Here is an 82,820-nt window from a genome sequence, read left to right as displayed (position 1 = left end):
ACCGAATCGAGCACCGAGACGGTCGAAACGAAGGCGGGATCAGCGGCTTCGGTGTAGGGCGGGCTATCGGCTAATCTCGCATTCGTGCTCGCACCAGAGCGGCGAACGCGCGCCGACATCATCGCCGCCATCGGTATCGCGGTCGCGGTGCTGCTCGCCGCGATCGTGGTGTGGGCGCGCGGCGACGCCACCGGCACCGAATCGGTGACGGCGGTCGAGCCCGCGACCACCCCCTCCGCGGCGGTCGAACTTCCCACCGCTCTGCGGGAGCTGTGGCACGCCCCCGACGACGCGAGCGAACGCGCTCTCGTCGCCGGGGGCGCTGTCGTCACCGCCTCTGGCGGCACGGTCACCGGACGCGATCCGAACAGCGGCGCCGAACTGTGGCATTACCGCAGGGACATGCCGCTGTGCGGGGTGGAGACACAGTTCGGCATGGTGGTGGCCGTCTACCGGGACGAGCGCGGGTGCAGCCAGGCCACCATGCTCTCCGGCAACGACGGCGCGCGCCGCACCGCGCGCAGCAGCTACATGGACGACGAGGTGCGGCTGTCGGTGGACGGCACCTACCTGCTGGCCCAGGGCGACGAGCGACTGGAAGTGTGGCGCTCGGATCTGGTGCGCACCGTCGAATACGGCTATGTCGACGCGCCGGTGAACGTGAAGACCCAACCGCGCAAAGGCTGCACGCTGCTCTCGGCGGCCTCCGGTTCGTCGCGGCTCGCGGTGCTCGAATCCTGCCCCGACGACGCCGCCACCCGCCTGACGGTGATGAATCCCTCGCCCAAGGACAACACCGTCCCCGAGGAATACGGTTCCCGCGTGCTGACCGGGCCCGGCGCGGAATCGCGCGACGCGAAGGTGATCGCGGTGTCCGACAGCAAGATCCTGCTCTACCAGCCGGGCACGGACCTGGGTTCGGAGTCCGTGCCGCCGCGCCTGTCGGTCTTCGACGGCAACGGCAATCCGATCGCCGTGCACGAGCTTCCGGCGCCGATGGACGATCCCCGGACAGCCCGGGTCGGTTCGGTGTCCCTGGTGCACACCGGCTCGGAACTGATCGCCCTGAACTCGGCCACCTTCGAGCCGCAGTGGACGGTGCGGGGTGCCATCGGCACGCCGGCGGCGATGGCGACCCGGCTGCTGGTGCCGGTGCCCGATGCCATCGTGGCCGTCGATCTCGTCAGCGGAGCCGAGGTGGCACGTATCCCCGTCGACCGCTCCGGCGGCGCGGACTCGGACATCTCCCTGGCCGTCCTCGGCGAGATCGTGCTCGAGAAGCGCGGCGACACCCTCTACGGCCTCGGCTGACCGGCGCCCGCTCGCTTGGCCCGGCCGCGCACGACCGACCGGGCCGCCTTTCGAGCGAAGTCCCCATCCGACCGGAGTCCGTGAGCACCGGACTCCCCGACCGACGGAGCACCCGATGACCGAATCGCCGATCCGCCGCGCCACCCGCGACGATGTGCCCGCCCTGGTGCGTCTGGTCTACGACCTGGCCCAATACGAGCGTGCCCGCGAAGAGTGCACCCTCACCGAGAAGCAGTTGCACACCGCGTTGTTCGGCCCTTCGCCCGCTCTGTTCGCCCACGTGGCCGAGGACGAGACCGGCACGGTCGTCGGCTGTGCGATCTGGTTCCTGAACTTCTCCACCTGGGACGGCGTGCACGGCATCTACCTCGAAGACCTCTTCGTCGACCCGAAGGCCAGGGGCACCGGCCTGGGCAAGGCGCTGATCGCCGCGCTCGCGAAAGAGGCCGTCGATCACGGCTACAGCCGGGTGTCGTGGTCGGTGCTGACCTGGAACACGCCCTCGATCGAGTTCTATCGCGCGATCGGCGCGGCCGAGCAGGACGAGTGGGCCGGCTACCGCCTCAGCGGCCCGCAGCTGTCAGCACTCGCCGCGACCGTCTCCTGAGTACCTGGCGAAAGGGAGCCCATGCGCATCCCCACGACTTTCACCCTGCCCGCGAGTGCCGAAGAAGCCACGGCGATCCAGGACGAACTCCGTACCCGAGTGATCACCGTGGACCCGCGCCCACCGGCCTTCGCCACCGTCGCCGGACTCGACTCCGCCTATGACGACGAGACCGGCCTGGCCGCCTCCGCCGCGGTCGTGCTGGACGCCCACTCCCTGACGCCGCTGGAGACCGCCGTCGCCCACGGCGAGGTGCGGTTCCCCTACGTCCCCGGCCTGCTCGCCTTCCGCGAACTGCCGACCACCCTGGCCGCGCTGGCACAGCTGACGACGACCCCGGATCTGCTGGTCTGCGATGCCCAGGGCCTGGCCCACCCGCGCCGCTTCGGGCTGGCCTGTCACGTGGGTGTGCTCTGCGAGCTACCCGCGATCGGCGTGGCCAAGAACGCGTGGGGGGTATGGAGCGAGCCCGGCCCGCGCCGCGGCGACGCCACCGACATACTGCTCGACGGCGAGGTGGTCGGGCGCGCACTGCGCACCCGCGACGGCGTGAAACCGGTCTTCGTCTCGGTCGGTCACGCCATCGGCCTGGACACCGCGTGCGCGCAGGTGCTGGCTCTCACCCCGCGCTATCGCCAGCCCGAGACCACCAGGCAGGCCGACCAGCTCTGTCGCCGCGCACTGGCCGAAGCCCTCGCGGCGCGGTCCTGGCCGAGCGCTCACCCCTGCGGAGACGCGCCCCCGTAGTCCTCGGCCATCCACCGGTTCGAGGCGGGCGCGAACAACATCACCAGCGCCCCGACCACGATCACGCCGAGCAACGTGCCGAGCACGGGCTGATGGGAGTCGGTGAGCAGCGACCACGCCACCGGCAGCAGCAGTACCTGTGCGATCACCGCGATCGAGCGCCCCCAGCGGTGTCCGAGCAACAGCCCGATGCCCGCCGCGAACACCGCGCCGCCGAGAATGCCGAACCACGCGGCCGTGCCGTAACCGCTGGCCTGGGACTGATCGTGGCCGAGCAGGCCGCGGATCACCAGCACGATCGCCACGGTCACCGCGACGCCGCCCTCCAGGGTCACCAGCGCGCCCGCGCCGCGCACCGTGCCCGGTGTCGCGTCCGCCGAAATCTCACCCTGGCCCGAAATCTCACCCTTGCCGAGCCCACCACTGTCGCTGTCAGCCACGCGGCCAAGCCTACGACGCGCGCCGTGCTCGCCCCGCCGCCCGGTCGGCCCTCGGCCGGATACGAACCGGACCCGCTCGCGCCACTAGGCTGCTCGGCGTGCGCACGCTGCTGATCGTCAATCCCAACGCCACCTCGACCACCCCGGCCACCCGCGATCTGCTGGCGCACGCGCTGGAGAGCCGCACGCAGCTGACCGTCGCGCACACCCAGCACCGCGGTCACGCGGCCGAACTCGCCCAGTGGGCCTCGACCAACCAGATGGATCTGATCGTCGTACACGGCGGCGACGGGACGGTCAACGAGACCATCAACGGTTTCGTCCCGCTGCCCGAACTCGACGACGGACAGGTCTGGCGCCCGCGCCTGGGCATCATTCCCGGCGGCTCGGCGAATGTGTTCGCCCGTGCTCTGGGAATCTCGCCCGACCCGGTCACAGCGACCAACCAGCTCATCGACCTGCTCACCCTGAATCGCGACCGCCGAATCGGCCTGGGCCTGGCCGACGATCGCTGGTTCACCTTCAGCGCAGGCGTGGGCTTGGACGCCGATGTCTGCGAGGCCATAGACGGCGCCCGCGCGAAAGGCCATTCCGCCACTCCGGCACGCTATCTTCGCACAACAGTTCGACAATTCTTCCGCGCCAAGGGGCATGAACCGCAGGCGCGAATCACCATTCCCGGACACGAGCCGATCGACGGTGTTCATTACGCCTTCGTGACGAACACCGATCCGTGGACCTATCTGAACTCCACTCCCGTGCGCACCAATCCCGGCACGAGGTTCGAGACCGGTCTCGGCGTGTTCGCCATGCGATCGATGTCACTACTGCCCACCCTCCTGGTCGCCGGGCAACTACTCGCGCCGGAGGGAAACCCGCAGTCGCGCCAATTGTTTCGCCAGGACGACGTCCCGGCCGTGCATATCGAGGCGCGGGAGCCCCTCGGCCTGCAAATCGACGGCGACTTCATCGGCAAGCGCGACACCGTGGATTTCGTCGCCGTCTCGGGAGTGCTCGATGTCGTGGCCCCGCGGCCATGAGAGCGACCTCACACCTGTGACGATCCTCCCGGTTGCGCTGCGGAAAGCCGGTTGAGCGAGTAAAAAGGAACGGGCGGGCACCCCATGTGGGAACCCCGATCGCGTGAGCTTCCCCACGGTGACCTGGATACCTATTGACATCTACGGTGTTCGTGAAAGCATTCACAAGCAACCGTGCGGAAACCTTCAGGTCGCACAAGTTAACGAACCACAAACCACTAAGGCGCCTCTCCGGGCGCCCAGCAAAGGAGCAGAGGAATGGACTGGCGCCACAAGGCCATCTGTCGCGACGAGGACCCCGAACTGTTCTTCCCGGTGGGTAACAGTGGTCCTGCGCTCGCGCAGATTGCCGATGCCAAGCTGGTCTGCGCTCGCTGCCCCGTGACCGCCGATTGCCTGTCCTGGGCCCTGACCTCCGGACAAGACGCGGGCGTATGGGGTGGCATGAGCGAAGACGAGCGCAGGGCGCTGAAGCGTCGTAACGCGCGCACCCGCACCCGCACCACCGTCTGAGAGACGACGCGGCGATACCGGACCCTGATGTACGGCCCGGTATCGCATAATGAGCCCGGCACCGCACAGGTGCCGGGCTGATTTATTTACACGGAATTGTTTGCAATATTTCCGGTAATAGGCAGACGATTCACAAAGTGTCCTACGCCACATCAATAACTCCGCTTTCATTCGCCGTGTCCACCGATGACAAATGCGGAGCATCCCGTCGGCAAACGCCGACCGCGGAACGGCAGATGCCGCGGCGGGAGTGCGGCCGTCAGCGCCCTTGACGACGGCCGAGCGGGACGCGCAGCACCGCGTCGGTTCCCACGTCGGCACCAGGGTGCAGGCCGATCGAGCCGCCCAGTTCGGCGGTCACCAGGGTCCGCACGATCTGCAAGCCCAGCCGGTCCGAGCCCTCCAAGCTGAAACCCGGTGGCAGGCCGCGACCGTCGTCGCTGATGATCACATCGAGCCAGCGGGCCGAACGCTCCGAGCGGATGGTGACGGTGCCGGTCTGGCCGGAGTCGAAGGCGTGCTCGATGGCGTTCTGCACCAGCTCGGTCAGCACCATCACCAACGGGGTGGCGCGCTCGGCGGAGAACACGCCGAGCGAACCCGCGCGGCGCACCTTGATCCGGGTGGTGTGCACGGTGGCGACGTCGGCCATGATCGGCAGCAGCCGATCGACGACCTCGTCGAGATCGACTTCCTCGTCCACCGACATCGACAGCATCTCGTGCACCGACGCGATCGAGGTGACCCGGCGGACCGACTCGGTCAACGCGACTCTGGCTTCCTCGTTCTCGGTGCGCCTGGCCTGCAGTCGCAGCAGCGCCGCCACGGTCTGCAGATTGTTCTTGACCCGGTGGTGGATCTCGCGGATGGTCGCGTCCTTGGACAGCAGCGCGCGGTCGCGGCGCTTGACCTCGGTGACGTCGCGGACCAGCACCGCCGCGCCGGCCAGTTCGCCGTGCGGCCGCAGCACCAGAGTGCGCAGCAGGACCGTGGCCCCGCGCGCCTCCACCTCCATACGGCGCCCCGTCCGCCCGGCGAGCGCGGCCTGGATGTCGCCCACCACCTCCTGGGCGTCGAACGGATCGGTGATCAGCGATCGGGTGGTGACGGCCAGGTCCTGCCCGTCCAGATCCGCCTGCAACCCCATCCGGTGATAGGCCGACAACGCGTTCGGGCTGGCGTAGACAACGGTGCCCTGGGTGTCGAGACGGATGAACCCGTCACCGGCGCGCGGACTGGAGTGCGTGGCCGCGCGGTCCTCGGTGGTCGGGAACGTGCCGTCGGCGATCATCTGGCACAGATCGTCGGCACAGGCGACGTAGGCGATCTCCAGGCTGCTGCGCACCCGGGAACGCTGCATGTCGGTGTCGCGGGAGAGCACCGCTATCACGTCGTCGCCGCAGCGCACCGGGATGGCCTCACGCACCGCGTGCACCGGGTGCGGGTGATAGACGCCCTTGACCTCCGCACCGCCATCGGTCCGGGTGACCTGCCCGGTCAGCAGGGCCTCGAACACCTGCGGATGGTCCTCGCGCGAGGCGACCGTGCCGACCATGTCCTCGACGTGCACGGTCGACGCCGTCGTGGGGCGGCACTGAGCGACGCAGACGATGTCCGCGCCGTCCTCCACCGGGCCGGCCCCCACCCACAGCAGAAGATCGGCGAAGGACAGATCGGCGAGCAACTGCCAGTCCCCCACCACCCGTTGCAGATGGTCCACGGCCAGGCCGGGAAGGTCGGTGTGTTCGGCGAGGAGTTCGCTCAGCGTCGCCATATCGGGTCCGCCGCCGGACCGCTAGGAGATGACGGCGATGAGATCGCCGGCCTGTAGCACCTGGCCGGGCTCGACCTCCACCGCGGTGACCTCACCGGCGATCTCGGTGAGCACCGGGATCTCCATCTTCATGGACTCCAGCAGGATCAGCGTCTGGTCCTGCTCGACCTTGTCGCCGACGGCGACCTCCACGGTCAGGACGGTGGAAACCATCTCCGCGCGCACTTCCTCAGCCATGACACCTCATTCGTTCGGTTGGCCTGTATCCGCTGAAGCTACAGCCAACCACACATGAAAGAATGGCCTTCAATCAGAAGGGAGACTACCGATGGGTAAGCGTGGACGTAAGAAGCGTAGCCGCAAGGGCAATGCCGCCAACCACGGCAAGCGGCCCAACTCCTGAGCCGCGGCCGGCAGGCTGAACACCGAGCGGCACGCCACTTCCGTTTCCGGAAGGCGTGCCGCTCAGTTTCGTTCTATGGGCTTTTCCCACGGGCTGTGTGGGTCCGGCTCAGGCGGTGTCCGCCGGGCTGTCGCTGTTCTCGATGATCGTCACCGACCGGCGGATCTCGATCGACAGCCGCGCGCGCAGCGAGTCCGGCGCCTTGTCCCCGCCGCATTTACGACTGAGCAGGCTCTTGACCTTCTCCTCGATGCCGTAGGCCTCGATGCACGGCGAGCAGTGGTCCATATGGTGCTGCAGCCGAGCACGGGTGGCCTCGTCGCACTCCCCGTCGAGCATCAGCCAGACGTCGGTGAGTACGGCCGTACAGTCCATCTCCATGTCGGGGTCACGCTCGACACTCACTGCTTGACCTCCTGACGCTCGCCACGGTGGAACCCCCGCTCGCGCGCCACGTCGGCGAGCAGGCCCTTGAGTTGCTTGCGGCCGCGGTGCAGCCGGGACATCACGGTACCGATCGGGGTGCCCATGATGTCGGCGATTTCCTTGTAGGGGAAGCCTTCGACATCGGCGTAGTAGACCGCCATACGGAACTCTTCGGGAAGTTCCTGCAGTGCCGCCTTGATGTCGTCGTCGGGCAGCGCGTCGAGCGCCTCGACCTCGGCCGAGCGCAGTCCGGTGGAGGTGTGCTCGGCGGTGGCCGCGAGCTGCCAGTCGGTGATCTCGTCGGTCGGATACTGGGCGGGCTGACGCTGCTTCTTGCGATAGGAATTGATGTAGGTGTTGGTGAGGATGCGGTACAGCCAGGCCCGCAGGTTGGTGCCTTCCTTGAAGGACTTGAACCCCTGGAACGCCTTGACGTAGGTCTCCTGGACCAGGTCCTCGGCGTCGGCCGGGTTCCTGGTCATGCGCAGCGCGGCCCCGTAGAGCTGATCGAGCAGCGGGAGCGCGTCGCGCTCGAACCGCTGGGCCAGGCTCGCCTCGTCCTCGACCGAGTGGCTCCCGACAGGTCCGCCCCCGACGGACTCGTCCGCAACCGGTTCGGACTCGGCCGGGTCGGACACCGCGTCATCGTCGCTCGTCACACCTGTCCCTTCGATCGGCGTCATTGCCGAATCTACCGGCTCGGCACGATCGTGCGGGAACCCGGCGTCCGCCGGAGCCATCACGCCCCACACCGGGCGTTCGTCGAGCAATACCGACACCGGCCTCTCCTTCGCTTGTCCTCGGGGTTTCCCTTCGCGTGCAACACGCCCGGGCGGCGCGGTGTTCCCGGCGGATACACCCGAGGAGCGCCGGTCACCGGCACCGGCCCGGCGGATAACCGGTGGCCGCTCCCGGGCGGCGGTTCTAGGGTGTCGCCATGGCCGCCGCTTCCACCCCCGCCATCCGCACCCTGACCACGGCGGGGTTGCCCCATCGGGTGCACTCCTACAAGCACGACCCGCGCGCCGACTCCTTCGGCGCGGAGGCGGTCGCCGCGCTGGCCGCCGACCTCGGCGTCGAACCCGCGCAGATCTTCAAGACTCTGGTCGTGGAACTGTCCACCGGCGGGCTCGCCGTCGCGGTGCTACCTGTGCCGAACTCGTTGTCGCTCAAGGCCGCCGCGAGCGCCCTCGGCGCACCGAAGGCCGGAATGGCCGAACGCGCGGCGGCCGAGCGCAGCACCGGGTATGTCCTCGGCGGCATCTCCCCGCTCGGACAGCGCAGGAAACTGCCCACGGTGATCGACGAGTCCGCCCTGCGGTGGGACCGCGTCCTGTGTAGCGCGGGCAAACGCGGCCTCGAGATCGAGCTCGCCCCCGACGATCTCGTCCGCGCCGCCGACGCGGTGGTCGCGGCGATCACCGCCTGAGGACCCACCGGCCGACGCGCCGCGCAAACACCGCCCGGTGTCGGAGTCCTCACAACTCTCCGGCGACACGCCAGGAACGGACGACGGCGGCCCGCACCGTGTGCGTTACTGGGTGGGCGTTTTCCAGCCAGGTCCGACTCGTCCGACCCGAGGATGTGATGCGAATGTCCGCCCGTCCGCTGTCCCCGCACCGCCCCCGTATCCGCCGTTCGCGCGCCGTGCTCGCCGCTCCCGCACTCGCCGCGACGCTGCTGCTGGCACCGGCTCTCACCCCGGTGTTCGCCCCGGCCGCGGGCGCGGAACCGGGTCTCGGGGAGGTCATCCCGGCACAGCCCGGCCCCTCCGAGATGCCGTTCGACGGTCAGGGGTCCGACGATTCCCGTAGCGATCGGTCCGGCAGCGATCAGCCCGGCAGCGACCTGTCCCGTAAGGCCGAGGACTTCGGCGGCTCGGTCGTCAACGAGGTCATCGACCTGAGCACCGGCATCGTCAAGTGCGTGATCAATCTGGCGACCGACTCGGTGCCCTGTCCGCTCTGATCTGATCCGCGACGGGCGACGCGTCCGGACCACCGGTCACAGCAGGCTGATCTGCTCCGGTCGCTCGGCCTCGCCCCGGGATTCGGCGACCTCGGCCAGCAGTTCCGGCCCGTTGTTCTTGACGCTGTTGACCAGAGTCGACACCGGACGCACGACGATGTCGCGCACGATTTCCTCCTCCGGCGTCGCGAGCAGTTCCGCGGGCGCCGGATGGTCCGGGTCGAGCCAGGCATCCCAGTGCTCGCGCGGCATGGGCAGCGGCATCCGGTCGTGGATGCGGGTCAGGTCGCCGACCGCGTCGGTGGTGAGGATCGTGCACGACAGGAGCGGCTCGCTCCGTGGCAGCGCACGATCGCGCCATACCGACCACAGTCCGGCCATGTACAGCCGCGAGCCGTCGCCGTTGGCCATGTAATAGGGCCGTTTGATCGCCTTGCGCCCGCCGGCCGGGTCGGGTTCGACCAGCCACTCGTACCAGCCGTCCATCGGGACCAGACAGCGCCGGTATTTCACGGCGTCGCGGAACGACGGGGTGGTGGCGGCCTTGTCGGCGCGGGCGTTGAACAGCGGTTTGCCCTTCGCGGGCACGCCCGGCTCGGCGGCCTTGGTCCAGGTCGGGATGAGCCCCCAGCGCATCCGCCGGATCCGCAGGGCCGGGTCGTCGTCGGGGTGCTCGCGGTCGTGGCGGGACACGATCGTGAGCACCCTGTTGGTCGGCGCGACGTTGTAATTCGCGTCATCCGCGTTCGCGGTATGCGTGCCTGCGGTTTCGTCGATGGCGTCGAGTTCTACCGCGAGCCTTCCCGGATTCGTCGTGGTGGCATATCGTCCGCACATATTTCCGAGCATGGCACCCCCCGCCGACACCCGTGGCAACAATTCGGGGGATAGTGGTGACCTGGTGAGAGTTTTGACTTAGCATTCTCTCAACGAATGGAATGCATCACACCGGTCCGATCCGGCACGCGCACCGACCGGCCAACGCAGGAAGCAAGAGGAGAGCCACCGACGTGACAACTATCGAGACCGCCCCCGACACCACCCTCGAATCGGTCAACCCGGCGACGGGCGAGGTCCTCGCCACCTACCCGATCGCCGACGAGGAGGCGGTGCGCGCGGCCGTCGCGAAGGCCCGCAAGGCCGCCAAGGTGTGGGGCGCGCTGAGCTTCGACGAGCGTCGCAAGCACCTGCTGCGCTGGTCGAGCCGCCTGGTCGCCGATGCCGACGAGTTCACCGAGCTCATCCACAAGGAGAACGGCAAGCCGCGCGACGATGCCTTCCTCGAGCTGATGCTGGCCCTCGAGCACATCGCCTGGGCCGCCAAGAACGCCAAGAAGATCCTCTCGCCGAAGAAGATCTCCTCCGGCGCGATGATGTCGAACTTCGCCGCGCGCATCGAGAGCCGCCCGCTCGGCGTCGTCGGCGTGATCGGCCCGTGGAACTACCCGGTCTACACCCCCAACGGCTCCATCGGTTACGCGCTGGCCGCGGGCAACACCGTGGTCTTCAAGCCCAGTGAGTACTCCACCGGCATCGGCAACTTCCTGGCCCAAGCGTTCAAGAAGGCCAACCCCGAACTGCCCGAGGGTGTCTTCGAGACGATCAACGGCTACGGCGCGACCGGCGCGGCGCTGGTCACCTCCGACATCGACAAGATCGCCTTCACCGGCTCCACCGCCACCGGCAAGCGCATCATGGCCGCCGCCGCCGAGAACCTGACCCCCGTGCTGCTCGAGTGCGGCGGCAAGGACGCGGTCATCGTCGCCGCCGACGCCGACGTGAAGGCCGCCGCCGACGCGATCGCCTGGGGCGCCACCGCCAACAGCGGCCAGACCTGCGCGGGCGTGGAGCGCGTCTACGTGCACAAGTCGGTCGCCGACGAGCTGATCGCCGAGGTCAAGCGCATCCTCACCGACGTCAAGCCGGGTTCGGACGACAAGGCCTCCTACGGCCCGATGACCATGCCGAGCCAGATCGACATCGTCAAGCGCCACATCGAGAGCGCGCTGGCCAACGGCGCCACCGCCGTGCTCGGCGGGCCCGAGTCCGTCAAGGGCCCGTTCATCGAGCCGGTCGTGCTGGTCGGCACCGACGAGAACTCCGAGGCCGTGACCGAGGAGACCTTCGGCCCGACCATCACCATCCGCGTCGTCGACTCCGTCGACGAGGCCGTCGAACTGGCGAACAAGTCGAAGTACGGCCTGTCGTCCTCGGTGTACTCGAAGAAGGACGGCCTGGCGATCGCTCGACGGCTCGAGGTCGGCGCCACCTCGGTGAACTCCGTGCTCGGCTTCGCGGCCATCCCCGGCCTGCCCTTCGGCGGCGTGCGCGAATCCGGCATCGGCCGCATCCACGGCGAGCCGGGCCTGCGCGAGTTCACCCGCCCGCACTCGATCGCGATCCAGAAGTTCACGATCCCGGGCATGGCGCTGCTGAGCTACTCGCGCACCGAGCAGAACATGGCCATGCTGCGCAAGGTCGTTCCGTTCCTGCACGGCCGTAACAAGTAATCCCTGATCCGGGGCGAGGCGTACTCCGCGAGCAGCGGGGTGCGTCTCGCGTCGACGCACGGCACCGATGGACGCGGGGTCGGTGCCGTGCGTCGAATGGGCCACAGTTCGCATCCGCCCGCGTGTCCACGGATGCGATCGGCAAAGATGGACCCCGTGACTCATTGGCCAGCGCCCCACGTCGACGTCCCCGTTCACGCGACCGTGACCCTGCCCGGTTCCAAGTCGATCACCAATCGCGCGCTGATCCTCGCCGCGCTGGCCGACGGCCCGTCCACCATCACCGGCGCGCTCCGCAGCCGCGACACCGACCTGATGATCGCCGGTCTGCGCGCGCTCGGCGCGCGTATCGAGGGCGAGGCCGACACGCTGACCGTCATCCCTGCCCCGTTGCGCGGCGGCAGCGTCGACTGCGGTCTGGCCGGCACCGTCATGCGGTTCCTGCCCCCGGTCGCCGCGCTGGCCGCGGGCCGGGTCTTCTTCGACGGTGACAGTCAGGCCAGACTCCGTCCGCTGCGCACCATTCTCGACGCGTTGCGCACTCTCGGCGCCGAGATCGAGGGCGACGCACTGCCCTTCACCGTCGTCGGCACGGGCGAACTGCGCGGCGGCCCGGTCACCATCGACGCCTCCGGCTCTTCACAGTTCGTCTCCGGTCTGCTGCTCTCGGCGGCCCGGTTCACCGAAGGCGTGACCGTGCACCACGACGGCTCACCGCTGCCGTCCATGCCGCACATCGAGATGACCGTGGAGATGCTGCGCCGCGCCGACGTGGAGGTCGAGGCTCCCGCCGATGTCCGTGCCCCGCAGACCTGGTCCGTGCGTCCGGGCGTGATCCGCGCGGTGGACTGGGAAGTCGAGCCCGACCTGTCGAACGCCACCCCGTTCCTGGCCGCTGCCGCGGTGACCGGCGGACAGGTGAGCATTCCGCACTGGCCCCGGCTGACCACCCAGCCCGGCGACGTGATCCGCGAGATCCTGGTCCGGATGGGCGCCGAGGCGCGTTTCTCCGAGAACGTGCTGACCGTGCAGGGCCCGGATCGCCTGGCGGGCATCGACATCGACCTGCACGACGTCGGCGAGCTCACCCCCACGGTGGCGGCGCTGGCCGCGCTCGCCGATTCCCCGTCCCGGCTGCGCGGCATCGCGCACCTGCGCGGGCACGAGACCGACCGGCTGGCCGCGCTGTCCACCGAGATCAACCGCCTCGGCGGTCAGGTCACCGAGACCGAGGACGGCCTCGAGATCTCCCCCGCCCCGCTGCACGGCGGCACCTGGCATTCCTACGCCGACCACCGGATGGCCACCGCGGGCGCGATTCTCGGCCTGCGGGTGCCGGGCATCGAGATCGAGGACATCGGCACCACCGCCAAGACTCTGCCCGATTTCGTCGATCTGTGGGACCGGATGCTGGTCGGCGATGCGGCGGTCGCCGAATCGGGCGGAGCCGCACGCTGAGTCCGCCACGCCGCTCCGCCTCCGGCTACGACGAATCCGATGTCCGGGTTCGTCCCGGCCGGAGTTCACGTCCGCGCACCAAGACCCGCCCGCAGCACATCGACGCCGAGCAGGCGATGGTGGTGGCGGTCGATCGCGGCCGCTGGGGCTGCGTGCTGGACGACGATCCGGACCGGCGCATCGTCGCCATGCGCGCCAGGGAACTCGGACGCACGCCGATCGTCGTCGGCGATCAGGTGGACGTGGTCGGCGATCTCACCGGCAAGCCCGACACCCTCGCGCGGATCGTCCGGGTCAACGAACGTCGCACCGTGCTGCGCCGCACCGCGGACGACACCGACCCGTTCGAGCGCATTGTCGTCGGCAATGCCGAACAGCTGTTCATCGTCGTCGCGCTGGCCGATCCGCCGCCGCGCACCGGATTCGTGGAGCGCGCCATGGTCGCCGCCTATGTCGGCGGCCTGCGCCCGGTCCTCTGCCTGACCAAGCGCGACCTGGCCGCGGAGTCCGAATTCGCCGCTGTCTTCGCCGATCTCGACCTGACCATCGTGCACGCGGGCATCGACGACCCGCTGGAACCCGCGCTGGATCTGCTCACCGACCGCCTGACCGCCTTCATCGGGCACTCCGGGGTCGGCAAATCCACCCTGGTGAATCGCCTGGTGCCAGACGCCTATCGCGCCGTCGGCGAGGTCTCCGGCGTCGGCAAGGGCAAACACACCTCCACCCAGTCGGTCGCGTTGCCGCTGCCCGGCGGGGGCTGGGTCGTCGATACCCCCGGGGTGCGCTCCTTCGGCCTGGCCCACATCACCCCCGACGACGTGATCGCCGCCTTCAGCGATCTGGCCGAAGCCATCGAGAACTGCCCGCGCGGCTGTACCCACCTCGGCCCGCCCGCCGACCCCGAATGCGCCCTCGACGAACTCCCCGGCACCGAGCAGCGTGTGGCGGCCATCCGCAGACTGCTGGTCGCGCTGAATTCCAACGAATCCTGGTGAAGACCGCCCCGTATCCCACTGCCATGCAGACCCGGCGGACGGATCGCACGGCGAGTCCGAACCGATAGTCCACCCCACCCCCGAATATTTGCCGCTATGGTGCGACAAAAGTCCTCCTACCTGCGTTTTCAGCGCTAGCGTTCACCGCGCCCGGTGTCATCAACCCGCTCTCGGCCAGCAGAAGGACACATGCGCACCCACCCCCTCCATTCCCGCGCCCTCGCAGCATTTCTCGCCTTGCCCACGATCTGCCTCGGCTCCCTGACCCTGCTGTCCGGCAGCGTCGGCCCGGCGGAGGCGACGCCGGATATGCCCTCGGCCGCAACACATTCCGGTGCCCGCACGGCCCTCGACCGGCAATTCCTGCGGGAGAGTTTCTTCGACGGCGAACCCGTGCCGGTGCAGAACGCCGCCATCAAGCTCGCCCGCAGTCAGTGCGCCTATCTCGACACCGCGGGCAACCGCCCTGCCGATCACATCTATCTCGCCGAATCCGCCACCGGCACAGTCGAATACCCGCACCTGTTCCTGGAGGCCGCCATCCACGCCTACTGCCCGCACAATCGGCTGCTCTGATTCGTCCGCGCAACCGCTCGCGCCCCGCATCGGAAAGGATGTTCCATGACCGACCCGCAGAATCCCCAGCAGCCGGACCCGCAGCAGCCGGACCCTCGGCAGCCGGACCCTCGGCGGTCCGGGCAACCCTCGCGGGAGGAGGAGGGACAACCCTGGCAGGGCGAGTCGGGGCAGCCTTCGCAGAGCGGGTCGGGACAACCTTGGCAGGGCGGCCCGGGACAACCTTGGCAGGGCGAGTCGGGACAACCTTGGCAGGGCGGCCCGGGACAACCTTGGCAGGGCGGCCCCGGACAACCGCCGCCGCAGTGGCAGGGCTCGGGTCGGTACCCACAGCAACCGCCGAAGAAGCGAGCCGTCTGGCCGTGGGTACTCGGCATCGTGGCGGTGGTCGTGCTGGCGGTCTGCGGCGGCTGCATCGCCCTCTTGGGCGGGATCGGCACCGAGATCGCCGAGGACGAGGAGGCCCGCACCTCCGCCCAACCGGCGGGGTCGGAGGTGCGTGACGGCAAGTTCTCGTTCGTGGTCACCCGGGTCGATCCGCCGGTCACCGAGGTCGGTGACAACGAGATCATGCGCGAGACCGCCCAGGGCGAGTTCGTCCTCGTCCACGTCGAGGTCACCAACACCGCGAACGAACCGCAGACCTACTTCAGCGAGAACCAGAAACTCATCGACGATCAGGGCCGCGAGTACACCAACGACTCCATGGCCGAGATGAGCGTCAACGCCCCGAACATGATCACCGAGATCAATCCCGGCAACAAGCTGTCGACCATCATCGTCTACGACGTTCCGCGCGGCACCGTTCCGGCCGCCATCGAGTTCCACGATTCCACGTTCTCCGGCGGCGCGCGGGTCGCCCTGAAATAGCCACCGCTCGGCCGCCGTGCCCCTTGGGATCAGTGACCTCACACACCCGGGCGCAGGGCGGTGAGTTCGCCGGACACGGCGGGGAGGATGATCGGCCCATGGCTGACTTGGACGCGAGGCTGCGCGACATCTACGAGGAGATCCTGCACCGTAACCCCGGTGAGGCGGAATTCCATCAGGCTGCTTTCGAGGTGCTGGAGAGTCTCGGCCCGGTGGTGGCCAAGCATCCCGAGTACACCGACGGCGAGGTGATCCGGCGGCTGTGCGAGCCGGAACGTCAGATCATCTTCCGGGTGCCGTGGGTCGACGACCAGGGGCGCGTGCAGATCAATCGTGGCTTCCGGGTGGAATTCAATTCGGCGCTCGGCCCCTACAAAGGCGGGTTGCGTTTCCACCCCAGCGTCTACCTCGGCATCGTCAAATTCCTGGGTTTCGAGCAGATCTTCAAGAACTCGCTGACCGGCATGCCGATCGGCGGCGGCAAGGGCGGGTCCGACTTCGATCCCAAGGGCCGCTCCGACGGCGAGGTCATGCGTTTCTGTCAGTCGTTCATGACCGAGCTCTACCGCCATATCGGTGAGCACACCGACGTGCCCGCGGGCGATATCGGCGTCGGCGGCCGGGAGATCGGCTTCCTGTTCGGCCAGTACAAGCGCATCACCAACCGCTACGAGTCCGGCGTACTCACCGGCAAGGGCCTCACCTGGGGCGGCTCGCAGGTGCGCCCGGAGGCCACCGGCTACGGCACCGTCTACTTCGTCGACGAGATCCTGCGCTCGCGCTCGGACAGCTTCGAAGGCAAGCGGGTCGTGGTGTCCGGCTCCGGCAATGTCGCCATCCACGCCATCGAGAAGGTCGAACAGCTCGGCGGCCTGGTCGTGGCCTGCTCTGATTCGGCCGGCTACATCGTCGACGAGAAGGGCATCGACCTCGACCTGGTCAAGGACATCAAACTGGCCCGCCGCGACCGCATCAGCGACTACGCCGACGAGCGCCGCGGCGACGCCCGCTACGTCGACGAGCAGTCGATCTGGGATGTCCCCTGCGACATCGCCCTGCCGTGCGCCACCCAGAACGAGCTCGACAAAGACGCCGCCGCCACGCTGGTCCGCAACGGCTGCACCATCGTCGCCGAGGGCGCCAACATGCCCTGTACCCCCGAAGCCGTGCGCACCCTCGCCGACGCGAACGTCACCTTCGCCCCCGGCAAGGCGGTCAACGCGGGCGGCGTGGCCACCAGCGCCCTGGAGATGCAGCAGAACGCCTCTCGCGACTCCTGGACCTTCGAGTACACCGATGCCCGCCTCGCCGAGATCATGCGCGGCATCCACGACCGCTGCCTGGAAACCGCCGACGAGTACGGCTCCCCCGGCAGCTACACCGCGGGCGCCAATATCGCCGGCTTCATCCGGGTAGCCGATGCCATGCTCGCCCTCGGCGTCATCTGAGGGCCCGCGAATTTTCGGAAACCACTCCGCAGGCAAAACCGAAGCATTAGCGTTTCGCATTGCTCGCCTCGACGCGGGCAATGCGAAGGAGTACCACCCATGAAGAAGTCTCAGCGTGCCGGCGTCGGCACAACCGCACTCGGCGCCCTGGCCGCCGTCGCGGTACTCGCGGCCCCGAACGCGAACGCCCTGGTCACCGGTATCAGCGTCGCCGGTGTCACGTTCTGCGCCGGCGACACCTACACCGTCACCGTCGAGACCACCGTGACCTCGTTCCTCTTCGACGTCACCCTCACCGACAACGGTGTCGAGATCGGCAAGAAGAAGCCCTCCGACAGTAAGGCCGTCTTCTCCTGGACACCGGCCTCCCCCGGCGAGCACACCCTCGAGGCCGTGCAGGAGCTGGTCAGCAAGAAGTCCGTCACCGTGGCCGTCGAGGACTGCACCCCGCCGCCCACCGGTGGGGGCAGTGGGTCCGCGGTCGGCAGCAGCGGCCTGGGCGCGCTGCTGCCGAGCCTGTCCGCAGGAGACTGACGGCGGGCTTCGCTACCGGACACGGGACTCCCGGCACGAGCGTCGTCACCGACGCCTTGCCGGGAGTTCCTTCGTCTGCGCGGTTATCGCTGCCCCGTTCCTCCGCACGCCGGACAGTGAATCCACGAACCGACGTCGATATATCCGCCGGTCCCCGAGCACCGCGAACACGAGACGATCCGTAGCGACCACACGATTCGTGCCATTTCCCCTGTTTCCCCTTTCTCGGGGCCGCCCTCGGCTCGAGGACAACCCGGCTCCGATGCTGCCACGCCGGAAGCGGGGTGTCTGTCCTCCGAGGGCCCGACGACCCCACGCCCGCGAGCCCGGATCGGCTCCACAGTCGGATAATCGGCGAACACCGGGACCGCGTTTCGCACCCGGTCACCCCCCGGGAGCAGCGCGCGGCGTTGTCAGCCCCGCGGTCGGGCGAACCGGCCGATCCGATGCAGGAATCCCACCGCTTGCCGGTAGGAGTCGATCAACCCGACCTGGTGGTAGGGCACCCCGATCTCGGCGCAGTACTCGATGACCACCGGCTGGGCGCGACGCAGGTTGCCGCGCGGCATCGACGGGAACAGGTGGTGCTCGATCTGATAGTTCAGCCCGCCCATGGCCGCGTCCAGCATCCATCCACCGCGCACCGTGCGCGAGGTCAGCACCTGCCTGCGCAGGTAGTCGACCGTGTCCTCGGGCGAAAAGACCGCCATCCCCTTGTGATTGGGCGCGAACACACACCCCATGTAGAACCCGAACGCCGCCTGGTGCACGGCGAGGAACGCCACCGCCTGCGCCGGCGTCAGCACGGCGAACGCGACGACCACGAGTCCGGCCAGATGCGCGAGCAGCAACAGACCCTCGGCGAGCCGGTTCGGGATCTCACCGCGCAGCACCGCACGAATGCTCTTGTTGTGCAGGCTGACCGCCTCCAGGCACACCAGCGGGAAGAACAGCCAGCCCTGGTAGCGGAAGATCCAGCGCCGGAAGGTGCGTTCGGCGCGCGCCCGCTCCTCGGAATGCACCAGGACGCCGGTGATGTCCGGGTCGGAGCCTTCGGTGTTGGGGTGGGCGTGGTGACGATTGTGATTGCTCGTCCACCACCCGATGCTCACCCCGATACCGAGATTGCCCGCCAGCAGCCCGTACAGGTAGTTCGCCCGCCGCGTCGCGAAGATCTGCCGATGGCCGGCGTCGTGGCCGAGAAAGGCGAACTGCGGGAGGATCGCCCCCAGGACGACGGCGGTGAGCAACTGCCACCACGTGGCGCCGAGCGCGAAGAACACACCCCATCCGCCGAGCAACGCACCCACCACCACGGCGGTCCGCACCAGGTAATACGACGGCCGCCGCTCCATCAGTCCGGCGTCGCGGACCCGCCGCAGCAACACCGCATAGTCGCTACCGTTTCCACGCGCCGGGGCGTGTGCCACCGGCCCTCCGGCGGATACCGTCGTCAATTTTCGCCCGTTCGCTCCGGTGGACCCTGTGTCCCCGCTCACCGAACCGTATCGGGCCGCGGATGTCCACTCCAACGTGGGCCCGCCGGTGGCAGGCCGAGAATCAGAACAGACCGATCTGCGTCGCGGACGGCTTGTTCTCGATGGAATCGTCCAGCGTGATCCGGCGTCCGATGAACGGGGATTCGTTGACCAGCACCAGCTCCGGCGACCCGTCGCTCTCGCGACAGAGCAGGGTGTGCCCGTGCGCGTCGACGGCGTCGAGGACATACTCGCCGGGCCCGCTCGGCGGCGGCGCCACATCGAGGAACCGCCAGTATTCCTGTAACCGGCGATAGAACCGCTCGCCGCCGGTCCAGGGATCGGACAGGATCGTCGTGCCGGGAGGCAGGTGGTCCACGGCCTGGGAGGCCGCCGTGTCCAGCGTGCGTTCCAGCTTCGGCCAGCCCTCCAGCACCCCGGTCAGGGCGGCCATCTTGACCCTGGTGGTCACCGCCTCCTGGAAGCCGGCCGCCGACACCAGCCGTTCCAGTTCGCGCACATGCAGTCCGTCGGGCGAGGACGCCACGAAACGCGCCAGTAGGGCACCCTGTTCATACAACCGCTTGTTCCGCCGGGTCAGCGTGGCGGTGCCCACCTTGCATTCCCCGTTCCCGAAACACGCGATATAGAGAAGATGCGGCTGCCCGATGTATTCGCGGATCTGCCGCGGCAATTCCTCCAGACTCCCGCGATGCCGATGCACCACCGAGAATCCCTCACGGAACCGGCAGCGATCGCACTGTCTGCCACTGGTCACCTCGGCGCCCCGCGCACAAGGCAGTCGATTACCTGCGCCGCCGTCGAAGGTGAAATAGCCCAGGCACCAGCGCTTTTCATCAGAGATCCGGAAGGCCGACCGACGACCGGCGCCGGGCAACTCCTCGATCGAGCCGTCCGGGGAGATCATCTGGTGGTACCAGCTGCCGTCGTCGCGCCAGCGCAGTCCGCCGTACAGAAAAGGCTCCACCGCGCCTGCCAAGTCCCTCTCCCTTTCACCCGAACGGATGACAGTACCCCCGCACAAACGATGAGACGATACATCCGCCGCACATTCGGCATACGCGCTCGTCGCGGTGATCCTCCCGGCTCCCACCTGATCGGAATCGCACGGAAAAGGGGAAGTGTCGTTGCACTCGTCGCCTGGCGAACCATCGTGACCTCCGACGCCGACTACGTCCACGCGGACGACGCACGGGCCGAGACCATGTGCAAGGTCAGGGTCATCGGGCTCGACTACAGCCGCGCGGTAGAACTGCTGCGCCTGCATGCCGGCTGCGTGCCCGACGAATGCGATGTCCACCTCGCCTGCGCTGTTCACATCGCCGACTGGCTGTACGGCCGCTGAGCCCGGGTCGCCTGGGAACCCGAGACAGCGGCATCGCGGACCGGCAACAGCGGCTCGACGGCGTTACTCTCATGAATCGACCGATCTGGACCATCCGGGCAGGTCGAGTAACCCCGTCGGCGCGATCGTGAATCGCCGACAAGGAACGGAGAGTCACTGATGGCGATCGGCAAGAGCACGCCCCGCGGAATTGTTCAGCGGGCCAAAGACACGCTCACGCGTTTCCTGCCCAAGCGCGGGAACGGTTCGGTTGCCGAGCCGTCGGGAGACGAGGCGGACGTTGCCGCCCCGGCGGATGCCACGCCCGCGGACCCGGAGTCCCCGTCGGCGACGTCGCCGCAACCGGCAGCAGTGGAGCCGCCGAAACCTTCTCCGTCCCTGGCTGCCGCCGAGGAGACTGCTGCGCCGCCGGAGGAGGACAGGGCGGCCGACCGGAGCGAGCCCGTAGCCGCTGTCGAGGCCGCCGAGGAAGCCGTCGACGTCGCCGAGGAAGCTGTCGCGGAACTCGCGGCCGCCACCGTCACCGTGACCTCGACGGAAGACGAAGCGACGAAACTCGTCGCCCGCCGAATGGGCGACCCGGAGTACCGGCAGGAGCAGTACGCGAACCGTTACGAGGGACGCGTCGCGCCGATCAACCGTCTCATCGACGAACTCGTCGAGGAATCCGGCGAATGGATGCCCTACGTGGCCCCGGTGTACGGCGGCACCGAAGCACGTCTGCTCACCCTGTTCCGCGACCCCGGTCCCAAGACCAAGGTGGACAAGGGCAGCGGCATGCTCTCCCTGGAGAACGACGACCAGTCCGCCGAACGCTTCCTCACCTTTTTCGAGGAAGCAGGAATGCAGGTCGACGATCTGATGACCTGGAACACCTATCCCTGGTACATCAATCGCAAGCCGAGTGCCGCCGAGATCGACCGCGGCCTCGAGCCTCTCGAGCGCATCATCGCGCTACTCCCCGAGCTGACCGTCGTCATGGCCCACGGCGGCGACGCGCACACCGCCTGGCGACGCTTCGAACGCAAGAACCCCGCCGTCGCCGAGAAGTTCCTCGTCATCCCCACCTACCACACCAGCAAGCAGGCGCTGTTCACCCCGGATCCGGAAGTCCGCGCCGCGCGCGAAGCGAAACTTCGCGACGACTTCGCCCGCGCGGCGGCGCATCTCGCGTCCCGGAAGTAGAAGCGCGCGCCCTCACCCCTCGACGATGGGGAGCAGATACGCGCGGGCGAAGGCCGCCATGTCCTCGTCGTCGTGGAACTGCCCCGCGCCGTAGGGCGCGAGGATCAGCGAATGCACCATGCGGCAGATCAATTCCGCGCGGACGGGTAGGTCCGGCGCGGCGGTCAGCAGGCCGCGATCCACCGCGCGTTGCAGCGCCGTCGCCGTCGCCGCGACGCACATGGCGAAGGTCGTCGCGCCCTCGGCGGTCAGCTTCATGATGACGCGTTCGGGCTCGAGCGCCATCATCCGCTCGACGAGCGGGTTGGTCCGCCAGCGGGTGAGCACGGTGACGAAGATGTCGGTGACCAGGTCTTCGACGGTGTCGTGGCGCTCGGCGATCTCGGCGAGTTCGGTGAGCACGGCCGTGACCTCACGGCCGACCACGGCCAGCACGACATCGTCGCGGGAGCCCATCCGCCGGTAGACGGTGACGCGGTCGACGCCTGCTTGGCGGGCGATGTCCTCGATGGTCGTCTTCTTGACGCCGACCTTCTGGAACCGGACGAAGGCAGCGTCGAGGATCCGCGCCTCGATGCCGTCGATGGCATTGTCCCGGGTAGAGGCAGTTTTCGGCGCGCTGATCACAGCATCCACGCTAACAGAGCACACTCCGGCTGCAACATTCTCAAACAATTTGTTGCTGCAACATTGCAATGGAAAATGTTGCGATGTACGTTCGCTCCATGGCTCAGACAGCAGGCGCGACGAGGCGCCCCTACCGCGACGAGGCGCACGCGATCAACGCACGCGACGTGCACTTCGACTTCTCCACCGTGCCCATGCACTACATCCCCGGCGAAGTGCTGGCCACCCACATCATCAACGTGATGCATCTGCTGCTCCCGGAAGGCGAACGGGCGATGGCGCAGGCACTGGCCGAGTCGCTGCCCTATATCGACGACGAACGCCTGCGCGAGGAGGTCACCGGCTTCGTCGGCCAGGAGACCATGCACGCCGCCACCCATGAGGCCGCGCGCAGGCACCTGCAATCGATCGGTCTCGATGTCGACTCCTACATCGCCGGGATCGGGTGGGCGGTGGACCGGATCCTCGGCGATCACGGGCTCAGCGGGCGAGCCGCAGAGGAATGGCTGAAAGAGCGTCTCGGACTGTTCGCCGGCATGGAGCACTACACCGCCGTGTTCGGCGAATGGCTGCTCAACGCCGAGGTACTCGAGCGCAAAGGCATGCATCCGGCCATGCTCGACCTGGTGCGCTGGCACGGCGCGGAGGAAGTCGAGCACCGCAGCGTCGTCTACGACGCGTTCATGCACGTCGACGGCAGTTACGCCCGCAAGGCCCGCACGGCGCTGATCGCGAGCGCGACACTGCTGCCACTGTTCGTGCTGTCGGCCGCATACATGTATCGGAAGGACCCCTCGCCGGACAAAGGCCGGTTCTGGGCGTGGCAGTTCGTCAGCGCCACCCGCAGGAAGGTGATCCCCAGCTGGACGTCGTTCTTCACCGAGGTCCCGCGCTACCTGCGGCCGGGGTTCCATCCCTGCCAGCTGGGTCCGATGGACACGGCGCTGCGCTACCTCGCGCATTCGCCCGCGGCCAGGGCGGCGCAGCAGTGACGGGCGCGACCACCGGCGCGCCCGCCGGGCTGCGGATGCTCGGCGGCGTGATCGACGTCTACAAGCACCTGTTCGTCTCCGGTCCCGCCGCGACCGTGCTCTCGCGGCCGAACCCGGTGCGGCGCACCGGTTTCGATCTCGATCTCGTGGTCGAGTCCGTGACGCGGGAAGCCGACGACGTGGTGGCTGTGACGCTGCGGGCGCCCGACGGCGAACAACTGCCGAGTTGGCGGCCCGGCTCGCATGTGGACGTCTTCCTGCCGTCGGGCCGTCAGCGGCAGTACTCGCTGTGCGGCGACCCGGCCGACCGGCAGCGGTATCGGATCGCGGTCCGCCGCATCACCGACGGGGAGGGCGGCTCCCGGGAAGTCCACCAGACCCTGCGGGCGGGCGACCCACTGCACGTCCGCGGGCCGCGCAACGCCTTCACCTTCGTCGAGGCGCCGTCCTACCTGTTCCTCGCGGGCGGCATCGGGATCACCCCGATCCTGCCGATGGCGAAGGCCGCCGGCGCGCGCGGACAGCTGATCTACACCGGCCGCACCCGATCCGCCATGCCGTTCCTGGCCGAACTGCCCGCGCACGCCGACGTCAGGCCGGACGACGAGTGCGGTGTGCCCGTGGTCGAGGAATTGCTCGCCCGCGCCGAGCCCGGCGCGGCGGTCTACGTCTGCGGTCCGCCGCCGATGCTCGAGGCCGCCCAGCGGTGCGTGTTCGACCTCGACCCCACCGGCTCCCTGCACACCGAACGGTTCTCCGCGCTTCCGGTCACCGACGGCAAGCCGTTCCGGATCGAGCTGGCCCGTTCCCGCAAGTCGGTGCGGGTCGAGGCGAACGAAACCGCGCTGAGCGCGATCCGCCGCGTCGCGCCCGACGTCACCTACTCCTGCCGTCAAGGATTCTGCGGAACCTGCCGGGCAGGCGTGCTCTCCGGCGAGGTCGACCACCGCGACCGGCTGCTCACCGACACCGAGCGCGGCGATCGAATGCTCATCTGCGTCTCGCGCGCGGCGGGCGACGAACTCGTGCTCGATCTCTGATCCCTGATCTCTGCGAAAGGACAACGGTGTCCGAGACAACCGAGAAACAGAAACAATCGCCGGGGAGCCCTGCCATCGAGCACAGAGACATCGCCATTGTCGGCGCCGGCTTCGGCGGCATCGGCCTGGCGGTCGAACTGCGCGAGGCCGGGTTCGACGACCTGCTGATCCTGGAGCGGGCGGACGACCTCGGCGGCACCTGGCAGGCCAACACCTACCCCGGCTGCGCGTGCGACGTCCCCTCCCACCTGTACAGCTACTCCTTCGCGCCGAACCCGAACTGGACGCGCACCTACGGCACGCAGCCGGAGATCCTCGACTACATCCGCTCGGTCGCGCAGCGATTCGACGTGGTCCGCCACATCCGGTTCGGCACGGAGCTGACCGATGCCCGCTGGGACGAGGACGCCTCGCTCTGGCGCATCGAGACCTCCCGCGGCCCGCTCACCGCCGATTACCTGCTCTCCGCCGCCGGAGTCTTCGCCGAGGCGAAGTACCCCGACCTGCCGGGCCTGGACACCTTCGCGGGCACGGCTTTCCATTCGTTGCATTGGGACCACGACCACGACCTGACCGGTGAACGGGTCGCGGTGATCGGCACCGGCGCGTCCGCGGTGCAATTCGTGCCGGAGATCCAGCCGAAAGTCGGTGAGTTGCTGCTCTTCCAGCGCTCCGCGCCCTGGATCGTGCCCCGGATGGACCGCGTCACGATGGCAGCCGAGCGACGGCTCCTGCGCACGGTGCCGATGATGCAGAAGGCGATTCGCGGCGGCTGGTACGCGACGATCGAGGCATTCGGCCTGATCTCGTTGGTGGACAAGCGCTTCCGTCACCCCTACGAGGCCATCTCCAAACTACACCTGCGACGCCAGGTGCGTGACCGGAGGCTGCGCGAGAAACTGACCCCCGACTACGTGATCGGCTGCAAGCGCGCGATCTTCTCCGACGCGTACTTCCCGGCGCTGGACCAGCCGAACGTCGAGGTGATCACCGAATCCATCGCGCAGGTCCGGCCGCATTCGATCGTGCTGCGCGACGGGTCCGAGCACGAGGTGGACACCATCATCTTCGGCACCGGTTTCGACCCGATCCCGTCGGTGTTCGACCGCTTCCACGGGCGCGACGGCCTCACCCTGGCGCAGCTGTATCACCAGCAGCCGCAGAGCTATCTGGGCATCGCCCTCGCCGGGTTCCCCAACTTCTTCTGCACGCTCGGCCCGTTCGGCGCGGCGGGCAACCAGTCGGCCATCTACATGATCGAATCCCAGATCACCTACATCGTCGATGCCCTGAGCACGCTGCGTCGCCGCGGCGCCCGCAGCGTCGAGTTGCGCCCGCAGGTCCAGCAGCGGTTCGTCGAGGAGATGCGGGAGCGCAGTACCTCCACGGTCTGGCTCACCGGCGGATGCCAGACGTACTACACCACCCCCGACGGCCGCAACGCCGGCCTGTATCCGAACTGGAGTTTCGAATACCGTCGCCGCACCGCCGGATTCGACGCCGAGTCCTACGAGGTGCGCGCATGATCGACATCACCGGACTGCTCGGGCGAGCCGGCCTGGCTCCCGCGCGCTACGACGTCGACGGCCGGGTCGCACTGATCACCGGAGCCGGTCAGGGCATCGGCCGCGCGCTGGCGGCCATCCTGAGCGGGCGCGGCGCCCGGATCGCGGTGGTCGACATCGACGCCGCCGCGGCGACCGGCGCCGCGGCGCAACTCGGCGCGAACGCGGTCGGCATCGGTGCCGACGTGGCCGACCGGGCGGCGATGGAAAAGGCTGTCGCCCAGGTGATCGACCAGTTCGGCCGGTTGGACGTCGTGGTCGCCAATGCGGGCGTCGTGCCCGAGCCCGCGACCCTGCGCACCATGACCGGAGCGGCGTTCGATCGGGTGATGGCCATCAACCTCACCGGCGTGTACAACACTGTGCACCCGGCGCTGGACCAGATCGTCGCCCGGCGCGGGCATGTGGTGGTCGTGTCCTCGTGCGCGGCGTTCACGCCGGGCATGGCCGGCTCGCCGTACATGATCAGCAAGGCCGCCGTCGAGCAGCTCGGCCGCGCCCTGCGGGTGGAGCTGGCCGGGTTCGGCGCGAGCGCGGGCGTCGCGTATTTCGGCGTCGTGGAGACCGAGATGACGCACGACACCCTCGACCGCGACAGCCTCGGCCACGAACTCGACGAGCTGATGCCCTGGCCGCTCAACGTCCGTATCACCGCGACCGAGGCGGCCACCGTCATCGCCGACGGCATCGCCCGCCGCGCGCCGCGCACCATCGCACCGCTCGGGTGGGAGCCCTACGCGCTGCTGCGCGGCGCGGTCAACGTCGTGCTCGACAGCCGGCTGGCCACGGATTCCCGGATGCACGAGCTGATTCGGCGCGTCGAGCAGCGTGCGCGGGCGTGAGCGACCCCGCTACGGTCGCGGTGTGAGGCGTACCGCTGCGAGGGCATCGCCGCGCCGATCGGCCGCCTGGTCGAGGGGGTCGTCGAAGAATCCAGCCGGATGGACGCTTGCGAGCGCGCCGAACCAGGGCACCGCGGCCTTGCCGATGCTCATTTCCCACCTTCCGCAGTGGTGGCGGGCTCCAGCGCGCCCACGGTGAGGCCGTTGGCGACCAGGCGGTTGATGTGGGCGGCCAGGTCGTCGGTGCGGCGGGCGGCGGCGCGTAGGTGGTGCAGGCGGGCGAAGGCGGCGCCGTATTCGCGTTGCCGGGGCAGCGGGAGCAAGGGGATCCGGATGCGTTGCGGGACCAAGCGGATCGAGGATCCGAGGGGGGAGGCGGCGGTATCGGGACTACCGGCGAAACCGGCCACGAACCAGGGGTCGAGGCGGTCGGGGTCCACGCGGAGGGCGATGACGTTGAGACCGATGGCGGCGCCGATCCATTTCTCGGGTGCCACTCGAGCGTTGACGACGCGGTCGCGGCCACCATGGACGAGGGGGACGATCACGTCGTTGCGCTCGATCCGCACCACGGTGCGCTGCCAGGTGTCGTCGACGAGGCCGGTCGGGTCGCTGTCGGTGGCGACGTCGCGGCCGGTGAGGGCGGGGGTGCCGAGGTCCGCTTCGGGCGGGTCGGCGCGGTTGCCGGAATTCAGGACTTCCAGTGCGCCGCCCGCCGCCAGGTCGCGCACGGTGGCGGTGCGCCAGGCAGGGGCGTCGGAGGTGGTGAGGAATTCGAGTTCGGCTGCGGCGGCGCGTATCTCGTCGATCTCGGTGAGCAGATCGCGGAGGGCCGCGGTGACGGCTTCGCCGGTGCGGTCGGCGTCGACAGCGGCGCGGACGTGGCGGGCGGGGGTGAGGTCGACGTCGTCGTCGAGGACGTCCATCACGCGGAGCACGGCGGCCGGCTCGACGGTGGCGGCCTCGCGGTCGCCACGAGCGAAGGCACGCCAGGTGGTGGTGACCAGGCGGGTGAGATCGTCCCAGGGCAGGGTGTCGGCGACGGGGGTGGCGGCCTGGTCGGCGACAAGGCGGGCGGTGTCGAGGAAGAGCACGTCGTCGGGCACGGGAAGTTCCGGGGCGGGGCGCATCAGCACCCACAGTTGCAGCGCTATCTGACGAGGCGGGGCGAGGCCGGCAGGAAGGCCGATAACGGCGCGTAATGCACCCGCGCGCAGAAGGTTGGCGCGAATGCGGCGGCCGCTGGAGCGCATCGCGACAGCGGGGGGCAGCAGCAGCACGGCGCGGCCACCGGGGCGCAGATGCGACAGGGCGTGCTGGACCCAGGCCAGCTCGGACTCCACGCGCGGGGGCACGCCGTATTCCCAGCGGGGGTCGAGCGCCAGGCGGTCGGCACCCCAATCCCGTTGCTGGAAAGGGGGATTGCTGATCACGGCGTCGAAGGTCAGACCCGAGAAGGCATCCTCGGCAAGGCTGTCGCCCTCCGCGACGGACACCAGCATCTTGCCTGGGGCTTCGGAGGAATTCGCTGTGCGCTCGGCTTCGAGGGCGAGCAATGCCCGGGCGCGGTGGGCCTGGACCGTCAGTAGGTCTTGGCCGAAGAGCTCGCGCGCCCCGGCGTGCGCGGCGGCTCGCAGCAGGGTGCCGCTGCCGCACGCCGGGTCGAGCACCTCGGCGGGCATGGCGGCGGAGACCGGAACGCCGACGCCGTGGGAAGCCTCGACGCCGCGGATCAATTCGACGATCAAGTCGGCCAACGGTTTCGGAGTCGGATAGACGCCGGTGGTGGGGTTCTCCTCCAAGCCGCGTTCGGCCAACGCGTCGAGCACGGCGACCGGGTCGCCGGCGTGCGCGGCGGCGCGGATGGCGCGCAGCACTTCGTCATCGGCGTCGTGGGGATGCGGGTCGGCGGCGAGGGCGGGCAACTGGTCGATGAGGCCGGGGATGTCCTGGGGGCGCACGGCGGCGCGCAGAACGGTGCGCAGCTCGCGCAGCGGCGACTCGGCCGCTGCGAGGCCGCGCTCGCGCAACCAGTCGCGCACGTCGGCGAGTTCGAACAGTGGTCGGGCCTCGCTGCCGCCACTGGGCGACGGAAAGTCGGGGTGGCGTCGTCGCCAGTTGCTGACAGTGGCGCGGGTGACGCCGGCCAGCCGGGAGATCTCCGCGGCCGTGACCTGTGGGGTGTCGTACATACCCCTCCTTTCGTGTCGCCCAAGCTTCGACCACACAGGTCTGATTGTCAATCATGTTCCAACTGGTTGACAATGTTTTCGCTCTACCTTACGTTAACGATCTGTCGGCCACGATGCTGAAAACCTTGTTAATCGCAAAGGCGGAGAAGCATCCGACTCTCCCGGCTGTCCTACGCCGGATACCGAAAGGGCACCGCCCGTGATCGACCACACCCGCGTCCACCAAAACACCTGGCCCTGAGGGCCTTTCACACCGAGAACGTCCCCATGAACGACAAGACCCCTGGACAGCGCCATTCCCAGCAATCGCATCCCGGCCATCAGCAGCACGGTCACCAGCAGTCCCATCCTCAGCACACCGCTGCTCAGCACTCCTATCCTCAGCACACCGATCCTGTGCAGCCCGTTCCCCCGCCGGCTGGGGCACACCAGCACCTCGCCGGAGCGCCGTATCGGGGCCCCCATCCGGCGCCGCAGCCGCCGAAGCGATCGACTCCGGTGTGGCCGCGGGTGACCCGGAACCGCGCCCGGACAGGCCCCGCCGCCGGCTGCCCCGAAGCCGGCGGCGGCGCCCGCGGGCGCGGCGGTGCGGGACGGGAAGTTCGAATTCCGGGTGACCGCCGTCGACGCGCCGGTGAAGACGGTGGGCGACAACCAGTTTTCGCAGACCACCGCGCAGGGGGAATACCTTCTGGTGCACGTGAGCGTGACCGATATCGGAGACCGGCCGCAGACCCATTTCGGCAGAACTACACGACTCGATGTTCTCCGGCGGGGCGAAAGTCGCCCTACGCTGACCGCATCGGTCGGTGGTCGAGTAGCGAACCGACAGACACCGACCGGTGCGGAATGTCATGCTGACGATCCCCGAATTCTGTTCGGGGCGTACCGAATCGCGAATGCGCCAGGAGGCGGACCTTTGTCGGACTTCACTATTCCCCTGAACGAGGCCAACCCCGATCCACGCGTTGCCTGCATCGTCCTCGCCGATGTATCGGGATCGATGTCGGGTGCGCCGATCGCCGCACTGCAGGAAGGGTTCGCCGCGTTCGTCGAGTACGTCACCGAGGACGACTTGGCGCGCAAGCGGGCCGAGGTCGCGGTGATCACCTTCGGAACCCAGGCGCAGGTGGCGGTGCCGTTGCAGGAAGCCAGGATGCTGGAACCGATTCAGTTCTCCGCAGGCGGCAGTACGAATATGGCCGCTGCCATCGATATGGCGATCGACATGATCGACGAGCGCAAGCGTGAATACAAAGCCGGCGGCATCCAGTACTACCGGCCGTGGTTGCTGCTGCTCACCGACGGCGCGCCCAACCCGATGGGCTTCGACGCGGCCGTGGCGCGGTTGAACGCGCTCGAAGCGGCCAAGGGCGTCACGGTGTTCGCGATCGGCGTCGGCGACAACGTCGACTACCGGCAGCTCGAGCGGGTGACCACGCAGCGTCCGCCCGCACCGCTGGCCGGACTGCAGTTCAACGAGTTCTTCGAATGGCTGTCGGCCTCGCTCGGCAATATGGCGAGCTCGGGCAACCACGGCCGCTCCGACCAGCAGGTGGCGGCCAACTCCGACCAGCAGGTGGCGCTCGCACCACTGTCGGGCTGGACGACCGTCTGATGGTGTGGCTGCCCCGTGCTCCCCTCTCCGAACCCGAACCCGGACCCGAACCCGGACCCGAGTCGAATGTGATTGCGCCCGTTCGGCGTTGGAAGGTCGGCGGCGCCTCGGTGGCCGGCGAGGCGCACATCCGCAAGGGCCTCGGCTGCGACGACGCCTTCGCCTACGCGATCACCGGTGACCTGGTCGTCGCCGCGGTCGCCGACGGCGCGGGCAGTGTCACGCAGACCTCGGCGTGGGGTTCCTACACCGTGTGCGACCGGGTCGTGACAACCGCGCTCGGCCCGGAGTTCCTCGACTGGTTCGGCGATGTCCGGCGCGGCGAGGCGGCCCCGGAAGGCCTGATGGAGTGGCTTTTCCAGCAGGCCCTCGGCGCGCTGCGGGCGCGGGCGCGCGACACCGGGCAGCCGATCGCCGAGCTCGCCACCACACTGGCGGTGGCGATCGCCACGCCGGAGTTCGCGATTTTCGCGCAGATCGGGGACGGGGTGATCGCGCTGCGGCAACGGGACGAGGTGCGGACGGTGCTCATCGAGGAGAAAGGCGAGTACGCGAATCTGACCTGGTTCGTACAGTCGCGCGATGCCTTCACCGCTTCGTTCCGCGTGCATACCGCCGACGACGTGACGGCGTTCGCGCTGAGCACCGACGGGATGGCCTACAAGATCACCGAGGTGGCCAGCGGGGCGGCGTTTGTGCCGTTCTTCACGGGCGCGTGGGCGGCGACGGAGGCGAACAAGCTGGGGGAAGCCGAACTCGAGGCCTGGCTGACCGGGATCGCCGACGATCAGACCGGCGACGACAAGACCGTCGTACTGGCGGTGCTCACCGATACCGATACCGATACCGATACCGCCGACGACGCGACCGCGGGCGCCGGCTCGGAGCGGCGCGTGCAGTCGCGGCGGCCACCGGCGTATCTCGCTCCAGCGGCGGCGGAGGTCGAAGGCTGAGTCATGCGGGAATTCGTCATGCAGGAATTCCGACTCGACGACGGACGGTCCGTGCGGCTCGGCAAGCAGCTGGCCAGCGCCGGTGAGGGCGTGGTCAGCGAGGTGATAGGCCATCCCGAGTGGGTGGCCAAGATCTACCATGCGCACCTGCCGAAGCAGGGGCTCGCGGCGCGCGACCGGAAGATACGCGCGATGACCGCCGCCAAGCCGGCAGGCGTCGAGCAGGCCGACGGTTTCGTGGTACTCACCTGGCCGGAGCACGCGGTGGTCGGACCCGACAACCGGGTGCGCGGATTCGTGATGCGCAAGATCGACACCGCCGAGACGGTCGAGGTGCACAGCCTGTCGAATCCGGCCGACCGGGCGGACCCCAATCCCAAAGGGCCGCAATGGCCGAAGAAGGTGACCTGGCTGCATCTGGTCAATATCGCGCGCAATCTGTGCCGGGCGGTCGACACCGTGCACCGGGCCGGCGCGGTGATCGGTGATTTCAACGAGCGCAATATCCTCGTCGCCGACACCACGCTGGTGAGTCTGGTCGATTGCGATTCCTTCCAGTTCCGCTCCGGTTCGACGGTGCATCCGTGCGGGGTGGCTCGGGCGGAATTCCTCGCGCCCGAATTGGCGACTGTCGATCTGGCCCGGCACATCCGGGACAAGTCCTCGGACCTGTTCGTGCTGGCCATCCACATATATCTGTTGTTGATGGCGGGCAATCATCCGTTCTCGCGCGGCAACTGGACAGGGCCCGGCGAGAAACCGGACGCGTTGATGCTGGCCGCGGGCGGGCACTGGGCCGGTGGCGCGCGATCGAAACTGACATCACATCCGGCGGCGCCCGAGGTGGATATGTTGCCCGCGGCGGTGCGGGATCTGTTCGAGCGGGCGCTCGGCACCGGGGCGAGACAACCGGCGCAGCGTCCGTCGGCCGCCGAATGGGAGCGCACGCTCGCAGCGATGACCTCGAGCCGGTGCGCGCGGGACAAGACGCACTACTATCCGCATCAGAATCGGAGCTGCCCGTGGTGCAGGCTCGCCGAGCGCCGCAACGGCGGCACCAGCGCGACGTCGGGCTCGGGAACGACGAGGCTGCCGAATCGAGGGACGGCCCCTGCGCGGGTCACGACCTGCGCCGCGAGGATCGGCACGAAACCCGGCGGGCAGACGATGACCATGATCCGGCCGGCCACCGCGCCCGCACTCCCCCGGCCCGCCGTGACACGGCAGGCCCCGGCGACCACACCCGGCAAAGCCGACCCGGTGGTCACCGAGCGGCGGAAGATCGACCGCACCGTCGGCCGCCTCGTCCTGGGGGCGACCTCGACGTGTCTGATTCCCTGGTTGCTCGGCCACTATCTGTTGCGCGGCAGCTATCTGCCGGTCTCCGGTGAGGTCTACAACGACGCGATCCGGGCCTGGTGGCCGTATTTCTGGGCCGAGTTGCGCGGCGGCTGGGCACTGCTCTGGCTACTGGCGGGGTCGTTTCTGCTGTTGCGGCCGTGGCGCGGGCGGTGGTGGTCCATCGTGGCCGCTGTCGCGCTGCTGGCCATGGCGGTCTTGGTAGGACCCGGCGCGCGGGACAGCTTCGCGAGCGCCGAGGTGGCATCGGTGGCCGGGCTGGACTCGACCGGATTCCCGTTCTCCAGGCACCACACCACCTGCGGATCCATCGACGTGGGCGTCCGAGCGTCCGAGCACGCTCCGGTGCATTCCTTGTGGCAGATGTATGTGTTCACCGAGAGTGGCTACGGCAGCTCGGTCTGCGATCGCGTCGCGGTGTATCACGGTTGGCAGGAAGTCGCGTACCTGCGACTGCCGGACGGCGTCGGCTTCGCAAACGGTGACAGCACCATGTCGGTCTACTTCCAGGACGTCGACGATTCCTATCCGTCCGGCTGGGCCTTCTGGAACTACGACCTGTCCCGGGTGTGGCTCACCGCCCGCACCACCGACGGCCGGGTCGTGTCCACCAACCTTCGCGACGCGGCCGACGGCGGACTGGCTCTTCGGTAGGAACGCGCTGGAGGCGCCGACGAAAGCCGCCGGCGCCTCCAGACCCCTCGCGCTGTCCTACAGGGCGTGATTCGCCACGAACACCGAGCCCGGCGCGACGGCATCGCGCAGCTGACTCAGGCGGGTCCAGTCCTCCCCGTCGAACAGCCTCCCGCTGTCGACACGGTTCTCGGCGAAGGTCGCGACCAGATGGGGCAACGACCACGGCGCCATCGCCCGCACCACCGCGAAGCCCGCCGCCTTGCCCGCCACCGCGGCCTGCGGTGTGGGTGCCACCGCGACGCAGAGCAGGGCGTACTCACCCGGGATATGTGACAGCGCACCGCCGTTCGCGTCGGGGCGGGCGATGGCGCCGCCCAGGTGGCGAAGTTCGGCGAACATCAGGCCGTGCGCTGTGCCGTCGCCGACGCGGGCGAGGAAGGCCGCGACGGCTTCGGCGTCGAGTGGGCCGAGGACGCTGTGGTCGCCGACCGCGGGGGTGGGGGCGGGCGGGTCCATGTGGACCTCGACCAGGCCCTGAGCGGGGATGCGGCCGAAGGTGTCGATCTCGGGGCTCAGGGCGCGCAGGGGAGCGAGCAGATCGGCTGCGACGTGGTCGGATTCGAGAATGGCGCCGTCGATGACGACGATGTCGCGGCCGGACAGAAACGGCGGAAGTTCCGGCAGCGGCGGGAAGCTCATCACGCGCAGCGAGGTGGTGGCCGACTCGGGGACGGTCTCGGTCCACTCGACCCACGCCGGGACGACCTCGGCCGCCCGCGACCGATCCCACAGCAGCATGCCCGCGAAAACGTCCTCGTAAGGCAGCAATTCGATGTCGATGGCGACGACGACGCCCAGGTTGCCGCCGCCGCCGCGCAGCGCCCAGAACAGCTCGGGGTTCTCGGTGGCGGAGGCGTGGGCAACGGTGCCGTCGTGCAGGACCACGTCGAAGGAGCGCACCGAGTTCACGGCCAAGCCGTGGACGCGGCCGTAGAAGGACAGGCCGCCGGACAGGATGTAGCCGGCGACGGCGACGTCGGGGGCGCTGCCGTGCAGGGCGGTCAGGCCGTGCGGCGCGGTGGCGGCCAGCACGTCCTGCCACAGGGTGCCGCCGAGCACGCGGGCTGTGCGCGCGCTCGGGTCGACCGTGACGCCGGTGAACTGTGACAGCCGCAGCAGCACCACGTCGTCGAGGGCCACGTCGGCGAGCGGGCCCGCGCCGTGACCGGTGCTCTGTGGCGCGATCCGCAGGCCGGCGGCGGTGGCGGCACGCACCACCGCCGCCACCTGTTCCACACCGGTCGGGACGGCGACCGCGGCGGGACGCTGGTCGACCGCGGTATTCCAGCACGCGCGGGCGGCGTCGTAGCCAGGGTCGCCGGGCAGATGCAGTTCGCACTGTGTGCGCACCGATTCGAGAGCGAGAGCGATAGTCATGCCGACAAGATTCGGCCGATTCGCCGCTCGCCGACATCCCGCGTCGCGGGGTACTTTCCGACCCGCGATGCTGGGGGTGGCCGTCCCCAGAAATCTGGGAGACGGCCGCCGAGGAGATCCTCGGTGCGCTCACAGGAGCTCAGCGCCATCAACGGCGAGCCGACCATCATGCCCAGGGCGAAGACGGTGATCAGCCGGCCATGGCCCTGTTTCCTGGAAACCCAGAGTTCTGGGATGGCGCCGCGGCCACCGCGGCGCGCACAATGCCTCCATGGCTCGAGGACTGACAGCAGCACGGGTGCGACAGGATGTGGACGTGGTCGCGCGCGCGGGCCTCGACCTGGAAACCTTCCTGCAGGAGGCCGTGGACTCGGTGGCGCGGGCGGTGCCGTGGGTCGGGGCGTGCGTGGGTACGCACGATCCGGCGACACACATGCTCACCAGCGCGCGCAAGTACGGCCACCTGCGGGATCGCAACAGTCACGATCACGAATTCGGGCTCATCGAGTACGGGACCGTGGAGCCGACGGCGTTCACCGAGCTGGCACACGCGGAGGTGCCCGCCGCGGCGGTGCACCTGATGACCGGCGGGTCGGTCGAGGAATCGGGCCGGATGGCGATGTTCATGAAACCGCACTTCGACTTCGCGGACGAGGCGCGGCTGGTGTTCCGCGACGGCCACCAGGTGTGGGGCGCGATGGCGTTGTTCCGAGGCTCGGACGACAGGCCGTTCGACGCGGCGGAGGTGCAATTCCTGGCATCACTGGCCGCGCCGTTCGCCCACGGGGTGCGTACCGGGCTGCTCTCCCGGCTGGCCGAAGGGTTGCCGCCGACCGCGGTCACCGGGCCCGCGGTGGTGATCGTCGGCGCCGACGACCAGATCGCGCAGATGAGCCTGGGCGCCGAACAACGGCTCGACGATCTGAACTACGGCGCCGCGGGGTGCGACCCGCTGGCGGCGGTCTCGGCGCTGGTCGGCGCGGCCAGGCGCTACGGGCGCGGCGAGACGCCGGTCCCGCCCCGCTGCCGGCTGCGCACGGTGAGCGGGATGTGGCTGGTATTGCACGCCGGGCCACTGATCTCCCGCGACGGCCGACAGGGCGAGGTGGTCATCACCATCGAGGAAGCGCGGCCGCCGGAGATCGTCTCGATCGTGGTGGCCGCCTACGGACTCTCGCCACGTGAACGCGACGTCGTGCAGCTGGTGCTGCAGGGCATCGACACCAAGGAGATCGCGGCCACTCTGCACCTGTCGACCTACACCGTGCAGGACCACCTGAAATCGGTCTTCGACAAGGCGGGCGTACGGTCCCGCCGCGAACTCATCTCCCGCGTCTACTTCGACCAGTACGTGCCGCGCATGGGTACCGACCTCTCGCCCGGCGGGTGGTTCACCGACCCCCAGGCGAGCGATCGGCCGATGGGCGCCTGAACGGCGATATCGCCGAGGGCGGCAGGTGCGGAGGCGACCTCCGGCACCTGCCCGGCCCGATTCAGTGCCTGCGGCGGGACTTCGGTCCGCGCTTGGCCTTGCCCTCGGCGCGAGCCGCTTCGCGGCGCTCGCGGCGGGGAGCCGGGGCTCCGTTGCCGCCGTATTCCTCGGCGTCGCTGTGGACCTCGGCGCGACCGCCCTCGTCGGGTCCGATGTAATTCAGGCCGCGGGGGGCCTGATCGGTGATGCCCTTGGCCAGCAGCGGGGCCGGGGCGGCGGGCGGCGGAGTCGCGCCGATCGGAGAACGCAGGCCCGGGTCGACGGAGACGCCGGTGGGCTGCGGCTGCTGGACTTCGACCTTCAGGTTGAACAGGAAGCCGACCGACTCCTCCTTGAGGCCGTCGAGCATGGCCATGAACATGTCGTAGCCCTCGCGCTGGTATTCGACCAGCGGGTCGCGCTGGGCCATCGCGCGCAGGCCGATGCCTTCCTTGAGGTAGTCCATCTCGTAGAGGTGCTCGCGCCACTTGCGGTCGAGTACCGATAGCAGCACCTGACGTTCGAGGTTGCGCATGGAGCCCTCGCCGGCCAGACCGTCGATCTCCTGCTCGCGCTTGGCGTAGGCGGCGTGGGCATCGTCGAGGACGGCCTCGAGCAGTTCGTCGCGGGTCAGGTCGCGTTCCTCGCCCGCGAGTTCACCGGTCAGCTCGCGGTAGTCCAGGCCCACCGGGTACAGGGTCTTGAGCGCGGTCCACAGCTTCTCCAGATCCCAGTCCTCCACGTAGCCTTCGGCGGTCGCGCCGTCGACATAGGCGGTGAACACGTCGGTGATCATGTTCTGGACCTGACCCTCCATGTCCTCGCCACGCAGGATCCGGTTGCGCTCGCCGTAGATGACGGTGCGCTGCTGGTTCATGACCTCGTCGTACTTGAGGACGTTCTTGCGGATCTCGAAGTTCTGCTGCTCGACCTGGGTCTGCGCGCTCTTGATCGCCTTGGAGACCATCTTGGCCTCGATCGGCACGTCGTCGGGCAGGTTCAGGCGGGTCATGATCGACTCGAGCGCGGCGCCGTTGAAGCGGCGCATCAGCTCGTCGCCCAGTGACAGGTAGAAGCGGGACTCGCCCGGGTCGCCCTGGCGGCCGGAGCGGCCGCGCAGCTGGTTGTCGATACGGCGCGAATCGTGGCGCTCGGTGCCCAGCACGTACAGGCCGCCTGCCTCGATGACCGCCTCGGCGTCGGCCTCGGTCTGGGCCTTGACGTTCTCCAGGGTGGGCAGCCAGGCCGCCTCGTACTGCTCGGGGGTCTCCACCGGATCCATGCCCTGCTTGCGCAGCAGCAGGTCGGCGAGGATGTCGGGGTTGCCGCCGAGCACGATGTCGGTGCCTCGACCGGCCATGTTGGTGGCGACGGTGACCGCGCCCGGCCGACCGGCCTCGGCGATGATCTGGGCTTCCTGCTCGTGGAACTTGGCGTTGAGCACGTTGTGGGGGATGCCGCGGCGGGTGAACTGCTTGGACAGGTACTCCGAGCGCTCCACGCTGGTGGTGCCGATCAGCACCGGCTGGCCGAGTTCGTGGCGTTCGACGACGTCGTCGACCACGGCGTTGAACTTGGCTTCCTCGGACTTGTAGATCAGGTCCGACTGGTCGATGCGCTGCATCGGGCGGTTCGTCGGGATCGGGACCACGCCCAGGTTGTAGATCTGGTGCAGCTCGGCGGCCTCGGTCTCGGCGGTGCCGGTCATGCCGGACAGGCGGCTGTAGAGGCGGAAGTAGTTCTGCAGGGTGATGGTGGCCAGCGTCTGGTTCTCCGGCTGGATCTCCACCCCTTCCTTCGCCTCGATGGCCTGGTGCATGCCCTCGTTGTAGCGGCGCCCGACCAGGATGCGGCCGGTGAACTCGTCGACGATGATGACCTCGCCGTCGCGGACGATGTAGTCCTTGTCGCGCTGGTAGAGCTCTTTGGCCTTGACGGCGTTGTTCAGGTAGCTGACCAGCGGCGAGTTCGCGGCCTCGTAGAGGTTGTCGATGCCGAGCTGGTCCTCGACGAACTCCACGCCGGCCTCGTGCACGCCGATGGTGCGCTTCTTGATGTCGACCTCGTAGTGCACGTCCTTCTTCAGCAGCGGGGCGATGCGCGCGAACTCGGCGTACCACTTGGAGGAGGCGTCGGCCGGACCCGAGATGATCAGCGGGGTGCGGGCCTCGTCGATGAGGATGGAGTCGACCTCGTCGACCACGGCGAAGTTGTGGCCGCGCTGCACCAGGTCGTCGAGCGAGTGCGCCATGTTGTCGCGCAGGTAGTCGAAGCCGAACTCGTTGTTGGTGCCGTAGGTGATGTCGGAGTGGTAGGCGACGCGCCGCTGCGGCGGGGTCATGCCGCCGAGGATCACGCCGACCTCGAGTCCGAGGAAGCGGTGCACGCGACCCATCCACTCGGCGTCGCGCTTGGCCAGGTAGTCGTTGACGGTGACCACGTGCACGCCGTCGCCGGACAGCGCGTTGAGGTAGGCGGGCAGCACACAGGTCAGGGTCTTGCCCTCACCGGTCTTCATCTCGGCGATATTGCCCAGATGCAGCGCCGCGCCACCCATGATCTGCACCTTGTAGTGCTTCTGGTTGAGCACCCGCCAGGACGCCTCCCGCGCGACGGCGAACGCTTCCAACAGCAGGTCGTCGAGGGTTTCGCCGTCGACGTAACGCTGTTTGAACTCCGCGGTCTTCGCCTGCAGCTCGGCGTCGGTCAGGTCCTCGTAGTCGGGGCCGAGCGCGATCACCTCGTCGGCGAGATGAGCGAGCCGCTTGACGGTGCGACCCTCACCGATCCGTAGCAACCTCGAAAGCGTCAGCGCAGGCACGGGTCTTTTCAGTCCTCTGGTCGGGTGTCGGTTCGGTCCCCCCACAGGCTCCGCCGAGTTCGGCGGAATCCGCGGCACGAATTCATGGTAGTCGCGCTACCTGGGCACAGTGCGATGCACTACCTGGGCACAGTGCGATGCACTACCTCGACGCAGTGCTATGCAGGCGGGCGTCCACTGTGATCGAATCGAAGCATCGTGCCACCGTAACGCCGCCGCCGCTCGCTCGGAGCCGGTGGTCGTGCCGAAGGGTGACGCGGTGGCGAGCGGGTCGGGCGTCACCAGCATCGAAAGGAGCGACTGGCAGCGTGATCACCAGATTGACGCCACAGGACGCGGCGTTCTACCGGCTGGAGTCGAGCAGCAATCCGATCCACGTCGGCTCCCTCATGATCGTCACCGGTCCCGATCGCGGTGACGGCGACGATCCCGGCGACGGCTCGCCGGGGGTGGACTACGACAGCCTGGTCGATCTGGTGGAGAGCCGGTTGGCGCTGGTGCCGCGCTACCGCTGGAAGGTCCGCGAGATCCCGTTGTCGCTCGGCAAGCCGGTGTGGGTGGAGGACAGCAAGTTCGACATCACCTATCACGTCCGACGCTCCGCGCTGCCCAGTCCGGGCAGCGAGGAACAGCTGCACGAGCTGGTCGCGCGGCTGGCTTCCCGGCCGTTGGACCAGAGCAGGCCGCTGTGGGAGATGTATCTGATCGAGGGGCTGGCGGGCGGGCGCAGCGCGATCTTCACCAAGACGCACGCGTCTCTGGTCGACGGTGAGGAAGCACTCGAGATCGGCCACGTCATCCTCGACACCAGCCCGTCGCCACGCGAGGTGGCCGACGTCCCCTGGGAGCCGCTGCGCGAACCCACCGAGGTCGAGCTGCTGGTCGGTGCGCTCTCCCGGCTGGCCGCCCGGCCGAGGGAAGCGGTCACGGTGGCACGCGAGCGCAGCTCCGAGGCGTTCGCGATGGTCGGGGCCGCGAGCCGCGCGCTGGACTCGGTGGTCTCGGCGGTGCGCGCGGTCGCGGTCGGCGCTCCGGACAGCCCGCTCAACGCGCCCACCTCACGGCATCGGCGCTTCGCGGTGGCCAACACCGATCTGGCCGTCCACCGCAGAATCCGCAAGCATTTCGACTGCTCGCTCAACGACGTCATCCTGGCGGTGGTCACCGGGGCGTTGCGCAACTGGTTGCTCTCCCGCGGCGAAGGGCTGGTCGAGTCGACCACGCTGCGGGCGGTGGTGCCGATGTCGGTCTATATCGAGGACGACGGCGCCGAGCGGCCTGCCCCGGCCAGTGAGGTGTCCTCTTTCCTGTTGGACCTGCCGGTGGGAGAACCGAACCCGGTGATCCGGTTGTCGCACATCGCGCACGCCAACGAGGCCAACACCAAGTTCCGGCGCGGTGTGCGGGCGCGCACGCTGGTGCATCTGTCGGGCTTCGCCCCGGCGAGCCTGCACGCGGTCAGCGTGCGGGCGGCGAGTACGTTCGCTGAACACACATTCAATCTGGTGATCACCAACGCACCGGGTCCGCAGCGGCCGATGTATGTCGGCGGCGCGCGGATGCTGGAGATGTACGCGGTGTCGCCGCTGCTGCGCAATCAGGCCTCGAGCATCGGGATCACGTCCTACGACGGTCGTGTCTTCTACGGGCTCAACGGCGATCGCGAGGCGATGGCCGACATCGGCGTCCTGGCGGCCGCGGTGCACGAATCCTTGGAGGAGATGCTCGGTGCCTGCGCCTGAGACGAGTTCACCCGAGACGACCACGCTGCGGGTCTATGTGCCCGTGACGGTGCCGATGCTGCGCCGGCTGCTCGCCGAGCGCGAGATCTTTCCGCCCGGCGGCACCGCGTTCGCGGTGACCCCCGCGCTGCGCGAGGCCTACGCCTCCGGTGACGACGAGGAACTGGCCGAGGTGGCCATGGCGGAGGCCGCGCGCGCCGCACTGCGCCTGATCGCCGCCGAGCGCGAGGACCTCACCGACTCGGTGGAGGAAGCCCTCGAGCCCCCCGGCGACGCCGACGCGGCCCCGGCGCCCGGCTCGGGTGCGCACGGCGGCCCGGTGTACCGGCGGGCGGTGATCGCGGCCGACGTGTCCGGGGCGAAGCTGCGGCCCGACCTCGACGACGCGGTGGTCAAGCTGTCCGGGCCGATCCCCTACGACCGGATCGCTTCGGTGCACGTCGATCTGGCCGAGGCCGAGCCGGAGGTGGCCAAGGCGGTGGACGTGATCGACGCCGCCGATCTCGGTGACGAGGACGCCGAATTCGTGCTCGGCGACGCCGAGGACCACCAGCTGGCCTGGTACGCCAACCAGGAACTCGCCTTCCTCGTGGAGCTGCTCTGACGCACCCGGCCGTGCACGGTGTTCCCCGGAAAGGCGGTCCCGAGGAAGGTGCCCGCGAACAGCGTTACCCGCAACGGTTACCGAAGGCTCACGCTGGGAGTCCGAACAGCACTTCCACGGATCAACCTACGATGCCGTAACCTGACAGTGAGCGGGCCCGCCCACCGGGCGGTGTGACTCGCGCAGACCTATGTGACCGCGAGCCGGTCGAATTCGCCACTGCGGCGGATCCGGCATCAGCGACGAACGACACCGCGGCGAACGAACAGAAAGACGAAACAGCACCGATGGTCCTGAAGAATGTCCGTGACTGGTTGGAGGCGCCCGCGGCGAATGTCGCCGAGCGCGGAGGCCGGCTCAATGTGCTGCGCGGCGCCGTCGCCCGGGTGACCACGCCCCTACTGCCCGACGACTACCTGCACCTGGCCAATCCGCTGTGGTCGGCGCGCGAACTGCGCGGGCGCGTCGTCGATGTGCGCGAGGAGACCGCGGATTCGGCCACCCTCGTCATCCGGCCGGGCTGGGGCTTCGATTTCACCTACCAGCCGGGCCAGTACATCGGCATCGGCCTGCTGGTGGACGGTCGCTGGCACTGGCGTTCCTACTCGCTGACCTGCCCGCCGAACTGGAGCTCGCCCGAGCACGGCGGCAAGAAGGTCATCTCCATCGCGGTCAAGGCGATGCCGGAGGGCTTCCTGTCCAGCCACCTCGTCGGCGGCGTGACGCCGGGCACCATCGTGCGGCTGCAGGCCCCGCAGGGCGGTTTCGTCATGCCCTCCCCGCCACCGCCGAAGGTGCTGTTCCTGACCGCGGGCAGCGGCATCACACCGGTGATGTCGATGCTGCGGGCGATGGACCGCCGCGACGGCATCGCCGACGTGGCGCACCTGCACTCCGCGCGCTCGGAGCAGGACGTGATGTTCGGCGCCGAGCTGCGCGCGCTGCACGACAAGCATCCCGGCTTCGCCTCGCACCTGCGGCTGACCGGGGAGCAGGGCAAGTTCGCCCTGGCCGATCTCGACGCCGAGTTCCCGGACTGGCGCGAACGCGAGACCTGGGCGTGCGGTCCCGCGGCGATGCTCGACGAGATCGAGAAGCACTGGCAGGCCGCGGGTCTGGCGGCGAAGCTGCACGTGGAGCGTTTCGAGATCGAGCGGTCGAAGGTCGGCGAGGGCGGCACGGTCACCTTCGGCAAGTCCGGGCGCAGCGTCGAAGCCGACGGCGCGACCAGCCTGCTCGAAGCGGGCGAGTCGGCCGGTGTGCAGATGCCGTTCGGTTGCCGGATGGGCATCTGCCAGACCTGTGTGGTGACAGTGGCCGAGGGCCACGCTCGCGACTTGCGCAACGGCGACGAGCGCCGGGCCGGCGACAAGGTGCAGACCTGCATCTCCGCGGCAGCGGGCGACTGCACGCTCGATATCTGAGCCTCCGCGTACCCTCGACAACAACGTCCAGCCACAGAAGGGACTGGCGGTGGCCATCACCGATATCCAGGCATTTTCCCACCTCACGAACACCGACATCGAGGCACTCGGCCACGAACTCGACACCATCCGTCGTTCGGTGGAGCAGTCACGCGGTGAACGTGACGCGAAGTACATCCGCCGCACCATCGCCGCCCAGCGCGGGCTCGAGGTCGCGGCCAGGGCCGTGCTGTTCGGCAGCCGCAACCGGTGGGCCTGGCTCGCGGGCACAGCGATGCTCTCGGTCGCCAAGATCATCGAGAACATGGAGCTGGGCCACAACATCAGTCACGGCCAATGGGACTGGATGAACGATCCCGAGATCCACTCCGGCACCTGGGAGTGGGACATGACCGGCCCCTCGGCGCAGTGGCGGCGCGCGCACAACTACTCCCACCACACCTACACCAACGTGCTGGGCAAGGACGAGGACCTCGGCTTCGGCATCCTGCGTATGACCAGGGACGAGCCGTGGCGGCCGATCCACCTGGTGCAGCCGGTGGCCAACCTGATCCTGGCAGCCACCTTCGAGTGGGGCATCGCCCTGCACGACTGGGACATCGAGAAGCAGCTCACGAACACCCCGCCCCGGCAGCTGCGCTCGGGACCGAACCGGGAATTCGCCCGCAAGATCACCCGCCAGGTCGTCAAGGATTTCGTGATCTACCCGGCGCTCACCGGGCCGGCGTGGAAGTCGACGCTGAAGGCGAACGCCACCGCGAACCTGGTACGCAATCTGTGGGCCTACGCGGTGATCTTCTGCGGGCATTTCCCCGACGGCGCGGAGAAGTTCACCATCGAACAGCTCGAGGGCGAAACACAGTCCGAGTGGTATCTGCGCCAGATGCTGGGCAGCGCCAATTTCGACGCCGGGCCCGCGATGGCGTTCATGAGCGGCAATCTCTGCTATCAAATCGAGCATCACCTGTTCCCGGATCTGCCGAGCAACCGGTATCCCGAGATCGCGGCGCGAGTGCGCGAACTCTGCGATAAGTACGACTTGCCCTACACCACCGGATCGTTGGGCAAGCAGTACATGCTGGCATTCCGCACCATTCACAAGCTGGCGCTGCCGGACCGTTTCCTCAAGCGCACCGCCGACGACGCACCGGAAACGTCCTCCGAGCGCAAGTTCGTCGGTATCACGTTGCCGCACACCGAACGCTGGGGTGAGCACAACCGGCTGATCACCGATCCGGTGACCGGAAAGCGACGCGGGCTGCGTTCGGCCATCCAGGAGGCCAAAGTGGCGCTCGAGGAGAAGGCGCAGCACGAAAAGCAGATGCTGCGGGAGAAGAAGGCCGCCCTGAAAGAGCTCAAGCGCTCCGGGATGCGGGCACGCCGAGCCTGAATTACCATGCCTCGACCGCGAATACAATGCGGGATTTGCCACACCCGCGTGGAGAATTCGCCACGGCGCGGGCAACCTACGGTCTCGTAACTTACGGTACTGTAGCCGCCATGGCGATCTCGGATGTCAAGGAGTACGCGCACCTCACCGAGGCCGATGTAGAGGCCCTCGGTGCGGAGTTCGACGCGATCCGACGGGAAATCGAAAGTTCACGCGGCGAACCGGACGCGCGCTATATCCGCAATGTCATCAGGCTGCAACGCGGCCTCGAAATCAGCGGTCGCGCAGTCCTTTTCGCCAGCCCGCTACCGCCCGCGTGGCTGGCCGGCGCGGCATTGCTGGGCGTGGCCAAGATCATCGAGAACATGGAGATCGGCCACAATGTGATGCACGGCCAGTGGGACTGGATGAACGACCCGGAAATCCACTCCAGCACGTGGGAATGGGACAACACCGACCCGTCCAAGCACTGGAAGCACACCCACAACTACCTGCACCACAAGTACACCAATGTGCTCGGCATGGACGACGACATCGGCTACGGCCTGCTGCGCGTCACCCGTGACCAGCGCTGGAAGCCGTTCAATCTCGGTAACCCGGTCTACAACCTGATCCTGCAGCTGCTGTTCCAGTACGGCGTCGCGATCCAGCATCTGGAGCTGGGCAAGGTGGCCACCGGCCGCATCAGGCCCGGCACGCCCGAGCGCGAAGAATTCGAGCGCAAGCGCTCCGAGGTGCTCGAGAAGGTCGGCAGGCAGGTCCTCAAGGACTACGTGATCTTTCCGGCGCTGACCGGCCCCGCGTTCTTCTCCACGCTCACCGCGAATATGACCGCGAACGTGATCCGCAATGTCTGGTCCAACGCGATCATCTTCTGCGGCCACTTCCCCGACGGCGCTGAGAAATTCACCAAGGCGGATGTGGACAACGAGAGCCGCGCCGAGTGGTACCTGCGCCAGATGCTGGGCAGCGCCAATATCTCCGGCGGCAAGCTGATGCATTTCATGTCGGGCAACCTGAGCCATCAGATCGAGCACCACCTGTTCCCCGATCTGCCGAGCAACCGGTACGCCGACATCGCGGTGCGGGTGCGCGAACTGTGCGACAAGTACGACCTGCCCTACACGACCGGCCCGTTCCTGGTGCAGTACTTCAAGGCCTGGCGCACCATCGTCAAGCTGTCGCTGCCGAACAAGTACCTGCGTCACACCGCCGACGACGCCCCCGAGACCGCCTCGGAGCGCCGCTTCAACGGTGCGACCGCGCCCAGCTACGACCCGGTGACAGGCAAGCGGCAGGGTCTTCGCACGGCGCTGGCCAAGCAGGGGCGCCGGTTCGCTCGGCGGTTCGCGTCCGCCTGAACCCCGCCGTACGCGGCACACGCGCCGGTGTCCCTGGTTGACTGAGACGGTGAACCAGGATCAGGTCGGCCTGTACGAGGCCATTCGGACGCGGCGCGATGTGCGCGCGGAATTCACCGGCGACATCGTCGAGGACGCGGTGCTGTGGCGGCTTCTCGAGGCCGCGCACCGCGCCCCCAGCGTCGGCAATTCCCAGCCGTGGGATTTCGTCGTGGTGCGCGACCCGGCCACACTGCGCCGGTTCGCCGACCACGTGGCCCGAAAGCGGGTGGAGTTCCGCGACGCGCTTCCGCCGGAGCGCGCCGCCACCTTCGACCCCATCAAGATCGAGGGCATCGTCGAGAGCGGCACCGGCGTCGTGGTCACCTATGACCACGGCCGCGGCGGCCCCCAGGTGCTCGGCCGGGCCACCGTCCCGGAGACGGGAATCTTCTCCACGGTGCTGGCCATCCAGAACCTGTGGCTGGCCGCCACCGCCGAGAAGATCGGCGTCGGCTGGGTTTCCTTCTACGACGCCGACTTCCTGGCCGACCTGGTCGGTTTGCCCGAGGGCATCCGTCCGGTCGCCTGGCTGTGCGTGGGGCCGGTGCGTGAGTTCCAGACCGTCCCCGACCTGGAGCGCTTCGGCTGGCGCAGCGGCAGGCCGCTCACCGAGGCCGTCCACCACGAGACGTTCGGGACGGGCCTCGGCGCGTCGCCCACCGGCGTGGAATTCCTCGCACCGGAAACACACTCCTGACCGACTCGCGCGGCGGGCCGCGATCTCGTCTCCCGCCGCGGGCCCGCGCCGGCAATCGACCGGGCGACGGGCCGCTCAGACGGCTTCGAGTACCGCCGACGCACCGATCCCGCCTGCCGCGCAGATGCCCAGCAGGGCGGTCTGCTTGCCGGTGCGAGCGAGTTCGTTGGCCATCGTGGTCACCATGCGGGCGCCGGTCGCGCCGAAGGGGTGACCGAGGCTGACCGAGCCGCCGTGGACATTGAGCTTCTCCGGGTCGATCGCACCGACTGCGGTGTCGCGATCGAGGCGGGTCGCGGCCCACTTCTCGTCGGCCAGGGCGCGAACCACCGAGAGCGTCTGGGCGGCGAAGGCCTCGTGGATGTCCACGAAATCGACGTCGGCCAGGGTCAGGCCGGCTTTGTCCAGAGCGCGTGGCATGGAGATGGCCGGGCCGATGAGCACTTGGTCGGTGGGATCGACGCTGACGTAGCTCCAGGAACGGAACGCGGCCAGCGGCTTGTAGCCCAGTTCCCTGGCCTTCTCCTCGCTCATGAGCAGGACCGCGGCGGCGCCATCGGTGAGCGGGCTGGCATTGCCCGCGGTGACGGTGCCGTTCGCGGCGAAGACCGGTTTCAGCTTCGCCAGCTTTTCCAGGGTGGTGTCGGCGCGGACGAGACCGTCGCGGGCGACCTCCACGCCTTCGGGGGTGCGCACACGCAGCACTTCGTCGTCGAAGCGGCCGGAGTCGATGGCCGCGGCGGCGCGGAGGTGCGAGCGCAGGGCGAACTCGTCCTGCTCGACGCGGCCGACACCGTGGATGCCCGCCATCTTCTCGGCCGACTCCCCCATCACCTCGCCGGTGGTGCGCTCGGCGATCTTGGGCCTGCTGGGCAGGAGGCCGGTGAACGGCGCGAGTTGCGCGGCCGCGGAGAAGTAGTCCTCGAGCTTGGGCTTGCCGAGAGCCAGCGGGGCGCCCGCGTGGACCAGTTTCTGGGGCAGCTTGATCTCGGCGTTGGAGGTGGAGTCGCTGCCGCCGGCGATCATGATGTCGTACTCGCCGCGCTCGATGGCCGCCGCCGCGGTGGTCACCGCCTGCAGACCCGACGCGCAGGCGCGGGTGACCGTGTGCCCCTCACAGCCCGGGTCCAATTTCAGGTCCAGGGCGATCTCACGGGCGATATTGGGGGCCGCGCTGGGCAGGATCACCCCGCCCCAGACGATGGACTGCACGTTCGTACCCGGCAGGCCGGTGCGTTCGAGCAGGCCCCGCACAGCGGCGTCGGCGAGCGCGATGGAGTCCATCGTGGTGAAGTCGGTGAACGCCCGTACGAAGGGGGTGCGCGCACCGGCGACGACGACAGCGCGCCGAGCGACCTTGGCAGCCATAGGAGTTCCTCTCCCCGCAGGTTCAGCTGCCTCGAACTTACTGGCGGGTCAGGAATTTGGCCAGGGGCGCCGCCCGCGGAACCGGGCTCGGACAAGCCGACGGCCCGCCGCCGTGTTCGTGGCGACGGGCCGTGCGGGTGGTGTCTACGCGAGCCTGATCAGGCCGTAGTCGTAGGCGTGGCGACGGTAGACCACCGAAGGACGGTCGGTCTCCTTGTCGTGGAAGAGGAAGAAATCGTGCCCGACGAGCTCCATCTGGTAGAGCGCGTCGTCGACGGTCATCGGTGTGGCGGTGTGGACCTTGGTGCGCACGATGTGGCCGGGACCGAGATTCTCGGCGCTGTCGACATCCTGGGCGACATCGTGGGCATGGGCGGTTTGCCCGTCCGTACTGCGCGCGAACAGCGAATCGTCGAGCAGGCTCGCGGTGGCCTCGGCTACCGAGAGCGGCGTCTTGTCGCCGTAGTGCACGCGCCTGCGGTCCTTGGTGCGCCGCAGCCTGCTCTCCAGCTTGGCGGTCACCGACTCGAAGGCCGCGTAGAAGCTGTCCGCGCAGGCCTCAGCCCGGACGATCGGTCCCTTGCCGCGGGCGGTGATCTCCATGCGCTGGCACGCCTTGCGCTGGCGGCGGTTGCGCTCGTGGAACAACTCCACATCGAAGAGGAAGATCGTCGGATCGAACCGCTCCAGCCGGGAGAGCTTGTCGGACACGTGAATTCGGAAGTGGTCGGGTACTTCGACATTGCGCCCCTTCACCACGATCTCCGCACGGGTGGGCCGTGGCGGCTCGGCGGATTCGTCGGGTTCCATCGCGGCGGGCGTCGTATCGAGCTCCGGCGCGTCGATGGTCGAGGGTTCTTTCACTGAAGGTCGTGAAGACGTCACGCGTACCTCCCGGATCTGGCCGCACCAACCTTTGCGCGTGCGGCGGGGTTGAGCCGTACCGCGACTGACTGATTCCGGCGAAAGAATTTCACGGGCTCCATTCGGCCCGCTCACGCCGCAAATCACACGGCACGAAATTTCCGAGGCGCCACCTCCAAACTCCCGGTTCGGGTGTGTGATCGCGACGGTAGTCCGCCCACGGGAGGTTTGCCACTGTTCACGCAAATTTCCTCGAGTCAAGCCACACACGTCACGAAAAAGGCCACCACGGGCAGGCCCGCACCCTCCAGAACCCGCACCGACTCGGCCGCGGTCGCGCCGGTCGTGAGCACATCGTCCACCGCCACTACCTCGCATTTCGGGCTCCACCCCGCCCGCGCGACGGCACCGGGCGCGACCGATACCCGCCCCCGCAGATTGTGCCTGCGCTCACCCGGCGACAGGCCCACCGAATCGTGTACGCCGCGCCACAGTCGCAGCAGGGGAATCGTGCGGCAATCTCGCAGCCATCCGGTCGCCATACGAGCGACACAAACCACCGGATCTCCCCCGCGCACACGGGCAGCCGCGGACCGGCTGGGCGCAGGCACCAGCAGCAGCGGCCGGCCGGGCGTGCGCAATCGGGCCAGTCCTCGTGCCAGTGCCACCCCGAGCGGCCGCGCCAGATCCCGGCGGCCACGCTCCTTGATCGCCAGGACCGCCGAACGCGCGGGCCCGGCATAGGGCGCCAGCGCCCAGCACGGGACACCGGGATCGGTCCGCGGACGCACGCGCACCGGCGGACCGGACAACGCCTCGTCGCAATCCGCGCACCAGGCCGTGCCCGCGCGGCCGCAGCCGCCGCAGGCCACCGGCAGGATCAGATCCAGCAGGGTTCGCATGTACCGAGTGTGCGCGCAGCCGGGCGCCCGGAGGACCGGCGAGCATCGAGTTGTCCACAGCCTCAGCGGTTGTGGACAACCCCGCGCTGTGGTTGCCCGACTCGGCGGGAGATCAGCCGGGCAGTACAGGGGTGGCGTCGTTGCCGACCAGGCCGGGCATGTCGGTCCAGTAGGTCGGCTCGCCGGTATTGCCGGTCAGCTGCAGCACGCCGCGCGCGTCGGCGACGTACTGAGCGCCCGCCGTGGCGGCGACGACGCGCACCGGCGGAGTCAGGTTCGGCGAGGTGACCGGACGCCACTCCGAGCCGTCTATGCGCACGGTCGAGACCGGGTCGATATTGCCTTCCCTGGCGATCAGCAGCGTGTCCCCGCCCACCCAGCTCAACGACACCGCGCTGGTGCTCAGACCGACCGCGACCGGGACCGGGGTGGTCAGCGCGTAGCTGCCGTTGGGGCCGCGCTCGATCAACGCCACGTAGACCTTGCCGTCGGCGATGAGGGCCGCGCGGACGCCGGTACGGGAGATGCGCAGTTCGGTGATCGGCATACGCACCGTCGGGCCCGACGGATCGGAATTCAGCCCGCTGATGTCCACCCCCTGCCTCGACACGGTGTTGGTGGCGCTGTCGCGCACCGCCCTGATCACCTTCGTGCCGTCGATCACCGCCCAGGCCGCGCTGCCGTCGGCGTTCCAGGAGGGGCGCGAGATGGTCGTGCCCTCGGCGACCGGGATCGCCGTGCCGCCGTAGGTGCCCACCATGAGCGTGCGCTGCGGCTCCGGCGCCGGGCGGCCCGCGTCGGCCACCGCCGCGACGAGTTGACCGTCCGGGGACAGCGCTGCCGAGCGCAGATTGTCGACCGTCCCGAAGTAGCCGGGAACGTCGACCACCCCGCCGTCGGTGACCTGAGCCAATGTGCCGCCGCGCAGCGCGTGCAGGCCGGTGCGATCGACCGCGCGCACCGACGGGTCGAGGTAGTCCACGTCGCCGACCGTCCAGCCGCCGGCCGCGAAACGATCGTCGAGGGGTTGCCCGTCGGCCAGCAGGATGTAGGGCCCGGGAATATCGGCCTTGGACAGGGTCAGCACGACCTGCCCGGCCAGCATCTCCTTGTCGCGCTGATTCAGCCCGCTCACGCCCGCGAAGTCGATGCGCACGCCGCCGAGCCCGAGTCCGACGTCCTGCGGGTCGCCGTTGGCCTTGGTGATCGGCCCGCGCAGCGTGACCGGCGGGTCCAGCCGATTGCGGACCACCGGCGCCAGGTTGTCGTTCGGCCCCTCGATGAGCAGCCCGAGCAGCCGTTGGGTCAGCTGGTTCTTCGGCACCGAGAGCCAGCGCAGATCCGGCACCGCCGCGGTGCCGGCCTGATCGGCGAAATACAGCACGTACCGGCGATAGGACTTGGCGAACGCGCTGGTGTCCATGACCACGCCCGGCGGCAGGGACTCGATGCGCCATTCGCCGTCGATCTTGACCAGCTCGATCTTGTTCTCGAGTGTCGGCTCGGTGACCGCGCGATACGCGCCGTCGGCGGACAGCTCGGCCACCCGCTGGGCGCGGATCCGGTAGGTGGCCTGCTCGCCCTCGCGCGACTCCAGCAGAGTGTCGGGACGTTCCACGATGGTGGTGCTCACCGTGTCGTCCCACTGCGCCGACGCCGCGGGGGTCATGTACTGGCGCGCGGCCAGATGCCGGTTGGCCGGGTCGGCGGTGGCCGCCAGGAAATCACGCAGCAGCAGATCGGGGTCACGGCCGGAGATCGGCGGGGTCGGCCCCTCGGCGGCCGGCTCCCGGTCGATGGTGCGCAGCGCCTGCGGGGCAGAGGATTCCGGCAGGCTCGCGCAGCCGGTCAGCACCATCGACACGATGAGCAACAACGCGGAGAGCCCGGTACGACCCGATGACCGGACAGCTCGCATTGTCATGACTGTTCACCTCCACGCTCGGTGAGCACGTGACTGTCGCCCGCGGAATCGGGCGGACGTTCGCCGGAGCCGTTCTCTCCCGGAGCAGGCGACACCAGCCCTTCGTTGTCGACGGAATCCCGGTCCGCGGCGGCATCCGGGTTCACCGCCTCGCCGGTTCCCTCCGGCCCGGTCGGCGCGGCCGTCCGGCGGGGCGCGGGCGGGGACATCGGGCCGGTCGGCAGATCGACCGGGTCGCCCTCGATCGGCACCGGGTCGCAGGGCCGCGGCGGCGACTTGCGCACCGCGGCCTCCAGCGGCAGCGGGCTGATCCCCATCTTGCGGCCACGCGTCATCGGCAGCGTCAGCCGGAAGCACGCGCCCACGCCGAGCTCGCCCCACGCCTCGAGCCTGCCCGCGTGCAGATTGGCGTCCTCGACACTGATGGACAGGCCGAGGCCGGTGCCGCCCGAGCGCCGCATCCGGGAGGGGTCCGAGCGCCAGAACCGGTTGAATACCAGCTTGTCCTCGCCCGGCCGCAGGCCGATGCCCTGGTCGCGAACCACGAACGCCACGGCGTTGGCGTCGGAGTCGCCCCGCATCCGGATCAACACCGGCTTGCCCTCGCTGTGGTCGATGGCGTTGGCGAGCAGATTGCGCAGCACGCGCTCCACCCGGCGCGGATCGACCTCGGCGACGACCGGATCCTCCGGCAGGTCGGTGACCACCTCCACGCCTGCTTCCTTGGCCAGGTGGCGCACGGTGGAGATCGCGGCTCGCGCGCACATCCGCACGTCCAGCGATTCCACCTGCAGCTCGGCCACGCCCGCGTCGTGCCTGCTGATCTCGAGCAAGTCGTTGAGCAGGCCCTCGAACCGATCGAGTTCGGTGACCAGCAGCTCGGCGCTGCGGGCCAGGGCCGGATCCAGCTGGTCGCTGGAGCCGTGGATGAGGTCGGCGGCCATCCGCACAGTGGTCAGCGGGGTGCGCAATTCGTGGCTGACATCGGAGGTGAACCGGCGCTGCAGGTTGCCGAACTCCTCCAGCTGGGTGATCTGGTTGGACAGGCTCTCGGCCATCTCGTTGAACGCCTGCGCCAGCCGCGCCATGTCGTCCTCACCACGCACCAGCATGCGTTCCTTGAGGCGTCCGTCGGCGAAGCGGCTGGCGATGCGCGCGGCCGAGCGGATGGGCAACACCACCTGTCTGGTGACCAGCGCGGTGATGGCGGCCAGCAGCACCAGCAGTACCAGGCCGCCGATCATCATGGTGCCGCGCATCAGCGCGAGACTGCTCTCCTCGTTGGCCAGCGGGAAGATCAGATAGACCTCCAGCGTGGGCACCTCGGCGCTGGGGCTGCCGATGATCAGCGCGCGCCCCTGGTAACCGTCGGGATCGGCGACCGTGGCGAACTGGTAGCTGATCTGGTTGCGCTGCACGAAGCGGCGCAGCTCGGCGGGCACCTCGGCGACCGGTCCGGCTTCGACCTGTTGCTGGGAGGAACCACCGACCGCGATGAGCGCGGTGTCGAAACTGCCCGCCGCGCCGCTGGAACGGCCCGAGCCGCCGCTGTCGGATACCTCGCCGCGCGCGTCGGTCAGCGTCTTGCGCAGGGTGTCCACGTCGTACACGCCGGAGACCTTGTCCTCGACCACCGCGCGGACCCGGTTGATCTCCTCCTCCGCCGCGTTGACCTTCGCGTCGAGCAGGCGGTCGGTGATCTGACTGGTCAGCACGACGCCCAGGATGGTGATGACGATCAGCGACAGCGTCAAGGTCGAGACGATGACGCGCAGCTGCAACGAGCGACGCCACAGGTGCCCCGACGCGGTGCCCAGATCCGTGAACCAGGCGCCGAGCGGGGCCAGCGATCGTTCCAGTCGTGGAATCACCCCGCGCGAGGCGGGACGCTTCCCATCGGTCACGGCGGTCCGGCCTTGTAGCCGACACCGCGGACGGTCAGCACGATCTCCGGGTTCTCCGGATCTTTCTCCACCTTCGCGCGCAGCCGCTGCACGTGCACGTTCACCAGCCGGGTGTCGGCGGCGTGGCGATAGCCCCACACCTGCTCGAGCAGCACCTCACGGGTGAAGACCTGACGCGGCTTGCGGGCCAGCGCCACCAGCAGGTCGAACTCCAGCGGCGTCAGCGAGATCTGCTGCCCGGCGCGGGAGACCTTGTGCGCGGGCACATCGATGAGGATGTCGGCGATCTGGAGTTGCTCGGCGGGCTCGTCCTCGGTGCGGCGCAACCGGGCTCGCACACGCGCGACGAGTTCCTTGGGCTTGAACGGCTTGACGATGTAATCGTCGGCGCCGGATTCCAGCCCGAGCACCACGTCGACGGTGTCGGTCTTGGCGGTGAGCATGACGATCGGCACGCCGGAGTCGGCGCGCAGCACCCGGCACACATCGATGCCGTTCATGCCGGGCAGCATCAGGTCGAGCAGGACCAGATCGGGGCGGATCTCGCGCACCGCCGCCAACGCCTGCGTACCGTCACCGACCACGTGCGGGTCGAAACCCTCCCCGCGTAGGACGATCGTCAGCATCTCGGCGAGCGCCATATCGTCGTCGACGACCAGAATCTTCGGCTTCATGGTTATATGTTGTCATCTCCCAGGCGAGGATCGGGCCGCCACGCCAAATAACGGCGAGCAGCCGAATAAATGTAGGTCGCCGAATTGCCGAAAACAGCCGAATCGGCACAGGCGAGTCGGAAAACCAACCGAACTTTATCGAGCGATCATCTCGGCCAGACGTGCGGCCAGTGCCGTCGGATCGTCGCCGGGCCGGTATGTCCACCACGGTCCGTACCAGTTCCGTTCGGCGAGCTCACGGTACACCGCCAGCGTGCGCCGTTGAAGTCCGCCATCGCGTTCGTAGACGTCCAGCGGCCTGCTGCCGTCGAGTTCGGTGCGCCTGCGGGCGCGTTCGGCGGCGAGTTCGGTGTCCACGTCCAGCAGCAGCTGCACGTCCGGCACCGGCAAGCCGAACCGGCCGAACTCCAGATCCGCTGTCCAGCCGACGATCTCACCGTCGGCGGACTGATGCAGCCGGGCGGCGTTGTAGGCGGCGTTGGAGGCGACGTAGCGATCGAGGATCACGATGTCGTTGGCGGCCAGCAATTTCGACAGCTCGTCGCGGGCGTCGGCCCGGTCGAGGGCGAACATCAGCGCCATCGCGTAGACGGAGGACGCGAGGTCGCCGTGCGCGCCGTGCAGCGCCTCGGAAGCCAGATCCGCGTGCACCGAACGCCCGTAGCGCGGAAAGGCGAGCGTGGCCGCCCGCACTCCCCGCGCCCCGAGCGCGGCCACGACGGCGTCGGTCAGCGTGCGCTTTCCGGCGCCGTCGAGGCCCTCCAGCGCTATCAGCATCTGATGGTCGGGCATCAGTAGCGGTAGTGCTCCGGCTTGTACGGGCCTTCCACGTCCACGCCGATGTACTCGGCCTGGTCCTTGGTCAGCTTGGTGAGCTGACCGCCCAGGGCCTCCACGTGGATGCGCGCGACCTTCTCGTCGAGATGCTTGGGCAGGCGATAGACCTCGTTGTCGTATTCCTGCGGCTTGGTCCACAGCTCGATCTGTGCGATGACCTGGTTGGAGAAGCTGTTCGACATCACGAACGACGGATGCCCGGTGGCGTTGCCGAGATTGAGCAGACGGCCTTCGGAGAGCACGATGATCGAGCGGCCGGTCTCGCCGAAGGTCCACAGGTCCACCTGCGGCTTGATCTCGAGGCGGGCGGCGCCGGAGTTCTCCAGGGCCGCCATGTCGATCTCGTTGTCGAAGTGGCCGATATTGCCCAGGATGGCCTGTTCTTTCATCGCCTTCATGTGATCGAGGGTGATGATGTCCTTGTTGCCGGTCGCGGTGATCACGATGTCGGCGTCGCCGATGGCCTGCTCGACGGTCACCACGTCGTAGCCGTCCATCAGCGCCTGCAGCGCGTTGATCGGGTCGATCTCGGTGACCTGCACGCGCGCGCCCTGCCCGGCAAGCGAATCCGCGCAGCCCTTGCCCACGTCGCCGTAGCCGCAGATGAGCACCTTCTTGCCGCCGATGAGCACGTCGGTGCCGCGGTTGATGCCGTCGATCAGCGAGTGCCTGGTGCCGTACTTGTTGTCGAACTTGGACTTGGTGACCGAGTCGTTGACGTTGATCGCCGGGAAGGACAGCTCGCCCAGGGCGGCGAACTGGTAGAGGCGCAGCACGCCGGTGGTGGTCTCCTCGGTGACGCCCTTGACGCTCCGGGCGATGGCGGTCCACTTGCCCTTGTCGGTCTGCAGGCGCTCACGCAGCAGATTCAGGAAGACCTTGTATTCGGCCGAGTGGGACTCGTCCTCGGGCGGGACCACGCCGGACTTCTCGAACTGGGCGCCGCGCAGCACCAGCATGGTGGCGTCGCCGCCGTCGTCGAGGATCATGTTGGCGGGCTCGCCCGGCCAGGTGAGCATCTGTTCGGCGGCCCACCAGTACTCCTCCAGGGTCTCGCCCTTCCAGGCGAAGACCGGGGTGCCCTTGGGCTCCTCGACGGTGCCGTGCGGGCCGACGACCACCGCGGCGGCGGCGTGGTCCTGGGTGGAGAAGATGTTGCAGGAGGCCCAGCGGACCTCGGCGCCGAGAGAGACCAGGGTCTCGATGAGCACGGCGGTCTGCACGGTCATGTGCAGCGAGCCGGAGATGCGGGCGCCCTTCAGCGGCTGCACGTCGGCGTATTCACGGCGCAGGGCCATCAGGCCGGGCATCTCGTGCTCGGCCAGCCGGATCTCCTTGCGGCCGAATTCGGCCAGCGCCAGATCAGCCACCTTGTAGTCGATGCCGTTGCGGACATCCGCGGTCGGGGACGTGCGAGCGGGAAGTTCTGAGGTCGTCATCTGCCTCTCCTGGGTCGGCTGTACCGGTGCAAGGCTAGCGTCGCCTGCACAGCGGTCGCCCCCCAACCTACGCACTCGTGTGTACGTACCCCGGCCGATCGGCCCGCTCAGGCGGCCGCGCCGTGAGCGGTCAGAATCTTGGCGCGTTTGCGTGGTGCGATATTGGCGCGGGTGATGTCGCCACCGTAGTGCTCGAGCACCCGGTGATCCATCACCGCGCGCCACAACGGCGGGATGGCGGCGACCAGGATCATGGTCGCGTAGCCGGCGGGCAACTGCGGGGCGACATCGCAGCTGCGCAGGGTCTGGTAGCGCCTGCCCGGGTTTGCGTGATGGTCGCTGTGGCGCTGCAGATGGAACAGGAAGATGTTGGTCACCAGCCGGTCGCTGTTCCAGCTGTCCCGCGGGGAGCAGCGCGCCCAGCGGCCGTCCTGACGGCGCTCCCGCAACAGGCCGTAGTGCTCGACGTAGTTCACCGTTTCCAGCAATCCGGCGCCGATCATCGCCTGCAGTACCAGCCACGGCAGGATGTGCCAGCCGAAAACCAGCATCAGCCCGCCGAACAGCACCACACTCATCGACCAGGCCTGCAGGATGTGGTTGTGCACGTTCCACCAGGATTGCCCGCGACGCGCCAGACGCTCCTTCTCCAGCGCGATACTCGAGCGAAAGCCCCCGACCGCGCTGCGCGGCAGGAACTCCCACAGCGATTCGCCGAGCCGGGCGCTGGCGGGATCGTCGGGCGTGGCCACGCGCACGTGATGACCGCGGTTGTGCTCGACGAAGAAGTGGCCGTAGGCCGACTGGGCCAATGCGATCTTGGCCAGCCAGCGCTCCAGGCTCTCGACGCGATGTCCGAGTTCGTGAGCGGCGTTGATGCCGATGCCGCTGACCAGGCCGAGCGTGGTGGCCAAACCCGCCTTGTCGAGCAGGCTGAGATCGTCGCCCGCCCACATGGCCGAGGCGATCAGCAGTCCGATCATCTGGACGGGCAGGAACAGGTAGGTGCACCACCGGTAGTACCGGTCGTTGGACAGGCGATCGTAGTCCTCGTCGCGGGGATTGCTGCCGTCCTCGCCGACGATCCAGTCCAGGATCGGGATGATCATCAGCACGATGACCGGCCCGATCCACCAGAAGACTTCCATGCCGGTCCGCAGCACGAGCTGGGAAGGCAACAACGCAGACGCCGGGGCGATCAGCCCGAGAATCCAGAGGTGGCGTTTGGGATCCAGCGCAGTCGCCGATTTGCCGTCCGTTTGCACCATTGCCCCGCTAAATGACTTACCCGCCGACATTGCAAGGAAATACATACAGGGTCTTCCGCCGTTACAGGACGCCTACCCCTGAAAAGGTGGTCACGATTACAACCTGTTCGATCGGCTCAACCGATCAGCACGGCCCGAGGTTGAAGCATACAGCACACGTCCAGCAAAGCGAAACCCGGTGCGGGTGAACGTGCTAATTCGCCCCGCGAGCGGCCAGAATGCCGGCCACATACGGACTCAGCAAATCCGCCAGCTCGGCCGGTCCGTTGCGCCCCCGGCCGGGCGGGTTCGGGATATAGCTCAGCGCGATCCGCACGAGCGCGTGGGCCAGCACATCGGCCTCGGCGGGAGTGGCCCGCACCCAGCTGTCCACGAAGACCGCTGTCAGACGCGCGGTCGCGTGCTCCACGAGCGGGCCCGCGTCCAGGGTGATCAGCCGCAACAGATCCGGCTTCGCCTCGCCGGCCAGCAGCGAGCAGACCAGTGGATCGGCCGCCGCCTCCAGGAAGAAGCCGGACAAGCCCTCACGGATCGCGGCCCCGGCGTCACCCTCGTTGGCGGCCACGGCCGCGCCCACGTGATCGACCAGGTCATCGGCCAGGCGCAGGGCGTAACTCTGCGCCAGGCCGGCCCGTGAGCCGAACTCGTTGTAGACGGTCTGCCTGCTCACTCCCGCGCGGCCCGCCACATCGCCGACGGTGACTTTGGACCAGTCCCGCTCGATCAGCAGCTCGCGCATCGCGTCCAGGATCGACGCGCGCAGCAGTTCCCGAGTCGCCTCCTGATACGGCGAGGACAGTCCGCGGCCCGCCACCTCAGGACCGCTCGATCTCGACCATGAAGAAGTCGGCCTTGGCCGCTCCGCAATCGGGGCAGGTCCAGTCCTCGGGAATGTCGTCCCAGCGGGTGCCCGGAGCGATGCCGTCGTCCGGCCAGCCCTGCGCTTCGTCGTATTCGAAGCCGCATTGAACGCATTGATACAACTTGTATTCGGTCACAGCGTCCCTCCTACCGGTTCGAAATCGATCTTCTCACGGACCCCGCAGTCCGGGCAGCACCAGTCGTCGGGCACCGCCGTCCACGCGGTCCCCGCCGGAAATCCCTCGTGCGGAGCTCCTTTCGATTCGTCGTAGACGTATTCGCATACGGGGCAGCGAAAGGCGCTCACAGGGCAGGCTCCGCTCCGTATCGGGCCAGTACCCGGTCGCGGGTGCGCGGATGGATATTGGCGCGGGTCACGTCACCGTCGTAGTGCGCGAGCACCCGCTTGTCCATCACCTTCCGCCACAGCGGCGGGAAGTAGGCCAGCATGATCATGGTCGCGTAGCCGCTGGGCAGATTCGGGGCGCCGTCCCAGCTGCGCAGCGTCTGATACCGCCGGGTCGGATAGGCGTGATGGTCGCTGTGGCGCTGCAGGTGGTACAGGAAGACATTGGTGACCAGGTGATCGCTGTTCCAGCTGTGCGTCGGGGCAGCGCGCTCGTACCGCCCGGAAGCGCCGCGCTGACGAGCCAGCCCGTAGTGCTCGAGATAGTTGACGACCTCGAGCAGGCTGAATCCGAATACCGCCTGCAGGATCAGCCAGGGCACCAGCCCGATGCCGAACACCGCGATCAACGCCGCGTACAGCACCACCGTCATCGCCCAGGCCTGCAGCAACTCGTTGCGCCAGGTCCACGGCCCCGTCCCGATCCGCTCCAGCCGCGCCTTCTCCAACTGCCACGCCGAGACCGCACTGCCCTTGACCGTGCGCGGCAGGAATTCCCAGAACGACTCGCCCAGCCGCGAGCTGGCCGGATCCTCGGGCGTGGCCACCCGCACGTGGTGGCCACGATTGTGCTCGATGTAGAAGTGGCCGTAGCCGGTCTGGGCCAGCGCGATGCGCGAGAGCCAGCGCTCCAGGTCGACCTTCTTGTGGCCGAGTTCGTGCGCGGTGTTGATGCCGATACCGCCGACCAGCCCGATGGTGATGGCCAGCCCGATCTTGTCCACGATGAGCAGGCCACCGTCGATGCCCAGCCAGCCGAGGTCGTTCGCGGTGAGCAGGTAGCAGGCCATGATCAGCCCGGCGTACTGGAACGGCAGGTAGAGGTAGGTCAGGTAGCGGTAGTACCGATCGTTCTCCAGATGGGCTATCACCGCGTCGGGTGGGTTCTCCCCGTCCGGGCCGAAGAACCGGTCGGCCAGCGGGATGACGATGTAGAGCAGGATCGGGCCGAGCCAGAAGGGCAGATGGGCGAGGCCGTGCAGGCCCGCCTCGTTGAACATCCAGATCAGCGGCAGGCCGACGGTGAACAGGCCCGTCGGCACGAACAGCCCCCACAACCAGTAGTAACGCTTCCGGTCTCGCCAGCTGGTCAGCTGTTCGGCCGCATCGGTATTCGTCGACATCGTTGTCTCCATCCGTGTACGCCTGTGAGGCGCATTACATCTGATTTGGACAATACAACGGTCGATGTCGACGGTCTATACAAATGAGCAAATTTGTAAAGCCGTGATCTACGGCGCCGGTAGCCTGTGACCTGACGCGCGGACGCGACACGCCCGTGACCACCCACGGGCGCTTACCCCATCGCCTACCGATTACCGCAGCGGCACGTCGAAGCCGGGCGGCAGCCCGTCGACCGGCCACCAACGCAGGTCGGTCGATTCGGCGCTGCGCACCGGCACCGCGCCCGCGGGCGCGGTGATGCGGAACAGCAGATCCAGATGCCGGGTCGGCTGCCCCAGCGAGCAGGTGATCGGATGCGCGTGCGCACCGTAGAGCCCCGGCTCGAGGCGCAATCCGGCGATACCGGACTCCTCGGTCGCCTCCCGCAGCGCCGCGGCGGCCACCGTCTCGTCGGACTCTTCGCAGTGTCCGCCGAGCTGGAGCCACCGGCCGACCCGCGGATGCAGCGTCAGCAGCACCTCCCGCTCGTCGGCGGAGAACACCACCGCCGAGGCGGTGATATGCCCCGGCACATGCTCACGCAGACACCCGCGCGGCGCCGAACCGAGGAAGGCGAGCATCGACTCGCGGATCGACTCCTCGGGCCCGGACCGGGTCCGCCAGCCGTCCAGCAGTGCGGTCGCCGACGCGTGCAACGATTCCGCGCTCACAGTTCCAGCAGCCCTTCTCCGCCGGCACGCGGCGGCCGCGGCGTGAGTTCCTCGGTCGGATAGCCCACCGCGACCGCGCCCAGCGGATGCCAGTCCGCGGCCAGGCCCAGCTCGGCGCGGGTGACCTCCGGGGCGAAAATGGTGGAGCCGATCCAGCAGCTGCCGACACCCTCGGCGGCCAGCGCCACCAGCAGGCCCTGCACCGCCGCGCCCGCCGCGACGGTGAACATGGTCGCCTCGGCCGCCTGCCTGCGCCCGTCGGGGTAGTGGTGCGCGCCATCGGGCACCATGCACGGGATGATCACCTCGGGCGCGTCGAACAGGATGCGCCCCCGCGCGACGCGCCGCCGCACCCGCTCGGGGTCGAGGCCGTCGGCGGTCAGATCGGCGCGCCATCGGTCCGCCAGGGCGGCGAGCATCCGCTCGCGCCGGTCCGCGTCGCGCACCCATACGAAGCGCACCGGCCTGGTGTGGTGCGGAGCGGGCGCGGTCAGCGCGACCGCCACCGCCGCGCGGATACGCTCGGGCTCGACCGGGGTGGCGGCGAATTCGCGCACCGAGCGACGCAGCAGCACCGCCTCCCGCCTGCCCTGCTCCAGTGCTTCGGCGGTGCCCAGCCAGAACAGATCCTCGGCACCGGAACGCACAAGGTCCGCCGCGCCGGAACCGTCGTCCTCGTAAGGCAATCCACGCACCACGGCCACCGGGACCGCCCGCAACTTGCCCTTCACCAGATCCGCCGCGGCGGCCAGCTCGTCGGCGACCGCGACCTGGGTGACGTGCAGTTCGTTACCCTGCCCGTCGATCGCGCCGTTGTAGTCGTGCAGCACCCGCAGACCGGAGGACCCGATCGCGGCATCGGTCTGCCCGTTGCGCCAGGCGCGGCCCATGGTGTCGGTGACGACCACCGCGACCCGGACTCCCAGTCGCCGCGCCAGGCCGGTACGCAGTTCGCGGGCGCTGGCATCGGGATCGGCAGGCAGCAGCACCAATTCGTCGCGCTCGACGTTGGATCCGTCCACGCCCGAGGCGGCCTGCACGATGCCGAGCTTGTTCTCGGTGATGAGGGTGCGGCCCTTGCGCGCCAGGACCCGCACGGCCTCCTGTTCGACCAGTGCGCGCCGTACCGCGTCACGTTCCTCGGGATCCACCGGCGCGGCCACCACCCGGCCCTCGGCCTTGGCGATGATCTTGCTGGTCACCACCAGGATGTCGCCGTCGCGCAACCACGGCGCCGCCTCGGCGATCGCGGCGGTCACATCGTCGCCGGGCCGGAACTCCGGCAGTCCGGCCACCGGCAGGATGCTCAGGCCCTCCGCTCCGTGATCGACAGGGGCGCCGTGGGCGGGCGTGGTCACAGCGCGACCCCGGCCAGATCCAGCGCCTGACGAACGATGCCCGCGGTGGTCGGCGGATCGGTCATCAGCAGCGGCACGCTGCGCACCTCGACACCGGGCACCTCGGCGGTGTCGGTGCTGTGCACGAGCCAGCCGTCGAGAATGCCGTTGGCCGACCGCGCCCCGTAGTGCCTGCCGACCGCCTCGGCGGTGGTGTCCACCCCGATCACCGACAGGCACTCGTCGGCCATACCGCGCAACGGCTTTCCGTCGATGACTCCGGAGACCCCGACGACCTTCGCCTTCGTGGTGCGCAACGCGCCGCGGATTCCGGGGACGGCCAGGATCGAACCGATGCTGACAACCGGATTCGAGGGGGCCAGCAATACCGCATCACATCGTTCTATGAGATCGATCACACCTGGCGCCGGTTTCGCGTCTTCTGCTCCGATGGGGGCAAAACCATGAGTTTCGACGTTTGCGCGATACCGCACCCACCACTCCTGAAAATGGATCGCGCGACGTTCGCCAGGGTTCTCCGGATCACTCACAACAACATGCGTTTCACACCTGTCGTCGGTTGCCGGGATGAGTTCCACACCCGGTTGCCATCGGTTGCACAGCGCTTCGGTGACCGCGGACAGCGGGTAGCCGGCCCGCAGCATTTCGGTGCGAATCAGATGCGTGGCGATATCGCGATCACCCAGGCCGAACCAGTCCGGCTGCGCACGATAAGCCGCGAGCTCCTCCTTGGCGTGCCAGGTCTCGCCGACCCGTCCCCAGCCACGCTCGGTATCGATGCCGCCACCCAGCGTATACATGCAGGTATCGAGGTCGGGACAGATTCTGAGACCGTGCATCCAGACGTCGTCACCGACGTTCACGATCGCCGAGATCCGGGAATCGGGGAGAAGTTCACGCACGCCCTGCAGGAAGCGAGCGCCGCCGACGCCGCCGACGAGCACGGCGATCTCGGGGCCCGCGGCAGGCGTGATGTCCGCGTGTTGTCCAGTCACATCCACACAGCCTATGCGTTGCACCCCGAAGCTCACGATCCAGCATATTTGCTGCTCATTTGCTATTCTGCCTCAGACGGCGGCCGCGAAAATCGGGTCCGGATAGTAACGGAATAGCGACAGCGGCTTGACCATCGATACACCCGGCGTGTCTAATCACAGACATGTCATTCCGAGTTCGTGCGAGACTGCGTGGCGCGAACGGCATTTCGAACAGATGTTCGCATCGGATTGATGTGCTCGGGGATGCCCGCGGGACTACATCGCGGGGTAGGGCCGTCGGTGTGCGTGTTGGTCCGACGGAAAGAAGCATTCTGCGCTAACACACAGTGAGGAGGCGGAGCGATGACCGAAGACATGGTCGCGCGAACCGATTCCACAGCAGGCGCAGCACATGGCGTCTGCGCTGACATCGGCCGCGAACACGATGGGGGTGAAGCGGTGTCGACTCCTCGACTCAGCCTGGTGATCACGGGCTTTGACGAGATGTTCGAATCGATCGAAGAGCAGTGGCAGGAACGCGCGCTGTGCGCGCAAACGGATCCGGAGGCGTTCTTCCCGGAAAAGGGCGGCTCCACGCGCGAGGCGAAGCGAATCTGCTTGGGTTGCGAGGTGCGCGACGAGTGCCTGGAATACGCACTCGCCCATGACGAACGTTTCGGCATCTGGGGCGGGCTCTCCGAGCGGGAGCGCCGTCGCCTCAAGCGCGGCATCATCTGACGGGCTTCGACTCGCACCGGCTCCCGATTCCGGGGCCGGTGCGAGTTCCCCCGGTCCCGGTCTGCACCGCGTCCGGCGTCTTCGCCTAGATTTCTTTCATGGCCCGCTCTCGTAATCGACGACCGCCGACCGCCCGGTCGGTCATCCGCCGCGGCCGCGGAGTGCGCGGTCCGATGCTTCCGCCGACCGTGCCGGCCTGGCGAACCAGGGGCCAACAGTTCGACCGCCTGGTCCTCGAGGCCTTCGCCCCGATCGATTCGCGCTGGCACGACCGGCTCACCAAACTGGACATCGCCGTCGACGACGTACCGAAAATCCGCCCGCTGCACCCCGATTCGGTCACCTGGCCGGAGGAGGTGGTCGCCGACGGGCCGGTGCCGCTGTCGCGCCTGGTACCCGCGGGCGTGGACCGGCACGGCACGGCAACCCGTGCGCGCGTCGTGCTGTTCCGCAAACCGCTGGAATTGCGCGCGGGCGACCCGGACGATCTGGTCGATCTGTTGCGCGAGGTGCTCATCCAGCAGGTCGCGACATACCTGGGCGTCGACCCCGATGTGATCGATCCGGACTCGCAATAACGACCGCGGGAATTCTCGCCCTCGTGTGATGTGTCCCAATTCACCCTCCGGGCGTTCGCACGTTCGCGCCCGGTTTCGGCCGGCGAGAAGTCGGCCCAGCGTGTCTGTACACATCCCGGAGGCAGGCGCGATACCCTCAACGGCGTGATCCCCATGCGTCGTTGCTGCCGACCCGGCTGCAAGAACCCGGCCGTCGCGACGCTCACGTATGTCTATTCCGATTCCACCGCGGTGGTCGGCCCGCTGGCGACGGTGGCCGAACCGCATTCCTGGGATCTGTGCGAAACCCACGCCTCCCGGATCACCGCCCCGAAGGGCTGGGAACTGGTCCGCCACGAGGGCAGTTTCTCCAGCAGCACCGACGACGACGATCTGACCGCGCTGGCCGAGGCCGTGCGCGAGGCGGGACTGCGCAGGCGTCCCCCGGAGTCCGACCATCGCGGTTATCGCGAATACGCGCCGCCACAGCAACGGACCACCCGGACCGGCCGCCGTGGCCATCTGCGCGTGCTGCCCGATCCCCCGAGCTGATCCGCTCCCCGATCCGAGCTGTCCCCGATCTGACCTGGGCCGGTCCGGCGAATGCACTCGGGTGGGCAGTCGCGCCGGCGCGACAAGCCGCCCACTAGGGTGTGAGGCATGACAGTGGCCCGCTCTGCCGAGTCCGTTAATGCGGTGATCAAGGCATACGACGTGCGTGGTGTGGTCGGTGACCAGATCGACGCCCGCTTCACCCGGGACGTGGGAGCGTCCTTCGCCCGGCTGATGCGCGCCGAGGGCGCGACCCGGGTGGTCATCGGACACGACATGCGCGAGTCCTCCCCCGAACTCGCCGACGCCTTCGCCGCGGGCGTCACCGCGCAAGGTCTCGACGTCACCCACATCGGTCTGGCCTCCACCGACGAGCTGTACTTCGCTTCCGGCCGATTCGGCTGCCCCGGCGCGATGTTCACCGCCAGCCACAATCCCGCCCGCTACAACGGCATCAAGCTGTGCCGGGCCAACGCGCTTCCGGTCGGTCAGGACACCGGCCTGGCGACCATCAAGGACGAACTCGTCGCGGGCGTCCCGGAGCACGACGGCGAGCCGGGCAGCATCGACACCGTCGAACTGCTCGACGACTACGCCGAGTTCCTGCGCGAGCTGGTGCGGCTGTCCGCCGAGCGCCCGCTGACCATCGCGGTGGACGCGGGCAACGGCATGGGCGGGCACACCGTCCCCGCCGTACTCGGCGCGCTCGAGCACGTGAAGATCGTGCCGCTGTACTTCGAGCTCGACGGCACCTTCCCCAATCACGAGGCCAACCCCCTGGATCCGAAGAACCTGGTCGACCTGCAGCACCTGGTGCGCGAGTCCGGCGCCGACATCGGCCTGGCCTTCGACGGCGACGCCGATCGCTGCTTCGTGGTGGACGAGAAGGGCGACCCGGTCTCCCCCTCGGCGATCACCGCGCTGGTCGCCGAGCGCGAACTGGCCAAGGAACCGGGCGCGACGATCATCCACAACCTGATCACCTCGAAGGCCGTTCCGGAACTGGTGCGCTCGCTGGGCGGCACCCCGATGCGCACCCGGGTGGGCCACTCGTTCATCAAGCAGCAGATGGCCGCCACCGGCGCGGTGTTCGGCGGCGAGCACTCGGCGCACTACTACTTCCGCGACTTCTGGGGCGCCGACTCCGGCATGCTGGCCGCGCTGCACGTGCTGGCCGCCCTCGGCGAGACCGATGCGCCGGTCTCGGAACTGATGTCGTCCTACACCACCTACGCCGCGTCCGGCGAGATCAACTCGACCGTGGACGACGCCGCGGCCCGCACCGCCGCCGTGCTGGACGCCTTCGCCGGCCGGGCCCGATCGGTGGACCGGCTCGACGGGGTGACCGTGCAACTGGCCGACGACGCCTGGTTCAATCTGCGCGCCTCCAACACCGAACCGCTGTTGCGGCTCAATGTGGAAGCCAGGTCGGCCGAAGAAGTAGACGCACTCGTGACCGAGATCCTGAGCGTCGTTCGGTCCTGACTGCGATAGTGGAATAACAGACGTTGGATTTCGCCCGACCAGGGCTCGGCGTGAACGATCCGGACACAGCGCGACGAGGGGAGGTGAGAGGCCGGATGATCGCTGGAACACCGGTACTCGACCTCGACGATGCCGCTTCACTCGAAGCGGCCGACAGCGGCGGCGCACTCCGGTCGGCCGCCTCGGGCGGCGCGCTGGTGCGTGCCACCGCGGCGGCGGTCGGTGAGAATGTGCTCGCCCGCCTGAGCGGTCTGCAGCCACGCAGCGTGGTGTTCGTGTGCGGCGCGGGCCGGGCCGCACGTGCGGCCGGCCTGCTGATCGCCGCACTGGGCGAGCGGGCGGGACTGCCGATCGTGCTCACCTCCGGCCTGCCGCCGTGGGTGGGTCCGCTGGACGTGGTGCTCGTGGCGGGCGACGACGCCGGGGATCCCCGGCTGATCGAAGCGGTGGACCGTGGCCTGCGTCGCGGCGCCGAAGTCGTCGTCGCCGCGCCGGACGAGGGCCCGCTGCGGATGGCCGCGTCGGGCCGGGCGTTGATGCTGCCGCCGCGCGTTCCCGTGCTCGACCACAATCGCCTGCTGCGCTACCTGGCGGTGGGTGTCGCGGTGCTGCGCCTGGTCGATTCCTCCCGCAGCGGCCCGGTGACCCCGGAGCTGACCGCGCTGGCCGATGTACTCGACGCCGAGGCGTTGCGCGCGTCCCCGCAGATCGAGGTCTTCCGCAACCCGGCCAAGACGCTGGCCGCGCGCATGCAGCAGCACGGCGTGGTCTTCGCGGGCGACTCCCCCGCCACCGCCGCGCTGGCCGAGCACGCCGCGGAAGTGCTGTTGCAGGCGGCGGGGCGGGTGTCGAGCGCCGCGGGCCTCGCCGAGGTCGTAGCCGCGCAGCCGCGGATCGTGGCGGCGGCGGGACAGGCCGCGCCCGGCTTCGATCCGATGTTCCACGACGAGGAACTCGACGGTCCCGCACCGGTCGAACGGGTCCGGGTGTTCGTGCTGAGCACCGATCGCGACGAGTCCGCGGCCCGGCGCAGGATCGCGGTGTTCGGCACCGGCGGGCTCGTCGACGCCGACCTGGTGAACGCCGACATCGATCTGCTGCGTTCCTCGCTCACCGATCCCGCCGCGCCCGCCGCGAATGCCGGCGACGGCGCGCAGGCCACCAGCGGCGACGAGGTGGAGCAGCTGGCCGTGCTCGCGCTGCGCATCGAGATGGCCGCCGCCTACCTGCGCCTGATCAACGGGCAGCCGCAGGCTGTGGGCCGCGCGGAATACGCGGGCGGTAAGGACTATCCGGGTGGGGACGACTTCGACCCCACCGACCAGTACGACGGGGGACGCTTCTAGTGCACGAACTCGTTGGTGCGCTGCGTTCCTATGCATGGGGCTCGCGCACCGCCCTCGCCGAACTGTGCGGCAGGCCGGTGCCCTCCGCCCATCCCGAGGCCGAGCTGTGGTTCGGCGCGCACCCGGCCGATCCCGCGTACGTGACCCTCGCCGAGGGCACCACCAAGTCGCTGCTGGACGTCGTGGCCGCCGACCCCGAGCGCGAACTCGGTACCGCGGCCGAGCAGTTCGGCGACAAGCTGCCGTTCCTGTTGAAGATCCTGGCGGCCGAGGAGCCGCTGTCGTTGCAGGCGCATCCGTCCGCCGAACAGGCGCGCGTGGGTTTCGACCGGGAGAACCGCAACGGGGTGCCACTGGACTCGCCGATGCGCAACTACCGCGACGACAACCACAAGCCGGAACTGGTCGTCGCGCTGGACCGCTTCGAGGCGCTGGCCGGTTTCCGCGAACCGCTGCGCACGGTCGAACTCTTCCGTGCCCTCGAGGTGCCCGAACTCGAGCCCTACGCCGAGATGCTTGCCTCGCAACCGGATTCCCAGGGGCTGCGGGCGCTGTTCACCACCTGGATCACCCTGCCGCATCCGGTGCTCGACAGCTTGCTGCCCGCCGTCCTCGACGGCTGCGTGCGGTATCTGTCGGTGCGCGGCATGCGCCGCTTCACCCTCGAGGCGCGCACCACCCTGGAACTGGCCGAGAACTACCCGGGTGACGCGGGCGTGCTGGCCGCGCTGTTGCTCAACCGCCTGACCCTGCAACCCGGTCAGGCGCTGTTCCTCGACGCGGGCAGCCTGCACGCCTACCTGCACGGCGTCGGAGTCGAGCTGATGGCCAACTCCGACAATGTGCTGCGCGGCGGCCTCACGCCCAAACACGTCGACGTCCCCGAACTGCTGCGCGTGCTGGACTTCGAGCCCCTCGATCTGCCGATCGTGCTCCCCGAGCCCGCGGGCGACGGCTCCGTCCGCTACCAGACCCCCGCACCGGAATTCGCGTTGCGCCGCTTCGATCTCACCGAGGGTTCCGGCCAGGTCCCGCTGACCGACGCGGGCCCGGGCATCGTGTTGTGCACCTCGGGCACCGCGCGGCTGCTGCACGGCGACGACGAGCTGATCGTGACGCGCGGATCGGCCGCGTGGATCTCCGCCGCCGACACCGGCATCCGCGCACAGGCCGTCGACGGTCCCGCTCAGCTGTTCTGCGCGTGCGTCGGCGACGGCGACGGCGCCTGCGTCGGCGAGGGGAACTGACGCTGCTCGTCGTTCACGACACGACGCTGTCCGCCACGGCGAGCGCCAGCAATGCCAGCGCATCGTGTTCCGGCGTGCCCGGCGACGCCTGGTAGACCAACAGCCGTTGCCCGCTGCCCGGGTGGGACAGGACTTCGTTCGCCAGTGTCACGCGGCCGATCAGCGGGTGCCGGAAGCTCGTCCGGCCGCCGCGCTTGACCCATACTTCGTGGCGCCGCCACAGCGCGGTGAATTCGGGACTGGCCGCACTCAATTCGGCCACCAGCTCAGCGGTGGGACCTGGGCTGGCCGGTTCGGCGCCGCGCAGTTGCGCCACGCTGTTGCGGGCGACGCGGTCCCAGTCGCCGAAGACGACGCGCGCCGCGGGATGCAGAAAGGTGTATCGGATCATGTTCCGGCGCGCGGGCGGTGCCTCGCCGAGCCCCGGAAGCAGACCCAGCCCTTCCGGATTGGCGGCGACGACATTGTTGATCTCGTCGAGCAGGTAGGCGGGACAGGGCCGCAGCGATTCGAGCAGCAGGAGCAGGCCCGGACGCGCCGGCTGCGGGGGCGAGGACCTGCGGCGGGATGTGCGTCCGGCCACGCGGTCCGCGATGGCGAGCATATGGTCGTGCTCGTCGGCGGTGAGGCGCAACGCCGCGGCCAGAGCGTCGAGTACCGCGTCGCTCGGCGCGGTCTCGCGCCCCTGCTCGATCCGGGTGTAGTAGTCCACGCTGACTCCGGCCAGCACCGCCAGTTCCTCGCGACGAAGGCCAGGGGTGCGACGCAGGCCCGGGCCGGCAGGCAGACCGACCTCGGCGGGACCGAGCAACCCGCGGCGGCTGCGCAAGAACTCGGCCAGGACGTTCACGACATCGAGTCTGCCATCGGGAGGGGGCGCGTGGGTGGCCGTGCCACACCCAGGAAGAGCGCGGTCTGTTCCACACGGGATCGCCGGCGCAGGCTCGGGGTCATGACTGACGTGATGATCATCGGTGGTGGTTCCGGCATGGGGTTCGCCCTCGCTCGTCTCCTGGTGGCCGAGGGCGCGGACGTGACCCTCGTCGGCCGCTCAGCCGACCGGCTCGACCGGGCCCGCGATGCCTTGGGCCGGGAAGCGGACCTCTCGGGACAGCAGGCGAAAGTGCGCTCCGTGCCCGCGGATATCGGCCGGGAAGCCGACGTGGCCGAGCTGTTCGCGGGCGCGGAGCGGGTCGAGCACGTCGTGGTCACCGCGGCGGACGCCACGGGCGTCTACGGTCGCAGTGGTGACATCGCCGTCGACACGGCCCGGGCCGTTCTGGACACCAAACTGCTCGGCGCCTGGCTGGTCGGCCGGTACGCGGCCGGGGTGGTGACCGGGTCGATCACCTTCACCTCCGGTATCAACGCCTACCGGCCGAACGGGGCGAACACCATCATGGCCGCGGCCAACGGCGGCCTCGCTTCCCTCGCATCCGGCTTGGCGATCGAACTGGCGCCGGTGCGAGTGAACGTCGTCTCCCCCGGCTGGGTGGACACACCGATCTGGGACGACCTCGGGATGGACAAGGACGCCGCCTTCGCGGAGATGGCGCGGCGGCTTCCCGCTCGCCGCATCGGGAGCGCGGACGACATCGCCCGAGCGCTGTTGTCGGTGATGCGCAATCCGTTCACGACGGCGGCCGTGCTGCACGTCGACGGCGGTCATCGGCTCGTCTGATCCGGTACGGGCGCGATGTCACCCGCTCGCCGGAACGGTAGCGCGCAGCAGGGCCAACGGGTCGCTGGTCGTGGCGAATTCGCGGCGCAGGGCGTGGCGGGCGGCGTTGAGTCCGCACATGCCGTGGACGCCACCGCCGGGCGGAGTGGACGACGAGCACAGGTAGACGCCGGGTAGCGGAGTGGCGTACGGGTTCCATCGGGGAGCGGGGCGCATCAGCATCTGTCCGACGGTCATGGCGCCCGCGGAGATGTCACCGCCGATGTAATTGGCGTTGTGCAACGGCATTTCGGCGGCGGTGCGGGTGTGGTGCGCGAGGATCAGGTCACCGAAGGCGGGCGCGAAGCGTTCCACCTGGGCGATGACCTGATCGGTGATGTCGCGCCGCGAGCCGTGCGGGACGTGGGCGTAGGTGTAGAAAGCGTGGTGCCCGGCGGGGGCGCGGGAATCGTCCACCACGCCCTGCTGGATCGCCAAGACGTAGGGGCGCTCGGCATGCCTGCCCGACGCCACCGCGCCTTCGGCGGCCATGACCTCGGCTCGGCTGCCGACCAGGTGCAGCGTGCCCGCCTTCGCGCAGTCCTCGGCCGCCCACGGCACCGGACCCGACAGGGCGAAGTCGACTTTGCACGCGGCGTTCCCGTACCGGAAGTTCCCGAGCTGCCGGGCATATCGGCTCGGGAGCCGATCCCCGGCCAGCCGGACCAGTTCGGCGGGCGAGGTGTCGAGCAGAACGGCCTTCGCCGAACTCACCTCCGCGAGCGAATCCACCCGATGCCCGGTGTGCACACGACCACCGAGGCGCTCGAGTTCCCCGACCAGCGCGTCGACGATCGCCTGACTGCCGCCGCGCGGAATCACCCACCCGTCCACGTGCGCGAGCGTGCCGAGCAGCAGCGCGGCGCCCACGGCGGACACCGCCCGCGGCGAGGTGATGGCGTGCGCGGCCACCCCGCTGAACAGCGCGGGCGCGACATCCGCCGAGAAGCGCGAATTCCACAACGGCGAACCCTGTTCCAGCATCCGCAACCCGAACCGCAGGGCGGTGGCCGGTTCCGACGGCAGTCCTCGCAGGTCGGACATCGCCACCCCGACGACGCCCTCCCATTCGCGCACCAGCGGCCCGAACAGCGACCGCCAGGCCGATCCATCCGGTCCCAGCCCGTCCACGGTGCGCTCGAGATCGACCCAGGCGATACCCGCGCGCCTGCCATCGAGCGGATGCGCGTAGGACGCCTCCGGCCGCAGCAACTCCACCCCGTGCGCGACGAGATCGAAGGCACGGAAGAACGGGGAGGCCACCGCCATCGGATGCGCCCCCGCGCAGACGTCGTGCCGATACCCGGGCAGCGTAAGCTCGGCCGTCCGGCACCCGCCGCCCGGCGTCTCCTCGGCCTCGAACACCTCCACCGACAGTCCCGCCGCCGCGAGCGTCACCGCCGCCGCGAGACCGTTCGGACCCGACCCGACCACCGCCACATCAGCCACGACCCCACGCTAGGCGTTCGGGCAGCTCCCGGCCACGACTCCCGAGCCTCGGTTCGGTTCCGATGCCGTGTTTCCGCCGGAGCAACCGCTCAGCGGCGCAGTTCGGCAGGCGCAGCGCGAACTCCGCGTGCTGATCCCGGCGCTGCTCGCCGCCCGTCAGCGGTTCGCCCTGGGCATCACCCTTCGTGTTCTCGTCGGGTCCGGCGGGTGTCAGACGTCGGTGGAGAAGCGGATGCCGCCGTCGGGGATCTCCACACCCGGCCAGACGCGGGCGCCGCGCAGCAGTTCGCAGCGGGCGCCGATGTTCGCGCCGTCGCCGATGACGCCGTCGCGGACCAGGGCGCGGGGGCCGATGCGGGCGCCGAAGCCGACGATGGTGCGTTCGACCGTCGCGCCCGCCTCCACGCGCGCGCCGTCGAAGATGACCGCGCCGTCCAGTCGCGCGCCCGCGCCGATCTCGGCGCCGCGGCCGACGACGGTGCCGCCGATGAGCAGAGCGCCGGGGGCGATACCCGCGCTGGGGTGGACGAGGGATTCGCCGCGCTGGCCGGGAAGGGCGGGTGAGGGGGCGATGCCGCGGACGAGGTCGGCGGAGCCGCGCACGAAATCCTCCGGGGTGCCCATGTCGCGCCAGTAGGAGGTGTCGACGTGGCCCTGGACGCGGGCGCCTTCGGCGAGCAGCGCGGGGAAGACCTCGCGTTCGACCGAGACGGGCCTGCCGGAGGGGATCTTCTCGATGTATTCGCGGCGGAAGACGTAGCAGCCCGCGTTGATCTGGTCGGTCGGCGGGTCCTGGGTCTTCTCCAGGAACGCCGTCACCCGGCCGTCGGCGTCGGTGGGGACGCAGCCGAAGGCGCGGGGGTCGCCGACCCGGACCAGATGCAGGGTGACATCGGCATGGGTCGAGTGGTGGGTGTCGAGCACCGCGCGCAGATCGGTGCCGCCGAGCACGTCGCCGTTGAACACCATGACGGTGTCGGCGCGCAGCTTGGGCAGCACGTTGCGGATGGCGCCGCCGGTGCCCAATGGCTCCGTCTCGGTCACGTACTCGATCTCCAGCCCCAGGTCGGAGCCGTCGCCGAAGTGCTCTTCGAACACCTCCGCCTTGAACGAGGTGCCGAGCACGACGTGGGTGATCCCGGCCTCGGCGATACGCGCCAGCAGGTGGGTCAGGAACGGTAGTCCGGCCGTGGGCAGCATCGGTTTGGGCGCCGACAAGGTCAGCGGACGCAGCCGCGTGCCCTGACCGCCGACCAGAATCACGGCGTCGGTGCCGGAATCTCCTGCCATCGTTGTTCCCCTGTTCACACTGGTACTACCGATCGCGCTAGCGCGCCTGGTGGCGCAGCGCAGATCGAACCGCACTTCGGGAGCGAATCGCAAGTCCGGGGGCTCACTGTTCGGTCAGCGCCGCGTGCAGGGCTGCCCGCCAGTCCCGCAGCGGGGCCAGGCCCGCCGCGCGCCAGGCACGGTCGGAGAGCACCGAGTAGGCGGGCCGGGCCGCCGGTCGCGGGAAGGCGGAGGAGTCGCAGGGGCGCACCCGCTCGGGATCGGCGCCGAGTTCGGCGAACACCGCGCGGGCCAGGTCGAACCAGCTGGCGGAGCCGGCGTTGGTGGCGTGCAGAACGCGGGGCGCGGTGGGCGTGGCGGCGAGTTCGAGCAGTCCCGCGGCGAGGTCGGCGGCGTAGGTGGGGGAACCGATCTGGTCGTCGACGACGTCCACAGTGGGGCGCTCGGCTTCCAGTGCGCGCATGGTGGCGACGAAATCGCCGGCGTCGCCGGTGTAGACCCAGGCGGTGCGGACCACGTGCGCGGCGGGGGCCAGGTCGAGCACGGCGCGTTCGCCCGCGAGTTTGGAACGGCCGTAGACGGTGGCCGGCCCGGTGTCGTCGTCGGTCTCGTACGGGGTGTCGTGCTCGCCCGCGAAGACGTAGTCGGTGGACAGATGGATGAGGCGGGCCCCCGCGGCGGCGCAGGCGGCGGCCAGGACGGCCGGGCCGGTCTCGTTGATCGCGAAGGCGGCCTCGGGTTCGGTCTCGGCGCGGTCGACGGCGGTGTAGGCCGCGCAGTTGATCACCACGTCACCGGGGGCCAGAGCGGCGCGGACGGCGGTAGCGTCGGTTATGTCGAGTTGTGCGCGGGTATATCCGAGCGCGTGCGGGGCCAGACGGGTCAGCTGCCTGCCGACCTGTCCGCCCGCGCCGGTCACGACGAGACGAACGGAGGGAAGACGCGGTGGTGCGGCGATCACGGCGGCAAGTCTGGCACGCCGGAAACCGCCGAGGTGCCGACGGCGACGGTAACCGTTGGATAGCCTGAGTACGGTCGGCCCGGCGAGTTGCGCTGTGGGGTGAGGGTCGATGGTGGTACGGGGGCTTTTCAGGGGGTGTCGTCGATTCGTCGAGAGGATGCTCGGTTTGCCGCGAAGCAGGAATCCGTCGCGCAGCGCGCGCGGGCGCGACACGGCGGGGTCACGTCGTCGGGAACCGGTGCGGACGCGGCCTTCCGGACCCGCGACCGCCGGGGCATCACCGCGCCCGGTGCGGATCGCGTTCGCGGTCATCACAGCGCTGGTGCTGGTGGCGACCGGCTTCGCCTGGCGCAGCGTCGACGCGCTGGTCTCCCAGATCGAACGCATCGGCGACCTCGGTCTCGGCGGCGGCCGCGACGGCGCGGTCGACATCCTGCTCGTCGGCGTGGACAGCCGCACCGACGCGCACGGCAATCCGCTCACCGACAGCGAACGCGCCATGCTGCACGCGGGCGACGAGATCGGCACCAACACCGACACCCTGGTACTGATCCGGGTGCCCAACGACGGCAGTTCGGCCACGGCCATCTCACTGCCCCGCGACTCCTACGTCGACATCCCCGGCCTCGGCAAGGGCAAGATCAACTCCGCCTACGGCGTCACCAAGGAGAACGAGCGACTGGAACTGCTCGACAGCGGCGTGTCCGAGGCCGACGCCGAGAAGCAGTCCACCCAGGCCGGACGGCAGGCGCTGATCGACACCGTCGCCGAGTTCACCGGCATCTCGGTGGACCACTACGCCGAGGTCAGCCTGCTCGGGTTCGTACTGCTCACCAACGCAGTCGGCGGGGTCGAGGTGTGCCTGAACGCTCCGGTGGACGAATGGATGTCGGGTGCGCACTTCCCGGCGGGCGAGCAGCGCCTCGACGGACCGCAGGCGCTGAGCTTCGTGCGGCAGCGGCACGGCCTGCCCCGCGGTGACCTCGACCGGATCGTGCGCCAGCAGGTGTTCATGGCCCAGCTGGTCGGGCAGGTGCTCAGCGCGAAGACGCTCACCGACCCGGGACGGCTCGGCGAACTCGGTGACGCGGTCGGGCGCACGGTGGTCCTCGACGACAACTGGGACGTGCTGGCCTTCCTGCAGCAATTGCAGGATCTCTCCGGCGGGCAGGTGCGGTTCGAGACCATCCCGGTGGCCGACCTGAACGGGATGACCAGCGACGGCGAGTCCGTGGTCCGGGTCGAGCCGAAAGAGGTGAAGTCCTATGTGGCTTCGCTGGTCGGAGCCGACACCGACACCGGCGCCGAACCCGGGACCCCGCGCGTCGACCCGTCGAGCGTGACCGTGGACGTCTACAACGCGAGCTCGATCGGCGGGCTCGCGGGCGAGGTGTCCCAGGCGCTGGTGGGCAAAGGTTTTCGGCCCGGCGAGGTGGGGAACTACACCGGGATGGGTGTGACCGGTTCGCGGGTGCTGGCCGCGGGCAGCGACGACGCGGCGGCCGAAACGGTGGCCGAGGCGCTCGGCGGGTTGCCGATCGTGGCCGACGCGACACTACCCGCGGGGGCGGTATCGGTGGTTCTGTCGAGCGACTACAGTGGCCCGGGCTCACAGGCGGCCACGATGTTCGATTTCTCCGGAACCTCGACCACCGCGACGCCCGTGCCACCCGCACCACCGATCGACGCAGGCCAGAACGGACCGAAATGCGTGAACTGACCAAGACTTCGACACTGACCGAGGCGATCCTGGACCCGATCCTGGCCCAGGACCCGGCGGCGCCGCGCATCACCTACTACGACGACGCCACGGGCGCCCGCATCGAACTGTCCGGTGCGACTCTCGCGAACTGGGCGGCCAAGACCGCCAACCTGATCCGCGACGAGTTCGGGCTCACCATCGGCGCGCGTGTCGCGGTGCTGCTGCCCGCGCACTGGCAGACCGCCGCCGTGCTGCTCGGCTGCTGGTGGGCGGGCACGGAGGTGGTGCTGAACGCCGACCCGGACGCCGACCTCGCGCTGGTGACCCCGGACCGGATCGACGAGGTGGGCGCCATCTCGGAAGTGGCGGCGCTGTCGCTGGATCCGATGGGCGCGCCCGTGCGGGATCTGCCGGTCGGTGTCACCGATTTCGCGACCTCGGTGCGGGTGCACGGCGATCAGTTCATGCCGCGCGGCACCGGTGTCGCGCTGGAGGGCGACCTGGTGGCCGAGGTGTTCGACGCCGCGCGTAAGTCGGCGCTGCGCAAGGGCATCGGCGCGGGCGATCGGGTGCTGTCGAGCAGGCCGTGGGAGCACGCGAGCGATCTGGTCGACGGACTGCTCGCGGTGCTGGTGGCCGGAGCCTCGCTGGTTCAGGTGGTCAACCCCGATCCGGCGGCGGCGGAGCGCCGGATCGAGACCGAGCGCATCACCGTCACGTTGGACTGACCTCCTACCGGAGTAGGAGCCACCGATCCGTCCGTGGGCCGTTCCCTCCCGCCGCCATCGCCCGTACCGTGGTCTGCATCACAGGAGAGCGGGTGGTGAAGACATGGGTCCGGCAGCATGGTGGCGGTGGCTCTTCGCGCAGGGCGTGCCGAGGTTCGTTCTGCGCAATCAGGCGCGGCGCGGCGATCCCTTCGCGCGGCTGATCGCCGGGGACGAGGGGATCGAGAATCCCTATCCGCTGATCGAGCAGTTGCGCGGAGATCAGCCGCTGGTCCGGACCCCGCTCACCTGGGCGTCGTTCGACCACGAGCTGGTGAAGACGATCCTGCGCGACAGCCGCTTCGGCGTGCAGTCGCCGCAGCACTTCGTGCCGTTCGAGGCGGTCAGGTCGCTGATGCCGACCACCCCGCTGCCGCCGAGCCCGGTCGAGCCGCCGTCCATGCTGGTGATCGACCCGCCCGAGCACACCGCCATGCGCAAACCGGTGGCCGCGGCGTTCACCCCGCGCGCCATCGGCAGGTTGCGCGACCGGGTCGCCGGGGTCACCGCCGAACTGCTCGACGAGCTGCCCTCGGACGGGTCGGCGGATCTGGTGGCCGCCTACTCCTCGCAGGTGCCGATCGCGATCATCTCCGAGATGCTCGGCTTCCCCGACGCCGACCGCGCCATGTTCCTCGACTGGGGCGATGTGATGTCGCCACTGCTGGATCTGGGCATCTCCTGGGGCGTGCAGCGGCGCGCGAACCGGGCGATGCACCTGATGAACGACTACCTCGACGACCACATCGCGGCCCTGCGCCGCGAACCCGGCGAGGACATCCTCAGCGCGCTGGTCAGCGCGGGGGATCTGGACCACGACGCGCTCAAGGCGACGGCCAGCCTGCTCATGGGCGCGGGTTTCGAGACCACGGTCAACCTGATCAGTAACGGCGTGGTGCAGTTGCTGGCCCATCCCGAGCAGCTGGCCCGGTTGCGCGAAGAACCCGATCTGTGGCCGAACGCGGTGGAGGAGATCCTGCGCTTCGACCCGCCGGTGCAGGTGACCGGGCGGGTGGCGCTCACGGAGCTGGAGTTGGCGGGGGTGCCGTTCCATCCGGGTCAGGCGGTCACGGTGTCGCTGGCGGGCGCGAACCGCGACCCGAAGGTGTTCGCCGACCCACAGCGCTTCGACATCACCCGCGCCAACGCCAAGGACCATCTGTCGTTCAGCAGCGGCATCCACGTCTGCCTGGGCGCGAGCCTGGCCAGGATGGAAGGCGTCTACGCGCTGCGGGCGCTGTTCGAACGCTTCCCCGACCTGAGCCTGGCCGCGCCGCCGCGCAGGCGGGAACTGTTCACCCTGCACGGATATCAGCGACTGCCCGTGCGGCTGGGCACCCGCGCGCCCGCCGGGCAGACCTCGCTCGCGTGAGCAGTCAGCGGAAGCCGACGGCCTGATCGCCCCACGCGCTGTGCAGCGCGCGGTCGGGATCGGGGACCATGCGGTCGATGGCGTCGACCAGCAAGGTGTGGCGGGTGTCGGATCGATACGGCGCCCAGTGCTTGGAGCCGTCCAACGCCGCGGGCACCCCGTGCTCGGCGAAGGCCAGCCAGCGGCGCATCATCCGGCCCGACACCTCGACTGCCTGTTTGCGCCCGCCGAGCCAGAAGGTCGGATCCGGGTTGAAGGTGCCGAAATTGCCGAATACATAAGGTAATTCGGTGGCGTGCCCGGCGCCGACCCTGGCCGCCCGCAACATCGGAGTGGCGTGGTCGAAGCGGTAGACCCAGGTCATCGAGTGCGCGGAGTGGCCGTCGGCGACCCAGCGGGCGGGCAACCGGAAGGCGGCGTCGGTGGAGATGGCCATGGCGCCGCGCGGGGTGGTGAGATCCGGGTAGGCGGAGGCGATTTCGGCGAGGCGCTCGGGTGAGAGGTCGGGATGGCTCCGGGCCACATCGCGCAGCATGATGTTCACCGCTTCCGGGGTGACCGGCATGATCGGCGAACGGAACACCTTGAACAGCGATGCCTCGTCCTTGTTGCTGCCGACGATCAACGGCACCCGATGGGATCGGCCGCGCTGGAAGGCGTTGATCGGATAGTCGGGCAGCAGTTCGCCGTCGACCACCGGCGCGGCCGCCAACCGGCCCGGCTCCTTCGTGGGCACCTCGTCGAACAGCGTGCCCGCGGCCTGCACCAGCCGCTCCATCGGCAGCTCGGTCACCTCCCCGGTGCGGTGCGGCGACAGGTCGAGCAGTTCGGCGAAGCGCCGGGCCACCGATTCCCCCCGCTGTCGGCCGAACACCGTGGTCGCGGGCGGGCTCTGCGCGATGGCCTTGTGGAACAGACCCTCGGCCGCCGGGGCGGTGAGCAACGCCGTCACGCAGCCCGCGCCCGAGGATTCGCCGAACAACGTCACATTGCCGGGGTCGCCGCCGAACGCCGCGATGTTCTCGCGCACCCATTCCAGCGCCGCGATCTGATCGCGCAGACCCAGGTTGGCGGTGAAGTCCCCCGACAACGAGGTCAGGTCGAGGAAGCCGAGCACGCCGACGCGGTAGTTCACGGTGACCACGACGACCCCGCCGTTCGCGGCGAGCGCGCGACCGTCGTAGATGGGCTGCGCGGCGGTGCCCAGGCAGTAGGCGCCGCCGTGCAGCCAGACCATGACCGGGCGCGGCGCCCCGGATTCGCTCGGATCGGCGGGCGCCCAGACATTGAGCCACAGGCAGTCCTCGCCCATCCGCAGCGTGGAATCGACCGGCACCATCGGGCCGAGGGACTGCGGGGAGACCTCGCCCACGGTCAGGCAGTCGCGGACGCCGTCCCAGGATTGCGGTGGGCGCGGCGGGCGCAGGCGATTCGCACCGTTGACCGGAGCGCCGTAGGGGATGCCGCGCCACACCGCGACGGACCCGGCCATGGTGCCCCGGACCCGGCCGCTTCGCGTGTGCGCGGCCGGCCCGGAGTCGTCGAGGTGGATGCCCGCGTCGGTGTCGTGTCGGGTTGTCATCGCGCACCTCCTGGTGTCCTACGGTGGCGGCCCCGCAGCAGCGACGACGAATACGCCACGACGTCGCGGCGTCGGTGCGCCACATCCGCGGGGCCTGCACCTGGTGATCTCTTTCGAGGGTACGTCCGCGAACGACTGTCCGGTCCGGGATCGCCGACGCGAGTCCGCGTTCGCGCCGCTACCCGACGCGTGCACCGCCCGCTAACCTGGGCCTGTGCCGAACTACAGCTTCCGGTGTCGCCAGTGCGGCGACACGTTCGAGGAAAACCGTCCGATGGCGCGTTCCGGCGAGCCCGCGACCTGCCCGTCCGGGCACGAGGACACGGTCAAACTGCTGACCACCTTCGCCACGGTCGGCCGTTCCGGCGGTGCGCCCGCCGCGACCCCCGCGCCCGCCGCCCCGGCCGGCGGAGGTTGCTGTGGCGGCGGCTGCTGCGGCTAACCCTCCCGCCGGTCGGAGTGCCCGAGATCACGATCCGGCGCGACCCGATCGCGGACCCGCTGCTTGAGCACGGTGATCTCCGGAAAGCCGCCGTCGGCCTTGCGTTCCCACACCTGCTCGTCGTCGACGGTGATCCGGAACACCCCGCCGGAGCCGGGGATCAGCGCCACTTCGCCGAGTTCGGTGCCGAACGTGCTCAGCAACTCCTGCGCCATCCAGCTCGCCCGCAACAACCAGCGGCACTGGGTGCAGTACTCGATCGCGACCCGCTTCATGGGTGAGCACGCTACCGCTCGGCCCTCGACGGCGCTCAGCTGTCGACGCTCGGCCGTGCGGCACGCTCAACCGTCGGTATCGCCGTCGAGGTAACGCCACTGCCCGTCCTCGCGGGTGAACCGGCTCACCTCGTGCAGCACCCCGCGTCCGGCGCTCGTGCGGTAGTGCGCGACGAACTCGACCACCCCGGTGTCGTCGAACAGGCCGCCGCGCTCGGTGCGCACGATCTCCAGGAACTGCCAGCGCGTGTCGTCCAGCTCCAACCGCGCGGGCCGGGTGCTCGAATGCCAGGAGCGCAACAGGTAGTCGGCATCGCCCTCGGCGAACGCGGTGTAGCGCGAGCGCATCAGCGCTTCGGCCGTCGCCGCGGGGCGATCACCGGCCAGCAACGGCCCACAGCAGCGGGCGTATTCGTCGCCGCGACGACACGGGCAGCTCCGCGATGCGCTCATCCCCCCATTCTCGCCGGACCCCTCCGGCGTTCCTCGTCCGGCCCGGACAGCCGCATCCGACGAAGACATACGCACCGGCCGATTGTGCTGTGCTCCATCGCCGAGTTGTCCACGTGCGACGGCGGTCGTGGGCTGTCCCCGGCCGAGCCGCGCGTTCGTCACCACGCGTCGTACTCGGACGACGCCCCCGGCGATCTGTCTTTTCAGTCGAGTTCGGTTCGGACCCAGGCGAATCCGGTGGGGCGGCCGGTCCGGGACAAGGCGGAGGACAGGGCGGCGGTCTGCTCGCGCCAGCGGCGCAGGTCCGCCACAGCGGGGGCCAGATCGTAGTCGTGGTGGTGGGCGGCGCGGGAGAGGGCCGACCACAGCGCGGCGACGGCGGCGGCGGTGTCGGGGCCCGCGTAGGCGCGCAGGGCGAGCAGCTGGGCGCGCATCGGGCAGCGCACGAGGTCGGGGGCGACGCGGTCCCACAGGTCGTCGACGGCCTGTTCCAAGGCCAGGCGCAGAATCCAGGCGGTAGCGCGCGACCAGACGCCGCCTGCCGCGGTGACCTCGCCGTCGAGGAGGCGATCGACGGCTTCCAGGCGTTCGGCGACGGTCGGGCGGGGCGCGGGATCGTGGTGGCGGCGGCGCGTGCGGGTGCGGCGGGCGCCGCGCGTCCGGCCGCTCACCGTCCCAACCAGGCGATGAATCGTTCTGTTTCGCCGATCAGTTCGCGCATGCCGCGGCCGATCGGCACGTGGGCGGCGGCGGTGATGTCGCGCAGGGCGTCGACCAGCCACTTGCCGTCGCGGGCGAGGTGCTTGTTGAGGTGGTCGACGTTGTAGGTCACGCCCATGACCGCGAGCGCGACCATGGCGCGGGTGGTCTGCGCGTTCTCGATGTGACGCTCGACCTCGCGGTGGTCCATGCCCGCGGCGAGCAGGTCGCGCCTGCTGCGGGCCAGCGCCGTCGCCTCCACCGCCGAACGACAGCAGGTGGCGACGAGTTCGTCGGCGATGGCGGGCGGGAGTTGCGGGGTCCGCAGCAGCGAGCGGGCGTCGGCCAGGTAGCGGCGGACCGGGTCGCCGACGGTGCGCACCTCCACCACGGATCGCTCCCGGCGCTGGACTTCCAGCACGTGCGCGTCGAGGTCCATGCGGCGCACCGCCTCGGCCAGGCGCTCGTCGTGGGTGAACACGACCACCTGCCGGGTCCGGGCGACCGCGGCCAGGACCGTCGCCAGGCCGTCGACCTTCGCCGGATCCATCGCCTGCACCGGGTCGTCGATCATGACGAAGCGGAACGGGCTGTCGGCCACCGTGGCCCGCGGCAGGAACAGCGAGAGCCCGAGAGCGTGCAACTCGCCCTGGCTCATCACGCCGAGCGCCGCGCCGTTCACCTGGTCGACGGTCACGTCCAGCAGCACGCGGCGAGCACTGCCCGCGTTGCCCTGCAGGCGGATGCCGCCCAGCTCCACATTGCTCTGCTGGCGCAGTGTCTGCCAGATCCAGCGGGACTGGGTCTGCAGCGGGGCCATCCGCTCGTCGCGCATCCGCACCGTCAGCGCTTTGAGCCACTCCTCGGCCCGCTTGAGCGTGCGCAGTTCGGCGGCGCGGGCGTGCACGTCACGGGCGCCCTCGAGCCAGGCGGCGAGGCGGGGGGCCAGGGGGCTCCACACGCTGTCGAGGCGTTCGAGTTCCTTGCGGGCGCGGGCGCGCACGGCGGTGAGTTCGTCGGTCAGGCAGAGGTGGGCGTGGCGCAGACGCTCGGCGAGGGCGCGCGCGTCGGCGGCGGTCACCGCGGGCACGTCATCGGCGA

The 82,820-nt window shown here is 69.1% G+C and carries 78 protein-coding genes and 1 pseudogene; 41 read left to right on the top strand and 38 right to left on the bottom strand.

The window, feature by feature from the left end; all coding sequences use genetic code 11:
* The first annotated feature begins 84 nt into the window (after nt 1–84).
* The 3 genes from NS3_RS23085 (at nt 85) to NS3_RS23075 (ending at nt 2,665) form a co-directional block, all read left to right on the top strand.
* The gene (locus NS3_RS23085) at nt 85–1,311 is read left to right on the top strand and encodes an Rv3212 family protein (protein WP_067863316.1); all 1,227 of its coding nucleotides are present in this window, start codon (nt 85–87) and stop codon (nt 1,309–1,311) included.
* A 115-nt stretch (nt 1,312–1,426) separates the two neighbouring features.
* Nucleotides 1,427–1,918, top strand: a complete 492-nt coding sequence (locus NS3_RS23080; RefSeq protein ID WP_067863314.1) for a GNAT family N-acetyltransferase — start codon at nt 1,427–1,429, stop codon at nt 1,916–1,918.
* Between the two features lie 21 nt (nt 1,919–1,939).
* On the top strand, nt 1,940–2,665 hold the full coding sequence (locus NS3_RS23075) for an endonuclease V (protein WP_067863312.1): 726 nt from the start codon (nt 1,940–1,942) through the stop codon (nt 2,663–2,665).
* Here NS3_RS23075 and NS3_RS23070 read toward each other — a convergent pair.
* Entirely contained in the window at nt 2,638–3,048 is a 411-nt protein-coding gene (locus tag NS3_RS23070; protein ID WP_067863373.1) for a hypothetical protein, read from the bottom strand. The genes NS3_RS23075 and NS3_RS23070 overlap by 28 nt on opposite strands.
* 155 nt (nt 3,049–3,203) lie before the next feature.
* On the opposite strand from NS3_RS23070, the gene NS3_RS23065 reads away from it, so the two are divergent.
* Both NS3_RS23065 and NS3_RS23060 read left to right on the top strand, forming a co-directional pair.
* Complete coding sequence (locus NS3_RS23065) at nt 3,204–4,145, top strand: diacylglycerol/lipid kinase family protein (RefSeq protein WP_067863310.1); 942 nt, start codon at nt 3,204–3,206, stop codon at nt 4,143–4,145.
* Nucleotides 4,146–4,403: 258 nt separating this feature from the next.
* Nucleotides 4,404–4,658 (top strand): WhiB family transcriptional regulator, encoded by a 255-nt coding sequence (locus tag NS3_RS23060; RefSeq protein WP_067863307.1) that lies wholly within the window; start codon nt 4,404–4,406, stop codon nt 4,656–4,658.
* 259 nt (nt 4,659–4,917) lie between these two features.
* On the opposite strand, the gene NS3_RS23055 is transcribed toward NS3_RS23060, so the two are convergent.
* Nucleotides 4,918–6,432 (bottom strand): sensor histidine kinase, encoded by a 1,515-nt coding sequence (locus tag NS3_RS23055; protein ID WP_067863304.1) that lies wholly within the window; start codon nt 6,430–6,432, stop codon nt 4,918–4,920.
* Nucleotides 6,433–6,453: 21 nt separating this feature from the next.
* On the bottom strand, nt 6,454–6,669 hold the full coding sequence (locus tag NS3_RS23050) for a biotin/lipoyl-binding carrier protein (RefSeq protein WP_067863301.1): 216 nt from the start codon (nt 6,667–6,669) through the stop codon (nt 6,454–6,456).
* Between the two features lie 91 nt (nt 6,670–6,760).
* On the opposite strand from NS3_RS23050, the gene NS3_RS30610 reads away from it, so the two are divergent.
* The gene (locus tag NS3_RS30610; protein ID WP_110293457.1) at nt 6,761–6,835 is read left to right on the top strand and encodes a 50S ribosomal protein bL37; all 75 of its coding nucleotides are present in this window, start codon (nt 6,761–6,763) and stop codon (nt 6,833–6,835) included.
* Nucleotides 6,836–6,943: 108 nt separating this feature from the next.
* Here the strand turns inward: NS3_RS30610 and rsrA are convergent, their stop codons facing one another.
* Both rsrA and NS3_RS23040 read right to left on the bottom strand, forming a co-directional pair.
* The gene (gene rsrA, locus NS3_RS23045) at nt 6,944–7,216 is read right to left on the bottom strand and encodes a mycothiol system anti-sigma-R factor (protein ID WP_067863297.1); all 273 of its coding nucleotides are present in this window, start codon (nt 7,214–7,216) and stop codon (nt 6,944–6,946) included.
* Nucleotides 7,217–7,236: 20 nt separating this feature from the next.
* Complete coding sequence (locus NS3_RS23040; RefSeq protein WP_067863370.1) at nt 7,237–7,944, bottom strand: sigma-70 family RNA polymerase sigma factor; 708 nt, start codon at nt 7,942–7,944, stop codon at nt 7,237–7,239.
* Nucleotides 7,945–8,198: 254 nt separating this feature from the next.
* Between NS3_RS23040 and ybaK the strand changes: the two genes are divergently transcribed.
* Together ybaK and NS3_RS23030 are read left to right on the top strand one after the other, a co-directional pair.
* Complete coding sequence (ybaK, locus tag NS3_RS23035) at nt 8,199–8,690, top strand: Cys-tRNA(Pro) deacylase (protein WP_067863294.1); 492 nt, start codon at nt 8,199–8,201, stop codon at nt 8,688–8,690.
* A 164-nt stretch (nt 8,691–8,854) separates the two neighbouring features.
* Nucleotides 8,855–9,229: a hypothetical protein gene (locus NS3_RS23030; protein WP_067863291.1), complete on the top strand. Its 375-nt coding sequence runs from the start codon at nt 8,855–8,857 to the stop codon at nt 9,227–9,229.
* Nucleotides 9,230–9,265: 36 nt separating this feature from the next.
* Here NS3_RS23030 and NS3_RS23025 read toward each other — a convergent pair whose 3' ends face one another.
* Nucleotides 9,266–10,066 (bottom strand): SOS response-associated peptidase, encoded by an 801-nt coding sequence (locus tag NS3_RS23025; protein ID WP_067863367.1) that lies wholly within the window; start codon nt 10,064–10,066, stop codon nt 9,266–9,268.
* A gap of 173 nt (nt 10,067–10,239) precedes the next feature.
* Between NS3_RS23025 and NS3_RS23020 the strand changes: the two genes are divergently transcribed.
* The 7 genes from NS3_RS23020 to NS3_RS22990 all read left to right on the top strand — a co-directional run bounded on the left by NS3_RS23020 (nt 10,240) and on the right by NS3_RS22990 (nt 17,623).
* On the top strand, nt 10,240–11,739 hold the full coding sequence (locus NS3_RS23020) for an aldehyde dehydrogenase family protein (protein WP_067863364.1): 1,500 nt from the start codon (nt 10,240–10,242) through the stop codon (nt 11,737–11,739).
* Between the two features lie 147 nt (nt 11,740–11,886).
* The gene (gene aroA, locus NS3_RS23015) at nt 11,887–13,197 is read left to right on the top strand and encodes a 3-phosphoshikimate 1-carboxyvinyltransferase (RefSeq protein WP_067863288.1); all 1,311 of its coding nucleotides are present in this window, start codon (nt 11,887–11,889) and stop codon (nt 13,195–13,197) included.
* Nucleotides 13,194–14,195 carry a ribosome small subunit-dependent GTPase A gene (gene rsgA / locus NS3_RS23010; RefSeq protein ID WP_067863361.1) on the top strand — a complete coding sequence of 334 codons (1,002 nt, stop codon included), beginning with the start codon at nt 13,194–13,196 and terminating at the stop codon, nt 14,193–14,195. Before aroA ends, rsgA begins: the two co-directional genes overlap by 4 nt.
* A gap of 237 nt (nt 14,196–14,432) precedes the next feature.
* Nucleotides 14,433–14,771 (top strand): DUF732 domain-containing protein, encoded by a 339-nt coding sequence (locus NS3_RS23005; RefSeq protein ID WP_169811675.1) that lies wholly within the window; start codon nt 14,433–14,435, stop codon nt 14,769–14,771.
* Nucleotides 14,772–15,149: 378 nt separating this feature from the next.
* Nucleotides 15,150–15,641, top strand: coding sequence for a DUF4352 domain-containing protein (locus tag NS3_RS30170; protein ID WP_245649761.1), 492 nt, complete (start codon nt 15,150–15,152; stop codon nt 15,639–15,641).
* A 98-nt stretch (nt 15,642–15,739) separates the two neighbouring features.
* Complete coding sequence (gene gdhA, locus NS3_RS22995; RefSeq protein ID WP_067863282.1) at nt 15,740–17,089, top strand: NADP-specific glutamate dehydrogenase; 1,350 nt, start codon at nt 15,740–15,742, stop codon at nt 17,087–17,089.
* 99 nt (nt 17,090–17,188) lie between these two features.
* Nucleotides 17,189–17,623 carry a hypothetical protein gene (locus NS3_RS22990; RefSeq protein ID WP_067863278.1) on the top strand — a complete coding sequence of 145 codons (435 nt, stop codon included), beginning with the start codon at nt 17,189–17,191 and terminating at the stop codon, nt 17,621–17,623.
* Between the two features lie 413 nt (nt 17,624–18,036).
* Here NS3_RS22990 and NS3_RS22985 read toward each other — a convergent pair whose 3' ends face one another.
* Both NS3_RS22985 and NS3_RS29270 read right to left on the bottom strand, forming a co-directional pair.
* Nucleotides 18,037–19,011 carry a fatty acid desaturase family protein gene (locus tag NS3_RS22985; RefSeq protein WP_245649760.1) on the bottom strand — a complete coding sequence of 325 codons (975 nt, stop codon included), beginning with the start codon at nt 19,009–19,011 and terminating at the stop codon, nt 18,037–18,039.
* Between the two features lie 172 nt (nt 19,012–19,183).
* Nucleotides 19,184–20,440, bottom strand: a complete 1,257-nt coding sequence (locus tag NS3_RS29270) for a DUF2797 domain-containing protein (RefSeq protein WP_157101486.1) — start codon at nt 20,438–20,440, stop codon at nt 19,184–19,186.
* Nucleotides 20,441–20,626: 186 nt separating this feature from the next.
* Between NS3_RS29270 and NS3_RS30165 the strand changes: the two genes are divergently transcribed.
* Nucleotides 20,627–21,652, top strand: coding sequence for a uracil-DNA glycosylase (locus tag NS3_RS30165; protein ID WP_245649759.1), 1,026 nt, complete (start codon nt 20,627–20,629; stop codon nt 21,650–21,652).
* A 12-nt stretch (nt 21,653–21,664) separates the two neighbouring features.
* Here NS3_RS30165 and NS3_RS22965 read toward each other — a convergent pair whose 3' ends face one another.
* Complete coding sequence (locus NS3_RS22965; RefSeq protein ID WP_245649758.1) at nt 21,665–22,279, bottom strand: TetR/AcrR family transcriptional regulator; 615 nt, start codon at nt 22,277–22,279, stop codon at nt 21,665–21,667.
* A 98-nt stretch (nt 22,280–22,377) separates the two neighbouring features.
* Here NS3_RS22965 and NS3_RS22960 point away from each other — a divergent pair, with 98 nt between their 5' ends.
* From NS3_RS22960 to NS3_RS22945, 4 genes are read left to right on the top strand one after another with little or no spacing between them, the layout of a single operon-like run.
* Nucleotides 22,378–23,271, top strand: coding sequence for a metal-dependent hydrolase (locus NS3_RS22960; RefSeq protein WP_067863267.1), 894 nt, complete (start codon nt 22,378–22,380; stop codon nt 23,269–23,271).
* Between the two features lie 35 nt (nt 23,272–23,306).
* On the top strand, nt 23,307–24,311 hold the full coding sequence (locus tag NS3_RS22955; RefSeq protein ID WP_067863349.1) for a PDR/VanB family oxidoreductase: 1,005 nt from the start codon (nt 23,307–23,309) through the stop codon (nt 24,309–24,311).
* 26 nt (nt 24,312–24,337) lie between these two features.
* Entirely contained in the window at nt 24,338–25,837 is a 1,500-nt protein-coding gene (locus NS3_RS22950) for a flavin-containing monooxygenase (protein ID WP_067863264.1), read from the top strand.
* Entirely contained in the window at nt 25,834–26,718 is an 885-nt protein-coding gene (locus tag NS3_RS22945) for a short-chain dehydrogenase/reductase (protein ID WP_067863261.1), read from the top strand. Before NS3_RS22950 ends, NS3_RS22945 begins: the two co-directional genes overlap by 4 nt.
* Nucleotides 26,719–26,727: 9 nt before the next feature.
* On the opposite strand, the gene NS3_RS29265 is transcribed toward NS3_RS22945, so the two are convergent.
* Nucleotides 26,728–26,871 carry a hypothetical protein gene (locus tag NS3_RS29265; RefSeq protein WP_157101485.1) on the bottom strand — a complete coding sequence of 48 codons (144 nt, stop codon included), beginning with the start codon at nt 26,869–26,871 and terminating at the stop codon, nt 26,728–26,730.
* Nucleotides 26,868–28,910 carry an N-6 DNA methylase gene (locus NS3_RS22940; RefSeq protein ID WP_067863259.1) on the bottom strand — a complete coding sequence of 681 codons (2,043 nt, stop codon included), beginning with the start codon at nt 28,908–28,910 and terminating at the stop codon, nt 26,868–26,870. Before NS3_RS22940 ends, NS3_RS29265 begins: the two co-directional genes overlap by 4 nt.
* A 586-nt stretch (nt 28,911–29,496) precedes the next feature.
* On the opposite strand from NS3_RS22940, the gene NS3_RS28625 reads away from it, so the two are divergent.
* From NS3_RS28625 to NS3_RS22925, 3 genes are all read left to right on the top strand, one after another.
* Nucleotides 29,497–30,528, top strand: a complete 1,032-nt coding sequence (locus NS3_RS28625) for a VWA domain-containing protein (protein WP_084495849.1) — start codon at nt 29,497–29,499, stop codon at nt 30,526–30,528.
* A gap of 68 nt (nt 30,529–30,596) precedes the next feature.
* On the top strand, nt 30,597–31,481 hold the full coding sequence (locus NS3_RS22930) for a PP2C family serine/threonine-protein phosphatase (RefSeq protein ID WP_169811674.1): 885 nt from the start codon (nt 30,597–30,599) through the stop codon (nt 31,479–31,481).
* Between the two features lie 3 nt (nt 31,482–31,484).
* Nucleotides 31,485–33,494, top strand: coding sequence for a hypothetical protein (locus tag NS3_RS22925; RefSeq protein WP_067863250.1), 2,010 nt, complete (start codon nt 31,485–31,487; stop codon nt 33,492–33,494).
* Nucleotides 33,495–33,551: 57 nt separating this feature from the next.
* Here NS3_RS22925 and NS3_RS22920 read toward each other — a convergent pair whose 3' ends face one another.
* On the bottom strand, nt 33,552–34,913 hold the full coding sequence (locus NS3_RS22920; RefSeq protein WP_067863247.1) for an FAD-binding oxidoreductase: 1,362 nt from the start codon (nt 34,911–34,913) through the stop codon (nt 33,552–33,554).
* A gap of 271 nt (nt 34,914–35,184) precedes the next feature.
* Here NS3_RS22920 and NS3_RS22915 point away from each other — a divergent pair, with 271 nt between their 5' ends.
* Nucleotides 35,185–36,345 (top strand): helix-turn-helix transcriptional regulator, encoded by a 1,161-nt coding sequence (locus tag NS3_RS22915; protein WP_067863244.1) that lies wholly within the window; start codon nt 35,185–35,187, stop codon nt 36,343–36,345.
* Between the two features lie 61 nt (nt 36,346–36,406).
* Here NS3_RS22915 and secA read toward each other — a convergent pair whose 3' ends face one another.
* Nucleotides 36,407–39,205 carry a preprotein translocase subunit SecA gene (secA, locus tag NS3_RS22910; RefSeq protein ID WP_067863241.1) on the bottom strand — a complete coding sequence of 933 codons (2,799 nt, stop codon included), beginning with the start codon at nt 39,203–39,205 and terminating at the stop codon, nt 36,407–36,409.
* Between the two features lie 308 nt (nt 39,206–39,513).
* On the opposite strand from secA, the gene NS3_RS22905 reads away from it, so the two are divergent.
* The 6 genes from NS3_RS22905 to bluB all read left to right on the top strand — a co-directional run bounded on the left by NS3_RS22905 (nt 39,514) and on the right by bluB (nt 46,465).
* A complete protein-coding gene (locus tag NS3_RS22905) occupies nt 39,514–40,947 on the top strand; it encodes a WS/DGAT/MGAT family O-acyltransferase (protein ID WP_067863238.1) in 1,434 nt (477 codons plus the stop codon).
* Nucleotides 40,948–41,002: 55 nt separating this feature from the next.
* Nucleotides 41,003–41,551 carry a DUF6912 family protein gene (locus NS3_RS22900; RefSeq protein WP_067863347.1) on the top strand — a complete coding sequence of 183 codons (549 nt, stop codon included), beginning with the start codon at nt 41,003–41,005 and terminating at the stop codon, nt 41,549–41,551.
* A gap of 287 nt (nt 41,552–41,838) precedes the next feature.
* Nucleotides 41,839–42,975 (top strand): ferredoxin reductase, encoded by a 1,137-nt coding sequence (locus NS3_RS22895; RefSeq protein ID WP_067863235.1) that lies wholly within the window; start codon nt 41,839–41,841, stop codon nt 42,973–42,975.
* Nucleotides 42,976–43,024: 49 nt separating this feature from the next.
* Nucleotides 43,025–44,365 carry a fatty acid desaturase family protein gene (locus NS3_RS22890; protein WP_067863232.1) on the top strand — a complete coding sequence of 447 codons (1,341 nt, stop codon included), beginning with the start codon at nt 43,025–43,027 and terminating at the stop codon, nt 44,363–44,365.
* A 110-nt stretch (nt 44,366–44,475) separates the two neighbouring features.
* Entirely contained in the window at nt 44,476–45,726 is a 1,251-nt protein-coding gene (locus NS3_RS22885; RefSeq protein WP_067863229.1) for a fatty acid desaturase family protein, read from the top strand.
* Nucleotides 45,727–45,775: 49 nt separating this feature from the next.
* On the top strand, nt 45,776–46,465 hold the full coding sequence (bluB, locus tag NS3_RS22880; protein WP_174550505.1) for a 5,6-dimethylbenzimidazole synthase: 690 nt from the start codon (nt 45,776–45,778) through the stop codon (nt 46,463–46,465).
* A gap of 75 nt (nt 46,466–46,540) precedes the next feature.
* On the opposite strand, the gene NS3_RS22875 is transcribed toward bluB, so the two are convergent.
* From NS3_RS22875 to cofD, 16 genes are all read right to left on the bottom strand, one after another.
* A complete protein-coding gene (locus NS3_RS22875; RefSeq protein WP_067863224.1) occupies nt 46,541–47,833 on the bottom strand; it encodes an acetyl-CoA C-acyltransferase in 1,293 nt (430 codons plus the stop codon).
* 144 nt (nt 47,834–47,977) lie between these two features.
* Nucleotides 47,978–48,643, bottom strand: coding sequence for a ribosome hibernation-promoting factor, HPF/YfiA family (gene hpf, locus NS3_RS22870; RefSeq protein WP_067863221.1), 666 nt, complete (start codon nt 48,641–48,643; stop codon nt 47,978–47,980).
* A gap of 311 nt (nt 48,644–48,954) precedes the next feature.
* Nucleotides 48,955–49,599 (bottom strand): ComF family protein, encoded by a 645-nt coding sequence (locus NS3_RS22865; protein ID WP_067863218.1) that lies wholly within the window; start codon nt 49,597–49,599, stop codon nt 48,955–48,957.
* A 112-nt stretch (nt 49,600–49,711) separates the two neighbouring features.
* Nucleotides 49,712–51,523, bottom strand: a complete 1,812-nt coding sequence (lpqB, locus tag NS3_RS22860; protein ID WP_067863215.1) for an MtrAB system accessory lipoprotein LpqB — start codon at nt 51,521–51,523, stop codon at nt 49,712–49,714.
* Complete coding sequence (gene mtrB, locus NS3_RS22855; RefSeq protein ID WP_084495848.1) at nt 51,520–53,427, bottom strand: MtrAB system histidine kinase MtrB; 1,908 nt, start codon at nt 53,425–53,427, stop codon at nt 51,520–51,522. The genes lpqB and mtrB overlap by 4 nt, the downstream gene beginning before the upstream one ends.
* Nucleotides 53,424–54,101, bottom strand: coding sequence for an MtrAB system response regulator MtrA (gene mtrA, locus NS3_RS22850; RefSeq protein WP_067863212.1), 678 nt, complete (start codon nt 54,099–54,101; stop codon nt 53,424–53,426). The genes mtrB and mtrA overlap by 4 nt, the downstream gene beginning before the upstream one ends.
* A gap of 135 nt (nt 54,102–54,236) precedes the next feature.
* Nucleotides 54,237–54,893, bottom strand: coding sequence for a dTMP kinase (locus NS3_RS22845; RefSeq protein ID WP_373865336.1), 657 nt, complete (start codon nt 54,891–54,893; stop codon nt 54,237–54,239).
* Entirely contained in the window at nt 54,893–56,377 is a 1,485-nt protein-coding gene (gene ahcY / locus NS3_RS22840; protein WP_067863209.1) for an adenosylhomocysteinase, read from the bottom strand. The genes NS3_RS22845 and ahcY overlap by 1 nt, the downstream gene beginning before the upstream one ends.
* Nucleotides 56,378–56,484: 107 nt before the next feature.
* The gene (locus NS3_RS22835) at nt 56,485–57,645 is read right to left on the bottom strand and encodes an alkane 1-monooxygenase (protein WP_067863207.1); all 1,161 of its coding nucleotides are present in this window, start codon (nt 57,643–57,645) and stop codon (nt 56,485–56,487) included.
* A 193-nt stretch (nt 57,646–57,838) separates the two neighbouring features.
* Nucleotides 57,839–58,459: a TetR/AcrR family transcriptional regulator gene (locus tag NS3_RS22830; RefSeq protein WP_067863201.1), complete on the bottom strand. Its 621-nt coding sequence runs from the start codon at nt 58,457–58,459 to the stop codon at nt 57,839–57,841.
* A 1-nt stretch (nt 58,460) separates the two neighbouring features.
* The gene (locus NS3_RS22825) at nt 58,461–58,643 is read right to left on the bottom strand and encodes a rubredoxin (protein WP_067863198.1); all 183 of its coding nucleotides are present in this window, start codon (nt 58,641–58,643) and stop codon (nt 58,461–58,463) included.
* Nucleotides 58,640–58,813 (bottom strand): rubredoxin, encoded by a 174-nt coding sequence (locus tag NS3_RS28620; RefSeq protein ID WP_084495846.1) that lies wholly within the window; start codon nt 58,811–58,813, stop codon nt 58,640–58,642. The genes NS3_RS22825 and NS3_RS28620 overlap by 4 nt, the downstream gene beginning before the upstream one ends.
* The gene (locus NS3_RS22820) at nt 58,810–60,036 is read right to left on the bottom strand and encodes an alkane 1-monooxygenase (protein WP_067863195.1); all 1,227 of its coding nucleotides are present in this window, start codon (nt 60,034–60,036) and stop codon (nt 58,810–58,812) included. Before NS3_RS22820 ends, NS3_RS28620 begins: the two co-directional genes overlap by 4 nt.
* A gap of 192 nt (nt 60,037–60,228) precedes the next feature.
* Nucleotides 60,229–60,747 carry an NUDIX hydrolase gene (locus NS3_RS22815; RefSeq protein ID WP_067863192.1) on the bottom strand — a complete coding sequence of 173 codons (519 nt, stop codon included), beginning with the start codon at nt 60,745–60,747 and terminating at the stop codon, nt 60,229–60,231.
* Nucleotides 60,744–62,105, bottom strand: a complete 1,362-nt coding sequence (locus tag NS3_RS22810; RefSeq protein WP_067863188.1) for a coenzyme F420-0:L-glutamate ligase — start codon at nt 62,103–62,105, stop codon at nt 60,744–60,746. The genes NS3_RS22815 and NS3_RS22810 overlap by 4 nt, the downstream gene beginning before the upstream one ends.
* Complete coding sequence (cofD, locus tag NS3_RS22805; protein ID WP_218018280.1) at nt 62,102–63,079, bottom strand: 2-phospho-L-lactate transferase; 978 nt, start codon at nt 63,077–63,079, stop codon at nt 62,102–62,104. The genes NS3_RS22810 and cofD overlap by 4 nt, the downstream gene beginning before the upstream one ends.
* Nucleotides 63,080–63,586: 507 nt before the next feature.
* Between cofD and NS3_RS22800 the strand changes: the two genes are divergently transcribed.
* From NS3_RS22800 to manA, 6 genes are all read left to right on the top strand, one after another.
* Nucleotides 63,587–63,820 (top strand): WhiB family transcriptional regulator, encoded by a 234-nt coding sequence (locus NS3_RS22800; protein ID WP_169811676.1) that lies wholly within the window; start codon nt 63,587–63,589, stop codon nt 63,818–63,820.
* Between the two features lie 98 nt (nt 63,821–63,918).
* A complete protein-coding gene (locus NS3_RS22795; RefSeq protein ID WP_169811672.1) occupies nt 63,919–64,398 on the top strand; it encodes a metallopeptidase family protein in 480 nt (159 codons plus the stop codon).
* A 153-nt stretch (nt 64,399–64,551) separates the two neighbouring features.
* Nucleotides 64,552–64,929, top strand: a complete 378-nt coding sequence (locus tag NS3_RS22790; protein WP_067863332.1) for a DUF3499 domain-containing protein — start codon at nt 64,552–64,554, stop codon at nt 64,927–64,929.
* A 114-nt stretch (nt 64,930–65,043) separates the two neighbouring features.
* Entirely contained in the window at nt 65,044–66,414 is a 1,371-nt protein-coding gene (locus NS3_RS22785) for a phosphomannomutase/phosphoglucomutase (protein WP_174550506.1), read from the top strand.
* 95 nt (nt 66,415–66,509) lie between these two features.
* The gene (locus NS3_RS22780; RefSeq protein WP_067863181.1) at nt 66,510–67,760 is read left to right on the top strand and encodes a tobH protein; all 1,251 of its coding nucleotides are present in this window, start codon (nt 66,510–66,512) and stop codon (nt 67,758–67,760) included.
* Complete coding sequence (manA, locus tag NS3_RS22775) at nt 67,760–69,007, top strand: mannose-6-phosphate isomerase, class I (protein ID WP_067863177.1); 1,248 nt, start codon at nt 67,760–67,762, stop codon at nt 69,005–69,007. The genes NS3_RS22780 and manA overlap by 1 nt, the downstream gene beginning before the upstream one ends.
* Nucleotides 69,008–69,020: 13 nt before the next feature.
* Here the strand turns inward: manA and NS3_RS22770 are convergent, their stop codons facing one another.
* Nucleotides 69,021–69,857 carry a helix-turn-helix domain-containing protein gene (locus NS3_RS22770; protein WP_218018278.1) on the bottom strand — a complete coding sequence of 279 codons (837 nt, stop codon included), beginning with the start codon at nt 69,855–69,857 and terminating at the stop codon, nt 69,021–69,023.
* A gap of 102 nt (nt 69,858–69,959) precedes the next feature.
* Here NS3_RS22770 and NS3_RS22765 point away from each other — a divergent pair, with 102 nt between their 5' ends.
* Nucleotides 69,960–70,688, top strand: a complete 729-nt coding sequence (locus tag NS3_RS22765; protein ID WP_218018277.1) for an SDR family oxidoreductase — start codon at nt 69,960–69,962, stop codon at nt 70,686–70,688.
* 18 nt (nt 70,689–70,706) lie between these two features.
* On the opposite strand, the gene NS3_RS22760 is transcribed toward NS3_RS22765, so the two are convergent.
* The 3 genes from NS3_RS22760 to rfbD all read right to left on the bottom strand — a co-directional run bounded on the left by NS3_RS22760 (nt 70,707) and on the right by rfbD (nt 74,427).
* Nucleotides 70,707–72,176, bottom strand: a complete 1,470-nt coding sequence (locus tag NS3_RS22760) for a phytoene desaturase family protein (protein WP_067863174.1) — start codon at nt 72,174–72,176, stop codon at nt 70,707–70,709.
* A gap of 210 nt (nt 72,177–72,386) precedes the next feature.
* Nucleotides 72,387–73,466, bottom strand: a complete 1,080-nt coding sequence (manB, locus tag NS3_RS22755; RefSeq protein WP_067863171.1) for a mannose-1-phosphate guanylyltransferase — start codon at nt 73,464–73,466, stop codon at nt 72,387–72,389.
* Nucleotides 73,467–73,569: 103 nt separating this feature from the next.
* A complete protein-coding gene (gene rfbD / locus NS3_RS22750; RefSeq protein ID WP_245649756.1) occupies nt 73,570–74,427 on the bottom strand; it encodes a dTDP-4-dehydrorhamnose reductase in 858 nt (285 codons plus the stop codon).
* Nucleotides 74,428–74,716: 289 nt separating this feature from the next.
* Here rfbD and NS3_RS22745 point away from each other — a divergent pair, with 289 nt between their 5' ends.
* From NS3_RS22745 to NS3_RS22735, 3 genes are all read left to right on the top strand, one after another.
* Nucleotides 74,717–76,147: an LCP family protein gene (locus NS3_RS22745; RefSeq protein WP_067863168.1), complete on the top strand. Its 1,431-nt coding sequence runs from the start codon at nt 74,717–74,719 to the stop codon at nt 76,145–76,147.
* Nucleotides 76,135–76,857, top strand: a complete 723-nt coding sequence (locus tag NS3_RS22740) for a TIGR03089 family protein (protein WP_067863165.1) — start codon at nt 76,135–76,137, stop codon at nt 76,855–76,857. The genes NS3_RS22745 and NS3_RS22740 overlap by 13 nt, the downstream gene beginning before the upstream one ends.
* 103 nt (nt 76,858–76,960) lie before the next feature.
* Complete coding sequence (locus NS3_RS22735; protein ID WP_067863161.1) at nt 76,961–78,268, top strand: cytochrome P450; 1,308 nt, start codon at nt 76,961–76,963, stop codon at nt 78,266–78,268.
* Nucleotides 78,269–78,272: 4 nt separating this feature from the next.
* Here NS3_RS22735 and NS3_RS22730 read toward each other — a convergent pair whose 3' ends face one another.
* Nucleotides 78,273–79,850 (bottom strand): carboxylesterase/lipase family protein, encoded by a 1,578-nt coding sequence (locus tag NS3_RS22730; RefSeq protein WP_084495844.1) that lies wholly within the window; start codon nt 79,848–79,850, stop codon nt 78,273–78,275.
* Between the two features lie 214 nt (nt 79,851–80,064).
* On the opposite strand from NS3_RS22730, the gene NS3_RS22725 reads away from it, so the two are divergent.
* The gene (locus NS3_RS22725) at nt 80,065–80,292 is read left to right on the top strand and encodes an FmdB family zinc ribbon protein (protein WP_067863158.1); all 228 of its coding nucleotides are present in this window, start codon (nt 80,065–80,067) and stop codon (nt 80,290–80,292) included.
* On the opposite strand, the gene NS3_RS22720 is transcribed toward NS3_RS22725, so the two are convergent.
* From NS3_RS22720 to NS3_RS29570, 4 genes and pseudogenes are all read right to left on the bottom strand, one after another.
* Nucleotides 80,289–80,567, bottom strand: a complete 279-nt coding sequence (locus NS3_RS22720; protein WP_067863155.1) for an Rdx family protein — start codon at nt 80,565–80,567, stop codon at nt 80,289–80,291. The two genes, NS3_RS22725 and NS3_RS22720, sit on opposite strands and share 4 nt — an antisense overlap.
* A 66-nt stretch (nt 80,568–80,633) precedes the next feature.
* Complete coding sequence (locus NS3_RS22715; RefSeq protein ID WP_067863152.1) at nt 80,634–81,020, bottom strand: YchJ family protein; 387 nt, start codon at nt 81,018–81,020, stop codon at nt 80,634–80,636.
* Between the two features lie 203 nt (nt 81,021–81,223).
* Nucleotides 81,224–81,691 carry a hypothetical protein gene (locus tag NS3_RS22710; RefSeq protein WP_084495843.1) on the bottom strand — a complete coding sequence of 156 codons (468 nt, stop codon included), beginning with the start codon at nt 81,689–81,691 and terminating at the stop codon, nt 81,224–81,226.
* Nucleotides 81,688–82,820 (bottom strand): annotated as a pseudogene (locus tag NS3_RS29570) (hypothetical protein); the annotation flags it as partial. The gene NS3_RS22710 and the pseudogene NS3_RS29570, both read right to left, overlap by 4 nt.

It is taken from the genome of Nocardia shimofusensis NBRC 100134, from assembly GCF_001613125.1.
Lineage (GTDB): Bacteria > Actinomycetota > Actinomycetes > Mycobacteriales > Mycobacteriaceae > Nocardia > Nocardia shimofusensis.
Note: the sequence above shows the minus strand (reverse complement) of the source record. Positions and strands in the feature narration are given on the sequence as shown.

Coding starts and splice junctions, on each gene's coding strand:
- NS3_RS22790 (WP_067863332.1), top strand. CDS start 64,552: ATGCGTCGTTGCTGCCGACCCGGCTGCAAGAACCCGGCCGTCGCGACG.
- ahcY (WP_067863209.1), bottom strand. CDS start 56,377: ATGACGACCTCAGAACTTCCCGCTCGCACGTCCCCGACCGCGGATGTC.
- NS3_RS22925 (WP_067863250.1), top strand. CDS start 31,485: ATGCGGGAATTCGTCATGCAGGAATTCCGACTCGACGACGGACGGTCC.
- NS3_RS22920 (WP_067863247.1), bottom strand. CDS start 34,913: ATGACTATCGCTCTCGCTCTCGAATCGGTGCGCACACAGTGCGAACTG.
- NS3_RS22900 (WP_067863347.1), top strand. CDS start 41,003: ATGCTGCGCCGGCTGCTCGCCGAGCGCGAGATCTTTCCGCCCGGCGGC.
- NS3_RS23075 (WP_067863312.1), top strand. CDS start 1,940: ATGCGCATCCCCACGACTTTCACCCTGCCCGCGAGTGCCGAAGAAGCC.
- NS3_RS23080 (WP_067863314.1), top strand. CDS start 1,427: ATGACCGAATCGCCGATCCGCCGCGCCACCCGCGACGATGTGCCCGCC.
- ybaK (WP_067863294.1), top strand. CDS start 8,199: ATGGCCGCCGCTTCCACCCCCGCCATCCGCACCCTGACCACGGCGGGG.
- NS3_RS23025 (WP_067863367.1), bottom strand. CDS start 10,066: ATGTGCGGACGATATGCCACCACGACGAATCCGGGAAGGCTCGCGGTA.
- NS3_RS23030 (WP_067863291.1), top strand. CDS start 8,855: ATGTCCGCCCGTCCGCTGTCCCCGCACCGCCCCCGTATCCGCCGTTCG.
- gdhA (WP_067863282.1), top strand. CDS start 15,740: ATGGCTGACTTGGACGCGAGGCTGCGCGACATCTACGAGGAGATCCTG.
- manB (WP_067863171.1), bottom strand. CDS start 73,466: ATGGCAGGAGATTCCGGCACCGACGCCGTGATTCTGGTCGGCGGTCAG.
- NS3_RS23060 (WP_067863307.1), top strand. CDS start 4,404: ATGGACTGGCGCCACAAGGCCATCTGTCGCGACGAGGACCCCGAACTG.
- NS3_RS22940 (WP_067863259.1), bottom strand. CDS start 28,910: ATGTACGACACCCCACAGGTCACGGCCGCGGAGATCTCCCGGCTGGCC.
- NS3_RS22780 (WP_067863181.1), top strand. CDS start 66,510: ATGATCGCTGGAACACCGGTACTCGACCTCGACGATGCCGCTTCACTC.
- NS3_RS22800 (WP_169811676.1), top strand. CDS start 63,587: ATGTTCGAATCGATCGAAGAGCAGTGGCAGGAACGCGCGCTGTGCGCG.
- mtrA (WP_067863212.1), bottom strand. CDS start 54,101: ATGAAGCCGAAGATTCTGGTCGTCGACGACGATATGGCGCTCGCCGAG.
- NS3_RS22875 (WP_067863224.1), bottom strand. CDS start 47,833: ATGGCTGCCAAGGTCGCTCGGCGCGCTGTCGTCGTCGCCGGTGCGCGC.
- NS3_RS23040 (WP_067863370.1), bottom strand. CDS start 7,944: ATGACGCCGATCGAAGGGACAGGTGTGACGAGCGACGATGACGCGGTG.
- NS3_RS22715 (WP_067863152.1), bottom strand. CDS start 81,020: ATGAGCGCATCGCGGAGCTGCCCGTGTCGTCGCGGCGACGAATACGCC.
- rsrA (WP_067863297.1), bottom strand. CDS start 7,216: ATGGAGATGGACTGTACGGCCGTACTCACCGACGTCTGGCTGATGCTC.
- hpf (WP_067863221.1), bottom strand. CDS start 48,643: ATGGAACCCGACGAATCCGCCGAGCCGCCACGGCCCACCCGTGCGGAG.
- aroA (WP_067863288.1), top strand. CDS start 11,887: ATGGACCCCGTGACTCATTGGCCAGCGCCCCACGTCGACGTCCCCGTT.
- NS3_RS22960 (WP_067863267.1), top strand. CDS start 22,378: ATGGCTCAGACAGCAGGCGCGACGAGGCGCCCCTACCGCGACGAGGCG.
- NS3_RS22740 (WP_067863165.1), top strand. CDS start 76,135: ATGCGTGAACTGACCAAGACTTCGACACTGACCGAGGCGATCCTGGAC.
- NS3_RS22990 (WP_067863278.1), top strand. CDS start 17,189: ATGAAGAAGTCTCAGCGTGCCGGCGTCGGCACAACCGCACTCGGCGCC.
- lpqB (WP_067863215.1), bottom strand. CDS start 51,523: ATGACAATGCGAGCTGTCCGGTCATCGGGTCGTACCGGGCTCTCCGCG.
- NS3_RS22885 (WP_067863229.1), top strand. CDS start 44,476: ATGGCGATCTCGGATGTCAAGGAGTACGCGCACCTCACCGAGGCCGAT.
- NS3_RS22915 (WP_067863244.1), top strand. CDS start 35,185: ATGGCTCGAGGACTGACAGCAGCACGGGTGCGACAGGATGTGGACGTG.
- NS3_RS22835 (WP_067863207.1), bottom strand. CDS start 57,645: ATGGTGCAAACGGACGGCAAATCGGCGACTGCGCTGGATCCCAAACGC.
- NS3_RS22765 (WP_218018277.1), top strand. CDS start 69,960: ATGACTGACGTGATGATCATCGGTGGTGGTTCCGGCATGGGGTTCGCC.
- NS3_RS22955 (WP_067863349.1), top strand. CDS start 23,307: ATGCTCGGCGGCGTGATCGACGTCTACAAGCACCTGTTCGTCTCCGGT.
- NS3_RS22730 (WP_084495844.1), bottom strand. CDS start 79,850: ATGACAACCCGACACGACACCGACGCGGGCATCCACCTCGACGACTCC.
- NS3_RS22735 (WP_067863161.1), top strand. CDS start 76,961: ATGGGTCCGGCAGCATGGTGGCGGTGGCTCTTCGCGCAGGGCGTGCCG.
- NS3_RS23055 (WP_067863304.1), bottom strand. CDS start 6,432: ATGGCGACGCTGAGCGAACTCCTCGCCGAACACACCGACCTTCCCGGC.
- NS3_RS22845 (WP_373865336.1), bottom strand. CDS start 54,893: ATGCCCGACCATCAGATGCTGATAGCGCTGGAGGGCCTCGACGGCGCC.
- NS3_RS22720 (WP_067863155.1), bottom strand. CDS start 80,567: ATGAAGCGGGTCGCGATCGAGTACTGCACCCAGTGCCGCTGGTTGTTG.
- NS3_RS22945 (WP_067863261.1), top strand. CDS start 25,834: ATGATCGACATCACCGGACTGCTCGGGCGAGCCGGCCTGGCTCCCGCG.
- NS3_RS30165 (WP_245649759.1), top strand. CDS start 20,627: ATGGCGATCGGCAAGAGCACGCCCCGCGGAATTGTTCAGCGGGCCAAA.
- NS3_RS23050 (WP_067863301.1), bottom strand. CDS start 6,669: ATGGCTGAGGAAGTGCGCGCGGAGATGGTTTCCACCGTCCTGACCGTG.
- NS3_RS29265 (WP_157101485.1), bottom strand. CDS start 26,871: ATGAGCATCGGCAAGGCCGCGGTGCCCTGGTTCGGCGCGCTCGCAAGC.
- NS3_RS22820 (WP_067863195.1), bottom strand. CDS start 60,036: ATGTCGACGAATACCGATGCGGCCGAACAGCTGACCAGCTGGCGAGAC.
- NS3_RS22895 (WP_067863235.1), top strand. CDS start 41,839: ATGGTCCTGAAGAATGTCCGTGACTGGTTGGAGGCGCCCGCGGCGAAT.
- NS3_RS22795 (WP_169811672.1), top strand. CDS start 63,919: ATGGCCCGCTCTCGTAATCGACGACCGCCGACCGCCCGGTCGGTCATC.
- NS3_RS22865 (WP_067863218.1), bottom strand. CDS start 49,599: ATGCGAACCCTGCTGGATCTGATCCTGCCGGTGGCCTGCGGCGGCTGC.